The 105,573-nt window shown below is 40.0% G+C and carries 82 protein-coding genes, 10 tRNA genes, 2 rRNA genes, 2 pseudogenes and 2 riboswitches (1 of these 98 only partly in view); of the genes and pseudogenes, 83 read left to right on the top strand and 13 right to left on the bottom strand.

Annotated elements, in window-relative coordinates:
- The 28 genes from QE450_RS14225 to QE450_RS14090 all read left to right on the top strand — a co-directional run.
- Positions 1–882 (top strand): 23S ribosomal RNA (locus QE450_RS14225) (it extends 2,042 nt beyond the left edge of the window).
- Between the two features lie 62 nt (positions 883–944).
- Positions 945–1,061: ribosomal RNA gene (gene rrf, locus QE450_RS14220) — 5S ribosomal RNA — on the top strand.
- 52 nt (positions 1,062–1,113) lie between these two features.
- Positions 1,114–1,189: transfer RNA gene (locus tag QE450_RS14215), tRNA-Asn, on the top strand.
- Positions 1,190–1,192: 3 nt separating this feature from the next.
- A tRNA-Ser gene (locus QE450_RS14210) sits at positions 1,193–1,284 on the top strand.
- A 100-nt stretch (positions 1,285–1,384) separates the two neighbouring features.
- Positions 1,385–1,456: transfer RNA gene (locus tag QE450_RS14205), tRNA-Glu, on the top strand.
- A gap of 12 nt (positions 1,457–1,468) precedes the next feature.
- Positions 1,469–1,544, top strand: a tRNA-Val gene (locus QE450_RS14200).
- 26 nt (positions 1,545–1,570) lie between these two features.
- Positions 1,571–1,644, top strand: a tRNA-Met gene (locus QE450_RS14195).
- A gap of 7 nt (positions 1,645–1,651) precedes the next feature.
- Positions 1,652–1,727: transfer RNA gene (locus QE450_RS14190), tRNA-Asp, on the top strand.
- Between the two features lie 53 nt (positions 1,728–1,780).
- A tRNA-Gly gene (locus QE450_RS14185) sits at positions 1,781–1,855 on the top strand.
- Between the two features lie 20 nt (positions 1,856–1,875).
- A tRNA-Arg gene (locus tag QE450_RS14180) sits at positions 1,876–1,952 on the top strand.
- A gap of 15 nt (positions 1,953–1,967) precedes the next feature.
- A tRNA-Leu gene (locus QE450_RS14175) sits at positions 1,968–2,047 on the top strand.
- Positions 2,048–2,057: 10 nt separating this feature from the next.
- A tRNA-Pro gene (locus QE450_RS14170) sits at positions 2,058–2,131 on the top strand.
- A 494-nt stretch (positions 2,132–2,625) separates the two neighbouring features.
- Entirely contained in the window at positions 2,626–3,129 is a 504-nt protein-coding gene (gene ruvC / locus QE450_RS14165; protein WP_069329817.1) for a crossover junction endodeoxyribonuclease RuvC, read from the top strand.
- Positions 3,126–3,740, top strand: a complete 615-nt coding sequence (ruvA, locus tag QE450_RS14160) for a Holliday junction branch migration protein RuvA (RefSeq protein ID WP_307299972.1) — start codon at positions 3,126–3,128, stop codon at positions 3,738–3,740. The genes ruvC and ruvA overlap by 4 nt, the downstream gene beginning before the upstream one ends.
- Positions 3,741–4,025: 285 nt before the next feature.
- The gene (gene ruvB, locus QE450_RS14155) at positions 4,026–5,045 is read left to right on the top strand and encodes a Holliday junction branch migration DNA helicase RuvB (protein WP_069329815.1); all 1,020 of its coding nucleotides are present in this window, start codon (positions 4,026–4,028) and stop codon (positions 5,043–5,045) included.
- A 447-nt stretch (positions 5,046–5,492) separates the two neighbouring features.
- A complete protein-coding gene (locus tag QE450_RS14150) occupies positions 5,493–7,604 on the top strand; it encodes a SpoIID/LytB domain-containing protein (RefSeq protein WP_307299964.1) in 2,112 nt (703 codons plus the stop codon).
- An 8-nt stretch (positions 7,605–7,612) separates the two neighbouring features.
- The gene (gene queA, locus QE450_RS14145; RefSeq protein ID WP_301262709.1) at positions 7,613–8,641 is read left to right on the top strand and encodes a tRNA preQ1(34) S-adenosylmethionine ribosyltransferase-isomerase QueA; all 1,029 of its coding nucleotides are present in this window, start codon (positions 7,613–7,615) and stop codon (positions 8,639–8,641) included.
- A gap of 153 nt (positions 8,642–8,794) precedes the next feature.
- Positions 8,795–9,934, top strand: coding sequence for a tRNA guanosine(34) transglycosylase Tgt (tgt, locus tag QE450_RS14140; protein ID WP_204822964.1), 1,140 nt, complete (start codon positions 8,795–8,797; stop codon positions 9,932–9,934).
- Positions 9,935–10,019: 85 nt separating this feature from the next.
- Positions 10,020–10,334 (top strand): preprotein translocase subunit YajC, encoded by a 315-nt coding sequence (gene yajC, locus QE450_RS14135; protein ID WP_204822965.1) that lies wholly within the window; start codon positions 10,020–10,022, stop codon positions 10,332–10,334.
- Between the two features lie 129 nt (positions 10,335–10,463).
- Complete coding sequence (locus QE450_RS14130) at positions 10,464–11,786, top strand: ArsB/NhaD family transporter (protein WP_307299956.1); 1,323 nt, start codon at positions 10,464–10,466, stop codon at positions 11,784–11,786.
- A gap of 103 nt (positions 11,787–11,889) precedes the next feature.
- On the top strand, positions 11,890–12,174 hold the full coding sequence (locus tag QE450_RS14125; protein WP_204822967.1) for a post-transcriptional regulator: 285 nt from the start codon (positions 11,890–11,892) through the stop codon (positions 12,172–12,174).
- Positions 12,175–12,326: 152 nt separating this feature from the next.
- Positions 12,327–13,799, top strand: coding sequence for a protein translocase subunit SecD (secD, locus tag QE450_RS14120; protein ID WP_273613360.1), 1,473 nt, complete (start codon positions 12,327–12,329; stop codon positions 13,797–13,799).
- Positions 13,789–14,697 (top strand): protein translocase subunit SecF, encoded by a 909-nt coding sequence (gene secF / locus QE450_RS14115; RefSeq protein WP_274172049.1) that lies wholly within the window; start codon positions 13,789–13,791, stop codon positions 14,695–14,697. Before secD ends, secF begins: the two co-directional genes overlap by 11 nt.
- Positions 14,698–14,770: 73 nt before the next feature.
- On the top strand, positions 14,771–15,754 hold the full coding sequence (locus tag QE450_RS14110; RefSeq protein ID WP_274172050.1) for a cation diffusion facilitator family transporter: 984 nt from the start codon (positions 14,771–14,773) through the stop codon (positions 15,752–15,754).
- Between the two features lie 11 nt (positions 15,755–15,765).
- A complete protein-coding gene (recJ, locus tag QE450_RS14105) occupies positions 15,766–18,171 on the top strand; it encodes a single-stranded-DNA-specific exonuclease RecJ (protein ID WP_301262712.1) in 2,406 nt (801 codons plus the stop codon).
- A 50-nt stretch (positions 18,172–18,221) separates the two neighbouring features.
- Positions 18,222–18,740, top strand: a complete 519-nt coding sequence (locus QE450_RS14100) for an adenine phosphoribosyltransferase (protein WP_204822972.1) — start codon at positions 18,222–18,224, stop codon at positions 18,738–18,740.
- 246 nt (positions 18,741–18,986) lie between these two features.
- Complete coding sequence (locus QE450_RS14095) at positions 18,987–19,484, top strand: cation:proton antiporter regulatory subunit (protein ID WP_273613356.1); 498 nt, start codon at positions 18,987–18,989, stop codon at positions 19,482–19,484.
- A gap of 1 nt (position 19,485) precedes the next feature.
- Complete coding sequence (locus QE450_RS14090) at positions 19,486–20,679, top strand: cation:proton antiporter (protein ID WP_307299948.1); 1,194 nt, start codon at positions 19,486–19,488, stop codon at positions 20,677–20,679.
- A 272-nt stretch (positions 20,680–20,951) separates the two neighbouring features.
- Here QE450_RS14090 and uraA read toward each other — a convergent pair whose 3' ends face one another.
- Positions 20,952–22,271 (bottom strand): uracil permease, encoded by a 1,320-nt coding sequence (gene uraA, locus QE450_RS14085; RefSeq protein WP_307299945.1) that lies wholly within the window; start codon positions 22,269–22,271, stop codon positions 20,952–20,954.
- Between the two features lie 374 nt (positions 22,272–22,645).
- Between uraA and QE450_RS14080 the strand changes: the two genes are divergently transcribed.
- From QE450_RS14080 to QE450_RS14040, 9 genes are all read left to right on the top strand, one after another.
- Complete coding sequence (locus QE450_RS14080; protein ID WP_273613353.1) at positions 22,646–24,820, top strand: RelA/SpoT family protein; 2,175 nt, start codon at positions 22,646–22,648, stop codon at positions 24,818–24,820.
- Between the two features lie 94 nt (positions 24,821–24,914).
- Positions 24,915–25,367 (top strand): D-aminoacyl-tRNA deacylase, encoded by a 453-nt coding sequence (gene dtd, locus QE450_RS14075; RefSeq protein WP_307299940.1) that lies wholly within the window; start codon positions 24,915–24,917, stop codon positions 25,365–25,367.
- A 220-nt stretch (positions 25,368–25,587) separates the two neighbouring features.
- Positions 25,588–26,094, top strand: coding sequence for a type 1 glutamine amidotransferase domain-containing protein (locus tag QE450_RS14070; protein WP_273613351.1), 507 nt, complete (start codon positions 25,588–25,590; stop codon positions 26,092–26,094).
- An 84-nt stretch (positions 26,095–26,178) separates the two neighbouring features.
- Positions 26,179–26,625 (top strand): hypothetical protein, encoded by a 447-nt coding sequence (locus QE450_RS14065; protein WP_273613350.1) that lies wholly within the window; start codon positions 26,179–26,181, stop codon positions 26,623–26,625.
- Positions 26,626–27,472: 847 nt separating this feature from the next.
- Positions 27,473–28,717 carry a histidine--tRNA ligase gene (gene hisS / locus QE450_RS14060; protein WP_307299937.1) on the top strand — a complete coding sequence of 415 codons (1,245 nt, stop codon included), beginning with the start codon at positions 27,473–27,475 and terminating at the stop codon, positions 28,715–28,717.
- An 82-nt stretch (positions 28,718–28,799) separates the two neighbouring features.
- A complete protein-coding gene (aspS, locus tag QE450_RS14055; RefSeq protein ID WP_273613348.1) occupies positions 28,800–30,590 on the top strand; it encodes an aspartate--tRNA ligase in 1,791 nt (596 codons plus the stop codon).
- A gap of 66 nt (positions 30,591–30,656) precedes the next feature.
- Positions 30,657–31,412 carry a tRNA threonylcarbamoyladenosine dehydratase gene (locus QE450_RS14050; RefSeq protein ID WP_273613347.1) on the top strand — a complete coding sequence of 252 codons (756 nt, stop codon included), beginning with the start codon at positions 30,657–30,659 and terminating at the stop codon, positions 31,410–31,412.
- A 172-nt stretch (positions 31,413–31,584) separates the two neighbouring features.
- The gene (locus tag QE450_RS14045) at positions 31,585–31,995 is read left to right on the top strand and encodes an NUDIX hydrolase (RefSeq protein ID WP_307299929.1); all 411 of its coding nucleotides are present in this window, start codon (positions 31,585–31,587) and stop codon (positions 31,993–31,995) included.
- A gap of 504 nt (positions 31,996–32,499) precedes the next feature.
- Positions 32,500–34,641 carry a HelD family protein gene (locus tag QE450_RS14040; RefSeq protein ID WP_307299926.1) on the top strand — a complete coding sequence of 714 codons (2,142 nt, stop codon included), beginning with the start codon at positions 32,500–32,502 and terminating at the stop codon, positions 34,639–34,641.
- A gap of 110 nt (positions 34,642–34,751) precedes the next feature.
- On the opposite strand, the gene QE450_RS14035 is transcribed toward QE450_RS14040, so the two are convergent.
- Complete coding sequence (locus QE450_RS14035) at positions 34,752–35,045, bottom strand: cupin domain-containing protein (RefSeq protein ID WP_307299923.1); 294 nt, start codon at positions 35,043–35,045, stop codon at positions 34,752–34,754.
- Between the two features lie 153 nt (positions 35,046–35,198).
- Here QE450_RS14035 and QE450_RS14030 point away from each other — a divergent pair, with 153 nt between their 5' ends.
- The 3 genes from QE450_RS14030 (at position 35,199) to crcB (QE450_RS14020) (ending at position 37,439) form a co-directional block, all read left to right on the top strand.
- Positions 35,199–36,515: a replication-associated recombination protein A gene (locus QE450_RS14030; protein ID WP_301262719.1), complete on the top strand. Its 1,317-nt coding sequence runs from the start codon at positions 35,199–35,201 to the stop codon at positions 36,513–36,515.
- A 45-nt stretch (positions 36,516–36,560) separates the two neighbouring features.
- A riboswitch (Fluoride riboswitch) is annotated at positions 36,561–36,623 on the top strand.
- A gap of 68 nt (positions 36,624–36,691) precedes the next feature.
- Complete coding sequence (gene crcB / locus QE450_RS14025) at positions 36,692–37,084, top strand: fluoride efflux transporter CrcB (protein WP_307299918.1); 393 nt, start codon at positions 36,692–36,694, stop codon at positions 37,082–37,084.
- Positions 37,074–37,439, top strand: coding sequence for a fluoride efflux transporter CrcB (crcB, locus tag QE450_RS14020; RefSeq protein ID WP_274172060.1), 366 nt, complete (start codon positions 37,074–37,076; stop codon positions 37,437–37,439). The genes crcB (QE450_RS14025) and crcB (QE450_RS14020) overlap by 11 nt, the downstream gene beginning before the upstream one ends.
- Positions 37,440–37,611: 172 nt before the next feature.
- On the opposite strand, the gene mnmA is transcribed toward crcB (QE450_RS14020), so the two are convergent.
- Entirely contained in the window at positions 37,612–38,736 is a 1,125-nt protein-coding gene (gene mnmA, locus QE450_RS14015) for a tRNA 2-thiouridine(34) synthase MnmA (protein WP_307299913.1), read from the bottom strand.
- Positions 38,737–39,066: 330 nt separating this feature from the next.
- Between mnmA and cymR the strand changes: the two genes are divergently transcribed.
- The 13 genes from cymR to QE450_RS13950 all read left to right on the top strand — a co-directional run bounded on the left by cymR (position 39,067) and on the right by QE450_RS13950 (position 52,601).
- Positions 39,067–39,486 carry a cysteine metabolism transcriptional regulator CymR gene (gene cymR / locus QE450_RS14010; RefSeq protein WP_069329183.1) on the top strand — a complete coding sequence of 140 codons (420 nt, stop codon included), beginning with the start codon at positions 39,067–39,069 and terminating at the stop codon, positions 39,484–39,486.
- A gap of 115 nt (positions 39,487–39,601) precedes the next feature.
- Complete coding sequence (locus QE450_RS14005; RefSeq protein WP_307299906.1) at positions 39,602–40,753, top strand: cysteine desulfurase family protein; 1,152 nt, start codon at positions 39,602–39,604, stop codon at positions 40,751–40,753.
- A gap of 119 nt (positions 40,754–40,872) precedes the next feature.
- Positions 40,873–41,379, top strand: coding sequence for a PRC-barrel domain-containing protein (locus QE450_RS14000; RefSeq protein WP_273613340.1), 507 nt, complete (start codon positions 40,873–40,875; stop codon positions 41,377–41,379).
- A gap of 28 nt (positions 41,380–41,407) precedes the next feature.
- Complete coding sequence (locus QE450_RS13995; RefSeq protein WP_273613339.1) at positions 41,408–41,602, top strand: hypothetical protein; 195 nt, start codon at positions 41,408–41,410, stop codon at positions 41,600–41,602.
- A 557-nt stretch (positions 41,603–42,159) separates the two neighbouring features.
- Positions 42,160–44,787 carry an alanine--tRNA ligase gene (gene alaS, locus QE450_RS13990; RefSeq protein WP_274172063.1) on the top strand — a complete coding sequence of 876 codons (2,628 nt, stop codon included), beginning with the start codon at positions 42,160–42,162 and terminating at the stop codon, positions 44,785–44,787.
- Between the two features lie 221 nt (positions 44,788–45,008).
- Positions 45,009–45,269 carry an IreB family regulatory phosphoprotein gene (locus tag QE450_RS13985; RefSeq protein WP_069329188.1) on the top strand — a complete coding sequence of 87 codons (261 nt, stop codon included), beginning with the start codon at positions 45,009–45,011 and terminating at the stop codon, positions 45,267–45,269.
- Positions 45,270–45,286: 17 nt separating this feature from the next.
- A complete protein-coding gene (gene ruvX / locus QE450_RS13980; RefSeq protein ID WP_204822992.1) occupies positions 45,287–45,703 on the top strand; it encodes a Holliday junction resolvase RuvX in 417 nt (138 codons plus the stop codon).
- Between the two features lie 11 nt (positions 45,704–45,714).
- Positions 45,715–46,011, top strand: coding sequence for a DUF1292 domain-containing protein (locus QE450_RS13975; protein ID WP_204822993.1), 297 nt, complete (start codon positions 45,715–45,717; stop codon positions 46,009–46,011).
- A gap of 4 nt (positions 46,012–46,015) precedes the next feature.
- Positions 46,016–46,324 (top strand): DUF1292 domain-containing protein, encoded by a 309-nt coding sequence (locus tag QE450_RS13970; RefSeq protein WP_204822994.1) that lies wholly within the window; start codon positions 46,016–46,018, stop codon positions 46,322–46,324.
- 90 nt (positions 46,325–46,414) lie between these two features.
- Complete coding sequence (gene mltG, locus QE450_RS13965) at positions 46,415–47,464, top strand: endolytic transglycosylase MltG (protein ID WP_307299897.1); 1,050 nt, start codon at positions 46,415–46,417, stop codon at positions 47,462–47,464.
- Between the two features lie 24 nt (positions 47,465–47,488).
- A complete protein-coding gene (locus tag QE450_RS13960) occupies positions 47,489–48,421 on the top strand; it encodes a peptidase U32 family protein (protein WP_307299895.1) in 933 nt (310 codons plus the stop codon).
- A 40-nt stretch (positions 48,422–48,461) separates the two neighbouring features.
- Positions 48,462–49,832, top strand: coding sequence for a peptidase U32 family protein (locus tag QE450_RS13955; RefSeq protein WP_307299893.1), 1,371 nt, complete (start codon positions 48,462–48,464; stop codon positions 49,830–49,832).
- 261 nt (positions 49,833–50,093) lie between these two features.
- Positions 50,094–52,601, top strand: a complete 2,508-nt coding sequence (locus QE450_RS13950; RefSeq protein WP_307299890.1) for a methyl-accepting chemotaxis protein — start codon at positions 50,094–50,096, stop codon at positions 52,599–52,601.
- A gap of 174 nt (positions 52,602–52,775) precedes the next feature.
- On the opposite strand, the gene QE450_RS13945 is transcribed toward QE450_RS13950, so the two are convergent.
- The 4 genes and pseudogenes from QE450_RS13945 to QE450_RS13930 all read right to left on the bottom strand — a co-directional run bounded on the left by QE450_RS13945 (position 52,776) and on the right by QE450_RS13930 (position 57,489).
- Positions 52,776–53,900 (bottom strand): AI-2E family transporter, encoded by a 1,125-nt coding sequence (locus QE450_RS13945; RefSeq protein ID WP_307299887.1) that lies wholly within the window; start codon positions 53,898–53,900, stop codon positions 52,776–52,778.
- Positions 53,901–54,048: 148 nt separating this feature from the next.
- On the bottom strand, positions 54,049–55,719 hold the full coding sequence (gene ilvD, locus QE450_RS13940) for a dihydroxy-acid dehydratase (protein ID WP_273616345.1): 1,671 nt from the start codon (positions 55,717–55,719) through the stop codon (positions 54,049–54,051).
- A gap of 298 nt (positions 55,720–56,017) precedes the next feature.
- Positions 56,018–56,257, bottom strand: a pseudogene (locus QE450_RS13935) (KGG domain-containing protein); the annotation flags it as partial.
- A gap of 167 nt (positions 56,258–56,424) precedes the next feature.
- A complete protein-coding gene (locus QE450_RS13930) occupies positions 56,425–57,489 on the bottom strand; it encodes an acyltransferase family protein (RefSeq protein WP_307299884.1) in 1,065 nt (354 codons plus the stop codon).
- A gap of 273 nt (positions 57,490–57,762) precedes the next feature.
- On the opposite strand from QE450_RS13930, the gene QE450_RS13925 reads away from it, so the two are divergent.
- The 6 genes and pseudogenes from QE450_RS13925 to mgrA all read left to right on the top strand — a co-directional run bounded on the left by QE450_RS13925 (position 57,763) and on the right by mgrA (position 63,135).
- Positions 57,763–58,725: a sugar kinase gene (locus tag QE450_RS13925; protein WP_307299881.1), complete on the top strand. Its 963-nt coding sequence runs from the start codon at positions 57,763–57,765 to the stop codon at positions 58,723–58,725.
- A gap of 27 nt (positions 58,726–58,752) precedes the next feature.
- Positions 58,753–59,418, top strand: a complete 666-nt coding sequence (locus tag QE450_RS13920; RefSeq protein ID WP_273613330.1) for a bifunctional 2-keto-4-hydroxyglutarate aldolase/2-keto-3-deoxy-6-phosphogluconate aldolase — start codon at positions 58,753–58,755, stop codon at positions 59,416–59,418.
- A 176-nt stretch (positions 59,419–59,594) separates the two neighbouring features.
- Positions 59,595–60,419: an alpha/beta fold hydrolase gene (locus QE450_RS13915; protein WP_273613329.1), complete on the top strand. Its 825-nt coding sequence runs from the start codon at positions 59,595–59,597 to the stop codon at positions 60,417–60,419.
- Between the two features lie 50 nt (positions 60,420–60,469).
- Complete coding sequence (locus QE450_RS13910; protein ID WP_307299876.1) at positions 60,470–61,240, top strand: HAD family hydrolase; 771 nt, start codon at positions 60,470–60,472, stop codon at positions 61,238–61,240.
- 50 nt (positions 61,241–61,290) lie between these two features.
- Positions 61,291–62,026 (top strand): annotated as a pseudogene (locus QE450_RS13905) (NAD-dependent protein deacylase).
- A gap of 104 nt (positions 62,027–62,130) precedes the next feature.
- On the top strand, positions 62,131–63,135 hold the full coding sequence (gene mgrA, locus QE450_RS13900) for an L-glyceraldehyde 3-phosphate reductase (protein ID WP_273613326.1): 1,005 nt from the start codon (positions 62,131–62,133) through the stop codon (positions 63,133–63,135).
- A 75-nt stretch (positions 63,136–63,210) separates the two neighbouring features.
- Here mgrA and QE450_RS13895 read toward each other — a convergent pair whose 3' ends face one another.
- From QE450_RS13895 to QE450_RS13885, 3 genes are all read right to left on the bottom strand, one after another.
- Positions 63,211–64,458 carry an MFS transporter gene (locus QE450_RS13895; RefSeq protein ID WP_307299873.1) on the bottom strand — a complete coding sequence of 416 codons (1,248 nt, stop codon included), beginning with the start codon at positions 64,456–64,458 and terminating at the stop codon, positions 63,211–63,213.
- A gap of 163 nt (positions 64,459–64,621) precedes the next feature.
- Positions 64,622–65,095 (bottom strand): MarR family transcriptional regulator, encoded by a 474-nt coding sequence (locus QE450_RS13890; RefSeq protein ID WP_307299871.1) that lies wholly within the window; start codon positions 65,093–65,095, stop codon positions 64,622–64,624.
- Between the two features lie 81 nt (positions 65,096–65,176).
- Complete coding sequence (locus tag QE450_RS13885) at positions 65,177–66,040, bottom strand: AraC family transcriptional regulator (RefSeq protein WP_307299868.1); 864 nt, start codon at positions 66,038–66,040, stop codon at positions 65,177–65,179.
- 385 nt (positions 66,041–66,425) lie between these two features.
- On the opposite strand from QE450_RS13885, the gene galE reads away from it, so the two are divergent.
- The 10 genes from galE (at position 66,426) to QE450_RS13835 (ending at position 80,635) form a co-directional block, all read left to right on the top strand.
- On the top strand, positions 66,426–67,418 hold the full coding sequence (galE, locus tag QE450_RS13880) for a UDP-glucose 4-epimerase GalE (RefSeq protein ID WP_273613322.1): 993 nt from the start codon (positions 66,426–66,428) through the stop codon (positions 67,416–67,418).
- Positions 67,411–69,021 carry a UDP-glucose--hexose-1-phosphate uridylyltransferase gene (locus tag QE450_RS13875; RefSeq protein ID WP_307299863.1) on the top strand — a complete coding sequence of 537 codons (1,611 nt, stop codon included), beginning with the start codon at positions 67,411–67,413 and terminating at the stop codon, positions 69,019–69,021. Before galE ends, QE450_RS13875 begins: the two co-directional genes overlap by 8 nt.
- Before the next feature lie 286 nt (positions 69,022–69,307).
- On the top strand, positions 69,308–70,471 hold the full coding sequence (locus tag QE450_RS13870) for an iron-containing alcohol dehydrogenase (RefSeq protein WP_273613320.1): 1,164 nt from the start codon (positions 69,308–69,310) through the stop codon (positions 70,469–70,471).
- A gap of 209 nt (positions 70,472–70,680) precedes the next feature.
- Positions 70,681–71,202: an NfeD family membrane protein gene (locus tag QE450_RS13865; RefSeq protein WP_307299858.1), complete on the top strand. Its 522-nt coding sequence runs from the start codon at positions 70,681–70,683 to the stop codon at positions 71,200–71,202.
- Positions 71,203–71,277: 75 nt separating this feature from the next.
- Positions 71,278–72,912 (top strand): flotillin lipid rafts scaffold protein FloT, encoded by a 1,635-nt coding sequence (locus QE450_RS13860; protein ID WP_307299855.1) that lies wholly within the window; start codon positions 71,278–71,280, stop codon positions 72,910–72,912.
- Positions 72,913–73,106: 194 nt separating this feature from the next.
- Positions 73,107–73,973 carry a glucose PTS transporter transcription antiterminator GlcT gene (gene glcT, locus QE450_RS13855; protein ID WP_273613317.1) on the top strand — a complete coding sequence of 289 codons (867 nt, stop codon included), beginning with the start codon at positions 73,107–73,109 and terminating at the stop codon, positions 73,971–73,973.
- Between the two features lie 304 nt (positions 73,974–74,277).
- Entirely contained in the window at positions 74,278–76,335 is a 2,058-nt protein-coding gene (gene ptsG, locus QE450_RS13850) for a glucose-specific PTS transporter subunit IIBC (RefSeq protein WP_307299850.1), read from the top strand.
- 396 nt (positions 76,336–76,731) lie between these two features.
- Positions 76,732–77,007 (top strand): HPr family phosphocarrier protein, encoded by a 276-nt coding sequence (locus tag QE450_RS13845; protein ID WP_069329214.1) that lies wholly within the window; start codon positions 76,732–76,734, stop codon positions 77,005–77,007.
- Positions 77,000–78,712, top strand: coding sequence for a phosphoenolpyruvate--protein phosphotransferase (gene ptsP / locus QE450_RS13840; RefSeq protein WP_307299847.1), 1,713 nt, complete (start codon positions 77,000–77,002; stop codon positions 78,710–78,712). The genes QE450_RS13845 and ptsP overlap by 8 nt, the downstream gene beginning before the upstream one ends.
- A gap of 285 nt (positions 78,713–78,997) precedes the next feature.
- Positions 78,998–80,635, top strand: a complete 1,638-nt coding sequence (locus QE450_RS13835; protein WP_307299844.1) for a methyl-accepting chemotaxis protein — start codon at positions 78,998–79,000, stop codon at positions 80,633–80,635.
- 115 nt (positions 80,636–80,750) lie between these two features.
- On the opposite strand, the gene gcvPB is transcribed toward QE450_RS13835, so the two are convergent.
- The 3 genes from gcvPB to gcvT are packed head-to-tail and all read right to left on the bottom strand — an operon-like array spanning position 80,751 to position 84,774.
- A complete protein-coding gene (gene gcvPB / locus QE450_RS13830; protein ID WP_274172082.1) occupies positions 80,751–82,259 on the bottom strand; it encodes an aminomethyl-transferring glycine dehydrogenase subunit GcvPB in 1,509 nt (502 codons plus the stop codon).
- On the bottom strand, positions 82,256–83,611 hold the full coding sequence (gcvPA, locus tag QE450_RS13825) for an aminomethyl-transferring glycine dehydrogenase subunit GcvPA (RefSeq protein ID WP_274172083.1): 1,356 nt from the start codon (positions 83,609–83,611) through the stop codon (positions 82,256–82,258). The genes gcvPB and gcvPA overlap by 4 nt, the downstream gene beginning before the upstream one ends.
- Positions 83,612–83,655: 44 nt before the next feature.
- Positions 83,656–84,774 carry a glycine cleavage system aminomethyltransferase GcvT gene (gcvT, locus tag QE450_RS13820; RefSeq protein WP_307302711.1) on the bottom strand — a complete coding sequence of 373 codons (1,119 nt, stop codon included), beginning with the start codon at positions 84,772–84,774 and terminating at the stop codon, positions 83,656–83,658.
- A 290-nt stretch (positions 84,775–85,064) separates the two neighbouring features.
- Positions 85,065–85,162, bottom strand: a riboswitch (glycine riboswitch).
- A 178-nt stretch (positions 85,163–85,340) separates the two neighbouring features.
- Between gcvT and gcvH the strand changes: the two genes are divergently transcribed.
- The 14 genes from gcvH (at position 85,341) to gntK (ending at position 105,468) form a co-directional block, all read left to right on the top strand.
- Positions 85,341–85,733 carry a glycine cleavage system protein GcvH gene (gene gcvH / locus QE450_RS13815; protein ID WP_307299840.1) on the top strand — a complete coding sequence of 131 codons (393 nt, stop codon included), beginning with the start codon at positions 85,341–85,343 and terminating at the stop codon, positions 85,731–85,733.
- A 273-nt stretch (positions 85,734–86,006) separates the two neighbouring features.
- Entirely contained in the window at positions 86,007–88,439 is a 2,433-nt protein-coding gene (locus QE450_RS13810) for a helix-turn-helix domain-containing protein (RefSeq protein ID WP_307299837.1), read from the top strand.
- A gap of 259 nt (positions 88,440–88,698) precedes the next feature.
- The gene (locus QE450_RS13805; protein ID WP_307302709.1) at positions 88,699–89,604 is read left to right on the top strand and encodes an ABC transporter permease; all 906 of its coding nucleotides are present in this window, start codon (positions 88,699–88,701) and stop codon (positions 89,602–89,604) included.
- Positions 89,605–89,706: 102 nt separating this feature from the next.
- A complete protein-coding gene (locus QE450_RS13800; protein ID WP_273613309.1) occupies positions 89,707–90,579 on the top strand; it encodes a carbohydrate ABC transporter permease in 873 nt (290 codons plus the stop codon).
- 557 nt (positions 90,580–91,136) lie between these two features.
- Positions 91,137–92,639, top strand: a complete 1,503-nt coding sequence (locus tag QE450_RS13795) for an extracellular solute-binding protein (protein ID WP_307299832.1) — start codon at positions 91,137–91,139, stop codon at positions 92,637–92,639.
- Positions 92,640–92,675: 36 nt separating this feature from the next.
- The gene (locus QE450_RS13790; protein ID WP_307299830.1) at positions 92,676–94,175 is read left to right on the top strand and encodes an extracellular solute-binding protein; all 1,500 of its coding nucleotides are present in this window, start codon (positions 92,676–92,678) and stop codon (positions 94,173–94,175) included.
- A gap of 266 nt (positions 94,176–94,441) precedes the next feature.
- A complete protein-coding gene (locus QE450_RS13785; protein WP_307299827.1) occupies positions 94,442–95,296 on the top strand; it encodes an SDR family oxidoreductase in 855 nt (284 codons plus the stop codon).
- A gap of 149 nt (positions 95,297–95,445) precedes the next feature.
- On the top strand, positions 95,446–96,018 hold the full coding sequence (locus tag QE450_RS13780; RefSeq protein ID WP_274172088.1) for a DUF2569 family protein: 573 nt from the start codon (positions 95,446–95,448) through the stop codon (positions 96,016–96,018).
- 68 nt (positions 96,019–96,086) lie between these two features.
- Positions 96,087–96,605: a GNAT family N-acetyltransferase gene (locus QE450_RS13775; RefSeq protein ID WP_273613304.1), complete on the top strand. Its 519-nt coding sequence runs from the start codon at positions 96,087–96,089 to the stop codon at positions 96,603–96,605.
- Between the two features lie 246 nt (positions 96,606–96,851).
- Positions 96,852–97,598 carry a type I methionyl aminopeptidase gene (gene map / locus QE450_RS13770; protein ID WP_273613303.1) on the top strand — a complete coding sequence of 249 codons (747 nt, stop codon included), beginning with the start codon at positions 96,852–96,854 and terminating at the stop codon, positions 97,596–97,598.
- Positions 97,599–98,064: 466 nt separating this feature from the next.
- Positions 98,065–100,959 carry a type I pullulanase gene (pulA, locus tag QE450_RS13765; protein ID WP_307299822.1) on the top strand — a complete coding sequence of 965 codons (2,895 nt, stop codon included), beginning with the start codon at positions 98,065–98,067 and terminating at the stop codon, positions 100,957–100,959.
- Positions 100,960–101,253: 294 nt separating this feature from the next.
- On the top strand, positions 101,254–102,213 hold the full coding sequence (locus tag QE450_RS13760; RefSeq protein ID WP_273613301.1) for a Ppx/GppA phosphatase family protein: 960 nt from the start codon (positions 101,254–101,256) through the stop codon (positions 102,211–102,213).
- A 249-nt stretch (positions 102,214–102,462) separates the two neighbouring features.
- Positions 102,463–103,839: a GntP family permease gene (locus QE450_RS13755; protein ID WP_273613300.1), complete on the top strand. Its 1,377-nt coding sequence runs from the start codon at positions 102,463–102,465 to the stop codon at positions 103,837–103,839.
- Between the two features lie 45 nt (positions 103,840–103,884).
- Positions 103,885–105,468, top strand: coding sequence for a gluconokinase (gene gntK / locus QE450_RS13750; protein WP_273613299.1), 1,584 nt, complete (start codon positions 103,885–103,887; stop codon positions 105,466–105,468).
- Positions 105,469–105,573 lie beyond the last annotated feature (105 nt).

Genomic DNA, 105,573 nt, shown 5'->3' with positions numbered 1-105,573 from the left:
GTGAAATTTTAATACCTGTGAAGATGCAGGTTACCCGCGACAAGACGGAAAGACCCCATGGAGCTTTACTGCAACTTGATATTGAACTGGGGTGCGATTTGTACAGGATAGGTGGGAGCCGTAGACATCGGAGCGCAAGCTTCGGTTGAGGCGCCGTTGGGATACCACCCTGATCGCATTTGAGTTCTAACCTCGTACCGTGATCCGGTACAGGGACCGTGTCAGGTGGGCAGTTTGACTGGGGCGGTCGCCTCCTAAAGTGTAACGGAGGCGCCCTAAGGTTCCCTCAGAATGGTTGGAAATCATTCGAAGAGTGTAAAGGCATAAGGGAGCTTGACTGCGAGACAGACACGTCGAGCAGGGACGAAAGTCGGGCTTAGTGATCCGGTGGTACCGCATGGAAGGGCCATCGCTCAACGGATAAAAGCTACCCTGGGGATAACAGGCTTATCTCCCCCAAGAGTCCACATCGACGGGGAGGTTTGGCACCTCGATGTCGGCTCATCGCATCCTGGGGCTGAAGTAGGTCCCAAGGGTTGGGCTGTTCGCCCATTAAAGCGGTACGCGAGCTGGGTTCAGAACGTCGTGAGACAGTTCGGTCCCTATCTGTCGTGGGCGTAGGAAATTTGAGAGGAGCTGTCCTTAGTACGAGAGGACCGGGATGGACGCACCGCTGGTGTACCAGTTGTTCCGCCAGGAGCATCGCTGGGTAGCTACGTGCGGAAGGGATAAGCGCTGAAAGCATCTAAGCGTGAAGCCCCCCTCAAGATGAGATTTCCCAGTATGTAAGACCCCTTGTAGACGACGAGGTTGATAGGTTGGGGGTGGAAGTGCCGTAAGGCATGGAGCTGACCAATACTAATCGGTCGAGGGCTTATCCAATAAGCTAACACGCGATGTTTTCGTTTTCGGATTCAGTTTTCAGGGAGCAACACACCTGCCCGTTTGGTAATGATGGCGGAGGGGTTCCACACGTACCCATCCCGAACACGACCGTTAAGCCCTCCAGCGCCGATGGTACTTGGACCGCAGGGTCCTGGGAGAGTAGGACGTTGCCAAGCGAAGCAAGACGATTGACCGTTTCGAGGAGTGATCCGGCGAGACGGTGACTATTCCCTGATAGCTCAGTTGGTAGAGCACTCGACTGTTAATCGAGTTGTCACAGGTTCGAGTCCTGTTCGGGGAGCCATATGGAGAGGTGTCCGAGTTGGCCGAAGGAGCACGATTGGAAATCGTGTAGGCGTCACAAGCGTCTCGAGGGTTCGAATCCCTCTCTCTCCGCCAGAGGCCGTTTTATTACAGCCACTAGCCTAGAATATTAGTTGTAAATGGACTTGTTCTAAAAGTAATAAGATGTTAGTATGTAAAGTATCTGTTTTATTGTGGCCCGTTGGTCAAGTGGTTAAGACACCTCCCTTTCACGGAGGTAACAGGGGTTCGAGTCCCCTACGGGTCATATTACTTCTTTGGAGATTTAGCTCAGCTGGGAGAGCATCTGCCTTACAAGCAGAGGGTCGGCGGTTCGATCCCGTCAATCTCCACCATAGAATTTTATAGTAAGTATTAATGACGCGGGGTGGAGCAGTCCGGTAGCTCGTCGGGCTCATAACCCGAAGGTCACAGGTTCAAATCCTGTCCCCGCAATTAATCTGGAACCGTGGTGTAGGGGTTAACATGCCTGCCTGTCACGCAGGAGATCGCGGGTTCAAATCCCGTCGGTTCCGCCATTTTCTTTTAAAGAAATTGGTTCGATCATAGACTTTGTAATTCATATTATACTGCGGACGTGGCTCAGCGGTAGAGCATCGCCTTGCCAAGGCGAGGGTCGTGGGTTCGATTCCCATCGTCCGCTCCAATATTTTCTAAATTTTATATGCGCCCTTAGCTCAGCTGGATAGAGCGTTTGACTACGAATCAAAAGGCCAGGAGTTCGAATCTCTTAGGGCGCGCCATTTTTATCTTGATTGGCCGGTGTGGCGGAATTGGCAGACGCGCGCGACTCAAAATCGTGAGGGAAACCGTGGGGGTTCGAGTCCCTTCACCGGCATATTATTTATCGGGACGTAGCTCAGCTTGGTAGAGCACCTGGTTTGGGTCCAGGGGGTCGCATGTTCAAATCGTGTCGTCCCGATACTAAAAAACCATTGATCGTAATGATCAATGGTTTTTTTATGTTCATTTATATTCGTTTTAATTTGCTTATGATAAATAGTTATAAGAATAATATAAAGCTTGCTATAGCATCTACTGTATCGAATTACATCTACTGATATAGATGAATTATACGTACATATTTATAGTTATGATTTTAATAAGAATAACTTAACCTAGCTTTGAAATAGAATAGATTTTATTGAAATGAAATTTTGTTATTTTATTAACTCAAGTGGATTTATATTTGCTATAATGAAATGAAAGAGATACATATGTTCGCCTATTTAGCTTTACTTGAATATATGATTAAGATGATGAATAGTAGTAAGCCCTATAATAAATTACTCTCTATCATCAGTAAGAACTCATTTTATTTATTTGGAAAACAGAATATATGTATTCATTATGATTACTATTTTATTTATAAAAAGAGTATTAATATTTATGTAATAGAACAAGGGAGAGATCGATTTGCGTGTAATGGGAATTGACCCCGGAATTGCGATTGTTGGTTTTGGGTTTATAGATAAAAATGGAAGTAAGTTGACTCCTGTTCAATATGGTTGTATTCAGACAGAAGCTCATACACCTGATGAAGATAGATTATTGCATGTATATGAAGGTACTGTACAACTAATTGAGAAGTATCAACCAGATACGGTTGCTTTTGAAAAACTATTTTTTAACCGTAACGTAACTAATGCGATGTCTGTGAGTCAGGCGCGTGGCGTGATGATCTTAGCAGCTAAACAGAAGGGTTTGCCTATTGCAGAATATACACCAATGCAAGTAAAACAAGCTGTTGTAGGGTATGGTAAAGCTGAAAAAAGGCAAGTTCAAGAAATGATTCGAATGTTTTTGAATTTGCAAAAAATCCCGAAACCTGATGATGTCGCTGATGCATTAGCTGTAGCTGTATGTCATGCTCATTCTTATTTGCTAAATTCGAAGATAAATGAGGTATTGAAAAAATGATTGATTTTTTGCGCGGGCCGATAGTGCATTTAGAAAATGAATATGTGGTTGTAGATATGCAAGGAATCGGGTATCGCGTATTTTGCCCTAACCCTTATGCATGGATGAAAGAGACCGGTGAAGTCACCATTTATATTCATCATCATGTACGTGAAGATGCAATTCAATTATTTGGATTCCCTACACGTGATGAACAGAAATTATTTCGCAAATTGATTGAAGTATCTGGTATTGGTCCACGTGTAGCTCTTGGTATTCTAAGTGGTGGTAGCCCTGAAGGGGTTGTTACTGCTATTTATCAAGAAAATATTACGTTTTTGACCAAACTGCCTGGGATTGGTAAAAAGACTGCACAACGTATGATTCTGGATTTGAAAGATAAATTGGGTGGTATTGGTGATTCTATTATTGCTACAGGATTATTTGCTCTACCAACGACTAGCACTACTTCTGGAGAAGTATGGCCTGAAGTACGTGATGGATTGAAAGCTCTGGGGTATACGGATACCGAATTGGATCGAATCTGGCAAACGTTGAAACACGAAGTATTCCCTGACGATACAGCCGATGATGTTATGAAGAGAGCATTAAAAATGTTATATACTGGTTAACCTCATTACTATGCTAAAATACATTGGAATAATAGAAATTCGATCTATTTTGGTATATTTGGGAACAAAGCTAATAGAGTTGAAAGTTTATTTCTATTTTGCACATATGATGAATATTATAGTAATTGAGATCAAGGGATACTATTTAAAAAAAGGCATTCTATGAACTTATCTTTTGCTAAATATTTATATTAGAATAGCTATGGTATATTTAAAGATAGTGGTAATGAAATTTTAAAAAGATTTAAAAAGACAGGTAGAACAGATGAAGGGGAGCGAATAAAGATGACGGATGACCGCATCATATCTGCTAACTTGATGATGGAAGACCAAGCGGTGGAACTGAGTCTACGTCCCCGTTACCTTTCAGAATATATCGGGCAAACTCGGATTAAAGAAAATATGAAAATTTATATTGAAGCTGCTAAGTTGAGAGGCGAGGCGTTGGATCATGTTCTTTTATATGGCCCCCCAGGGTTAGGTAAAACTACACTTGCTAACATTATTGCCAATGAGCTTGGTGTCAACTTAAGAACAACTTCGGGGCCTGCTATCGAGCGTCCTGGTGATCTAGCGGCTTTGCTGACTAATCTGCAAGATGGGGATGTATTGTTTATTGATGAGATTCATCGATTACATCGGTCTGTAGAAGAAGTCTTGTATCCGGCTATGGAAGATTCGGCGCTTGATATTATGATTGGTAAAGGACCTAGTGCTCGTTCAGTACGTTTGGACTTGCCGCCATTTACATTGATTGGTGCAACAACACGTGCAGGTTTGTTATCTGCTCCTTTGCGTGATCGATTTGGAGTTGTGAGTCGGCTGGAATTATACACAGTCGATGAACTTTCCTTTATTGTAAGCCGGGGATCAGAGATACTTGGTATTGATATTGTAGGCGATGCAGCAGACGAGATTGCACTTCGTGGTAGAGGAACACCTCGTATTGCTAACCGTCTACTCAAACGTGTACGGGATTATGCACAGGTACGTGGTGATGGGATTATCACACCTGAGATTGCAGACGAAGCATTGGATATGTTACAAGTCGATCCGCGAGGATTGGATCAGATTGATCATAAAGTATTGCAAGCGATGATTCATAATTTCCGCGGTGGTCCTGTAGGGTTGGACACTATCGCTGCCACTATCGGTGAAGAAGGTCAAACGATTGAAGATGTATATGAACCCTATCTGCTTCAGTTAGGATTCCTACAACGTACTCCACGAGGACGTATTGTTACGCCTATGGCTTATGATTATTTGGGGATACCTATGCCAGATCATTTGAATGGAAAAGCATAAAATTGAATGAATCGAAAAGGCTGGTTATTTGTAGAGAGCAAGATGCTATAAATAGTCAGTCTTTTTTTGCGCTCAAAGAAGTTACTTACTGTTCAGCTATCCGTATAATTTTGGAGTGTTGAGTGTTGAGTGTTGAGTGTTGAGTGTTGAGTGTTGAGTGTTGAGTGTTGAGTGTTGAGTGTTAGACGTTGTAAGTTAAATAGAGCAATTTTAAATATGTAGTGTAGTAATATAGATATAATTTACAACAAATATAGACGGAGAAAGACAGGACTAGGAAATAGAGGAATTGAATATTAAAACATTTTGAATTAAGAAGACTGGAGTATGATTAATCGCAAGGATTTTGAGAGAATTTCGGTGCAAACCAAGTCATTTGGACTACTTATGCGTATAATGGATAAGAGTGTCGATGTATAAGTATGGACTCAAGAAAGGAACAAGTGAATGAATGTGACTACAAATGTAAATACAACGTTGAAAAAATGGAAGCAAACATTATGGCTTTTGCCTGTAGTGATACTTTTAGCAGGAACATTGCCTCAATCTTCTTATGCAGCAACACCATCTGTCGATAATGAAAAAGTGCGTGTAGGGCTATTTTTAGATGTGGGGAATACATATTCTTCAATAGTCCCTGTAGTTAATGTGAAATCCGCAGGGAGTCTTAGTGTAGGTCAATCGAATAATGGAGTAGTTGATTCTTGGTTATCTATTGGCAATCAAGCAAGCTTTGGTATTGATGGCTATCGGGTGAAAGTATTGGAAACGGCTGATTTTGCTACAGCGGTGGCAGGGATCAAATTATTACAATCGACAAGTGACAAACCTATCGTATTCTCAGCTTCCAAAAATGGTGGCACCGTATATCAATTGTATACAGGGATGTATTCTTCTAAAGCGGCTGCTACGAATGGAGCTTCTCGTGTAGCTTCTACAGTAAGGTCTATTTTGAATGGTCAGACACCTGCGGTAAAAGGTGGTTTCCATTTGTCTGCGGGAAGTTATGCAACTGAAGCACAAGCGAATGCTGGACTTGCTGCTGTCAGTGCAGCTGGATTGGATGGATTTGTCGCTATTACTAAAAGTGGCGGAGCTCTCGCTTACAATGTATGGGTAGGGGAAGAAGCAGATGCGGCTTCTTTGGCAAGTATCAAATCAGTTGCAGCAACAGCATTACCTGATGTCACACTCACTACTGTAAATAGTACACAAGCGGCGCTTATTAAACGTACAAATGTGACTTCAAGTATTACTAGCCCTTCACCGGTTGATCATTATATGGTTAGTGGAACAGATGTCAAAATGATGTTACAAGGAAACGATTCAGGAACTCAAGTGACTGAACGTTCTGCTCGAACATATCGTGGTGATTTTGAAATAAGTAATTATAACGGTCAACTGGCATGGATTAATGTTTTGCCTATGGAAGAGTATCTGTATTCGGTAGTCGGTGGCGAAGTATCTGCTTCATGGCCAGCAGAAGCTTTGAAAGCTCAAGCAGTAGCTGCACGTAGCTATGCTAGATTTCAAGAGCAAGGTTCTAAATTTAAAATAGCAGATGTGGTAGATACTACACTGAGTCAAGCGTATAACGGTGTGAGTGCAGAAGATAAACGAATCATTTCAGCTGTTGATGCTACAGCAGGTGAAATCGTCACAAAAAATAATAAAGTGATTGAGGCGATATTTTCTGCCAATAGTGGCGGGGCTTCAGCTGACCCTTCTGAAGTATGGAACGGCGGTGGAGACGTATTTGTGAGTGTGGTATCAAAAGAAGATGCGGCTTCACAAGCTGCGCTTAAAAATTGGTATCATGTATTATTAGATAACGGAAAGTCTGGTTATGTACGTGAAGATAATGTAAAATTATCAGGCAAGAAAACATCGGCTGGACTAGACTATATGACAGTTACTGCTAAAAATACAAATGTGCGTCCTTTACCAGTGGTACAAAGTAATGTATCTATGGTAGGTCAAATGAATCCAGGTGATCAAGCTGTTGTGTTAGAATTATTACCTGAGTCCAATAGCTATCAGTGGATACGTGGCCCTTTTACTTCGGCGCAAATACTGGCAACGTTAAAAGGTAAAACAACCGCAAGCTTACCATCTACCATCACTTCTATTCAGGTTTCTCAGCGTGGTCCTTCTGGACGTGTTACTGAAATCAAAGTGAATGGAGCTGTTGTGAAAGTGAAGTATCCAGATGTGTTCCGTTCTGCACTCAATAGTCTACCAAGTACATTATTTGATGTGGTAAATACAGCAAATTATGTAGTTGTAGGTTCAAATAATGATCAAAATGAAATGCCAGCTGCCGGAACTGTTATTTTAGGAGCTTCAGGACAGGGAACAGGTTCAAGCTCAACGGTGATTTTAAATGGTGATGGTGTAGCTAGAGTGACTGAAGCAGGTGGATTTTTATTTACAGGTAACGGGAATGGTCATGGATTAGGTATGTCCCAATGGGGCGCTAAAGGTATGGCTGACAAAGGATCAAATTATAAACAAATCTTGCAACATTATTATAACAATGTGCAAATTACGAAGGGGTAAGTAGAACCATGAAAGTAGATGTATATGATTTTGAATTACCAGAGCATTTGATTGCTCAAGTTCCATTGCAAGATCGAACAGCTTCACGCTTGCTTACTTTAAACAAACAAACAGGTGAAGTCAGACATCAGCATTTTGGTGAAATTTTAGATTATTTACATGAAGGCGATACATTGATTTTGAATGATACACGTGTAATTCCAGCTCGTCTATTTGGGATCAAACGTGATACAGGTGCTAAAGCAGAAGTATTGTTATTAACTCAACTGGAAGGTGATCGTTGGGAAGCACTAGTAAAACCAGGTAAAAAGCTGAAAAAAGGCGCTGTAATTGATTTTGGCGGTGAGCTGGAAGCCGTGATTGAAGAAGAATCGGATATGGGGATGCGTGTATTGTCTTTCCGATATGAAGGTATTTTTCAAGAAATTCTAGATCGTCTAGGAGAAATGCCACTTCCTCCATATATTAAAGAAAAGCTAGATGATCGTGAACGTTATCAGACGGTATATGCAAAACATGAAGGTTCCGCAGCTGCACCAACAGCCGGGCTTCATTTTACAAAAGAATTGTTAGATCAAATTGCAGCCAAAGGTGTACAGGTAGGCTTTGTGACTTTGCATGTTGGATTAGGTACATTCCGTCCTATGTCTGTCGAAACGGTTGAAGAACATGTGATGCATGAAGAGTTTTACTCATTGTCTGCTGAGACGGCTCAATTGCTAAATGAAACGAAAGCGCGCGGTGGCCGTATTATTGCTGTAGGGACAACTTCTGCACGTACATTGGAAACTGTAGCTCGTGAAGCAAAAGGGCAATTGATCGAAGCTTCTAGTGGCTGGACGCAGATTTTTATTTATCCAGGGCATGAATTTGGTCTGGTTGATGCAATGGTTACGAATTTTCATTTGCCTAAATCTACCCTGGTCATGTTGGTCAGTGCATTAGCTGGACGAGAGCATATTATGGATGCTTATCAGCAGGCAGTAGCTGAGGAGTATCGCTTTTTCAGCTTCGGCGATGCGATGTTTATTTATTAGAAAATGATTGTATTTCATAGGGATGCTCCCGTATAATTAACTGTTGATGAACGTTGTTGTAAGCTATATCTATAGTGACGTTAACAGGATAAGCTAACTTAGTGATAAGACTGACTATCCTATTTTATAAGCAGAAGGATGAGAACCAATACTATGGCTGGACCTATTACGTACGAACATATCAAAACTTGTAAGCAATCAGGAGCACGTCTTGGACGTGTTCATACTCCGCATGGAGTTATTGAAACACCTGCTTTTATGCCTGTAGGTACACAAGCAACAGTCAAAACGATGAGTCCAGAAGAATTAAAACAGATGGATGCGCATATTATTTTGAGTAATACGTATCATTTGTTTCTTCGTCCAGGACATGATTTGATTCGTGATGCTGGTGGGTTACACAAATTTATGAACTGGGATCGCCCAATTTTGACAGACAGCGGTGGATTCCAAGTATTTAGTCTGAGCGATATGCGTAAAATTAGTGAAGAAGGTGTTCATTTTAAATCGCATTTGAATGGAGATAAGTTGTTCTTATCCCCTGAAATTGCAATGGATATTCAAAATTCATTAGGTTCGGATATTATGATGGCATTTGATGAATGTCCTCCATATCCTGCTGAATATGAATATGTGAAAAAGTCACTTGAACGTACGACTCGCTGGGCAGAACGTTGCCTTGAAAGTCATGGTCGTCCACATGATCAAGGGCTGTTTGCAATCGTTCAAGGTGGGATGCATGAAGATCTACGTAAACAAAGTGCACTTGATTTGACTTCGATGGATTTCCCGGGGTATGCTATTGGTGGACTGAGTGTAGGTGAGCCTAAAGACTTGATGTATCAAGCTTTGGATTTCACTATACCGTTTCTTCCGCACAATAAGCCACGTTATCTTATGGGTGTCGGTTCGCCTGATGCTTTGATCGAAGGATCGATTCGTGGAGTAGATATGTTCGATTGTGTGTTGCCTACAAGGATTGCACGCAATGGTACAACCATGACTAGTGAAGGACGCGTAGTGGTACGTAATGCAAAATATGCACGTGATTTTGGACCACTTGATCCGAACTGTGATTGTTATACGTGTCGGAATTATTCCCGTGCCTATCTGCGTCACCTCATCAAAGCAGACGAGACATTTGGTCTACGATTGACCACTTATCACAATCTGCATTTCTTATTGAATCTGATGAAAAATGTACGTCAAGCGATTATGGATGATCGTCTTCTGGACTTTAAAGAAGAGTTCTTCACGCAATATGGACTACATGATAATGATAAAGGGTTCTAAAAAAACGGTATGTACATGACATCCATCGAAAACGATATGATATTGTTTTTCGATTAATGGTTGATAAGAAAAAGGGGGAAATAACATGTTTGAAACAGCAGCAGCTGCAGGTGGAACAGGCGGTATCTGGGGAGCAATCCTTCCATTTGTATTTATGTTCGTTATTTTTTACTTCTTACTGATTCGTCCGCAACAAAAGAAACAAAAGCAACGTAAAATGATGTTAAATACGTTGTCTAAAGGTGATAAAGTGGTAACGATCGGTGGATTGCACGGTACGATTGCTGAAATCACAGACGATATCGTTGTTTTGCGCGTAAACGATGTTACTAAATTAACATTTGATCGTGCTTCAATCAGTCATGCAACAGGCGAAAAAGCACCTGTTTTGACTAAATAATTACGTGTATTGATCCTTAATAATAATGTTTACATCGAAGCGGGCCTGATTAACAGGTCCGTTTTTTGCTTGAAGATGATATATTGAAGTAGATAGGATAAACATAAAGTATGAATAAGGAGGTGCAATATGCAACCGACAGCGTTGATGAGTTCATGGCAGCCTGTGGCAGCGATTGTGATCTTTTTGATCATATATGCAGTTTGGATGACCGATCGGATCAGTAGAGCGTTAGTTGCGTTAGCAGGAGCTCTGATTTTTCTTGTGATTGGTATTGTGCATTGGCAAGATGCTTATATGATGCATATCCAGTGGAATACGATCTTTCTCTGGATCGGTATGATGCTCATTGCGGCTGTGATGAATCGAAGTGGCTTGATACCGTATGCAGCGATCTATAGTCTGAAATGGACAAAAGGTGGGCCTGTACGGGTTATGCTTTTGCTGACTTGTTTGACTGCTATTGGTTCAGCACTGTTAGATAGTGTCACGATGGTATTATTGATCGTACCGGTCACATTTGTGATCACTCGTAAATTAGAGCTGAATACTGTTCCTTTTTTGATTGCTGAGATTTTGGTGAGTAATCTGGGCGGTGCTGCGACATTGATTGGGCATCCGGTGAATATTTGGATCGGATCGGCTAATCCTCAGTTGACCTTTAATTTATTTCTGACAGTACTTGGACCTATTGTACTTATATTATTAATTGTAAATGTAGGACTGTTATTGTTGTTTTATCGCAAATCATTCCGTCAACACTCACTCAAGGCTCCACTGCAACATTTGGAGGAAGAAGCGCGTTCTTATATTCAGAACCCTCGTCGCGCAATAGCGATATTGATTATATTTATAGTGACGTTGCTTGCGTTTGTAAGTCAGAACTGGATAGGCATTGAGACTCCTGTGATTGCTTTAAGCGGCGCTGTATTGATGCTGTTAGTTAGTACTCGATCCCAGTGGCGTACTGGCGAAATCTGGCGTGAGATCGAATGGGAAACCGTTTTGTTTTTTATCGGGCTATTTATATTGGTAGGCGGTCTAGTCGATACAGGATGGATTAGTCTGGGAGCTACACAATTATTAGAATTAACGAATGGCAATCTGGGATTTGCAGCGATGATTATATTGTGGATAACAGGTCTGGTATCTGCGGCGATTGATAATATTCCATGGGTTGCGACGATGATTCCTTTAATTCAAGAAGCAGGAGTGCAAATGAATGCAGATGCGCCTGCTGTGCTTAACCCTCTCTGGTGGGCTTTATCCCTAGGTGCTTGTATTGGTGGAAATGGCACATTAATCGGTGCTTCTTCCAATCTATTAGTCGCTGCTATAGCTCATCGTGAAAAACATCATTTTAGTTATATGGAATTTTTGAAAGTAGGATTACCATTAACACTTATTTCTTTGGCAATAGCTTCTGCTTATCTTTATTTTATTATCTTGTGAATGTAGCAGGAGATTCCAATTCAATGCAGAATTACTTAATGTTGAGCATGGACAAATAAAAAAATAGACAGGGTAATCAAGTGTGGGAAGGAAAGGTGCTCCAATGGCGATGGAAGAATTGACCAATGCCGAGCTTACTGAAGTGATTGAGACATTATGCGAAAGTAAAGCAGAAGAATTTCGTCTGCTTGGCTACGAAAATGTGACTTCAGATGAGATATGGGATTGCCTCGGCCACAAATATGATAAGCAGGGGATGCCCAAACTTCATGAGTTGGTTAGTGACATTTTGTCGATGAGGGTAAATCAGTTTATGAATTATGTAACAATGTCATCTTATAAAAGCGCACCAGATACTTGGAACCAGGCACCGTTGGATCAATCATAAACTGTTGAATAACAGCATGAACCAATGATAAGCTGGAGTCGGTACTTTATCGACATCAGCTTGTTTATTTTGCAGACCAGTGGTAAATTGACTGTAATTTGTGCCATCGCTATAATAGGAATATTGAGAATGAAAGGGGAACCACATACGGGATGAAAAGAATCATCAGCTTCGTAGTCGTTATGCTCGTCGTTGCTGGCGTTATTGGCGCAACGACACCGTTATTTAAGGATGTTCGTTTAGGACTGGATCTTAAAGGCGGTTTCGAGATTTTGTATCAGGCTACGCCAACCACGCAGGGGGAACAAGTCACCAGGGAATCATTATTGCAAACAGCAAAAAGTTTGGAACAACGTGCAAATGCTTTGGGTACCAGTGAACCAGAAATTACAACAGAGGGTACAGATCGTATTCGTCTGAAAATTGCTGGAGTTACGGACGAAGCAACCGTTCGCCAAACGATGAAAGAACCAGCGGAATTAACATTCCGTAGCGCAGATGGCTGTACAACAGATTCTTCTGCGAAAAAAGATGAAGCAACAAGCAAATCTACAAGTAGCACTAAAAAATCTGATGCTACGAGTAAATCGACTTCCAAAGACAGCAATGAAGTATCGACTCAATCGGCAGGAGCAACACAAGAAATTAATGTTGATCCAACGACTGGAGAAGCTACAACTGCCCCTGGAGATACATACAATGGCGCAGCAGAGCAGGATCCAGCAGCACAAGATCCGCTTAAAGTATATTGTAAAGTAGAATTGACAGGTAATGATTTCACAGAAAATGGAGCATCTATTTCGTACACTCAACTGAATGAGCCACAAATTGCTATTAAGTTGAAAGATGCAAGCAAATTTGCTGAGATCACTAAACGTTTGACAGGTCAAAACTTAGCTATTTTCCTAAATGATCAATTGCTTTCTGCTCCTAGAGTACAAGGTGAACTTTCAGACGGAACAGCTGTTATTACAGGTACGTATACACAAGAAGAAGCACAACAATTGAAAGACCAGATCAACTTGGGTGCTTTGCCACTTAAATTGACAGAAGTGTATTCACAAAGTGTTGGCGCAACATTGGGTCAACAATCATTGAAAGATACATTGCTTGCAGGTGTTATTGGTTCGATCTTGATCCTGTTATTTATGGCTCTTGTCTATCGTGTGCCTGGTCTAATCGCAGGTTTCTGTATTATTGTTCATACATGGCTGTTGGTTATGATCTTTATTGCAGGCGACTTTACATTAACCTTGCCAGGTATTGCAGCATTTATTCTCGGCGTTGGTATGGGTGTAGATGCGAATATTATTACCTACGAACGGATCAAAGATGAACTTCGTAGTGGTAAGAGCTTATTGTCTGCATTCAAAGCAGGTGGACGTAATTCATTCGGAACAATTATGGATGCTAATATCACAACGATTATTGCTGGTGCTGTAATGTTCGCATTAGGTACAGGGGCAGTAAAAGGTTTTGCATTAGTATTGATTCTTAATATCATAGTAAGTATCTTGACGAATGTGTTCTTCTCTCGCTTCTTGCTATCTTTGCTTCTCAAAGGAAAGATTATTACCAAAGCGAAGTCGTTCGGTGTAAAGGAGAGTGAACGCAGTGCGCTTTAAGTGGAATTATGATTTTATCAAAATCAGTAAGTATTTCTATACGTTCTCGATCATTTTGATCGTACTTGGTATTTTGAGTCTAGCGATCTTCAAATTAAATTATGGCGTTGATTTCCGTTCAGGTTCTAATGTGGATGTCACATTAACAAAACCGATCACAGAAGCTCAAGCCAAACCAGTTATTGAAGCTTTAAAATTGAGTGATGATCCTAGTATTACAATCGGTGATGGACGAATGAATGTCCGTTTCGAAAAAGTATTAAGTGATACTCAAGAAAATCAGTTCAAACAAGCATTTACCAAACAATTGGATAGTGGAGCTTCTTTTGAAGTCAACACTGTAGATCCAGCGATTGCACAAGAATTAGAGCGTAATGCTTTGTGGGCAGTATTAGCTGCAAGTTTGGGTATTATTATCTACATTACGATTCGTTTTGAATGGCGCTTTGCTGTCGCTGCGGTTGTAGCCATGCTACATGATGCATTTATCGTAATTGCGATTTTCTCTATTTTCCGTTTGGAAGTCGATCTTACCTTTATTACAGCGATCCTGACTATTATCGGTTACTCGCTAAATGATACTGTCGTTATCTTTGACCGTATCAGGGAAAATCTACGCTTCTCTAAACAGAAGAAAACTGGTGATGTTAAAACCATCGTCAACAACAGTATTTCTCAAACCATGACTCGTTCACTCAATACAGTATTAACTGTATTTATCGCTTGTGTATGTTTGTTCATATTCGGCAGTGAGTCGATTCGTATGTTCTCATTAGCAATGATTCTTGGTCTTGTATTTGGTGCTTACTCTTCTGTCTTTATTGCTAGCCCATTGTGGTTGTTGCTTAAAAACAGACAAAAACCAAAAGCGAAAACTCCGTCTAAAACGACGGCGTAACATTGCAAGTCCAACATGTTGAAGCCGCGTCCTGTTACAGACGCGGCTTTATGTTGTTTTAGGAGGGGAAATCGTGAAAAACCAAGATATCCATCAAGGAGAAAAGGTGTTTTGGACATCGGTTGTTACGGGACTCGGATTGGCGATTGTCAAAGGAGTTACCGGTTATATTGCTAACAATAAAGCATTGATGGGAGATGCATTATATACAGCTTCTACAGCGGCAAGTAGTCTTGTCGAACGTTTATCCAATCCCAATGGGAATGCAAAACAGCATACACGCCAACATAACAAATTAGCGCAAAATCAACCTCCTGCCAAAACAGGTGCTCCATTTGCTAACTTGATGATAACTGTGCTTTTGTTGTTAGGTGGATTAGAAATTGGCATTTCAGCTATACGAGATATGATGTCTATAGAGACTCCTGATCCTAAGCCGTATGCGATTATTCCTGTATTTTTATCTATTGCTATCAATGAAGCGGTATTCCGTTATCGTTATCGTTATGCGAAAAAGCAAAAAAATGCTCGTCTGGCAGATGATGTAGATAATCACCGTTATTCGTTGTACTCTTCTATTCTGGTACTTGCGGGAATGTTAAGTACAATTGCAGCTTTGGAACTGAATATCGATCAACTGTATTATATCGAACCGATTTCAGCTATTCTGGTGGCTGGTATTGTATGGCGTCAAGGATATCGAATTGCGAAGCATTCTATTTATGGATCACTGGTACAAGAATTGGATCAACAGGATGCTGTAGATTTTATGGATACAGTCCAACGTGTACAGGGTGTGATCACTGTAGAAGAATTAAAAGCACAAGAAGTAGGAGACAGTGTCAAAATCGATCTTAAAATCAGTGTGAATCCACAAATTACGGTTCGAGAAGCGGCAGAAATTTCAGAGTATGCCAAAAATTTATTGTTAAGTCGTTTTGCTCATGTCAGTAGTGTACAGGTACAAGTAGTACCTTATAACGGTGGATATCCGTATAAATCGAATTATGAACTGACACAAAGCAGAGATACATCTGGAAACGGTATGCTTCAATAAGGAGGAACCATATGATTCATTCACAATATCATTGGAATATTCGTCGTCCTGATCAGACGATTTCACAGTCTCTAGCGAACAAGTTGGGCATATCTTCATTAATGTCTACTCTTTTAACCAGTAGAGGCTATACAGAGGAACAACAAGCACTGCATTTTCTTCATGGAAGTCGTGATGATATTCATGATCCGTATTTGCTAGCAGGGATGACAGAAGCGGTCGCACGAATACGTCAAGCTTTAGAACAAAAGGAAAAAATATGGATCTATGGGGATTATGATGCAGATGGTGTATCCAGTACGACCCTTATGATCTATTTGTTGCGTCATTTACAGGCTGACTTTGATACTTATATTCCTCATCGTTCCAAAGAAGGATATGGACTGCATCAACATGCGATCGATCAAGCTCATGCACAAGGCGTAACCTTAATTATTACGGTGGATACAGGTATTAGTGCAGTAGAACAAATTGCTCATGCAGCCCAATATGGTATAGATGTTATTGTTACCGATCATCACGAACCACCTGCTGTGTTGCCACAAGCGTATGCGTTAGTGAATCCGAAGCTACCTTATTGCCCATATCCTTTTAAAGGGTTAGCAGGTGTTGGGGTTGCTTTTAAGCTGGCTCACGCTTTATTAGGTTCTATGCCTGAGCAATGGTTAGAAATCGTCGCTATCGGTACGGTAGCCGATCTGATGCCACTTGAAGGTGAGAACCGCATGATGGTACGTGCAGGTGTAGAAAAAATGAAAAATAGTTCATTTGTAGGGATTACCGCTTTGATGAATGTAGCTGGTATTGAACATGAACAAGTATCGGCTACACATATTGCATTTGCAATGGCTCCACGTATCAATGCAAGTGGACGAATGGAACATGCGATGCGTGCTGTAGAATTGTTGACTACAACAGATGCAGAGCAAGCTGATTATATTTCTCATGAGCTGGATCAATTAAACAAATCTCGTCAGGAGCTTGTAAATACGATCACTCAAGAAGCACATCAGATGGTTGCAAAAGGGTATGAGGGACAGACCAAAGAGATTCCAGATGTGATTGTAGTCGCAGGAGAAGGTTGGAATCCAGGTGTAGTTGGGATTGTGGCTTCTAAATTGTTAGACCGTTATTATCGTCCTACGATTGTATTGGGAATTGATCCCGTAACAGGTCTGTGTAAAGGTTCTGCTCGTTCGATTGACGGATACGATATTTATCAAGCCCTACTGAACTGTGCCGATTTAATGGATCATTTTGGAGGACATCCGGCGGCGGCAGGAATGACACTTCATCGTGATCAATTGGATGCTTTTCGTCACGCTTTGAATGAGCGAGCAGCTACCATCTTAACAGAAAAAGAGTTGGTTCCACAGACGCAAGCCGATTGTGAATGTGAGTTAAGCGAATTATCTTTATCTGCGATTGAAGAATTAGATCAATTGGCTCCATTTGGGATGTCTAATCCATTACCCCGGATTGTGTTGCGCGGTGTTAAAGTGATTCAAGCCAAAACGATTGGTAAAACAGGTACACATCTGCGATTAGTTGTAGAGCAAGGGGATACGATGATAGAAGGTGTTGCTTTTGGTAAAGGAGAACTTGCAGGTTTACTTGCTGAAGGAGATCATATCGATCTGCTCGCCGAAACGAGTATCAATGAATGGCGGGGTAATCGCAAACCTCAATTGATGATTCAGGATATCGCTGTACCGGGCTTACAAATCTGGGATCGTCGTGATTGCAAAGCGATCGATAGTGAATTGACCAAAGTTCGTCAACAATTTGGACGTTATATGGCGATGGAACAAGGACAATGGGCGATATTAAGTGAAGAAGATGAAGATTTATTAAAAAGCCAATTGTGTGATGTATCCCTTTGGGGTTATGATAGAAAGGCTGGCATTATCGCTGGCAATACTATTTCTATGCAATATGGTGCAGAAGCTGTACGCACGTTATGTGTATTGTCTTTACCAGCGCATACAGGGCAATTGGATATGATTTTTGCCCAGTTCACTTCTCTTGAAAATATCATTCTTCTCCATGATAAGCGGCAACAGCAGGAACTTCTGCAAAAACCTGATCGAGATCAATTTAAATTGATCTATGGATGGCTTGTCAAAAGCAATCAGCAATTTGTTCATGAAGATGAGCTTATTCCTTACCTGAGTCAAAAAACATCCAGTTCAATAAGAATGGTACAGCTTATGCTGGAAGTATTCGAGGAACTGGAATTTATTATCCGAGAGCAAGGAAAGGTTACGGTTAATACTTCTCCTTCCAAACGTCCTCTGGATAGTTCGAAGCGGTATCAGGAACTTAGCGAGCTGGCTGAAATGGAATATATGTTATGTGAAAGTGATCTGCCGCAGTTAACATCATGGATGATTTCCCGCATGCAAGGCGCGTCATAACAAAAAAAGTATAGGGTTATACAGGTTTTTATTTTGAGGAGGAGATTTTTTTGGATTTTAAAGAGTATATTCGCGTGATTCCTGATTTCCCGCAAGAAGGAATCAGTTTTAAAGATATCACAACTTTGATGCAAAATGGACCTGTCTACCAACAGTCTATCAATGAATTGAAAAAAATGGTTGAGCATTTACAAATTGATGTGATTGCTGGTCCAGAAGCACGCGGTTTTGTAGTAGGTGCTCCACTTGCTTATGCATTAGGTGTAGCTTTTGTACCTATTCGTAAAGCTGGTAAACTTCCTTACAAAACGATTCAAGCTGATTATGCACTTGAATATGGTCAAGATAGCCTGGCAATGCATGCTGATGCGATCACAGAAGGACAAAATGTTCTGATTGCTGATGACCTACTTGCTACAGGTGGAACTATTGCTACATCTATCAATTTGATTCGTCAATTAGGTGGTAATGTAGTTGGTACAGCATTTATGATCGAGTTGCAAGATTTAAATGGTCGTGAAAAATTACCAGACGTTGATGTGTTCACATTGACACAATATCCGTTCTAAAACAGAGCATTTCCCGGGAAATAAAAAGAATCATATATAAAAAGTGTTGTAAGATCGCCCGATTACCAATAACTATTATTGGTAAATCGGGTTTTTTGGCGTTTTTTGAGCTAAATTGGTCAAAAATGAGTTTTTTTATGAAACCTATTGAATAGAAGCCCGTATAACATTGTAGAAGCATACTGTATGTACAGTTATTTCTGTATCAAATAGTCATGCTATTTTAAAGATAAAGGAGGGGGAAGTATGGCTAACATTCGTGAGACGGACTTACCCGGTATTGGCAGGAAATTTTCAGTAGAAACAGAAGAGAGTGAGAAAATTTCGATTATTGTCCATGAAGATGGGAAGCGAGAGATTTTTCACAATCCACCGGACAGCCCGGAAGAGTATGAGTTGGTCGTTACACTTGGAGATGTAGAAGCTCGTCAAATTGCTAGTATTATTGGTGGAATGAGTTATCGACCTAGTGGACTGGAACAAGCTGAATTATCGTTATCTCAATTAAGTATCGAATGGTACAAATTGAAAAGAAATATGGATTGTCTGGGGAAAACGATTGGCGACTTAGCGATTCGGGAAAATACAGGCACTGTCGTTATTGCAAGTATTGAATCCAGTCGTAAGCAGAAGATCAGTCCAGGGCCAGAATATGTACTGCAAGAAGGATATACACTTGTAGTAGCTGGTGAGCGTAGTGGTATTCAGATTCTTAAGCAATTGCTTGAGAGGGGGTCTGGATAATATGGACTATATTGTTTTTGAGATTGGGATTGCTGTTCTGTTAGTAGCGCTAGCAGGATTACTTGCATCCAAATTGAAGTTCTCGGTAGTTCCTTTTTATATTTTAGCAGGAATGGCTGTAGGACCTCATGCACCGGTATTCGGCATTTTAGATTTTCGATTTATTCAAAGTGCGGAATTGATTGAATTTATGGGAAAGATTGGCGTTATTTTCCTGCTGTTCTATCTGGGACTCGAATTCTCGGTAGGTCGGTTGGTCAAAGCCGGTAAATCAATAGCGATTGGCGGAACGATTTATATTGGAATTAACTTTACACTTGGATTGCTATTCGGTTTTGCTACTGGATTCGGCATCAAAGAAACATTGGTGATTGCAGGGATTACAACGATCTCTTCTAGCGCGATTGTAGCGAAAGTGTTAGTTGATCTCAAACGGACTGCTAATCCAGAAACAGAAATGATCCTCGGCATTATTATGTTTGAAGATGTATTTTTAGCAGTGTATCTGTCTGTACTCTCCGGTCTATTATTAAGTGGAGCGACTTCTATTGGTGGTATTCTTCTATCTGCTGCTCTAGCGCTTGGATATATGTTACTTATTCTAGTCATCGGACGCAAAGCTGTACCGTTATTGAATAAGCTACTCAATATCCCGTCGAATGAAATTTTTATGTGTACTGTATTTGCTGCATTATTTTTAATTGCTGGATTTTCCGAGACGATTCATGTCGCAGAAGCAATCGGTGCTTTGTTAGTAGGGCTTGTTCTTGCCGAAACTTCGCATATGCATCGGATCGAAAAAATTATTTTACCTTTCCGTGATTTCTTTGGCGCATTGTTCTTCTTTAGCTTTGGATTAACAATTGATCCATTGTCATTAGGTGGAAATGCTGTCTGGTTAGCGATCGGCGCTGTAATCTTGACGATGATTGGTAACTACTCGGCAGGAATGTTAGCAGGCAAAACAGCTAACTTGTCACCTAAATCTTCATCCAATGTAGGGCTAACGATTATGTCACGTGGTGAGTTTTCAATTATTGTAGCGAATCTGGGTGCTGCTGGAGGACTGGCTGCGATTTTACAACCGTTTGCTGCAATCTATGTATTAATTTTAGCAATTTTAGGTCCTTTGATGACCAAAGAATCGAAATGGATTCACAATGGAATAGCTCGTATTTTCAGACTCAAAAAATAAGCAAATTATTTTCCTATAACACGTCGAGCGAACAGATGTGAGCGTTATTCAGCAACCATATATTTAGTATGGTATATGACTCGTATTATAAGAAAATGACTTGCTTGGGATGGTCATCATGACCTTAATATCTCGAACAGAAAATACAACGCTATTTTTAAAAAGAAACAAAGTATAGCATTCAATAAAAAAAGACTACCTTTGTACAATTATTTTGTACGCTAAAGGTAGTCTTTTTATTTTAAAGTAGTGAAGATGAATATATTAATCTATCAATCTGGATTTTTGGCTGGCAAAGATGGATCGTCTTTATCATTCGATAATCCGGTTACATGTAGCAAACGGAAAAACAAACTCAGTACAATACCTACAATCGTAGCAAGTGCCATGCCTTTTAACTCTACAGAGCCAAATTTCAAAGTCGCTCCGCTTAGACCTGTAATCAGTACCATAGTAGTAAGTAGCATGTTTTGCGCTTTGGAATAATCGACTTTTTGCTCGACTAGAATACGTAGACCAGACGCAGCAATAACTCCAAATAGCAGTAGAGAAACACCGCCCATAACCGGTTGAGGAATAGCAGAGATTGCTCCTGTAAATGTGCCTGAGAATGATAATACGATAGCAAATAACGCTGCACCTGCAATCACATAAATAGAGTACACTTTCGTCAACGCCATAACACCGATATTTTCACCATAAGTAGTATTCGGTGTAGAACCGACAAACCCGGATAAGATCGTAGAAATACCATTACCTAATAAGGAACGATGTAGCCCTGGATCTTTGGATAAATTTTTGCCAACGATATTACTGGTGACTAGCAAGTGACCTACATGTTCTACAATAACAACTAATGCCACTGGAATAATAGTCAAAATAACAGACCAGTTAAATGAAGGTGTCACAACCTGTGGTAATTGGATAAAGCTTGCTTCATGAATTTTGGTGGTATCGACTAATCCCATCGGAAAAGCGAGTCCATAACCAACAGCAATACCAATTAGAATATGTATGATTTTGGGAAATCCACGAAACGTTACTGCACCTAGCAGGGTAACTCCCAGTGTAATCAGCGATAACGTAATGACTTTCATATCAGGAGCCCATGTACTTGCATCTGTACCTGAAGGAGCTATAAATCCAGCCATTTGTGCAGCAACCGGAATCAGTTCAAGTCCGATCAAAGCCACAATAGCGCCCATCGCTGCTGGTGGGAATACAATATCTAACCAGCGTGTACCAGCATATTTTACAATAAGAGCGACTAGTGCAAAGATAACTCCTGTTATAATAAAAGCACCTAAAGCTAGAGAATATCCATTCTCATCAAATCCGTATTTGGTCAAAACAAGGGTAACTGGAGCGATAAAAGCAAAACTAGAACCGAGATAAGCCGGAATTTTGCCCCGACAGATCCAAATGTAAAGCAGGGTTCCTATACCATTCATCAATAAAATCATACCTGGATCAACATGGAATAGATTAGGAACAAGAACAGTACTTCCGAACATAGCAAAAAGATGCTGTAAGCTTAACAGCAATCCCTGAAATAAAGGCAGTTTCTCATTCACTTGAATTTCACGCTGCACGCTATTCACTCCTCTGTATCAAATGGCACTACTTCAATCATGAAACAACTGTCTGACTCACAACCAGAACGCATATCTTTAATAGCTTAATGAGTTTGGATGTTTTTTTCAATAACGTTTTTCAGAAAAGCTTGATAATCTTCATAAACCATTCATCCAGAATGGTTGACGCGGATACGTGCAAGAGGCATAATTATAGGAAATCCCCTTTTCGGAACCTGATGCCACACAGATATGGGCAGGTTCCATTTTGATATGTATTTTTGACAACTACTGAAAATTTTAAAAAAGATGTGAAAACAGGTGACATTCTTTGTTTTTTAAAGGAACTCACAATGTTTATTTATAAATAGAAAGGATACGACAACGATTCTATGGGCATAGAGCGATTACTTGAAAAGGCGTCCGCCTACATTAAAGAAAAGGATCTTCACCGCATACGGGAAGCCTATGAGTTTGCTGATCAAGCCCATCACGGCCAGGTGCGGAAGTCAGGAGAACCTTATATTTTGCATCCTTTGGCGGTTGCAGATATTGTTGTTGGTATGGAAATGGATACGATCTCCATTATCGCCGCACTTCTGCATGATGTTGTTGAAGATACCACCGTATCCCTTGATGAAATTCGTACCCGGTTTGGCGATAATTGTGCCATGCTGGTTGATGGTCTAACCAAGCTAGAACGAATTAAATTCCGCTCCAAAGAAGAACAACAAAATGAGAATTACCGTAAAATGTTTATCGCAATGGCGCAAGATATCCGCGTAATTGTAATCAAGCTAGCTGACCGCCTGCATAATATGCGTACGCTCAAATACCAATCCGAAGAAAGCCAACGTCGGATTGCATACGAAACGCTTGAAATTTTCTGTCCTGTTGCTCATCGTCTGGGTATTTCGGCGATTAAATGGGAAATGGAAGATATTGCACTTCGTTACTTGAATCCACAACAGTACTATCGTATTGCTAATTTGATGCACAAAAAACGTGCTGAACGTGAACAATATATCGATAATGTTATCGGTCGTATTAATGAAAAGCTATCAGAGATGGGTGTAGAAGCTGACCTTTCTGGTAGACCGAAACATATTTATAGTGTGTATCAAAAAATGACGATCAAAAATAAACAGTTTAATGAAATCTATGATCTGCTGGCGATCCGTATTATCGTAGATAATATTAAAGATTGTTATGCAACACTCGGTATTATTCATACTTTATGGAAGCCGATGCCTGGTCGGTTTAAAGATTATATCGCGATGCCTAAAACAAATATGTATCAGTCTTTGCATACTACGGTTGTAGGGCCAAATGGTGAACCTACAGAAGTACAGATTCGTACATGGGATATGCACCGAACCGCTGAATTTGGTATTGCGGCTCACTGGGCATACAAAGAAGGCACAACAGGTACAATCGAAAATAAAGTTCCTTTTTTCAAAGAAATTCTCGAATTACAGCATGAAGCGAAAGATGCTTCTGAATTTGTAGAATCCCTTAAAATGGACTTTTTCTCTGATCTAGTGTTTGTATTTACACCAAAAGGCGAGGTCATTGAATTACCAATCGGTTCAGTACCACTGGATTTTGCTTACCGTATTCATACCGAAGTGGGGAATCGAACGATTGGTGCTAAAGTCAACGGTCGTATTGTACCGCTCGATCACCGCTTAAAAACAGGCGATATTATTGAAATTTTGACTTCCAAACATTCATACGGCCCAAGTCAGGATTGGCTCAAAATTGCGCAGTCTTCTCATGCACGTAGCAAAATCAAGCAATGGTTCAAAAAAGAAAAACGTGAAGAGAATGTAGAAAAAGGTCGCGATGCATTAGAACGTGAAATTAAGCGCCTCAATCTGGAGCCTTCTGTCTGGTTAACCGATGATAAATTAGTCGAAGTCGGTAAAAAGTTTGCTTTTCATGATAGCGAAGATATGTTATCTGCTATAGGATTTGGCGGCATTACAGCAGCTCAAGTCTGTACACGTTTAACTGAAAAATTGCGTAAAGAACAAGAAGAATCCGCAATTATTGAACTGAGTGAACAGGTTAAAGAAGTCAAAACAGCACCGGAAGAAAAACGTCCACGTCCAACCAATGGTGTGAGCGTCAAAGGTATTGATAATCTATTAGTCCGTTTTGCTCGATGTTGTAATCCAGTTCCAGGTGATGATATTGTCGGTTATGTTACACGCGGACGGGGTGTGTCGATTCACCGTAGCGATTGTACGAATGTACCTGATGTCAGTGATAACAGTGAAGCAGCACGTATTATCGAAGTTGGCTGGGAAAATGCAGTCGAATCGAACTACAGTGTTGATATTGAAATTACCGGTCATGATCGCCGTGGATTGCTAAATGAAGTGTTGCAGACAGTAGCTGAAAATAAAACTAATATTTCAGCTGTGTCTGGACGTTCAGACAAAAATAAAATGGCAATGATTCATATGACGATTCTGATTCGTAATACCGATCATTTACAATCGGTTGTTGATAAAATTAAACGAATCCAAGATGTATATACCGTTCACCGGATTATGCAGTAAAACCAACACATGATGATCTAAATTGAAAAGAAGCTAATCTCCTTTACTGGAATGTTTAGCTTCTTTTCTACATAGAAAGGCAGGATTTGAATTTATGAGAGTAGTCGTTCAACGTTGCAAACATGCTTCTGTCACTGTAAATGAAGAAATTGTCGGGCAGATTGGTAAAGGATTAATGGTGTTAGTCGGTGTTACTCATACAGATACGATCGAAGATGCGAAGTATCTTGCAGGCAAAGTAGCAGGCATTCGTATTTTTGAAGATGAGCAAGGTAAAATGAATCTAGGTCTACAGGATATCGGTGGTGAAGTATTATCGGTATCCCAGTTTACGCTATATGGAGATTGCCGCAAAGGAAAGCGCCCGGGGTTCAGTGATGCTGCACGTCCTGAAGTCGCTACGCCTATCTATGAAGCGTTTAACGAGGCTTTGCGCAGTCTAGGAGTAGGTGTAGAAACAGGAATATTTGGCGCAGATATGGATGTATCTCTGACCAATTGGGGACCAGTAACATTGATTATTGATAGCCCTGCTGCTAAAAATTAATACGTTGATATGTAGATGATCGTGATCAAAAATATAATATTAACAAGATGAAAAGGGCAATCTTTGAGACAAAAGATTGTCCTTTTTGTTATTTATTTATCAATTCAAGAGCTGATTGTGGTAGAAGAACAGGAGAACAGGGTAATAAGAAAGCGAGAACAATTACAGTACTATACTGTATTGATTAACTAGATAGCAACACGAAAGGAGAACAATTCCCATGAGTAAAGTAGCATTCTTATTAGCAGACCAATTTGAAGATTCCGAAATGCAGGTACCTTATGACGAGCTAAAAAAAGCAGGTCATGATGCAGATATCATCGGTCTCCAAAAAGGAGAAACGGTGAAAGGTAAAAACGGTAAAGAGGAATACACGATCGAAAAAGCAATCAGTGAAGTTAATGCTGCGGATTATGATGCAGTTGTAATCCCTGGTGGTTCTTCACCTGAAGGCTTGCGTTTGGATCAAGACATTTTGAAATTTGTTACTGAAGTAAATACAGCGAAAAAACCAATCGCAGCGATTTGCCACGGTCCACAAATTCTGGCAAGTGCTAATTTGCTTAAAGGACGTACGATCACTTCATTCCCTCCATTAAAAGACGATATGGTCAATGCAGGAGCAACGTTTGAAGATGGTGAAGCGATTGTAGATGGTAATTTTATTACTTCTCGTACGCCAAAAGACGAGCCTGCGTTTGTACGTGAAATATTAAAAGCATTGTAAGTGTAACGCACCACGAAAAGATTTCTTTTTCTTAAATAGTATGTCTGTAATACGTATTTAAAATACAGCAAGGAGGTAATGACAATGACTAAACATATTCAAGCTTATTTTCAAACAGAAGATCAAGCAGAGGGTGCTAGAACAGCTCTGCAAACGTTCAATGTAAAACAACTTGAGGTGGGACGATTGCCACACCAAATTAGTCAAAGTGGTAAAGTATTAGTACCACTCGTTCCGATTGCTACAAATACAGGCGGTGCTGTAGGTACAGCAGGAGCTCCATCTGGAGCAGGTCCAGGCGGTATTGTTGCTCCAACGGCTATCATTGAAAATCGTGAAGATCGTCTTGAGGGTGAAGATTCTCCTCGTAGCGACAGTGACAATGATGCAGCATACAGTGCAAGCAATGCGACAGAAAAAGACTATGATGATCTTAAATATGTATTATCTGCTTCTGTGATGGAAGCCGATGTAGAGCATGTGGTACAAGCATTACGTACAAATAATGCATTTGTAGAAGTGTTAGATTAATTGTTATTTTAGTAACAAATAGATGAAATAGTCGGTGTTACAAGTGGAGCTTATCCATTTGTAACACCTTTTTTATTGATTTTTATGATAAAAGTTTACCTATTGTAATGAAACTGTAATATAGGAAACATCTTCTCTTAACAATCACCATCTATAATGTACCTATGACCCCCTTTTTAACATACTATGTTGGCCTACAGCCCGTTGCTGTAGGTTATTTTTTTGTCTATAGCGATATAGTGTACTTGCACAGTATATTTTTATTAAGTGAAAGTGTTGACTTTAGTGCAGTGGTTCATTACAATCGTTAAATATAACATGATTCTGACTATGAGCTTTGCAAATGTCATAGTAGATGAAAGTTGGAACGATTGAATATAAGATTATGTTGATTAAAGTAATCTTTAAATATACGAATTTGTAGACGGGAAAAGTAACTTAGACCGATACAGTATCGATGATCGATAAAGAGAGGAATTCCGTGGCTGGAAGAATTCCCTGTGTCCCTTTGTGAAAAGACCTCCCCGAGAACATGATGTGAAAGATAGAAAAGTGAGATAGGAGCTGTAAATTCATATTTGCAGTATTAACTATTCCTTTTGGAATCCAAGTAACCTCATGCGTAGTCAGCGGGCGTTAACCGCTAATGAAGCGAGTGCAATGGTTGTACTCTAGATCAGACAGTTATCGTTTGAGATAGAAGATTGCATTCGAAATGTGGGTGGTACCACGGGTGAATGGAATAATCCAATCCCTCGTCCCTGTTTATAATAAACAGAGGCGTGGGATTTTTTTGTGTCATTTATGAACAGGATAAAGAATCACTTGAATCAAGGAGGAATCAGTCATGGCTTTTCAAAAACCAACAGGTACGCAAGATTTTTTACCAGGTAAAGTAGAAAAATGGCAGTATATCGAACAACAAGCACGCGATCTATGTAGACGATATAACTATCGTGAGATCCGTACTCCATTATTCGAATCTACAGAATTGTTCCAACGTGGTGTAGGGGAAACAACCGATGTGGTACAAAAAGAAATGTATACGTTTGAAGATAAAGGTGGCAGAAGTATGACGCTACGTCCTGAAGGGACAGCTGGCGTTGTACGTGCTTACGCTGAAAATAAATTGTATGGCGAGCCTGATGTCAGCAAATTATATTATATGGGACCTATGTTCCGTTATGAGCGTCCACAAGCAGGGCGTTATCGTCAATTTCACCAGTTCGGTATCGAAGCTTTTGGTTCTGTTGATCCAGCGATTGATGCAGAAGTGATTGCACTAGGTTTAGAATTTTTTAGAGAATTAGGATTAAAAGGAGTTACGGTTGAAGTGAACTCTGTAGGTACAGCAGAGACACGTGCCAACTATAACGAGACATTACTTGGATTTTTGCGCCCGATGCGCGACACATTGTGTAAAGATTGTCAGACTCGGATGGAACGTAACCCGATGCGTGTATTAGATTGCAAAATCGATCATGACAAATTTGTAGATGCACCTTCGATTTTAGATAGTCTGGATGAAGAAAGTACTATTTATTTTGCTAAAGTCAAAGAGTATTTGGAAATTATGGATGTAGAGTATACGATCAACCCTCGTCTTGTACGTGGCTTGGATTACTACGCACACACTGCTTTTGAATACAAAGCGCAAGGAATCGGTGCTATTGATACAGTTGGTGGCGGTGGACGTTATACCAAATTAGTATCAGAAGTCGGCGGACCGGATCAACCGGGTATCGGCTTTGGTATCGGAATGGAACGTCTGCAATTGTTACTGGAAGATCAAGAAGTAGAAGTTCCAGGTGTTCAACCACTTGATGTATATTTGCTTGCCTTAGGGGAAGCAGCAGAAGTTGAAGTGGTCAAACAATTATTCAAATTACGTAAACTAGGTTTCTCCGCAGAACGCGATTATCTAGGACGTAAAATGAAAGCTCAAATGAAATCAGCTGATCGCTTCAAAGCCCGCTATACAGCGATCTTGGGTGATGATGAATTGTTACGTGGCGAAATTGCATTGAAACGTATGGATACTGGTGAACAGCAAACTGTCAAAATGGACGAGTTAGCAGATCACTTGAAATAAATAGCTATATCTGATTAAGCAACCCTGTATCACTGCAATAGCGAAAAACGATCAACTCAATTTAAAGGAGAATGAATAACTTATGTTAAGGACTCATAACTGTGGACAATTAACAACTGCCAACATTGGCGAAACGATTACGTTGAACGGCTGGGTACAGACTCGTCGTGACTTAGGTGGCGTACTATTTATCGATCTACGTGACCGTACAGGGATTGTACAAGTTGTATTCAACCCTGCATACTCTGGCGATGCTTTACAAGTCGCAGATCGTGTTCGTAGCGAATATGTATTAGCCGTTAAAGGTGAAGTGGTACTACGTGATGATGAGACAATTAACAAAAACTTGCCTACAGGTGAAATCGAAGTACGTATTACCGAAATTGAAGTATTGAATGCAGCCAAAACGCCTCCATTCTTTATTGAAGATGGTATTGAAGTCGACGAATCAGTTCGTTTGAAATATCGTTACTTGGACTTGCGTCGCCCTGAAATGCAAAAAACATTGATGTTGCGTTCCAAAGCAGCTAAAGTTTTCCGCGACTTCTTGGATGGCGAAGGTTTTATTGATGTAGAAACACCAATTTTGACGAAGAGTTCACCAGAAGGTGCACGTGATTATCTTGTACCAAGTCGTGTTCATGCAGGCGAATTTTTCGCATTGCCACAATCACCACAGATTTTCAAACAATTATTGATGGTGAGTGGACTTGAACGTTACTACCAGATCGCTCGTTGTTTCCGTGATGAAGATTTGCGTTCAGACCGTCAGCCTGAATTTACACAGGTTGATATCGAGACTTCGTTCTTAACTCAAGACAACTTGCTTGATATGATGGAACAATTAATGGTGAAATTATTTAAAGAAACCGTGAATGTAGATATTCCTACACCATTCCAACGCATTACACATGCAGATGCAATGGACAAATACGGTTCAGATAAACCAGATCTTCGCTTTGGCTTAGAATTGGTCAATGTAAGTGATATTGTAGCAGCTAGTGGTGTTAAAGTATTTGCTTCTGTGATTGAAAAGGGTGGAGAAGTGAAATGCTTAAACGCTAAAGGCTGTGGCACATGGACTCGTAAAGAAATCGATAGCTTAGAGCCGTATGCAGCACGTTATGGCGCTAAAGGTCTAGCTTGGATTCAAGTCAAAGAAGGCGAGCTTAAAGGACCTATCGTTAAGTTCTTCAATGAGCAAGAATTAGAGCAAATCAAAACAGCTGTAGGCGCAGAAGATGGCGACTTATTGTTATTCTCAGCTGACACCAAAAAAGTAGTTGCAGATGTATTGGGCGCTTTACGTCTGAAAATTGGACGCGATCTAGGTCTAATCGATGACAAAGCATTCAAATTTGTATGGGTTGTAGACTTCCCATTACTTGGTTACGATGAAGATGCAAAACGTTATGTAGCAGAACACCATCCGTTCACACGTCCTCGTGAAGAAGATGTACATTTATTCGATACCGATCCAGGTCAAATTCGTGCTCAAGCTTACGATATCGTATTAAATGGTTACGAAGTAGGCGGCGGTTCGATGCGTATCTACAAACGTGATGTACAAGAAAAAATGTTCGCAGCGTTGGGTCTTCCAGAAGAAGAATCTCGTGATAAATTCGGTTACTTGATGGATGCATTCGAATACGGAACACCTCCACACGGCGGTATTGCTTTCGGATTTGACCGTCTAGTGATGTTGCTTGCAGGACGTACGAACTTGCGTGAAACGATCGCATTCCCGAAAACAGCCAATGCTACTGACTTATTGATGGATGCACCGTCTCAAGTTGACGTTTCTCAATTACAACAATTGCATATCAAGCTTGCTAAAAAACCAGGCGACGATAAAAAACAAGAAAACAACTAAACTCGTTTGTAACAAATAATGATTATAGTTGCAGTTTCTCATTTATAAAGAAAGGAGTGAACATCGATGTTAAATCAATTCTCACGTACAGAACTTGCTTTCGGTTCAGAAGGTATGGAAGTGATGAAAAACAGTACCGTTGCCGTTCTTGGGATCGGTGGAGTCGGTTCAATCGCTGTCGAAGCTCTAGCACGTACAGGGGTTGGACGCATTATTTTGATCGATAAAGATACAGTCGATATCACTAATATCAATCGTCAAATTCATGCGCTAACGACTACTGTTGGACAAAAGAAAGCTGATCTTATGGTTGATCGTGTGAAATTGATCAATCCAGAATGTGAAGCAATAGCACTTAACATGTTTTATACCGAAGAAACGTATGAAGAATTATTTAAATATGATCTTGATTATGTCATTGATGCGTCTGATACGATTATTTACAAAATCCATTTGATTAAACAATGCTTGGAACGCAATATTCCAGTGATTTCGAGCATGGGTGCTGCTAATAAGATGGACCCTAGTCAATTTCAGGTCGCAGATATTTCACAAACTAAAATGGACCCGATTGCACGCATTGTCCGTACCAAATTGCGTCAAGAAGGAATCAAAAAAGGCGTGAAAGTAGTCTTTTCTACCGAAAAACCGATGAAACCACGTCAGGATATTACCGATAAAATTGTACCTGAAAATGCACCAGAGATTCGCAAAGCTAAACAACCACCAGCAAGTAACGCTTTCGTTCCTCCTGTAGCAGGACTAATTATGGTCAGTGTCACTGTTCGTGAACTGCTCGAAAAAAATGGTATCGAACTTTAATACACATTTCTAAATAATTTTCCCCAATAAAGAGCATGTTATCTTTTAACAGATACATGCTCTTTTCTTGTAGTTCTTTTTAAGAATGATCGACATTAGCCATTGGTAACTGATATAAAAAAGTAATATTTTAAATTCCTGCATCTGAAAGAAAGAGAGTGAGGAAAATAACATGCAAAGAGTAGATGTAGTCTATGCTCTTATTTATGATAAAGATCAAGAGCAACTATTGATGGTAAATAATAAAGGATCGGGTTGGTCACTTCCTGGCGGTGCTGTAGAAATCGGTGAAACATTAGAACAAGCTGTTGTCCGAGAAGTGCAAGAGGAGACAGGATTAACGATTATAGTTGAACATGTGCTAGCAATAAATGAAGCGTTCTTTCAGGAAAAAGACCAGCACGCTTTATTTATAACCTTTAAAGCAAATATTTTATACGGAGCATGTGAAATTAAACATCCAGAAGAAATATCAGAACTGAAATGGGTCGATTTGCAAACAGCCAATACACTCATGCCTTATCATTCAAATGGAATTAAAAAACTACTTCAGTCATACTGTACATATACATTTCAGTCTTAATTTTCTAAAGTATTTGTTCAATCATAAGTATTAAAACTGTTTATTTAATAATCTTTTATTGAAGGCATTCAACTCTTTTTTTAAATAATCAGAATACCAACGTAGCGTAAGAAATGGCATTGTTCTGAAAGTCGCCTTTGAAGTGGAATCCCGACTGCTATGCAGTCTAATCAAGGGATTACATTTCACCAGCGACGGCAAGAACAAAGCCTTTTCTGAAGCGGATGATGCATAAAACAAGCATTTAAAAACAACTCACTCCATAGATGTCCTTCAAAAAAGAACTAGTTTTTTCAAAATGCTTGTGGTATATTAAAAATCCTTTGTTAATGGCAAAACTATAAACATAAGCGCAGACTGACCTGAAAATAGTACACATGACACCATATTCGCTTTGCAAAAAGTGATCATGAGAAGTGTACCTTTTACTGTTACGTCTGCGTTTTGTTTTTTTGCGTGTTTAACAAAGAGATCATAAGTAGATTTCTTAGGAGGTAACTGAAATTGGAGGACAACTTTCAAAGTGCCTATCAAGAAGAGCAAGACAAGTTGCAACAAACAGTTGTTGAGATTGATGAACAACTAGAGCGTTTAAGCCAGATTCCTGTCTATACGGGGCATGATTTTACCGAACAGATTTTGGAATCCGGTCGTGAACAGCAACGTCAATCTCTTTCGAAAAGCGCACAAGCACCATATTTTGGTCGTCTGGATTTTGCAGAAGGAGAAGAAGGAACACGCCAACCTCTGTATATTGGTAAGATCGGTGTTGGCAAGTCTGAGGTAGAGGATCAGCCGTTAGTAATTGATTGGCGAGCACCTGTAGCAAGTTTGTTTTACTCATTTACAGGTGGAGAAGAAGCAGCAGTGTATGAAGCGCCAGAAGGATTGATTCAAGGATTGGTCTATCTCAAGCGCAATATTGTTATTCATCAACGCATGTTAGAACGTCTAGCAGATACGTATGATCGTGAAAGTACAGAGCCCGCAGTCACCGATGAATTTCTAGTGTACCGTCTGGGCGAAAACAAAGATAACAAACTACGCGATATTGTATCTACGATTCAAGCCGAGCAAGATCGGATTATCCGCGCTGCTAAAAATACAGCACTGGTCATTCAAGGCGTCGCAGGTAGTGGAAAAACAACGGTTGCTTTGCACCGATTAGCTTTTTTACTGTATCAATATCAAGAGCAAGTATCTGCCGATAAAATGATTATTTTTGCACCCAACCATATGTTTTTAGATTATATTTCGGAAGTGTTGCCAGAACTGGGTGTAGGCGATATTCAGCAGAGTACATTTAGTGATTGGGCACAACAGATTCTGGAAAGTGATATTCGTCTGGTACCTCAATCAGAGACGTATGAATACTGGTTTGAAAATACAGATCGTCCGGCTGTTACAGATCACACTCCTTCACGTTACAAAGGATCACTTGCTTTTATGCAGTTGATTCGTGAGTATGTGAACGTATTGGAACAGACGGCTGTACCTGAACTTGATTTCAATCCGTGGGATGAGGCTGTTTTGTCACAGCAAGAGATACTGGAATGGTTCAATAACGAATACAAACACTATCCGTTAGCGAAGCGCAAAGAACGGGTGATGGCACGTGTTCATCGCTGGATAGAAATGCAGCTTAAAGTAGCACCTTCAGAAGCAATTCGCAAAGAACGCAAGAAAAAAGCAGCTCAACGAGAAAAAGCATACTTAAATAAATGGCCTAAATACGAGCCATTATCATTATATAAACAGTTATTTAAAGCGATCAAAAGTGGTAACCATGCTGAAGCACTTCAATCGATCTGGGAACAGATCCCGGCAGACGTGCTAAAACAGGTATCTACTGAATTAAAAAAAGATCGTATTCGTGAAGATGATCTGCCTGCTCTAGTCTATATCCATACGTTACTTCATGAGATGGAAGCAGAACATCGATTTGACCATGTGGTTATGGATGAAGCACAAGACTTTTCTCCTTTTCATGTCGCTTTGCTTGATCTTTATGTACGTGGTAGTTCATTTACGATATTAGGTGATCTATCGCAAGGGATTCATGCTTATCGCGGAGTACATCAATGGGAAGAGATCAGTGATTTATTTACTCCAGAACAGACTGATTATTTCCCGCTGACTCGAAGTTATCGTTCGACGATGGAAATTATCGAATTTGCAAATATCATTTTGGAAAAAGGTGTACAAAATGGAATTACAGCTGTGCCTGTATTCCGTAGTGGCGATCCTGTGCGGATGATTCCTTGTTCAACAGATACACGTCTGGAGACAATCCGCACGAACTGGCAACAATTGCAGACCAAAGATTACCGGACTACAGCCATTTTGACACGAACATTACATGAAGCTATTGAATTACATCAACAACTAACCGAGCAAGGGATAGAGATTCATTTAATTGATGGAGGTAAAGCCGCTTATCAAGGTGGGCATTCGATTTTACCTGTATATTTATCCAAAGGGTTAGAATTTGATGCTGTTATTGTCAGTGATGTGGATACCGACCATTATCGAAATGATGCATGGGATGCCAAGTTATTATATGTAGGTTGTACGCGTGCATTGCATGAATTATGGATTATGCGCGGACAGCAGATCCCTGAGTATATTACGAGCGATACAGAATAAAAAGAATACAGAAAAAGAGAGTTCTCTGTACAGTTGATCTGTAGAAGAACTCTCTTTTCTGCTTTTTGTGCAAAATAATGTTAAAATAAAGAGACGGGCTTTAGTATGATTTAAGATTTGATAACTAAAATCGATGTATCTTCAAGTGCTTTAAGTGAATGGTATTCATCCGGTTCCATCACTAACACTTCATTAGCAGATAGTGTGATTTCTTGATCGGACACGGTAAATACAACCTTTCCACTTTTGACAATAATGAATACTTGCTTAGGGCTTTTATGAGTAGAAATTTCTTGCGCTGCACTTAATTGTAGATGAACGATTTGACGGGCTTCGGTATTGTAGATCGAAGTTATTTTTTTGTCTTGCTGGGGTATGACTGTATCTAATGAAATAGTTTGCATAATATAGGTCTCCTTTGGGTTAATAAAATAAAGCAATAATGTGATCGATGTGGATCTGCTTTTAATATATACCGGAATGATCATGATATAGGTGATTACAGTCACTATAAATGTGACAGTACAAATGATGGATTATAGATAGGATGTGAACGTATGGACTTATTTTCGTATGATGGTGGTCAGGATGCTGGATCGAATAGTATGGGTGTACTTGCTGACCGGATGCGTCCACAGTCACTCGATGAATATATAGGGCAAGAACAGATTGTAGGTCAAGGTAAATTGTTACGTCGTGCGATTGAAGCCGATCAAGTATCGTCTATTTTGCTATATGGGCCACCGGGTTGTGGTAAGACCACATTAGCTCATATTATTTCCAAGCATACGCAAGCTGAATTTGTACGATTGAATGCCGTTGAAGCGACAGTTAAAGAAGTTCGTGAAGTGATCGAGCGTGCACAGACGAATAAGTCGCTATATGGAACGAAAACGATTCTTTTTTTAGATGAGGTACATCGTTTTAATAGTTCTCGTCAGGATGCTCTATTACCAGCAGTAGAAAAAGGAACGATTATTTTTATTGGAGCAACTACCGAGAATCCTTTTCACTATGTGAATGGCGCATTGATGAGCCGATCGACTTTATTTCAATTAGAACCACTGAATCAAGAGCATTCCATGATTGCGATGAAACGTGCATTAAGCGATGCTGAACGTGGACTTGGATTTATGCAATTACAGGTGGATGAAGAAGCACTACAACATATTGCTTCGATGGCAAATGGAGATATTCGGCGTGCTCTTAATGCATTAGAACTTGCCGCTGTGACTACTCCTCCAGATGCAGAAGGCAATATTCATGTGACTCTAGAGGTGGCGGAAGAATCGATTCGTCGTCCGATTGTCCGAGCAGATGAATCGACTCAATATGATGTGTTGTCTGCTTTTCACAAAAGTATACGGGGTTCCAGTGATGCCGCTTTATTTTGGTTCTTGTATGCAGTTGAAAAGTTAGGGATGGACCCGATGACATTTCTAAGACGCTTAATCGCCGCTAGTAGTGAAGATATCGGTCTGGCTAATCCACAAGCGATGATTCAGTCGTTAGGGGCGCTAGATGCATATCGTACGAACGGTTGGCCTGAAGCGAAGCTAAATATTGCGCAAGCGATTTTGTTTGCTGTAGAAAGTCCGAAGTCTAATGCAGTCTATACAGCGATCTCCAGCGCTATGTCAGCGATAGATGAGATCAAGTCTGCTGAAGTTCCACTGCATTTACGGGATACTCATTACAAAGGGGCTGCTCAGTTAGGGCATGAAGGATACAAGTATCCTCATAACTTCCCGAATCATTTTGTCAAACAAGAATATCTGCCAAAAGGGCTGTCTCGTAAAGTGTTTTATCAAGCGACAGAGCAAGGCAATGAATCGAAAATCAAGCTAAATCAAGAGCGCCGTAGAGGATTGTAATATGCCAATCTTTACAAACCAATAGTCATACGTTATATTAAAATCAACTAAATCGGCGATGGAGTTCGCCATTGACTGCTGGTTTCAGCTAATGACTCCTACTTGTGCAATCACAGGATCACTGTGTGTTGTTCGAGTAGGAGTTATTTTTATGGACAGGGAAGGGGATTATGAATATGTATTATGTCTGGGTAGCTCTATTTGGCGTATTAGGAGCATTATGTCGTTATCTAACAGGAGTGTGGATTGTCAGCCCTGGCTTTCCGCTAGCGACATTGATTATTAATATTGTTGGATGTTTTCTATTAGCTATCGTGATGAAGTACTTAGCGGAACTTCCTTATATCTCCAAAACGATTATTACAGCATTAGGTACAGGATTTGTAGGTTCATTTACTACCTTTTCAACATTCAGTCTGGAAAGTATCCAACTGATCGAAAAACACTGGTATGGCACAGCAGCCCTTTATATTGGAGCCAGTCTTATAGGTGGATTGTTATCTTCACGCTTCGGATTCTATGTTAGTGAACAGTGGATGAACAGAAGGAGGAACCGTCATGCTCATTAATATGCTGTTGGTATCGGTAGGAGCTGTATTTGGCGTTCTGGCTCGCTTATTGTTATCCAATTGGATGAAAACGAAGTGGCCGATGCAATTTCCTTTAGCGACATTATGTATTAATGTTAGCGGTTCTTTTTTGCTAGGATTATTATTCGCTTCAGGGTTGAATAGTCACTTTCAATTGTTAATTGGAACTGGTTTTATGGGTAGTTATACTACTTTCTCAACATTCAAATTAGAAAATATTGAATTACATCTCAAGCAAAAGTATCGTCTGTTTTGGAGTTATATTGGTGCTTCATATATATTGGGGATCGGCTGTGCAGGGCTTGGATTATGGGTTGGAAATACGTATTTCTAATCATCTCAAAAATCTAAAATACCCAATCAAAAAAGAGTTACCGATGACAACCATCAGTAACTCTTTTTTGTAATACTTATTTATGGTCATGTTTATCAAATATTGTTACTCTTGAACCTGTACTATTGCATAAAATACTACCGGTATCTTGAGCCGGTACTATACAGAGCGATTATACTACTGCTTCGTAAGCTACTTTTTCCACGACATCAATTGTACCGCCACCAAGACAAAGTTCACCATCATAAAAAACAACAGCTTGTCCTGGAGTGATAGCTTTTTGTGGCTCATCGAACTGTACATGGACATTACCGTCTGCTTGCCATGTTAATGTAACTGCTTGATCCGGTTGGCGATAACGGAATTTGGCTACACAATGCAGTGTAGTACCTGGTGCATGCTCTGAACCATCAATCCAGTTCATTACAGATGCTACAAGACCAGTAGAGTATAGACTTGGATGTTGATCACCTTGTACAACATACAAAATATTTTGTTCTAAATCTTTGTCAGCGACAAACCATGGATTACCATTTCCTGAACCGCCAATACCCAATCCTTGACGTTGTCCAAGCGTATAATACATCAATCCATCATGATCACCTTTTACTTCACCTGTTGCAATATCAACCATTTTGCCAGATTTGGCAGGCAAATATCCACTTAAAAATTCGCGGAAATTACGTTCACCGATAAAGCATACGCCTGTGCTATCTTTTTTCTTCGCTGTATATAGACCTGCTTCTTCTGCAATACGACGAACTTCAGGTTTTGGTAAATGACCGATCGGGAACATCGTTTTGGATAATTGTTTTTGATTCAATGCATTTAAGAAATACGTTTGATCTTTGCCGTTATCGATACCACGTAGTAATTGGAACACGCCGTCTTTTTCAACGACACGTGCATAATGACCTGTAGCTACATAATCAGCACCTAGATCCATCGCTTTATTCAAAAATTCACCAAACTTGATCTCACGGTTACACATCACGTCTGGATTCGGTGTACGTCCACGTTTGTATTCATCTAAGAAATACGTGAATACTTTATCGAAATATTCTTTTTCAAAATTGACGGTATAGTAAGGAATCCCGATCTGTTCACAGACCCGGCGTACATCTTCTGAATCTTCTTCTGCTGTGCAATGACCGAACTCATCGGTATCATCCCAGTTTTTCATAAAAATTCCGATTACATCATAACCTTGTTGTTTGAGTAACAACGCCGTTACTGAGGAATCGACTCCGCCGGACATACCGACAACGACACGAGTGTCTGCTTTTGCTTTTTCCATTTGTACTCACCACTTTATATAAGATGAGATGATTCTATTATTTGCGAAATGATTAATAGGAAGTGCACAATAATAAGAATTCATCTGTAAAAGGTATATCTAACCGACAGCAATAATTCATTGTACCATTTTCTTGTAACATAACGTTGTAAAAGGCACGAATAATTTCCCATAAAGCCTGTATATATGTTACGATAGGTAACAAGAATGATCGGAATACAGTGAATTATCGGAATTTTACGATACGTGCAACTATTAATAATAATTGAGGTTGTTCAATAAATCAACGATTTATCATTGTTTTTGCCAAATTTAAGTGAGGTGCCCTATATGAAGATATCAACTAAAGGACGTTACGGTCTAACGATTATGATGGAATTGTCTTCCCGTTTTGGTGAAGGCCCGACATCACTCAAAAGTATCGCTGAAAAAAATCAACTTTCTGAACATTATTTGGAGCAATTGATCGCTCCACTTCGTAATGCCGGATTAGTAAAAAGTATCCGTGGTGCGTATGGCGGTTATATTTTGTCTCGTGAACCGGAAACGATCACAGCAGGTGAAGTGATCCGCGTACTTGAAGGTCCAATCTCAGTGGTTGATTTTACCGATGAAGATGTAGCAGCGAAGCGTCATTTATGGATGCAGATTCGTGACGCAATCGCACAAGTGATTGATTCAACGACGCTCAAAGACTTGATCACGTATCGTGAGCAAGGTCAAGAAGACAATTATATGTTTTATATCTAAATTCGATGTAGACCACAAGACGGAGGGGAACCCGCAGGTATATTGCTGCTCCCTTCCGTTTTTTGTTGTCTTTGTACGTATATTTTATTTTCTTATACAGAAAGGTGAATACATGATGAAAGCTATTTATTTAGATCATGCGGCTTCTACACCGATTCATCCACAAGTCGCTGAACAGATGTTAAAAGTAATGACAGATACTCACGGTAATGCTTCAAGTGTGCATGCTTTTGGTCGCTCTGCGAAAAAAGTAGTCAGTGGAGCAAGAGATCAAATGGCTAAACGGTTAGGATGCCGCCCTGATGAGCTTGTTTTTACAGCAGGAGGAACTGAAAGTGATAACTTAGCTTTATTCGGTATTGCTGAATCATTACGTCATAAAGGCAATCATATTATCACTTCACAAATTGAACATCATGCGGTACTTCATGCGTGTGAAGCTCTGGAAAGTCGTGGATATGAAGTGACTTATCTGCCTGTCGATCAACATGGATTGGTTCATATTGAAGACGTAGAAGCGGTGATCCGTCCAGAAACGATATTGATTAGTATTATGTTTGGCAACAATGAAGTCGGTACGATTCAGCCGATTGCAGCAATAGGACAGCTGGCACGTTCTAAAGACATTATTTTTCATACCGATGCTGTGCAAGCATTAGGTGCTATTGATTTGAACTGTCATGAATTGCCTGTTGATTTGATTAGCTTTTCCTCTCACAAAATCAATGGTCCTCAAGGGATCGGTGCTCTTTATATTCGTCATGGTGTCAAAGTAGAACCTGTTCTTTATGGAGGACTGCAAGAACGCAAACGTCGTGCAGGTACTGAGAATTTAGCGGGTATTGCCGGTTTTGGTCAAGCGGTAGAACTAGCAGTAGAAGGATTACCAGAGCGTATAGAGCATCTTCATTCGCTGCGTACGTATATGCTGGAATGTCTGGAACATGAAGTAGGATCAGAAGGGTATGCAGTCAATACGCCTATCGATCAATCATTGCCTCATATTCTGAATATTAGCTTTCCCGGTGTGAAAAGTGAAACGATGTTAATGAATTTGGATATGGAACATATTGCAGCTGCAAGTGGGTCTGCATGCACTTCAGGTTCATTAGAATTGTCACATGTTCTTCAAGCAATGAAAATTCCTGAAAATCTATTGAATTCCGCGATTCGCTTTAGCTTTGGGATGGGTAATACTAGGGAAGAAATAGCATATGTAACACAAAAAATTGCAACTATTTTAAAGCGCATACGTAGTAGAAATTAGGGCTCCCCTGTGTGGTGAATAATAAGGGAGGGAAGATGATCATATGACGCCAACAGCCGGGCAAGAAAGAAATGATTTTCTTCCTGCGCAATCTATGCGATGAGGAGGTCCTGAGCGTTATGAAGATGCAGGGAATGATTGGACTTGCTGTATTTGATATTGAAGATGGCAAGCAACTTGGTAAAATTCACGACTTTATATTAAGCGAAGACTGGTCTGTTCAAGGTTTTGAACTGGAAGGTAAAAGCTTTTTCTCATTACAAGTGCGTACCATACTATGGGAAGATATTGTGTCCTATGGAGAAGACGCTATTATGATCCGTAATCAACAGGCAGTCCGCCAGATCGCGGCTGACGATATTAAACATACATTTTTGATCGGTCAAAACAAAATTAAAGATATGCCACTTCTGACCAGTGATGGAGCGATGTTAGGGTATGTCTCTGATGTTTATTTTGACCATGAGTTGGGTAAAAGCATTACCGGGATTGAAATCAGTGATGGCTTTATCTCGGATATGATAGGTGGAAGAAAGTGGCTTCCGGTAAGCGGACAAGTTGCTTTTGGTGAAAGCGCGATTATGGTGCCGATCGAAAGTAATGAACGACTAGAGGAATGTCATTAAACTTGGAGACGGATAGGGTGAGCGCTGAATGAAATGTCCAAATTGTAATTCAAAAGATATTGGTAAAATTGGTTCCCATCAATTTTATTGCTGGGGTTGTTTTATCGAGCTAACAGTAAATGGTGGCAAAATGTCTGTATATCAAGTCGAAGAAGACGGCACACTAAGTTCATTAGATGATTTGTTTGTCGAAGAACCAGTAGCTATGTATACACAAGCTTGAGCCTTTTTATAAACATGAACGATGTATAGAGTGGCGAATATCGGCTGTTTTGACAGCGCGGTACAATTCTTATCTTATACATACTACGTGTATCAGCGCTATTTTAAAAACCCCGTCTTGTATTGCACATCTGTAGAGGTGGCGATAGAAGTCGGGGCTTTTAAGCATGACCGATGCGATTGACAGACGTATGGGCGCTAGATATACTGATATAGTTGTTAAAGAACCGTGAAATTTCGGAATATGGACGATCCATGACCCGAAATAAAGGAGATCCAGGCATACATCTTTTGTTACACAGGTAATTGAAGTGATGACCGAACCCTACATAGGTATTATTGGACGTATTAAGCGGTTGTTTGTCACTTGATTCACAAAACCTATACACAATAAAAGAGCGGTTGCAGGGACTAATGTTAGATACACACCAGAACACCGCCCCTGATTTTGCGCAGGGCGCTTTTTTTTTACCGACTTGTCAGTAGATACAGGTTGGATAGATCACACTGGATCAACAAGAAATAGATGTTTAACTATTCTGAGGAGGCTCATTACTTATGAAAGCAAGTGAAATTCGTTCCAAATGGCTCGCTTTTTTTGAAAGCAAAGGACACAATGTAGAGCCAAGTGCTCCACTGGTACCTCATAATGACCCATCTCTATTATGGATTAATGCGGGTATGGCGCCACTGAAAGCGTATTTTGATGGACGCGAAAAACCTGAAAATCCACGTATCACTAATTCACAAAAATGTATTCGTACCAACGATATTGAAAACGTAGGTAAAACACGTCGGCACCATACCTTTTTTGAAATGTTAGGAAACTTCTCAATCGGTGATTATTTCAAAGAAGAAGCAATCACTTGGGCATGGGAATTTTTGACAGGAAAAGAATGGATCGGATTTGATCCAGAACGTTTATCAGTTACAGTCTATCCAGAAGATGAAGAAGCTTTCAAATTGTGGAACGAGAAAATCGGTTTACCGGCTGAACGTATTATTCGTCTGGAAGAGAATTTCTGGGATATCGGCGAAGGCCCTTGTGGACCTTGTAGTGAGATTTTCTATGATCGTGGAGATGCTTATGGTGCTCTTGATCCAAATGATCCAGAAATGTATCCAGGTGGAGAAAATGAACGTTTCTTAGAAGTATGGAACCTGGTATTTTCTCAATTCAATCATAACAAAGATGGTAGCTACACACCGCTACCGAACAAAAATATAGATACAGGTGCAGGTTTAGAACGTTTTGCTTCGATTTTGCAAGAAGTGGATTCTAACTTTGACACTGACTTGTTCCAACCTATTATTCAACAAGCTGCTCAAATTGCAGGCGTAACTTACAAACAAAACGAAGAAACCGATGTAGCATTGAAAGTTATTGCTGACCATATTCGTACTGTTGCTTTTGCAGCGGCTGACGGTGTATTGCCTTCCAATGAAGGACGTGGTTATGTTATTCGTCGTTTGCTACGTCGTGCTGTACGTTACGGTAAAGTGATCGGTCTGGATAAACCGTTCTTATTCAGCTTAACAGGTATTGTAGGCGAGATTATGGGTGTCTACTATCCAGAAGTAGTATCCAAACGTGAATTTATCGAGAAAATTATTCGTACAGAAGAAGAGCGTTTCCATGAGACTTTATCCGATGGTTTGAATATTTTGGCTGATCTGAGTACACAAGCGAAGCAAAATGGACAAACAGCAATCAGTGGTGCAGAAGCGTTCAAATTATATGATACGTATGGTTTTCCGTTTGACTTAACAGAAGATTATGCAGCAGAAAATGGACTAACTGTAGACCGTGAAGGCTTTGATGCAGCTATGCAAGAGCAACGTGATCGCGCTCGTGCAGCTCGTCAAGATAGCGGCAGTATGAAAGTTCAAGGCGGTGTATTGTCTGATTTTGAAGGCAAAAGTGAATTTATCGGTTATGAGCAATTAACAGTACAAGCTACTGTAGTCGCTTTGATTCAAGAAGAAGCATCGGTAGATCGTGTAGGCGAAGGGCAACAATGTCAGGTGATTCTGGATGTAACTCCTTTCTATGCAGAAAGTGGCGGTCAGATCAGTGACGTAGGTCGTTTGAGCAATGATACAGTTGAAGCTTCTGTCGAAGGATTGTTCAAAGCTCCACGTGGACAATTTGTGCATATCGTTACTGTAAGTTCGGGTGAACTGCATATCGGTGATGTGGTAACAGCAGAAGTAGATGCACCAAATCGTAACGATATTATCAAAAACCATACAGCGACTCACTTATTGCATCAAGCGCTTAAAGATGTATTAGGTACACATGTTAATCAAGCAGGTTCATTAGTTGAAGCAGAGCGTTTGCGTTTTGACTTTTCTCACTTTGGTAGTATTACACCGGAAGAACTTGCAGATATCGAGCGTCGTGTGAATCAGGAAATCTGGAAAGGTCTAGATGTAGAGATCGAGTACAAAGGAATCGACGAAGCGAAAGCAATGGGCGCTATGGCACTATTTGGCGAAAAATATGGCGATATTGTACGTGTAGTCCAAATCGGTGATTACAGTATCGAATTATGTGGTGGTTGTCATGTTGATAACACAGCACGTATCGGATTGTTCAAATTGGTATCTGAAAGTGGTATTGGTTCGGGTGTACGCCGTATCGAAGCCGTTACTGGACGTCTAGCATACATGTTCTTAGATAGCCAATTGGATATTTTGAAGCAAGCTGCGGTACAATTGAAATCAAACGTACATGATGTTCCTAAACGTATTGAATCGCTTAACCAACAACTACGCGATCTAGGTCGTGAGAATGAATCACTGCAAAGCAAATTAAGCTTGATTGAAGCAGGTCAATTAACAGATCAAGTCGAAACTGTAGGTTCTACTCAACTGTTAGCTGTCTCTGTTAATGTTCCAAGTATGGATGCTTTGCGTGGTCTAGCAGATGAATTAAAAGGCAAATTGCCTGAAGCAGTGCTTGTGCTAGGTGCAGCTCAAGATGACAAAGTAAACTTTGTTGTTGTTGTTCCGAAGTCTGGTATTGAACGCGGACTACATGCAGGTAAATTGGTGAAAGAAGTCGCTGCTATCTGTGGTGGCGGTGGTGGTGGTCGTCCTGATATGGCGCAAGCTGGTGGTAAAGATGCTTCCAAATTAACAGAAGCTCTTGCAGCAGCGAAGCAACATGTCGCTTCGATTTAATGATATTAGGAACAGATAATGGGTATAAAAAGATAAGGAATAGCGTGTTAGATTCAAAAAGGTGAAACAATTTTGTAACTTTTTGAATTGTTTTAACGTAAATATTCCTTGTATATCCCTTGTTGTGTTATGATGAAAAAGAATCAGCATGAATAGCAAGGGATTCCATTTTGAGGAAGTGTACAAGTATACACTTTTTCCAAAAAGCGAGGTGTCAGCGAGTGGACTCCATGGATAAAACAGTTAAATTTAATGTGAAGGGTGACGAGCACGAAACCTCTTCTCAGGAAATACTTCTCACTGTATACGATGCACTGGTTGAGAAGGAATACAACCCGATCAATCAAATGGTTGGATATTTAATCTCAGGGGACCCCGCTTACATTCCCCGGCATAAAAATGCTAGAAGTTTGATCGGCAAAAAAGAGCGGGATGAATTAATAGAAGAACTGGTCCGATCCTACCTGGCCAGTCATCGGTAGAGACGGAGCGTAAAGAAATGAGAATATTAGGGTTAGATTATGGGGATCGAAAAATTGGCGTTGCAATCAGCGACGCTTTTGGCTGGACCGCTCAAGGGGTAGAAGTCATTGATCGCAAGCGTACCAAAGATGTGGATGCGCGTATCGTCGAGCTTATACGTGAGCTTGAAGTGACAGAGATCGTGGTTGGATTACCTAAGAATATGAACGGAAGCGTCGGTCCCCGTGGTCAACTAAGTATGGAATTCGCTGAAAGTCTCAAAGAATCTGTGCAGCTACCTGTTCACCTATGGGATGAAAGGCTTACCACTGTCTCAGCCGAGCGTACGCTTATTGAAGCAGATGTAAGTCGCAAGAAACGCAAGCAAGTGGTTGATAAAATGGCTGCAAGCTTGATTTTACAAAATTACTTGGATGCCAAAAGTAAAAGGTGAGGGTGGTAAATATGGCTAAAGATCAAAATTTGCTTGAGGAAGAACCAGAAATTATTTATATTCCTGATGATGAAGGTAATGAGGAAGAGTTTGAAGTCATCATGAAATTCGAGGTTGATGGTTCGGACGCCAAATATATGATGGTCGTGCCTATGGAATCCACAGAGGACGATACCGACGAAGTATATGCGTTTCGATATGAAGAAGAAGGCGAAGATCTCAAACTTTTCATTATCGAAAATGAAGAGGAATGGCAGATCGTTGAAGAAACATTCAATACTTTAGTTGCTGAATTGGATGGTGAATAAACCTATGACTGATCTTTCTGCGAGTAACGTCAAGTTTACGTCAAGATTGCTGGAAGCTTATGGTCTGTTGATTGAACTAACGGATGAACAGAACGAAGTGACTGTTTATCGTATTGTCAGTGAATTTCAGATAGACACAGGGACTTATGCAGTCTTGCAAAAAGATAATGGTATTCCTGAAGACGAAGTCGAGATTTTAAAAATTATCGATGCTGCGGATGGACAACCTGAACTTGTGACTATTGATGATGATGATGAATGGGAAGATGTAGCCGAGCTATATGACGAACTGACATTACCGTTTGAAGATTAATCACGGATGCAGTACAATATGCACAATTATCTTCCAAAAAGAGCGGGATCTTTCCGCTCTTTTTGGCTGTAAAAGGAGCTGTTATATTCATTGCGCAGACGAGGTAGGACAGGGATATGGATTATATTGATTGTTCTGATTGTGATTGCAGCCGGTATTGGCTATGGGTGGAATGCTATGCAGCCTACAGCGACATCGGATCAAGTAGTACCGTATACGTTAAAGCAAGGCACAAGCACAGCTACAGTAGCTGATGAATTAGCTCAAAATGGATTAATCAAAAATGCGTTCGCTTTTAAAGTGTATTTGAAAATGAAAAGCGAAGGCAGTGAATTCAAAGCAGGTGATTATGAATTCACTCCAGGTTTAACGTATGATCAGATTATTTCAAAGTTAGATAATGCAGAAGTTGTTGTGCCCAAAACGATGAAATTTACGATTCCTGAAGGGTATACAGTAACTCAGATTGCCGATAAATTAAGTGAGGCTGGATATGTAGATCGCGATGCTTTTATGAAATTAGTAGATGATCCTTCTTCTTTAAAGCTCGCTCAAGAACTTAAAGTGCCAACAGGTGATGGTATTCTGCATCCACTGGAAGGTTATTTGTTCCCGGCAACGTATGATCTACCGATTGAAAGTACAGAATCCGATATTATTGCTAATATGTTGTTAGCGACTCGCACCAAGCTACGCTCAATTGATAATCTGGATGCTCAACTAAAAGAACGTAATCTCACGGTTCACCAACTGTTGACAGAAGCTTCTCTAGTAGAGCGTGAAGTTGTAGTTCCAGCAGAAAGAGCGCAAGTCGCAGGTGTAATCGATAATCGTCTCAAGCAAAAGATGAAGCTTCAAATTGATGCAACTGTGCAATATGCCCTAGGCAAGCAAAAAGATCGACTGTTATACTCAGATCTTAAAATAGATAGTCCTTACAACACGTACTTACATGAAGGTTTACCACCAGGGCCAATCGCTAATCCAGGTCTGGATGCGATCAAAGCAGCACTGGCACCTGAAGCTTCAGAATATCTGTATTATGTTACGAAAAAAGACGGTACAGGCGGGCACTTATTCGCCAAAACGTATCAAGAACATCTCAAAAATATAGAAACAAGCAAGAGTACAGCCAAATAAGGCTGTGTGGGAGGCGGCTTCAAGATGAATAAAAAACCTGAACTGTTAGTGACAGCATCTTCACTCGAAGAATTGTATCGTTTAGCAGAAGCGGGAGCCGATGCTTTTTTGATCGGTGAAGAACGCTATGGAATGCGATTGTCTGGGGAGTTCAACGTAGAAGATATTGCACAAGCAGTAGATTATGCGCATGAACATGGCAAGCGTATTTATGTAGCTGTTAATAATTTAATGACAAATGATTTATTAGAAGGTTTACCGGATTATATGAAGCAGATGGCAAAGTTACAAGTTGACGGGATCGAATTTGGTGATCCGGCGATAGTAGGTCTAGCTCGTGAGTATGCGCCTGAGATCGCTTTGCACTGGAATGCAGAGATGACTTCTACTAATGCGACTACAGCGAACTACTGGGGTCGTAAAGGCGCTACACGTGCTGTGCTAGCGCGTGAGCTCAATATGGATGAGATTACAGGCATGATCGATACATTAGAAGTAGAAGCTCAAGTACAAGTACATGGGATGACCAATATTTATCATTCCAAGAGACGTCTAGTAGGTAGTTATATGCAACATCAAGGTCGACCGGTTGATGGTGATGATTTGGGTCTGCAACGTGGACTGTTTTTGATCGAAGCTGAGCGTCGTGATGAGAAATTCCCTATCTATGAAGATAACAATGGAACCCATATTATGAGTTCAGAAGATGTCTGTATTCTAGAAGATTTGCATTTATTAATGGAAGCTGGCGTTCAAAGCTTTAAAATCGAAGGTATTCTCAAATCAATCGCGTATAACGAAACAGCGGTCCGCATGTTCCGTCAAGCGATTGATCAGTATGTTCAAGATCCAGAACAGTATGAATTTGATGAATCATGGATGGATGAGATTCGCCGTATGCAAGATCCTGAACGTGAATTGTCATTTGGATTCTTTTATAAAGAACAAGTATTTTGATTGCAGTATAGATGGAATGATTGAAAAAGGGGGGCTTTCCATGTCAACAACGGAAAAACCAAAGTATTATGGTAAACGTCATCGTCTTGCCAAACCTGAATTACTAGCACCGGCTGGTAATTTGGAAAAACTGAAATTTGCTATTCATTATGGGGCAGATGCAGTCTATATTGGTGGACAAAAATACGGTCTTCGTTCAAATGCAGATAACTTCAGCTTTGAAGAAATGCGCGAAGGAGTAGAATTTGCTAATCGCTATGGTGCTAAAGTATTTGTAGCTACAAATATTTATGCTCATGATGAAGATATAGCAGGTCTGGAAGAATATTTATGTAAATTAGAAGAAGTCGGTATCTCTGCGGTGATTGTAGCCGATCCTGCGATTATTGAAACCGCTCTTCGTTGTGCACCGGGTCTGGAAGTGCATTTGAGTACCCAGCAATCCACATTGAACTGGCAAGCGGTGAAATTCTGGAAAGAAGAAGGATTGCCACGAGTGGTATTGGGACGGGAAACAAGCTTTGCGGAGATCGCGGAGATCAAAAAACATGTTGATGTTGAAATCGAAGCATTTATTCATGGAGCAATGTGTTCTTCTTTCTCTGGACGTTGTGTATTATCGAACCATTTTACAGATCGTGATTCTAATCGCGGGGGATGCTGTCAGTCTTGTCGTTGGAAATATGATCTTTTTGAAGATGCTCGTTCAGAACAAGAATGGGTATCCGAAGAAGATGCAGCAGACCAACAGATGTTGCAACAGTTTAGTCTGGGCGTGAATCAAAAGCCTTTATACGAAGAACAAGATTCTGCGTTCTCTATGGGTTCTAAAGATTTGTGTATGTTAGAGCATATTCCTAGTCTGATTGAAGTTGGCGTAGATAGCTTCAAAATTGAAGGTCGTATGAAATCTATTCACTATGTAGCGACTGTAGTTAATGCGTATCGTCAAGCGATCGACTCTTATATGGCTGATCCCGAGAACTATGTTTTAAAGCCAGAATGGCTTGAAGATATTAACAAAGCAGCTAACCGTCCGCTAAATACAGGATTTTTCTATGATACACCTGATCATGAAGATCATATTTACGAAGCAGAAGAAAAAGCAGTTCCTTATGATTTTGCAGGATTAGTATTGGATTATGATGAAGCTACAGGGATCGCTACTGTGCAACAACGTAATCATTTCAAACCAGGACAGCAAATTGAATTTTTTGGACCAAATCAAATGTTCTTCAAACAAACAGTCGGTCAATTATGGGATGAAGCAGGCAATGAATTAGATGCTGCCCGTCACCCTTTACAAAAAGTGAAAATGAAAGTAGATCATCCTGTTCGTTATTTTGATATGATGCGCAAAAATAACACTAAACAAGCCAAACAAGCTGTAAAAGCAACAGTAACTGTCTAATCATAGTTCATGATTCTGTATCATGAGCTAGATAGTTTACAATCATATTATGTAATAAGGTTTATTATACGTCATAGTATAATAGACCTTATTTTTTTGCGAAAAGGGGTTCAAATTTCCTGTTTTATAACCGATAATGGAATCAAGAGCATTTTCGATGCTTATTTTTTGTTTCGTTTATTAAGGTGAAACAGGGATAAACCAGTCGAATTACATAAAAAAACCTGTATGCACACGAAATCTAAAACGGCGGTGAAGATTATGGGGTTATTGCAGAAAAAAGGCAAAACAAAAAGCAAAATAACACTTCCAGACACCAAGAAGCTTGAAAAAGAGCAAAAAAAGCAACTCAAACGTGAACGTACAGGTTTATCGAAAAAGGCGAAAGAAACAGCTCAGAAAAAATGGTTTGCACAACAAAAGAAAACGGATACAAATGATTCTTCTTTTCCCTCTCCTACCGTCAAAACAGCGCGTACATTTCCGAAGTGGGCGCAAATTCCCAAAAGACTAACCTTTTCTACAAACAAAGACAATCCATCCAATGATCCATCTGTACCTGCTCAGCGCTGGCGCGGCTTACACCCAGCTAAATCGGTAGGCATTAAATTATTCCTTATCTTTTTTATCGCCATTATGTTGCTTGTTGTATCATTAGGCACATTCTCGTATTTAACTGCCAAAAGCATCATTAAAGAAAATGCAGCAGTTGGTAATGAACAAACGATTATTCAAACAGGTGAAAAATTAGATGTTATTTTGGGACAATTGGTTAATTCATCGACTCAAATCTTTTTTGATCCTAATATGCAAGAAGAGTTAATCAACTTATCCAAACCCGGTATAGATGATTTTGATAAATTCCAAGCTGTTAATGCGATTACAAGTAATCTACAAAATCAATTAAATTCATTAGATGCGATTGATTCGATCTATATCGTACCTATGAACAAAAATGTAAATGTAGTTGGAGCCGGTGTACAAATTCCAGCAGCCGAGGATGTGCGTAATACAGCATGGTACAAAGAATTAGAAAGTGGCAATGGTGTAATGCAATGGGTTCCTACTATGGAGATGCAAGGCACTGTCAAAAACTTTTTATTTGCAAGAGCTGTACGTACGACGAATTCTTCCGATTCGTTTGTATTCGTGATTAGTGCTAACAGTAAGTTGATTGAAGATCAGATTGCCAATGTGAATATGGGTACAGGAGGTCGTGTTGATCTTATTGGTGGTGCTACGAATACAGTGATTGCATCGACGAATAGTGCAGACATTTCCAAGCCATCCAACTATAGCTTTTTACCTCAATTAACAGAGAAAAGCGGTCGAGTTGAAAATAGTGATGGTCAATCGCCTATTCTGATCGCTTATAGTACACTTCAAAATTCAGATTGGAAATTGGTAGGAACTGTACCGATTAATGAATTGGTATCTAGTGCCAAACCTATTTTGAATATGACATTAATTTTTGCAGTGATTGACGCTGTATTTGCTGTATTGATCGGTATCTTTATTATTCGTATTATTGCGAAGCCATTACAAAATCTACAACAATTGATGCGCAAAGGTGCACAAGGTAAATTGAATGTGCGTACGACTCATAAGTCTGAAGATGAGATTGGACAATTGGGTGCCGCTTTTAATGAAATGATGGAAAATATTACGAACCTTGTAAAACAGACCAATCAATCGGCTCAAGAAGTACTGGGTACTGCAACAATATTGAGTAATGCGTCTAAGCAGACAGCTACATCAGCGAAAGAAATAGCAGTAGCGACAGAAGAAATTGCAAATGGTGCAGGTAGCCTTGCTTTAGAAGCAGAACGGGGTACAGAACTTGCTGATGGCATTATGGGTCAAATGAATAAAGTGATCAGTGCTAATAATGAAATGGGTGCTTCTGCGCATGATGTAGAACAAGCAAGTGAGACAGGTGTACAGCATATGGAGAAATTACTAACCCGTACACAAACGACAGAAGATATGATTCGTTCGTTAGGTGCTCGTATTGACTCATTGCAACAAAGTACTTCATCTGTACAACAAGTGCTTGATGTCATGCAGAATATTACGAAACAAACCAATATTTTATCACTCAATGCAACGATTGAAGCCGCTCGTGCTGGAGCCGCTGGTAAAGGATTTATGGTGGTTGCTGATGAAGTACGCAAACTAGCAGAACAATCGCGCGAATCTATTCTTATGGTTGGTAAAATCACAACTAATATTCAGCAAGAAATGGAAGAAACGATTAAAGTTCTGAATAATGCGTATCCGTTATTCAAGCAACAAACTGAAGCAGTTAAAGATACAACAACTATTTTTGAATCTGTGCAAGGTCAGATGTCTGCTTTTGTAACGAAGTTAAACTCTGTAACAGCTTCGATCAATGATCTGAGTCAAGTACAGAATACGATGTCTGAAGCGATGAGTAATGTGAGTGCAGTAGCAGAACAGTCTTCTGCCACTTCGCAAGAAGTAGCTTCACTAAGCAATGAACAACACAATGTCAGTGGGCAGCTTGTTCAACTATCCGGTCAATTGGAAAATGTATCGCTTGATCTGAAAGAAACTATTTCTCGCTTTACAGTAGATGAAGAAGAGACTCATTCTTCTGAAGTACCTTCAGATTCTCCAGAGGATGTTGTTGAAGAACAGACTGCACAAGCAAAAGAATCTGATTCGTCTACACCTGTTGATATCGACCAATCGCAAACAGCGGAAAATGATACACTATTAGATAACGAGTCAGACAAAAGAACGTAATATAGATATACTTGCTTATGTGAGTACAGATTGCATCTATCACGTCATTATTTTATCTACAGCTATGTATAACAAAAGCCGAAAGACCTTTGTATATAAAGGTTTTTCGGCTTTTTGCTATCTATACCATATCATCATCACCATTTACACTCACCAAGTTCGCTGAATGAATAGCTATTGTACAGGCGGAGGAGGGACATCTTCGGTAATCGGTTCAAACTCTTCTTTTGGAAGTCGGATCCAGCGTTGTAGATATCCTTGCAACCATAATTCTTTTAACAAAATAATTAAAATAGGCGATAACACCAATCCAACCACACCAAAAATCGATAATGAGATAATCATTGCAGATAACATCAAGTAAGCAGAAGAAATGCCAATCGAATTACCTGTGATTTTGGGTTCAAGCAATTGACGGGTTAACATCACCACGACCAGTAAAACGATCAATCCGATAGCAAGCCCTGTCTCACCAACTACAAAAAGATACACAATCCATGGAATAAAAATGACGGGAATACCGAGTAATGGCAAAATATCAAATGCTGCACTGAGTAACGAGATTGAGAAAGCATTATTCACTCCTAAAATCAGCAATCCTATGTACACCAAGACAAAAGTGATCATCACCATTATCAATTGTGCTTTCAGATAAGCTCCAATCGCATAGAAAACATGTTCTTTCAAAAAGAAATAAGCTTTTTTGAGCGTATTCGGTGTGCGTTCGGTAGCGACACGTCGCCAGAGATTAATTTCAGCACTTAAAAAGAAAGCTAAAATAATACCTACAGCAAAGTTAGCGATAAAGGTAGAAAATGAACTAAGCCAGCCTAATACATAATTAAAAGCTGCTTTGCCCCAGATCGCTAGATTCCCTGTAAAGATAGCAAAATATTCATTGATCCGTTGTGTAACATTATCTGGTAATGTATTTAACTCTTGATGCATTAGTGTAGTCAGTCTTGTAAAATGACCTTGCACAATTCTAGCGTATTCAGGTAAGTTATCAGCAATCTGAGCAGATTGAGAAATAAAGATTAATCCTGCTCCAAATAAAGCACCGAGTAGAAATAATACAAAGGTGAGAACTGCTATCGCTGAACAGACCATTTTGGGCAATCCACGACGATTTAAAAACATAGCAAAAGGTTCGATTAAAGCAAAAATAATAAAAGATAAAAAGATAGGCGCTGCAATATGATAAAGCTTGCTAGCAAGCAATAACACTAGATATACCGTCAAAACGACAATCCCGATATCAAAAGCAGTACGCCAATATTTTTTGTATAAAGGAAGCATAAGCAGACTAAATCTCCTTTTCTAACAGAGTATACAAGCATTTTATAAGTGGACTTCATCTACGTCAACAGAAAAAGGAACTGCCCCTGAGGACAGTTCCTTTTGAGTGGTGCATCTTTTTCTATCGAATAATAGAAAGGAGAGAAGACTATATTTTCATAACTCCGCCCATACTTGCATTCGTTACAAGTTTGGAATAACGAGCTAGATATCCTGTTTTTACTTTAGGTTCAAATTCAACCCAACCTTTACGACGTTCCGCAAATTCTTCTTCACTGATATGAAGTTCGATTTTGCGTTCGTTCAGATCCAGTTCAATAATATCTCCGTCATTAACGAAAGCGATAGGACCGCCTTCAGCGGCTTCTGGAGAAATATGACCGATACTGATACCACGAGAAGCTCCTGAGAAGCGTCCATCGGTGATTAGACCGACTTTGGCACCAAGACCCATACCTACGATTTGAGAAGTAGGAGCAAGCATCTCCGGCATACCAGGGCCACCTTTAGGGCCTTCATAACGGATAACAACGACATGACCTTCTTTAACATGACCGTTAGCAATACCGTATAGAGCATCATCTTGTGAATCGAAGCAGATAGCAGGGCCTTTATGGTATCCGCCAACAGAAGGATCAACTGCTCCAACTTTGATAATTGCACCTTGAGGAGCCAGATTACCGAACAATACGGCTAGACCGCCACGCTCAGAGTGAGGATTATCGATTTTGTGAATAACTTCTGTATTTTGAATTTCTTGACCTTCTACATTTTCACGAATTGTTTTACCTGTAACTGTAATACAATCTGGATGTAGAGCGCCTGGTTTTTTAAGCAATTCATTCAATACAGCACTTACGCCACCTGCCAAATGAACATCTTCGATATGCCAGTCAGAAGCTGGAGCTAATTTTGCTAAGTGAGGTACGCGGTTAGCGACTTCATTGATACGTTCGATCGGATAATCGATACCTGCTTCTTGAGCAAGTGCCAATGTATGAAGAACTGTATTTGTAGAACCACCCATCGCCATATCCAAAGCAAAAGCATTATCCAAAGCTTCTTTTGTTACGATATCACGAGGTTTAAGGTCTAATTTGATCAATTCCATTAATTGTGTCGCTGATTTACGAACAAAATCACGACGATCTTCAGAGACTGCAAGGATAGTTCCGTTACCTGGCAAAGCAATACCCATTGCTTCTGCTAGACAGTTCATCGAGTTCGCTGTGAACATTCCTGAACAAGAACCACAAGTTGGACAACCAAATTGTTCTAATTCAAGTAGACTTGCATCATCAATCTTACCAGCTTGATAAGCACCTACACCTTCAAATACAGATGTTAGGGAAATCGAGCGACCATTTTTGTCTTTACCAGCTTTCATCGGTCCACCGCTAACAAACATCGTAGGGATGTTTACGCGAAGAGCACCCATCATCATACCTGGTGTGATTTTGTCACAGTTTGGAATACAAACCATGCCATCAAACCAGTGAGCTGCAACAACAGTTTCAAGTGAATCTGCAATAATCTCACGACTTGGTAACGAATAACGCATACCAATGTGTCCCATTGCGATACCATCATCTACGCCGATGGTGTTAAATTCAAACGGAACGCCGCCTGCTTCACGGATCGCTTCTTTAACGATTTTACCGAACTCTTGCAAATGTACATGACCGGGTACGATATCAATATAAGAGTTACATACCGCGATAAACGGTTTACCAAAATCTTCTTCTTTAACGCCAGCGGCACGAAGTAAGCTACGATGTGGTGCACGATCGAACCCTTTTTTGATCATATCGGAACGCATTTTTTTGCCCTTGTTGACTACCATGGTGTCGATTTCCCCCCAAATATATAATAGTAAGCTTTTAAGCTTTAGCGCGTTGTAACGCCAAAGGTAAAAGCTAAAAAAGTCTTGCATAATGTAGTATACAGATACGAATTACGCGGAAGTTTTCTATAGAGTCTATCATATGTGTTAGCTTTTTTCTAGCGAATATATATTAAATCTGTAGTAAAACAAAATAAAATGCAAAAGAAATGCGAAAAAAAAGCAGACATTCCACCATTAATGGAAAAGTCTGCTTTTTATGGCATTAACGACTGCCGCCTTTTTTACCTATTTCTCTATAAAAGTCTTTGTCGTGAGATTCGGAAGTAGCTTCGCCACCTTTTTTACCAATTTCTTGATAAAATTCTTTGTCATGAGACTCAGAAGTAGCTTCTCCGCCTTTTTTGCCGATCTGTTGATAAAATTGTTTGTTATGTTTTTTGGAGGTTGCCTGGCCACCCATACGACCTGCTTCTTCACGGCTCATTTTGCCGTTGTTGTTATTCTGTGCCATCACCAAATCACTCCTTATTCATATAAGTGTAAGCATGGAACGCCATGTATACTTATCCGTTACTTACCCGTCTCATTTATAGTGAAACGAAAAATTAGGAATGAGTTGGAAAAAAATATAAGATTACGTTAGAAAATCATCCTTATTTCCCCTGTTATAGACCGTTATTATTTTTGAAATAAAGTATGTCTTTGAACATAATGAATCATAGAGTAGAACGGTTGAGGAATAGAAGGTTCCACCAATTTTGAAGTCCAGTATTTGACCTGCGGTTGAGCTAATACTACAGCCACCAGCACAGCAAAGATCAAAAGGATTATGATTTCTACAGGTGTATTCAGATGATGCAAGATTCCTGTCGTTTCGATAGCTCTGACTAAAAGACCATGTAACAAAAACACATATAATGTTCGTCTGCCTAATTCAGTTATATAATGCGCATACAGAGGCACAATAGCTAGAAAACCAATCGAAGCGATACATTGAAGAATGTACATACACATCCGATAGAAAAGTCCATTACCTGCATTTACACCTAATTGCACAAAAGTCTGATTTCCATAAAACCATCCGATCGAAAGCGGAAGATTCATATAAAACACTACGCTTAATAAAGCAAAAGAAAAAACGGCTATCCAGTGTCGGTAACTATAGAAGAAACTCATCATTTTATCTACATTCATATGATAGCCTACAATAAAGAAAGGAAAATAAATCAAAGTTCGTGATAAAGCAAGCCAGACACCGTCTACAGGAAGTAATCCTACACCTAATCCAAGTGCTAGAGAGATCATAAGTTGTTGCTTGAATGTAAAAGTACGTAGCGAAATGAGCAACAAACGCCATACGATATGACCTGCCAAAAACCATAGCAACAAATAAGGAGCAAAAAAAGAATGAGTAATATGCGGAACACGAAAAATAGTATAATCGAGTAGAGAATAGATACTTTGAAATAATACATATTGAAGAGCAATATGACGTAATACTTTGCTACCTGCAGGTCCCTGTAGATTGAAGCGAGCAAAATAACCAGTTACCAATACAAACAAAGGCATATGAAATGAAAAAATCCATAAAAAGATAGTATGTGCCCAGACAGACTGCTGAATAAGTGGCTCTAATAAATTGCCTGCCACTACACATACAATTAACAAAAATCGTATATTTAAAAAATACGTTTCTCCTATAGTATTTAATGTAGAGGTATGGGTTTTTATTGACGAATTCATCTGTTGTTCCTCCTAAATATATATGATCTATCCAGTCGCCATAGTGACCTTACATAGAGTGTGTTCAGTGGTATTTATAAGTTACTTTAAAAATAAAACAAAAAACTTTTTAATATTGTGATTTAATTCACAATTGAAAACGGTATCTATCGTTAAAATTGTGTATATATGATGAAGCTATGTCATTGACAACAAAGAAAGCGGTTGCGACAATGGTAAATATGACCAGCTACATATTACGCATGATATTTGATGCACTCAGGAGGCTTAACAATGAACAATCAGCATACTTACCCGGAAGTGGTCACTTTCGGTGAGTCTATGGGGTTGATGACTGCGGATGACTCTCGTGGTCTGGAGTACGCTGCCAATCTACACAAATCATTTGGCGGTGCTGAAAGTAATCTAGCGATTGGTATTGCTCGCTTAGGGCATACAGTCGGTTGGTTCGGTCGTCTTGGCGCTGATCCGTTAGGGCGTATGATCCAAAAAGCAATTCGCGGTGAAGGCGTAGATGTGTCTCGCTCAATGCTAGCAGAAGGAGAACAGACAGGGTTGATGTTACGAGAAAATGTATCCGGTCATGCTTCGGTTCATTATTATCGCAAACATTCAGCAGCTAGTCGGATGACTCCAGATGATCTGGACGCAGAGTATATCAGCCAAGCTAAAATATTACATGTTACAGGAATCACAGCAGCTATTAGTGAATCCGGGCTGGCAACTGTAGAGAAAGCGATAGAGATTGCTAGACATGCAGGTGTCAAAGTCTGTTTTGATCCCAATTTGCGTCTCAAATTATGGAGTATTGAACAAGCGCGTCCTGTATTATTGCATTTAGCCGAGCAATGTGATTATTTTTTACCAGGTTTGGATGAACTGAGTTTATTGTATGAAACTGAAGATGAGGCACAGATTTTTGAACGTCTGAATGCATTATCAGCAGTCTGTATTGTCAAAGGCGGACCTAATTTGACCTATGTGTTGGATCAAGGGCAGAAGTTAGAAGTGCCGTATTTCAAAGCAGAACGTGTATTAGATACTGTAGGAGCAGGAGATGGATTCTGCGCTGGATTTATTGTTGGATTGTTACGCGGGTATGAAGTGACTGAAGCTGTACGTCTGGGTAATCTAAATGGGTCTATGGTGATTCAAGCTGTAGGCGATTGGGAAGCATTACCGACTCATGAGCAGGTAGAAGCGAAGCTGAACAACAAAGTTCATATCGAACGCTAAACTTACAAACTAAAGGAGTATATACCGATGAAAAAATTACAACTAATTCAAAAAATAGTCGATAACGGCGTTGTAGCTGTGCTACGCGGAGATTCAGCAGATCAAGTGTTTACCATGGCAGAACAAGCGATTGCTGGTGGAATCAAAATTATTGAGATTACAATGACAGTGCCTGGTGCATTAAAAGCCATCGAAAAATTAAGTCGCATGTATAGCTGGAAAGCAGATGCTTCAGAAAACTTTGCGATTATCGGAGCAGGAACAGTATTAGAACCACAGACAGCACGCGCTGCAATTATGGCAGGAGCAGAATTTGTTGTTGGGCCTTCATTGAATCCTGAAACGGTGAAAATTTGCAACTTATATCGTGTGCCTGTATTACCAGGAGTCACTACGCTTGAAGGTATCCAACATGCGCTTGAACTTGGTGTCGATATCGTCAAATTATTCCCGGGCAACCTGTATGATCCATCTATTATCAAAACGTTAAAAGGACCGATGCCTCAAGCGAATATTATGCCTACCGGTGGTGTATCCTTAGCTAATCTAGGAGAATGGGTCAAAGCAGGAGCTGTCGCTGTAGGGATCGGTTCAGATCTAACGACAGAAGCACTCAAAACAGGGGATTACAGTCTGGTACGCCAAAAAGCAGAACAATACATGGAAGCTTTCTATCAGGCTAAGCAGCAATAAAGGTTTAGTCTTGATAAGAAATGCAGACGTGTGCATAAATGATAGACTATTTAAAAATAAACAATGATTCCCTAACATGATATAATCACATAAGAAGCAGCCTGTTGTCCTGCGAAGGAAACGGGCTGTTGCTTTATATAGCGCTAGGATGAATGTGGAAGGGGACTCACAGATTTATGTTTAGAAAGAATCGTAATCAATTTGGAAGTTATGGTAGTACACGTAAGCGCAGTCGAGCTGGAAAGATCGGTAAAATTCTACTCGTTATTCTTATTGTGCTTATTCTTGCAGCAGGAGCGGCGGCATGGTATGTATTTACCCCGTATACGCCAACAAGTCAGGCTGAGCAAGCTTTAGTCTCTGGAACTGACAAGATTGCAGTGCAAGATACAGAAGAATGGATATCATTTAGCAATGCCAAACCTAAAGGAAATAGCATTATTTTTTATCCGGGTGCAAGAGTCAAGCCAGAAGCGTATAGCGTGTTCGCTCATGATCTAGCTAAAAGTGGGCATACGGTATACATTATGAAATTGCCGTTTAATTTTGCTTTTTTCAAAACCGATGCAGCGCAAGCTGTGATTGATCGCCATCCTGATGAGAAATTTGTTATTGGTGGTCATTCATTAGGCGGCGTTTTTGCAGCTCGTTATGCAGCAGCGCATCTGGATCATATAGCCGGTGTATTTTTCCTAGCTTCTTATCCAGAGCAAAAAGGAAATCTGCAAAAAACAGATATCCCTGTACTATCAATTACTGCTTCTAACGATGGATTACTCAAAAAAGATACGTATGAAGCGGCACGTGCTTTTTTACCGCAACAAACGGTTTATTATAGTATTGAAGGTGGTAATCATGCTCAATTTGGTAGCTATGGAGAGCAAAAAGATGATCTTCCTGCTCAAATTGATGCAGACGAGCAACGTAAGCAGACGGTAAATACTATTCTTGGCTGGATGAAAGAAATTCCGACCACTTCAAAATCTGCCACCAAAAAGTAAGGATTTCGATAAAACGTTCTAGATACCTGTAGCTAAAGGGGTAAATGCCAATGGTACGTTTGCAAATTGGAACACAACAAGTGGATTGCGATGCTCTTTTATTTGATAAAGATGGCACATTGCTTGATTTTATGCAGTTATGGGGATCATGGGCTGAACGTATGTTGACCCAGATGGAGAATCATTTGCAAGCAAGTGGTCATACTTTTACAGGAGATCGAGAGCATGTATTTGGTACTCGCTATAATCAGGAAGGTCATCTGATCGATTATGACCGTTGTGGCCCGCTCGCGATGGCTTCTGTCGAAGAATCTACAGCGATACTAGCATGGCAGTTATATGCTACAGGTACACCATGGGATCAAGCGATAGCTCAGATTCGTCGATTCAGTGATATCGCTATAGAACATATTGAAAAGGAACGTCCGGTGCAACCATTGCCCGGACTGCTTCCATTTCTAGAACAATGTCGCGCAGTACAGCTTCCACTTGCAGTGATTACCGCAGATTGGACTTCTGAAGCGGTAAAGCATCTTCGTTGGAGTGGGTTGGAAAGTTATTTTGAACATATTATCGGCAGTGATCAAGTACAACAAAGCAAACCAGCACCTGATCTGGTCTATACAGCATGTGAACGTTTGGGTATTTCACCGACTCAGACAGTAATGATCGGCGATAGTAATGCAGATATGCAGATGGGGCAGAATGCGGGTGTGCCTTGTTGTATTGGTATCAGTTCTTCTGAACAATCAGCGTATACAGAACTGCCAGATGCTCATACCATTATTACGCATTATGATCAGCTTAGTATAATCAAGTAATAAATCATGATAAAAAATAGATAAAAGGAAATAGAGAGGAGCATACAATAATGGATAACATAGAACAATTAACAGAATGGATACAACAATCCAAAAAAATTGTCTTTTTCGGTGGAGCAGGTACATCGACAGAAAGTGGTATCCCTGATTTTCGCTCGGCACAAGGATTATATAGTGAAAATGGCAAAAGAGGATATTCGCCTGAAGAAATGTTAAGTCGTTCTTTTTTTGAAAAAGAAACAGAGTTATTTTTTGAAATTTTATCGCAGTAAATTAATCCATCCACAAGCCAAGCCTAATCCGGTACATCATGTATTAGCTTTGTTAGAAAAGCAAGGCAAATTATTATCTATTATTACGCAAAATATAGACGGTCTGCACCAGATGGCAGGTAATCAAAAAGTGTTGGAATTGCATGGTTCTATTCATCGTAATTACTGCACAACATGTAAGCGACAATATACATTAGAAGATGTTTTGGCTCAATCAGGATTGCCACGTTGTCCTATTGATCAAGGTGTGATCAGACCGGATGTTGTATTATACGGAGAATCATTGGATCAAGCTGTATTAGAGCAAACAGTGGCGGTATTATCTCAAGCGGATTTATTGTTGATTGGGGGAACTTCGCTAACTGTGTATCCAGCAGCAGGATTGGTTTCTTATTTCCGCGGTCAACATACAGTATTACTGAATGCTTCACCGACAGGTCATGATCGTCATGCTGATTTGTTGATTACCGATCCAATGGGCAGTGTGATGGAGCAAGTACAACAGCGCCTCTAATATAAGTTTAGCGAAATGAATTTATTTGCATAATGGTAACGCTTACGCTATGATTTGGAAGATGTGAATATATCTATTTTGCTTGAAGAAGGGTAGGGGTTATTGTGGTCTATGTAGCTTCAGAAAAGCGTTATGAAGAGATGAAATACAATCGTAGCGGTCGTTCGGGATTAAAATTACCAGCGATTTCGTTAGGATTGTGGCATAATTTTGGCGGAATTAACGTCTATGAGAACAGTCGTGAAATGATCACGCGTTCTTTTGATATAGGAATTACGCATTTTGATCTAGCGAATAACTACGGCCCTCCTGCTGGTTCGGCAGAAGAAACATTTGGACAAGTATTGAAGCAAGACCTTGCGGCTTATCGGGATGAGATGATTATTTCGACCAAAGCCGGTTATTATATGTGGCCAGGCCCTTATGGAGAATGGGGTTCTCGCAAAAACTTATTATCCAGTCTAGATCAAAGTCTTAAACGGATGAAACTAGATTATGTTGATATTTTCTATTCTCACCGTTTTGATCCAGAGACTCCTTTAGAAGAAACGATGATGGCATTAGATTATGCTGTACGTTCGGGTAAAGCTTTGTATGCAGGAATCTCTAGTTATTCCGCAGAACAAACACGAGAAGCGGCTTCTATCTTAAAACAATTAGGTACACCATTGACTATTCATCAGCCTAATTATTCTATGGTTAATCGTTGGATCGAAGATGGTTTGCAAGATGTGCTGGAAGAAACAGGTACAGGAAGTATTGCGTTCTGTCCGCTAGCACAAGGATTGTTAACGAGCAAATATCTGAACGGTGTACCTGAAGATTCACGAGCAGCCGGTTCGTCTGTCTTTTTAAGTGAAGATTCGATTACACCGGAAAGTATTCGCAAAGCACAAGCTCTTAACGAAGTAGCTTCAGAGCGTGGACAAAGTCTAGCTCAATTAGCATTAGCATGGGCATTACGTGGAGGCAAATTAACCTCTGCTCTTATCGGTGCAAGTCGTGTTTCTCAGATTGAAGAAAATGTAGCTGCACTAAACAATCTTGATTTTACTCAAGCTGAATTGGATCGTATTGATTCGATTTTGCAAGCAGACGAAAATAAGTAAGTTAGAGTAGAAGTTTGGATAACAAAATAATATAATTATTTTTCATTTTTAAGTTAAAAAGGCTTTAGAACGTGGTTACGTTCCAAAGCCTTTTTGCTGTACAGTCTTTACTCCTTTGTGCAGAACCATGATAGCTAATACAATCAGTATGATTCCTAACCAAGCAGGAGCAGCATGACCGAGTAAAATATACAATTGACCTCCAATAAGTGGACCGATCATTCTAGCCAAAGCTTGGATCGATTGACTTCCTCCTTGAATTCTCCCTTGTTCACTTGCATCGACAGATTTGGAAAGCATTCCGTTAAATGCAGGTCCGAAGATAGAATCACCACAGCCAAATACAAACAGCCCTGCGATAAAAAGAGGATAATACGTGAATCCAATTGATAATGCAATCAGTCCATAACCTATAATTTCGGCGATCATACCAAATGTAACGATTTGTTGATCACTGTATTTTTTCAACAGTTGGGGCATAATCAGACCTTGAGAAATAATATCTTGAATACCAAGTATGGAAAACATCAGTCCGATCAATACCGGTTTCCACTGAAATGTATCTATCGTCAATTGAGAGAAGATCGCTTGCAAAGATCCATTTGGAATCCAGAGTAAAAAAGCAGATATCAATAATCGACTCAAGTATTTCGTCGAAAGCAGGCTAGCAAGTTGAGAAAAAGGATTTAACTTTTGTAGAGTGATCTCTGGTTGTCGATGTTGCTGTGCAAGACTTTCTGGCATAAAAAAGAATCCATACAACATATTTAACAATGTGATAACAGCTCCAAAGTATAAAGGGAATGCATAATCAAATTTAGCGAGTAATCCGCCTAATGTAGGGCCGATGATAGTCGCTACACCTACAATCGCACCTAACCATCCAAAATATTTGGTTCGTTGTTGTGAAGGTATAATATCTGCAAAGTAAGCAAAGATCGTACTGATACTTCCCCCTGTGATACCTTCGATAATTCGCCCTACAAATAGTACCCATAACGCTCCACCAATACCAAAAATCAAATATCCGATAGCTGAACCGAAAAGACATAATAACAGAATAGGACGACGACCGTATTTATCACTTAACGCTCCAAGTACAGGCGCAGCCAGAAACACACAAAGAGCATATACAGACATCAACAGTGTTACCATAATCGCTTGTTCTGATGAAGAATGGACATACGGTTGAACTAAAAAAGGCACGACAGGCGTTATAATACTGAATCCAAGTCCGCACAGAAATACAGAAATCAGTCCAAAGCGTAAAGCATGTTTATTTACAGATGGTTCGATAGGTTGTGCATGATGAGATGTAGCCAATAGTCATCTCTCCTTATGATTTTATATTGATTCCTAGGAAACAAATTTATAATATTATTATTTTGTTTCCTTGTCAACAAAAATAAATATAGAAAAAAGACAACTTGCTCTTGAGAAAGAGTCGTTGTCTCGGATAGATCTTATATTTTGATACTGTATCTGTTTATTCAGACTTTGGACTATGATCTAGCTTTTTAATTTCATCATCTAAATGGTCACTGTATCGTTGTATAAATTGAAGCATATGATCAAATTGTTCATCGGTGACTTGTTCAAATACTACTTGATCTCGTTCTTCAAATTCTTGATGTAATTGATCATGCGCTTGTTTGATTTGACTTCCTTGGGATGTAAGTTTGAAATAAATTTCTTTTTTATTATCTGGTTTCTGATAGCTTTCGATCAGTTGTTTGTCGATTAGCTTTTTAGTGATTTTACTGATGGCTCCTCTGGTCATATACATAGACTCTGCCATCTTAGTGACATTTGCATCGGCATGGTTACCAATATATTCGATACAGTGTACTTCAGAAGGCTTATAATCATGAAGAGTACTTTCCATTTTAAGCTTATTTAGCCAGACCAGTTTACTAAATAAGTCTCGAAAATCAGTCAGTACTTGTTCTTTTTTATTCATATCTCATGGTCTCCTCCCGGTTATGATAGTCTCTGTATACCTATGATCACTATCACGAGCCTATCTATGTATGCTACAACATTATTGATGTTTGTATTGATGAACAGAAGCTCGATATCCAGTAGGCGACACTTGATAAAATCGTTTGAACTGTTTGGAAAAATAAAGAGCATCTGTCAAACCTACCGATGCCGCAATCTGTTGGGTAGATAACTCTGGACGTTCTCGCAATAATTGACGAGCTTTATCGATTCGTAATTTGAGCAGATAGGTTACAGGTGTCATGCCCGTTTCTTTTTTGAAAATGCGAGACATATACGCACGATTATAACCGAGACTGTTGCACATATCTTCAATCGATACAGGATGAGCATATTGACTGGACATATAATGAATCATTTGCTTAACGATACGACGGGTCATCGATTGCGTGCCAGGGAGTACAGACTGTTGCATCATCAATTCACTGACCTCTGCCAAAATAAGATGAAGATATCCCAGTGCGGCAAGATCAGAGCTTTCTTTTTGACTGGCAAATGATACAAGCAATTGTTCCAAATAAGCACCGATTCGTTCTTGATCACCAGAACGAGCAATCGGAGCATGTAGAGTGAATCCTACCTGTTCTACTAAAGGAGTCGCATGTTGTCCGGCAAAAGCAAGCCAGCGATAATGCCACGGTTGCTCTTGATCTGAAATATAACTAACCAGTTGACCGGGATGAATCAAAAATAGATCGCCTTTAGAAAGATGATACGTGCGTTCTTCAGTAATAAATTGCCCATGACCACTTTCGATATAGTGAAGCAAATAATAATCATATATTTTGGGACCCAGTCGATGATCAGGAGCGGTCTGACTTTCGCCAGCAAACAATACATACAAAGCTCCTTGATCATGAAAAATAGGATTAGGTGAAACTTGATACGTTTTGGCGTTTGCCATTACAAAGCACTCCTTTTTACTATTCCACAGTCGAAGTCACATTTGTCCATATAGATCACACATCTATTCATTACATCTTATGATATTCATATAGTATACTTAGTTCAAGCCAAAGATTCAAAAACATATTATTTAAAGCAAATAAAGGCGAAAAGAGTATCTTTTATTTGATATCACCGCGCAAAATGTATATTTATTCAGTATAATCATAATTAGTCATTAAAGACATAAGGTCACATCGATACTGTTCATTATGATCTACATATAGATCAGTATCAGCTTTTCTCAAATCAATGTATTGTGCAAATCTGTTGTTTATATGCTCTTCACAAAAGAGCGTTACACTAGACATCAGCGGATATACTACTATTAGGAGGCGAATGAAATGGCAATATTAGTAACAGGTGGAGCAGGTTATATCGGATCACATACGGTAGCGGATTTATTAGAGCGTGGAGAAGAAGTAGTGGTGATTGATAATTTATTAACAGGGCACCGTGAAGCACTGTTAGGTGGTACATTGTATGAAGGTGATCTACGTGATAAAGAATTGCTAGCACGTATTTTTGCAGAAAATGAAATTACAGCAGTCATTCACTTTGCAGCCAGCTCATTAGTAGGCGAAAGTATGCAGAATCCTTTCAAATATTATGATAACAATGTCTACGGAGCCATGTGTCTACTGGACGCGATGCAACAAGCAGGCGTGAAAAAAATCGTATTTTCTTCAACAGCGGCAACGTATGGCGAACCAGAAAAAGTACCTATTGAAGAAAGCGATCGTACAGAACCGGCTAACGTGTACGGCGAAACCAAGTTAATGATGGAACGCATGATGAATTGGTTCGATAAAGTACATGGTATTCGTTATGTAGCATTGCGTTACTTCAATGCCGCAGGTGCACATATCAGTGGCAAAATTGGAGAAGATCATCGTCCAGAATCTCATTTGGTTCCTTTGGTACTACAGACAGCGCTAGGTCAACGTGAATTTATCTCGGTATTCGGTGAAGATTATCCAACAGAAGATGGCACATGTGTACGTGATTATATCCATGTAAGTGATCTAGCAGATGCTCATATCAAATCGGTAGAGTATTTGAACAATGATGGTGCAAGCAATGTATTCAATCTAGGTAATGGTCAGGGATTCTCGGTTAAACAAGTGATTGAGACAGCGGTCAAAGTGACTGGACGCGATATTCCTGTGAAATTTGAAGCACGTCGTAGTGGTGATCCAGCAGTATTAGTAGCTTCTTCAGAAAAAGCACGCTCTGTACTGGGTTGGAAGCCTTCTTATAATCAATTAGAAGATATTATCAGTGGTGCATGGCAATGGCACGAATCTCATCCACAAGGATATGGTGATCATGAGTAATCCAGTAGAACGTACAACAGAACAAAATAGTGCATTACTTGCGATAGATGAACTGATTAAGTTCGCATTTGATAAAGGATTGATCAAAGGAGCAGATATCGATTACGGACGGAATCTATTGTTAAAACAATTCCATTTCGATGAGCCTTATAATCCAGATGTACCTGCTATTCATATGGTCGCTCAAGGACAAGCAGCAGCAGAACCTCAAGTCATGTTAGATACGTTGATCGATTATGCGTATAGTATCGGATTACTAGCTGAAAATACAGATACGTACCGTGATCTGATGGACGCAGAAATTATGGGACTACTGATGGCTCGCCCATCTGAAGTAACAGGTGATTTTTTCGATACATTAGATCGTGAAGGCATTGAATCGGCAACAAGTGAATTTTATCAATTGTCGATCAATTCTAACTATATTCGGATGGATCGTGTCTCCAAAAATGTATATTGGAAACAACCAACTTCCTACGGTGAAATGGAAATGACGATCAATCTATCTAAGCCTGAGAAGACGTCAGCCGAAATTGCTTTGGCGAAATTAATGCCTCCACCATCGTATCCAAAATGTCAGTTGTGTCGCGAAAATGTAGGTTATGCCGGACGTATCAATCATCCAGCCAGACAAAATTTACGCGTGATTCCGCTACAATTGAATGGAGAATCATGGTTGTTCCAGTATTCGCCTTATGTGTATTACAACGAACATTGTATCGTGCTGCATCATGATCATGTACCGATGAAATTAACAAAAGATACATTCCGTCGTTTGCTCGATTTTGTCGATGAATTCCCGCATTATTTCCTCGGTTCTAATGCAGATTTGCCGATCGTAGGCGGTTCGATTCTAACACATGATCATTTTCAGGGTGGACGACATACATTCCCGATCGAACAAGCAACAGTAGAAGAAGTGTATGGTCATACTGTTCATGATGATGATATTACATTAGAATTGGTCAACTGGCCGATGTCTGTAGTGCGTCTACGTGCGAACAATTCTTCTTTATTGTTGAATTCAGCTAATGATATCTATGAAGCGTGGAAACAATACAGTGACGCTGAAGTGGATATTCTAGCATCAACGATCCAAAATGGAGAACCGGTTCGTCACAATACAGTCACTCCGATTGTTCGTCGTCGTGATGGACAATATGAGATTGATCTTGTACTGCGTAATAACCGCACCAATGAACAATATCCAGATGGTATTTTCCATCCTCATCCTGAGATGCACCATTTGAAGCGTGAAAATATCGGATTGATTGAAGTGATGGGTTTAGCGATTTTACCAGGTCGATTGAAAGAAGAATTGGATCAGATTGCTTCTATTTTGACAGGAGATATCGCCCTATTGGAAATGATCAGACAACAACCTGATCACCCATTAGCCATACATTTGTTATGGATTGAACATCTAGTAGAAGCATACGGTACAGAGCTGGATCACGATCAAGCGACTTTAACGATTCAAGATGAAGTCGGTACGAAGTTTGCTGAGATTTTAGAGCATGCAGGTGTATACAAACGCAATGATGAAGGACGCAAAGCGTTCCGTCGTTTTATTACTCGTATGAATTATGTGTTAAAAAGTTAAATTATATGCTAGTCAATCTACTATCTCTGGGTAATGATAAGAGGTAGTAGATTTTTTTATGGTTTCGATAAATATAATTGTATCAAATTGATGTTAAAAGCAGTTTGATCGGAAAACTTTGTTTTTATGTGTATAAGGTATATAATTGTAAAGGGCTGAGGAACGGTAACTTACTTATAACTTATTACAACAGTGATCCTACAGTTTAGGTGTTAGATGTATTTTTATATGTGTAGAGAAGGATAACTTTATCTACTAATCGTTATATCCCAAGGAGGCATTTTGAATGAATTCATTTGAATTTTATAATCCAACCCGTCTTATTTTTGGTAAAGGTCAACTGGAAAAGTTGAAAAGAGAAGTAGGTAACTACGGTAAAAACGTATTGCTTGTATATGGTGGCGGTAGTATCAAACGTGCAGGTCTATATGACAAAGTGATCGGTTATTTGAACGAAGCAGGAGCTAATGTAACTGAACTTGCTGGCGTAGAACCGAATCCACGTTTGAGCACAGTACACAAAGGTGTAGACTTGTGCAAATCCAACAATATTGATCTAATTCTTGCTGTTGGTGGCGGTAGCGTACTGGACTGTGCCAAAGCAATTGCTGTAGGTGCAAAATATGATGGTGACATGTGGGATTTTGCACAACGCAAAGCAGCTCCTACAGATGCATTGCCACTAGGTACCGTATTAACAATGGCAGCAACAGGTTCAGAAATGAACAGCGGTTCTGTAATTACAAATACAGAAACACAAGAAAAATTAGGTTGGGGTAGTGCTTATTCATTCCCAGCATTCTCTATTCTTGATCCAGAAAACACATATTCTTTGCCAAAAGATCAAACAGTCTATGGTATCGTAGATATGATGTCTCATGTACTGGAACACTATTTCCATGCTGAAAAAAATACAGATATTCAAGATGGATTCTGTGAATCGATTCTACGTGGAGTTATTGATGCTGGCCCTAAATTGATCAATGACCTACAAAACTTTGAATTACGTTCAACTGTAATGTACGCAGGTACAATGGCGTTGAATGGTGTAGTGAATATGGGTTACAACGGAGACTGGGCGACTCATAATATTGAGCATGCTGTATCGGCTGTATATGATATCCCTCATGGTGGTGGACTAGCGATCTTGTTCCCGAACTGGATGCAACACAACTTGCAAGTGAATCCTGCTCGTTTTGCTAAATTAGCAGTGAATGTATTCAATGTAGATCCAACAGGTAAAAGCGATGAAGAAGTAGCAAATGAAGGTATTCAAGCATTGCGCGACTTCTGGACTTCAATCGATGCACCTAGCCGTCTAGCAGATTATGAAATCGATGATAGCCAAATCGATGTAATGGTAGACAAAGCGATGAAATTTGGCGCATTTGGTAACTTTAACAAGCTAGAAGCAGAAGATGTGCGTAAAATCTATAGCATGTCTCTATAATTTCTCCATTTATTAATACAATCATACATGTTCGAGCTGTTTATTCCTGTCAGTCATGATAAGGAATAAACAGCTTTTTTTGTCTATATCGTAAAAAATTGAAACTTTTCTTACCAACAATACGTAAATATAGGTATAAAGTCAAAAAATGGTGGAAAAGGGCTGAATATCGCCTTTTTACGTCAAATCAAAGAAAGGAGCGAACAGAAATGGAAACGCTATTTTGGATTTGCTTGATCACCGGTGCTTTGTATGCATTATTCAGTCTGTTATTCGGTGACTTGCTTGGTGATGTGTTAGGCGGTATAGATCTGCCTGGATTTGACCTGTTTAAGCCTGTTATTTTAGCGGCGGCTGTTACGTTGTTCGGTGGAGCAGGAATCATGTTAATACGTTACAGTTCTTTCGCTCCTTTCGCTGTTATACTGCTTGCACTTTTGATTGCTGTTGTTGGAGGAATGTTTGTATTTTTTGTCTATGTCAAACCAATGGAACATAGTGAAGTATCGACAAGTTATTCGATTCAAGAAATGATTGGTCGTATAGGAGAAGTGACTATCCCGATTCCTCAAGTGGGATACGGTGAGGTCATGATTAAGCTTACAGGTGGCAACACGTTACATATTGCATACAGTTTCGATCGTTGTGCTATTGCCTCCGGTATGCGGGTAGTGATCGTAGAAGAAAAAGAAGGAACATTAGGTATATCGCTTTTAGAAGATTCATTATAAGGAATAGTAGTGTGAGAGCAGTATAACAGCTTTTTGGCAAAGCAAGCCTATATCAAACCAAAAGGGGCGAGGATTATGGCATTTTTGAACGAAATGATTGTTGTACCTGCGATTGTGATTGTAGTATTGATCGTACTTGGTATTACATTCTGGGCGAGGTACAAAACAGTAAGTACAGACGAAGCAATGGTGGTTACCGGTTCTTTTTTGGGAAGCCGTAATATCTCAGATGATGGAGCAGGGCGCAAAATTAAGATTGTACGCGGTGGTGGTGCATTTATTTTACCTGTGTTTCAAAAGTCTGAATTTCTATCGTTGTTATCGCACAAACTGGATGTAACAACGCCTGAAGTGTACACTGAACAAGGCGTTCCTGTACTTGCCGATGGAGTAGCTATTATCAAAATCGGCAGTTCTGTAGAAGATGTGGCTACAGCAGCAGAACAATTTATGGGTAAGCCCATTCAAGCGTTACAAGCCGAAGCCCAAGAAGTATTAGAAGGGCATCTGCGTTCGATTATGGGTTCGATGACCGTAGAAGAAGTGTATCGGAATCGTGATCGATTTGCGCAAGAAGTACAAAGTGTCGCTGCTCGTGATCTAAAAAAGATGGGTTTACAAATCGTCTCATTTACAATTAAAGATATACGCGATAAGCATGGATATCTGGAGTCGCTTGGTAAACCTCGAATCGCCGCAGTGAAAAGAGATGCAGAAATCGCTGAAGCCGAAGCTGTTCGAGATTCTAGGGTGCAGAAAGCACTGGCAGAAGAAGCCGGGCAAAAAGCAGAATTGCTTAGAGATACCAATATAGCTGAAGCTTCCAAAGAAAAAGAATTAAAAGTAGCTTCATTTAAAAAAGATCAAGATACTGCAAGAGCCGAAGCCGATCAGGCCTATCATATTCAAGAAGCCAAAGCCAAACAAATTATGATGGAAGAGCAAATGAAGATCGAATTGGTTCGTAAAGAGCGTGAAATAGATCTACAAGAACGAGAAATTACAGTACGTGAGAAATACTATGATGCAGAAGTGAAGAAAAAAGCTGAAGCCGATCGTTTCTCGGTGGAACAAGCAGCCGAAGCGGAAAAAGCTCGTAAAATGCGTCAAGCAGAAGCTCATCAATATTCGATAGAAACAGAAGCCAAAGCGTCTGCGGAACAACAACGTCTAGCCGGACAAGCGGAAGCCGATGCTGAACGTGCTAAAGGTACAGCTGAAGCTGAAGTGATTCGTCTACGCGGTCTCGCCGAAGCCGAAGCGAAGCAGAAATTAGCAGAAGCATTCGAAAATTATGGACAAGCCGCTATACTTGATCTAGTTGCCAAAATGCTACCTGAATTAGCAGGTAAAATTGCAGAACCAATCAGTGCGATTGATAAATTAACAGTTGTTGATACAGGTAAAGGCGAAGGCGGCGGAGCAACAAGAGTTAGTAACTATGTGACAGAACTGATGGCGACCGCTCCAGAAATGCTGAAAAGTGTATCGGGACTCGATATAGAAGAATTAATTAAAGGATTTGCAGGTGGCAAATCTCAGCAAGCTCAACCTAGTACTTCTAACACTACGGCTGGCGTAAATGCAAATAACCATACCCAACAGACAGCCCGTCCTGAAGCTATATTGGCACTTCCAACCCAAAGCTCACACGATCAAGATCGTGCAACAACATCCACAGGAATCGGAATTTCCAGTGAACAAGAATGATAATGGAAGATTTATATGTAACAATCATGCTATAAAGCAAACTTGCTTTCAATGATGCCGAGACGACAAATCCTTATTCATCAAGGGATTTGTCGTCTTCTTTGTATACATAACTAACGAGTAGATTGTATTGACTAGATGGTGAATTTTTGGTAACTTTACGGGATGAAGGTGATCGTAAAAGGGGTGCAAATGTGAGCAGCCTACTTGTGGCTAAAGTGCTGAATAATAACGTTATTATTGCTGATCATCCTCAGTATGAAGAAGTTGTGGTGATCGGTAAAGGAATCGGTTTTAACCGTAAAGCGCGTGATGTGATTCCTTTGGATGTTGTCGAGAAGATGTTTATTTTAACCAATGAGCAAGAACAGGAACAATACAAGCAACTCGCAGTTCAGATCGATGAGCGTATTATCGAAGTCATTAACGAAATTATTTATTATATTAATTCTGAAAGTAAGACTCCACTGAATGAACATATTCATATTGCTTTAACCGATCATATTGCATTTGCAATTAAGCGTGCTGAGCAAGGGATGACGATTCAGAATCCTTTTCTATATGAGACGCGAGAAATGTATCCGTTAGAATATAAATTAGCTGCTCATGCGTTAGAAATAATTCATGACAAGCTAGGTGTAGCTTTAGAAGAAGATGAGATTGGTTTTGTAGCACTGCATATTTATAGTGCACTAACTGATCAACATATCACAGCGATCAAAGCCGATTCTCGTCTGATTGCCGATATGGTCAAAGTTATCGAAGATAGTCTCAAAATTTCGATTACAGGAGATACGCTGGATTATTCGCGGTTGCTTACTCATTTGCGATTTGCAATCGAACGTATCCGTAGAGGTGAGAAAGTAGCCGCTACTCATCGCTTAGAAGAAATGCTCAAAATGGAATATCCCGAAGTGTATTCGTTATCATGGAAATTAACAAAGATGATGGAAAAACGATTACGCCGACCAGTCTATAAAGCAGAAGTAAGCTACCTGACCATGCATTTACAACGGTTTGTCGAGAAGCGTGAAGAAGAAGAGGAAAGTACGCAAGAATAGATTCAAAATTCATTTAACCTTTTTTATTGAAAAGGCTTGCAGATTTAAAAAGTGGGTGCTATAATTCAGAACGTAATCAACAAATGAATAGCGGATTTTTTAACGTGTTACTGATTCGATCAGGCATGAGTTAACAAAGTATTTGATGTAAGGCTGTAAGCACACAGGGGTAGTCTATCCTTATGTACCGAGATCCTTATCCTATCAGATGCGTTGTTCACTCGTGCCTTTTTTTGTGGCTTTCCGCTTTAATTTGTTGAAGCAACAATATACTATTTATACTATTCGAGGGGAAGTGGCGGTATTGTTTAGACGTCTGTTTGGCGTTTTGCAAAAAGTAGGTAGAGCATTGATGCTTCCAGTGGCAATCTTGCCAGCAGCAGGTTTGTTGCTTGGTTTTGGTAACATGCTGGTTAACCCTGACTTTTTGCAGTATATTCCTGCATTAAATGCACACTGGGTTCAAATTACTGCAACAGTAATGATGAACTCCGGACAAATTGTTTTTGATAACTTATCTCTACTCTTTGCCGTCGGGGTAGCCGTCGGTCTTGCAGGAGGAGAAGGGGTAGCCGGGCTCGCAGCCATTATCGGTTATCTGATCATGAACGTAACAATGGGTACAGTTATGGGCGTTACAGCTGATATGGTCGGTAAAGGTGACTTCTCAGTAGCTTCTGTACTTGGTATTCCTACCTTACAAACAGGCGTATTCGGCGGTATTATCGTCGGTATTCTAGCCGCAACGATGTACAAACGTTTCTTCCGTATTGAATTGCCTTCATATCTTGGATTCTTTGCAGGTAAACGTTTTGTACCAATTATGACAGCTATTACTTCGTTGATTTTGGGTTTAGTGATGGTTCTTGTATGGCCTCCAATCCAATCATTCTTGAACACTGTTTCTCACAGTATGGTTGAATCGAACCCAACATTAACTGCATTTATTTTCGGTGTGATTGAACGTTCATTGATTCCTTTCGGTCTACATCACATTTTCTACTCACCATTCTGGTATGAATTTGGTGAATATGTAAATAAAGCAGGACAATATGTACGTGGTGACCAAAAAATCTTTATGGCGCAACTTCGTGATGGTGTTCCATTTACAGCAGGTACATTTATGACTGGTAAATTCCCGTTCATGATGTTCGGTCTTCCAGCTGCTGCACTTGCGATCTACCATGAATCCAAACCACAACACAAAAAATACGTTGCAGGTATTATGGGTTCCGCAGCATTGACTTCTTTCTTAACAGGTATTACTGAACCGCTTGAATTCTCATTCTTGTTCGTAGCACCAGTATTGTTCGGTATTCATGCAATCTTCGCTGGTCTTTCTTTCATGACTATGCAAATTCTAGGCGTTAAAATTGGTATGACCTTCTCAGGTGGTCTGATTGACTTTATCCTGTTCGGCGTTATTCCTAACCGTACTGCATGGTGGGATGTTATCATCGTCGGTCTAGTACTAGCAGTTATCTACTACTTCGGATTCCGTTTTGCAATCCGCAAATTCAACTTGAAAACACCAGGTCGTGAAGATACGCCGGCAGGTGATGATAGTGAAGTAAGTAGTGGTGGTAATAGCAAAGACGAATTGCCACATAATATTCTTGAAGCATTTGGTGGACAAGAAAATATTTCAAGTCTAGATGCTTGTATTACTCGTCTACGTATTCAAGTTAAAGAACCCAAAAATGTAAATAAAGATCGTTTGAAATCTTTAGGCGCTTCCGGTGTCCTAGAAGTGGGTAATAATGTGCAGGCGATTTTCGGAACACGTTCTGATACGATCAAATCACAAATGCAAGATATTATTGCAGGACGTACTCCACGCCCAACACCAGTTACAGTAGACTCTGTTCCAGCAGAAGGAACAGCAGAGAATCAAGTAAACATTTTGGCAGAAGAAGTAATCGTAGCTCCTGCTGATGGTGAATTGATGGATATTAGTGAAGTACCAGATCCTGTATTTTCACAAAAAATGACAGGTGATGGATTCGCTGTATTACCAACAAACGGAACGATCTCTTCACCGGTTAATGGTAAAGTATTTAACGTATTCCCTAGTAAACATGCGATCGGTATTATGTCTGAAGCCGGTAAAGAAATTCTTGTGCATGTAGGCGTAAATACAGTTAAATTGAAAGGTCAAGGTTTCACTGTATTGGTTGCAGAAGGCGATGATGTTATGGCTGGACAACCAATCCTTGAAGTGGATCTGGAGTATGTAAAAGCTAATGCACCATCGATTATCACTCCGATCATTTTCTCTAACTTACCAGAAGGTGCTACAGTAACATTGCACAAAACAGGTAATGTGAAAACAGGAGAAGGCAATATCGTTACAATCAAGTAATGTTATTCATTTCGACTTTTGCAATGAATCTCAAAAGAATATAAAATAACAAACTATACGTACTTGTAAGTTAAAGTGCGATAAGGGTCGACATGATGTTTGCTACAGCAATAATCTATCCTTATCGTCTTTAACTTACAAAATGCTTATAGTTTTGTTATTAAGCTGCATTGTAAGCAAGACTTAGAAAATGATTTATTTTTTCTAAAAACACCATGAATTTGCAGGATATTGCTGAATAATGTTAGCGATTGCTGAAAAAAGTCGAAAATAATTGTTTTGAGACGTGCATCATGCTTTATAATGCTGTACAATATAAGGGATGATCTAGTTATTAGTTAGTTATGATTTATTTTTACTATCCTACTATGATGAAGAAAGCGAGTGAATTTTATAATGGAAAAAACATTCAAAATCGTTGACGAAGATGGTATCCACGCACGCCCAGCAACAGCATTGGTAACAGCTGCTAACAAATTTGCTTCTACAGAATCTTTTGCAGAAGCTAAAGGTAAAAAAGTAACTTTGAAATCAATCCTTGGGGTATTGTCTCTAGGTCTTGAGCAAGGTGACGTTATCGTTCTTTCTACACAAGGTGCAGAAGAAGATGCAGCATTGAAAGCTTTGACTGACGTTATGGTGAATGAAGGGCTAGGCGAAATCAATGGCTAATATTTTGGGAATCGCGGCGTCTTCGGGCATCGCCATTGCCAAAGCATTCCGTCTAGAACATCCTGAATACGAGATTACCAAACGCTCGATTAGCGATACAGATGCGGAATTGGCTAAACTTGAGTCAGCGCTGGAAATTTCCAAAACTGAACTTGAGGCGATCAAAGAACGTACGTTACAAGAAATGGGCGCTAAAAAAGCAGAGATTTTCGAATCACATTTGTTGATTCTGAATGATCCTGAATTGATCAGCCCTGTAAAAGATAAAATTTCTATGGAAATGGTTAATGCTGAGTTCGCACTAAATGAAGTTGCTGCTCAATTCGTAACCATGTTCGAAAATATGAAGAGCACTTATCTTCAAGAACGCGCTGCGGATATGAGAGATGTAAGCAAGCGTATCTTGAATCACTTGATGGGTGTAAACTTCCAAAGTCCTGCTGAGATTCGTGAAGAAGTGGTTATTATTGCAGAAGATTTGACTCCTTCGGATACAGCTCAATTGGATCGTAATTTTGTTAAAGGCTTCACTACAAATATTGGCGGACGTACTTCTCACTCCGCGATTATGGCTCGCTCGTTGGAAATTCCAGCAGTAGTCGGTACAAAAGAAGTTATGGAAGTTATTCAAAATGGGGATATCGTTATCGTTGATGGTCTTGAAGGTAATGTTATCGTTAACCCTGATGAAGCAACTCTTGCTGAGTACCGTGCTAAAGGCGCAGCGTATGAAGCTCAAGTTACTGAATGGCGCAAATTGCGTGATGAAGTAACAGTTTCCAAAGATGGTGTACATGTTGAATTGGCTGCTAATATTGGTACGCCAAACGATGTGGCTGGTATATTGGATAATGGCGGCGAAGGCGTAGGCCTATACCGTACAGAATTCTTATACATGGGTCGCGATGAATTGCCTTCTGAAGATGTGCAATTCAATGCGTACAAAACGGTTTTGGAAAAAATGGCGGGTAAACCAGTTGTTGTTCGTACACTAGATATTGGTGGCGACAAAGAACTACCTTACCTTGTTCTTCCAAAAGAAATGAATCCATTCCTTGGATTCCGTGCAATTCGTCTTTGTCTAGATCGTCAAGACATTTTCCGTACTCAACTACGTGCATTGCTTAGAGCAAGTGTATATGGTGACCTACGTATTATGTTCCCGATGATCGCAACATTGATGGAATTCCGCGAAGCAAAAGCAGTATTGTTAGAAGAAAAAGAAAAACTGGTTGCTGAAGGTGTTGCTGTTTCTGAGAACATCCAACTTGGCATCATGGTTGAAATTCCTTCTACAGCAGTACTTGCTGACCAATTTGCTAAAGAAGTGGACTTCTTCAGTATCGGTACAAACGATTTGATCCAATACACAATGGCAGCAGATCGTATGAATGAACGGGTATCTTACCTGTATCAACCATACAATCCTTCTATCTTGCGTTTGGTTAAAATGGTTATCGATGCAGCTCACAAAGAAGGTAAATGGACAGGCATGTGTGGTGAAATGGCTGGCGACGCTACAGCAATTCCATTGCTACTTGGTCTAGGTCTGGATGAGTTCAGTATGAGCGCAAGCTCTATTCTTCCAGCACGTAGCCAATTAGCTAAATTGTCTAAAGCAGACATGCAAGAATTAGCTGCTAAAGCTTTGGATATGCAAACAGCTGAGCAAGTGGTTGAACTGGTACAAGCAATCCACGCTTAATATTTTCTTCCGTTACGTGCTTAGCATTATAAGCACGAATTCGTTCAAACAAAGTGATTTTTGCATAGCTAAATAACTTTCGTTTGAACAAATAGTTTTCCCAACATTTACTTTTAGCTGGTTTCTCTTTACAGAGAAATCAGCTTTTTTTGTTTTTATTATTTTTAATACCGCAGAATAATTGAAAACAAAATAAAAAAAGTTAATTAGATTTCCGCTAACTTCCGAAGTAACTGTTATATCTACATCTATATTTATAACTGATTACGATAGGGGAAAAAGAAAATGACAATGAACCAGAAAAAGAAATTTAAAACGCTCTCTGTTCAATTTAAAATTATTTTACCTATCATGTTGGTTGTTGGTACTATTATTTGTTCTATGGTGTATTATATTTTTCTACAAGTTCACGATGAAACCGATACTCAAGGTATTGCTATGGCAAAGATTATCCGAATTGGAGCAGAACTAGCAAGTAACAATCCTGATTCAGGAATAGAACCGTATCTAAAAGAACTCCATCAACAATTAGGCAATGAACTTCTGTTTTCAGCAATTTTAAATAAAGACACATCACCTGTATATGCGACTGATACTGATTATATTGGCACAACGACGTTGCAAACATTTGTAAAAGCAAATCAAGATAGTAAAGAGTGGGTACTTCAAGATACAACATATAAGAACGAAGCCGCCAATCTTTTGGCAACTACATTATCGAATGGACAGATTCTAGTTTTAATTACTTCTGAAAATGTATTGCATACGATCCGTAACGTTACACTTGTTGTAGTAACAATAAGTATGATATTGCTTTTAATATGTATTTATTGGATTGTCTATCGACAATTTGAAACATTACGCACATTAGAAAAAATGATGTCTACGATTAGCGAAGGACAGGGTAATCTCACTCAACGTTTAGTCGTTAAAAGTGAAGATGAATTTGGACGAGTAGCGAATTCATTTAACCAATTTATCGAAAAAATACAGTCTATTATTGCTCAAGTACAACAGACAGCAGCAGCAACTTCTGTTCATACCAAAAATGTATATGATACATCTATTGATAATATGACCGTTTCTAAAGAGATTGATTATGCTATACAATCGATTACCAAAGCTACAGCAAGTCAGTACGATGAAATTGAACAAGGAACTATTTCTATTCGTAAAATAGCTACTGTGATTGAACACACAGACCAACATGCACAGCATCTAGAAAAACTAAGTACATTGATTGGTCAACGTCAGCAATCTGGTGAACAAGCAGTGATCTATCTACAAAATCATATGCAATCATTTGCAAGCTTGTCCGATCAAGTCTCTGTCAATTTAAATCATTTGATTACAGAAGTGAATGGTATTGTTAAAATGTCTGTTCTTATTCAAGAGATTTCTAAACAGACAGGATTATTAGCACTTAATGCTTCTATAGAGGCCGCTCGGGCAGGGGAACATGGTAAAGGATTTGCTGTGGTAGCTTCTGAAGTTGGCAAATTATCAGATCAGTCGAAAGAAGCAACTACTCAAATACAAGATATTTTGAATCGTATTATTTCTTCTACTACGCTAACCAAAGAAGTGATGGATGCTTCGCAGAATGCTTTAAATGACCAATCACAAAGTGTTGAAAATACAAGCGGTGCTTTTATAGAAATTGGTCAATCGATTCAAGAAATGAACAGTCTTATTTTAGGTATGAAGGATATGACTACCCAATTGAATATCAACAAAGAACATATTATCGACTTTATTCAATCAGCTTCAACTACTACAGAAGAAACAGCAGCTGGCTCACAGGAAGTGCTTGCAAGTGTAGAAAATCAAATCAAAATGTCACAACAAGTAACAGACAATATAGGATTACTTACTGAAAACATTAAAGAATTAAATGTTATGGTTGATCGCTTTAAAGTATAAATAATTAATCAAGGCAGAAAAAGTAAGTATATCAATTATCAGTCATCTTATAAAAAAATCATCCCACCGACTTGATCAAAATAAAAAGTCGGTGGGATGATTAGTATGTTGCTATTTAGTTACAAGCACAGTTCAACACTGGTTTACGAGCTGCTGTTGTTTCATCCAAACGTCTGACTGCTGTTCCATAAGGAGCATTCAGTAACAATTCTGGATTGTCTTTCGCTTCGCCAGCGATCTGAATCATCGTATCAATAAAAGCATCCAGTGTTTCTTTACTTTCTGTCTCGGTAGGTTCGATCATAATACATTCTTCTACATTTAGCGGGAAGTAGACAGTAGGTGGATGGTACCCGAAATCAAGTAATCGTTTGGCAACATCCAGTGTACGGATACCGTACTGTTTGAGCCCTTTACCCGACATCACGAATTCATGCTTACATACGCTTGTATAAGGCATTTCATAATGATCTTTAAGACGGTGCATCATATAGTTCGCATTCAGCACAGCACATTCAGATACTCTACGTAGACCTTCTGGGCCATAGCTACGAATATACGTATACGCACGTACTAGAATACCAAAGTTACCATAGTATGCTTTGACACGACCGATCGAATCAGGCGAACCGCTACGAAGAGTAAATGTACCATCTTCTAATTTTTCGACTACAGGTTCAGGTAAGAAAGGAAGCAATCTGCTTTTCACCCCGACAGGACCTGCACCAGGACCTCCGCCACCATGCGGTGTACTCATTGTTTTGTGTAAATTCAAATGAACCACATCGAAGCCCATATCACCTGGACGAGTAATTCCCATAATCGCATTGGAGTTAGCACCATCATAATACAGTAATCCACCAGCTTCATGGACGATTTGAGCGACTTCACTGATTTGCTTTTCAAAAAGACCAAGTGTGTTTGGGTTCGTTAGCATGAGAGCAGCGGTATCTGATCCAACAGCAGCACGAAGTGCATCAAGATCAACCAGACCTTCTGGAGTCGAAGGAATCGTAATCGTCTGGAATCCAGCGACTGTTGCGCTCGCAGGATTCGTACCATGCGAAGAATCAGGTACGATCACTTTGGTACGGTGTTCGCCACGTTTTTCATGATACGCACGAATCATCATAAGACCTGTCCATTCTCCATGAGCACCAGCAGCAGGTTGTAGAGTCACAGCATCCATACCTGTTAGAGCAGCAAGGTCTTTTTGCAATGTATGCATCAGTTCCAGTGCACCTTGAATACTTTGTTCTGGTTGATACGGATGAATTTTGGCGAATCCAGCATAACGTGCTACATCTTCATTGACTTTAGGATTGTATTTCATCGTACAAGAACCCAGTGGATAGAATCCGTTATCGACGCCAAAGTTACGACGGGACAATTCGGTATAATGACGAATCACATCGACTTCATATACTTCAGGTAAAGCAGGTTCTTCTTGACGAAGCATTTCCTGTGGAATCAATTGAGATACGTCGACCCGAGGAACATCGCAATCTGGTAAAGAATAACCGATTCGACCCGGTTGACTCAATTCAAAAATCAAAGCTTTTTCAGTAACAACAGCGCCTTGTACAGAAGTAACGGTCTCATGGACTACAGTTTCGTTTGTCATAGGATTGCCTCCAGTTCAGTTGCCAATAGATCTATCTCTGCTTTGGTACGTTTCTCTGTGACTGCGAATAAGATATGACCAGACAATTCAGGGTAAGACAAGCTTAGATCATAACCACCAATCATGCCTTTTGCTAACAATTGAGTATTGATATCAGCGACTGAAGTGCCTTCTGGTAAAGCAAGCACGAACTCATTGAAAAAAGGAGATTGGAACGCTAATGTTACATTAGGAATCGCAGATAGTGTTTGCGCAGCATAATGTGCTTTTTGCAAATTCAGATCAGCGACATCTACCATACCTTGTCTACCCATCACAGATAGATAAACCGATGCACATAGCGCAAGCAATGCTTGATTAGAACAAATATTCGAAGTCGCTTTGTCACGACGGATATGTTGCTCACGAGTCTGCAATGTTAATACAAAACCACGTTTACCATCGATATCTTTGGTCTGTCCAACAATGCGTCCTGGCATACGGCGCATTAACGGTTGAGCAACAGCGAAGAATCCACAAGTAGGGCCACCTAATGACATCGAGATTCCGAGTGGCTGTGCATCACCAACAACGATATCAGCTCCAAGCTTACCAGGAGATTCAAGTAGTCCAAGTGAAATTGGATTCGTACTTACTACTAGCAAAGCACCTTTGGCATGTGCTAGATCCGCCGCTGCTTGAATCGCTTCAATACCGCCAAAAAAGTTAGGGGATTGAACAAGCACTACAGCTGTCTGTTCATCAATCGCTTCAGCAAGAACTTGAATATCGGTAACTCCATCTCCATAAGGAACTTCCACTACATCCAGATTCAAGCCACGAGCATAACTGCGTACAACACCGCGGGACTCGGGATGAATCGTTGAAAGAGCAATAATCTTTTTGCGTCCTGTAGCCGATGCTGCAAGAGAAGCCGCTTCAGCGAGAGCAGTTGCACCATCATACATACTTGCATTGGCAACAGCCATCCCTGTTAATTCACAAATATAAGATTGAAATTCAAAAATCGCTTGTAATTCACCCTGACTGATCTCTGGTTGATATGGAGTATAAGCTGTATAAAATTCAGAGCGAGAAATCACATGATTGATCACAGAAGGCAAATGATGATCGTATAAGCCTGCACCAAGAAAACTGGTATACCGATCTGTATCTGCATTTTGACCCGCAAGACTGGACATATGACGAGTAAGTGTATACTCATCTAGCATTTCAGACATCGGCATTGTACCTTGATAACGAAGGGATGCTGGAATATCTGTAAATAAATCCTCTATCGAAGAAGCGCCCACCACCTCTAACATTTCAGCTTCATTCTGTGGGGTCATGGGAATATAACGATGCGATTTCATAAAGGTAGACTCCTTTGGGGCAACATATCAGTCGCCTTGTGATTTTATTTAGTGACAGCAGATGCTCGTTTGTAGAAAGGAGCTTTGATCACTTCAGCTTTGAGCATTTTACCGCGAATCTCAAGTTCTATCGGTGTTCCTAGAGCAGCACTATCAGCTTCAATTAAAGCAAGTCCAAGATTACGCTTGAGTGTAGGAGATTGAGTTCCTGTAGTCACTTCGCCGATTTGTCGGCCATCCCGATATACAGGATAGTGAGGACGAGGAATACCACGATCAATCATTTCGACACCAACCAATTTACGAGCTAATCCTTTTTCTTTTTGTGACACTAGAGCATCTTTACCTGTAAATTTTTCTTTGTCTAATTTGACAAAGTAACCAAGTCCAGCTTCCAGCGGAGAAATATCTGCGGACAGTTCTTGACCATACAATGGCAGGCGAGCTTCAAAGCGAAGTGTATCACGCGCGCCAAGTCCGCAAGGGATCAAGCCAAGTGGTTCTCCAACTTGTAGCAGTTGTTCCCAGATCACCGGAGCATCTGTAGCAGATACATACAATTCATATCCATCTTCACCGGTATAACCTGTACGAGAAATTAGAGCATGAACACCAAAGATTTCAGCTTTGTCGATAAAAGAAAATCCTGCTAGTTCAGCATAACGATCGCTTTGCGTAGCCGCTTGTAAAATAGCAACCGCTTGAGGACCTTGCAGAGCAATTAATGCTGTTTGTTCTGAAATATTTTCAAGCGTCACATGAGCAGGTAAAGACTGCTTCATCCAATCGATATCTTTATCAATATTCGAAGCATTGATCACAAGCATATAATGTTCTTCGCCTAGACGGTATACAAGTAGATCATCGACTACACCGCCTGTTGGATAGCACATCAGTGTGTATTGGGCTTGTCCATCTTGCAGACGAGAGGCATCGTTAGTTAATAATTGCTGTAGATAAGCAAGTGAACCTTCACCTGAAATGATCACTTCACCCATATGAGAAACATCGAATAACCCTGCTTGTTCACGTACAGCTTCATGTTCTTTTTGAATCCCTGTAAATTGAACAGGCAATTCCCAACCGCCAAAGTCGATACAACGTGGTGAACCGGATTGAGCATAAAGAGGGAAAATAGGCGTACGTTTTAATTCTGTTGTCATCATCGTCACCTCATCAAATTAGTATTGTGGCGAAAAAGTAAGATTATCAATATGTTGCGAAATAGACAAAAGGTCACAACACCTTAAAAGCTCAACAAAAAAAGACAGAGAGAAAAGGAAATAAGCAGGTCGTATACCTGAACTATTTCTTTTTCTCCCTGTCCTTGATACCTGAGAGTTACCTTGCACTTCTAAAATACGTCAGAAGCAACAAGTTTCCCCTTGGGTGATTGGGCGTAATCATTCGGATATCGTCGGTGACCGAATAATGCCAATTCTCTCCAGAGCTGCGTCCGGTACAGGTCCCTTTTACCTGAGAGATTCACCATTACTGGCTTACTCCTTCGGCGCTGTCATGATTCTGAACAGTCTCTCCCTGTACTTTCATTCGCTACATATGATGTTATGTATTTCCGAACATTAAGTATTGAAACAGCAATGAATGTATGTATATTATATTAATACTTGATTCAAAAAGCAATGTCAAGAGTATTGACAGTATAATCTGCCTTGCTATACGCTTGTGTGCATGAAGACATTACAACCATGAACCGGAGGAATGAACAATGAGTGAGATTAAAGATCAATTGCTGTACAGTGCAGAACATGAATGGGTAGAACGCATTAGTGATGATACTGTTCGTATCGGGATTACTGATTTTGCTCAACATCAGCTAGGAGATATCGTGTTTGTTGAATTGCCACAATCAGGTGCAGAAGTTGCTTCTGAAGCTGTGATTGGTACGATTGAATCGGTTAAAACCGTATCTGATCTTTTTAGCCCGGTCACAGGAACAATTATTAATTTCAATCCTGAATTAGAAACAGAACCTGAACTGGTGAACTCTGATCCTTACGGACGTGGCTGGATGGTAGAAGTGAAAGTTAGTGGTAATCTGGATGAAGCTTTATCCAGTCTATTAAGTGCAGAAGCATATGCTGAACATGCACAAGACTAAGTTCTAAAAAAAGTGAATACATACAAAATAAGTAGAAATCATCTAGTTATTTGTATTGTAACAAGATTAAGACTGAAAGCCTAGCAGGCAATCAGTCTTTTTTTGGTATGTATGGATGTTTTATAATTTTAGGTTGGAGGAATCTGCATAATACGATAGAATGATTAAATAAAGCAGAAATAGAATTTTTTTACATAGATTCAATAGTACCATCTTGTACGAAATGTGCACTGCACTTCTATATAGGGATGACTACATCTGGAGGGGAGATTGTTGTCAAAATATCTATATCGTTTATTTTTGATTATGGTGATACTGGGCTCACTGCCTGTACTGGTTATCGGAATATTTTCGTATACATTAGCAGCCGGCGATGTGGAACAAAAAGTACAGGATGGGAATGCACAGTTATTAAATGAGACTCAATTACGTGTAGATCAGGTGCTCAAAACGTTACAGTTATCGGCAGTACAATATGTTAATTCTCCATTAGTGACTGAAACGATGAAACAGCCGTTACAATCAGGAGACTTTGAAAAAATACGGAATTTAACAACAGGCTTTAATAATTTGCAAACGATTACATCACTCGATCAAATACGGTTAATTAACTTTGAACACAATTGGGTGGTATCGGGAACATCATTTAGCCAGGTGTCTGATGCAGACGATCAAGCTGTGCTTCGCTCTTATCGACACAATCGAAATAGTATGTTCTGGGTAACAGATACTTCTATCGCTAATAACGGATATACGTCAAATATAGATATGATGACTGAAAATGAATTAACCTCGATCTCTTCCGAAAAGAAAACCAAAGTAGTCAGTATGGTGTTCAAAATTCCATTATTGCCTTCAACCGGTGAGCCACGTGGATTGTTAGTTTTAGATATTGCTAATGATGAGATTGATAATTGGGTCACCAGCAGTACTCGTCTTGGACAAATCTATGTATTTGATCAATATCAACAAGAATTTCTAGATAGTGGTCAGAATACGCAATATCCAGGTTTGCAGAATGAAGTGTTTAAACATGTGGAACAAGGGGAACGACAAGGATTTTTTAATTGGAAAAGTGAAGGCAAAGAAGTAGGTGTAACTTATTCTTCGTCCACATTAAATGGATGGGTGTATGTATCTGTGGTATCAATAGGACAGATTACGTCCCAGACACGAAAAATAGCGATTTTGACAATTAGTGTCTGTGTAGCGATGTTGTTATTAACGGCTTTGTTAGCTTTTCTTAGCAGTCGGCGTATGTATTCCCCTGTCTCCAAATTAATGCAGTTGTTGGGAGCAGGAGATTCAGCAGATTATCAGGCAGGACTGAACGCAGAGCAACCGTCTACAGCGATCAGGCAGCTACGGTTTCCATTTGGCAAAAGCAATTCATTCACTGGATATGACAAAAAGTCTGTGAAGCGAAGAGATGAATTTGAGTATATTGGTGAACAAGTAGAGCGGATGCGCTTAACAGGAAAAGAGCTTGAAGAGCAGATTCGAGAGCAAATCCCGCAGTTACGTGAATTATCGGTTATCAAGCTCATTAGCGGGCAGATTCCAGCTAATGAATTTGAACGTCGTCGTCAAATCTATGGATTCCCTGAACCTGTGCATTCTATGGCGGTATTGGTATTACAGATTGATACAGTGCAAGGAACACGTTACGAAGAGACGGATCGTGAACTGCTTCTATTTGCTATTAATAATATGGTGTCTGAATTGATTTCGGCAGAGCATCGATTTAGCCCTGTATTGATAGAACAATCTCAAGTCAGTATTCTGGTAGAACCTGTAGACAATGAAGATGCGACCTTATGGTATCATGCTCAAGCAGAACGGGTGCGTACGCAGGTTCAAGACTATTTGTCGTTATCGGTAAGTATCGGGATTAGTCGTCCTTTTGAACATTATCAAGGTGCTCCTGATGCGTATGGAGAAGGATTAGAAGCGCTCAAGCAACGAATGAGTCTGGGGAACAAATTAATTATTCATTTTGAAGATATCGATCATAGTACTTCTATGGAAGTGGCTGTGTATACTCAGCTCAAGCAGTTAGAAGATCGGGTGATTCAATCGCTCCAAAATGGCGATTACGAGCAGACTCCTCTTTATTTTGATGAGTATATTACTCATGTGATGGAAAAAGAAATTCATTTTCGCGATTATCCAGTGTTGCTGACTCAATTAGCGGCTCGTGTCTATGAGATTGTGCAACAAAAAGGTGGAACTGTAAATAGTGTATTAGGCAAAAAAGCATCGCTTCATAAATTGCTAGAATTGCAGACGGTAGAAGAAATCAGGCAGTGGTTTACACACTCATTATTTGAGCCATTACAGCAGTTTTTGCAAAGTCAGGCAGAATCACAATATATGAATATCGCCGATCAGATGATCCAGATGATTCATCAGCGGTATGAGCAAGATTTGTCATTAGAAATGTGTGCAGAACAGCTTAATTTCCATCCCGTGTATTTGAGTCGTGTATTCAAAAAAGAAACAGGGATTAAGTTCAGTGATTATGTAGCTGAATATCGAATGAATCAGGCGAAAAAGTGGTTAGAAACGACAGACTGGCGAATCGCCGATATTGCAGAAAGATTAAGCTATAGTAACACGACCGCATTTATTCGTATTTTCCGTAAAATTGTTGGCACTACACCTGGTAAATATCGAGAAGAACATCGCAGTCGGAAGTTAATATAAGAATATTGTAGTTGAATCTAGCATATATAGAGGTTAAAAAAAGGTTATTCTTTCTCGAAAAAAAGAAGCTAAAACCCTGATACAGCAAGGATTAGCTTCTTTTTTTACATATAAAGCTAAAATTGGATGATAGCCTGTTATCCTTCTGGAAGCGACAATAAGCCTATACAAATGTTAACGCTTTCAAGGAGGGTGAAGGATGGAAGCCAAATCAGTCAAATCATCTACACGTATACGTACAAAAGAAAGCCATGCGAATATGTCATGGAGGGAATTTTACAAAAATCGTTGGTTATACATTATGTTGTTACCCGGGATTATTTATTTTGTCATATTCAAGTATGTACCGATGTACGGCATTGTGATGGCATTTCAAGATTATGTTCCGTACCGCGGAATATGGGAAAGTAACTGGGTAGGATTCAAGCACTTTGAACGCTTTTTCAGTGAACCGCAATTTTGGATGTTATTTCGCAATACATTGATTCTGGCGCTATACAATATTATTTTCTTTTTCCCTTTACCTATTATTGTATCGTTGATGTTAAATGAAGTCGTGACAGAACGATTTAAACGGTTTGTGCAAACATTAATCTATGTACCACATTTTGTGTCATGGGTTGTTGTTGTCGGTGTATTTTATATGATCTTTACCACAGAAGGCGGAATTTTAAACGAATTAATCTTTGCGATCACCGGTCAAAAAATAGCGTTTTTACTTGAGCCGGGTTGGTTCCGTACGATGATTATTTCGCAATCGATCTGGAAAGAAGTCGGTTGGGGAACAATTATTTTTCTAGCGGCTTTGTCAGGTGTAGATACTCAATTGTATGAAGCTGCACGAATGGATGGAGCAAGCCGCTGGAGACAGTTATGGCATATTACTTTACCTGCTATCCGCAGTACGATTATCATTTTACTTATTTTGCGTCTGGGTACTTTTTTGGATACCGGATTCGAACAAATTTTCTTAATGTTGACTTCCACAAATCGGGATGTGGGTGAAGTCTTTGATACGTATGTCTATGTAAAAGGAATGACGCAAGCGCAGTATAGCTATAGCTATAGTGCTGCTGTTGGATTGTTCAAATCAGTGATTGGCTTGCTGTTAGTTGTCGGAGCGAATCAGTTAGCGAAAAAATGTGGAGAAGAAGGTATTTATTGATTTATCTATTCTTTGTAGAAAAAAATCAAATAGTATAAACAATCTTTTGCAAACGATGTTATGCATTCTAAAGTTATCTATCGTTCGGAAGGAGACAACATTATGAAACAAGATCGTACATTAGGAAATCGGCTATTTGATTATACCAATCATACCTTGTTGTTATTGTTAGGGATTGTAACGGTATTGCCTTTTATCTATATCACTGCTGTATCATTTACCAGTCCGGCAGAAGTCGCCAAAGGAGGATTTATTCTTTTTCCGAAAGAATTCTCACTTGCTGCCTATCGCTATATTTTCTCTACATCTACACTACTGAATAGCTTATGGGTATCGATCTATATTACAGTGCTCGGCACATTTATCAATTTACTGCTGACCACATTGATGGCGTATCCGTTATCACGTCCTTATTTGCGAGGCAGAAAGTACATTATGCTCGGTGTATTGTTCACGATGTTATTTAGTGGCGGTATGATTCCGACGTACTTTGTTGTCAATTCTCTTCATTTGACCGATACGTTATGGTCGCTAATGATTCCAGGTGCGATCAGTGCTTTTAACTTGATCGTACTCAAAAACTTTTTCCAACAAATCCCTGACGGACTGGAAGATGCCGCCAAAATCGATGGATGTAACGACGTCTCGATCCTTTTCCGTATCGTGCTACCGTTATCGCTACCAGCAATGGCAACATTCGCATTGTTCTACTCGGTAGCTCATTGGAATAGCTTCTTCAGCGCTATTCTGTATATTAACGATAGCGACAAATGGCCTGTACAAGTGTGGCTACGCGAAATTGTTATTCTAGCTCAAAGCCGAATCGGAGACACCAGCATCGAAGAAGCCGATATCCAACCACTAACCATCCGAATGGCAGTTATCGTATTCTCAACATTGCCTATCTTAATGGTCTACCCATTCCTACAAAAACACTTCGCCAAAGGCGCACTTCTAGGCTCAGTCAAAGGCTAAATTGCATCCATAACCATAATTACTTAATAACGTAATTTTAAATAACTTAAATAAGTAAAATGAACTAAATCCTTATTCTCACCATTTAATTCAATAACCAAACATCACACCCATACATGTCCATCACTAACTATTACACTAACGACCTACAATAATTGTCGCACCAAAAAATCATTACCAAACCCAATACACCTACATTACATGCTAAAAACAACCATCTCAACTCACACAACAACCATTTTTCAAAATCATTAAACCATTAAATCCTTAAATATTTAAAACTTTAAAACTCAAGTCCCTAATCCCTAATTTTCAAAGACTCAAAACTCAAATCCCTTAAAACGATCTTAAAAATCTTTATATCTTTACATCTTTTCTGCCACTACCCACCCAATTGTGCTAGGCGGAGGGGGAGATGGATTCTGAAAGTCGCCTTTAAGACTGGGATATCGACCGCCAGCGGTCAAATCAAGATATCCCTGTCTTACCAGCGACTGCAAGAACCATCTCCCCCGCAGCCCTCCACAACCCCCCTCAACGAAAGGAGATAATTATTTATGAAAAAGCAAACAGTAGTTTTAATGTGCCTTGTATTAGCAACATCTACTGTACTGAGTGCATGTGGAAGCAAAGGATCTCAAGGAGCATCGGTCGATGATACGATCACGATGGCAATTTCTCAAGTCGGCGATATTCCATCCGCAGGCAACCCGATTCAAACGCAAATCGAAAAATACACCGGCAAAAAATTAGACGTTCAATGGATACCGAACTCGGCATATGATGACAAAATCAATGTCATGATCGCTTCAGGAGATATGCCTGATATTTTAAAAGTGAATTACACACCTGCTGTCACCAATGCGATGCGTAACGATGTGTTCTGGGAAATCGGCCCTTACCTCAAAGATTATCCCAACTTAGCGGCACAAGCAGATGTATTTTACGATAATGTCAAAGTCGATGGCAAAATCTATGGCGTACCTCGCTTTTCCGATATTGCACGTGCGACATTGCTCTACCGCTCGGATTGGTTTAAAAAGCTCAAGCTAGATGTACCGAAAAGCACAGAAGACTGGTACAACGATGTGAAAGCGTTAACATTAAATGATCCTGATGGAAATGGGAAAAAAGATACGTATGGCATGATGTTGTTCAAAAAATATAACGAAGGCGAGTATTCATTTACAACACGTCTAGCTGTCAGTCTAGGAGCACCGAATAAGTGGAAAGTGGAAGATGATGGTTCGTTTACACCAGAATTTATGACTGCTGAATATAAAGGTGTAATGGATTTACTCAAGCGTCTATATGATGATCAATTGATCAATCAAGATTTTGCAGTATTTGATTCTACCGAAGCAGATAAGAAATTCGATTCCGGTCTAACTGGTATGAAGATCGCTGTGGCACAGACCGCCAAAAGTCAGCTTGAACGTTTGCAAGAAAATGTACCTGATGCCGAAGTCGATCTTGCCAAATTAGAAGGGCCGGACGGTTATCGTGTACCTGCTCAATCCGGTAATGCAGGTATTCTGGTATTTCCTAAAGTCTCTGTGCCTACAGAAGAAGACCTCAAAGCGCTGTTGTCTTTTTTGGATAAATTAATGGACCCTGAAATGTCTACGCTGTTATTGCGTGGAGTCGATGGAAAGCATTATAAAAAGTTAGAGGATGGACGGGTAGAAATGACCGATTTTGCTGCTTTTCAACGTGAAGTGAAGCCTTATCGTGATAATCTGCCATTAGTAGAAGGATATAATGTGCCTGCGCAAAAAGATACCAAAATTGGCGAAAAAGGAGTAGCGATGGCAAAAGAAATTACACAGTATGCTATTCCGAATCCAGCATTGACGTTGTACTCACCAACATATGAAGAACGTGGTGGCGATCTCGATCAATTGATTAACGATGCACAAACCAAATATATTATGGGCAAAATCGACGAAAACGGCTGGCAACAACAAGTGGAACTATGGAAAACATCCGGCGGCGACAAAGTGATGCAAGAATACGCAAGCTCCTACAAAGAACAGCAACAACAAAAGCAAAGCAAATAACCATGTTCATACCATAATGATCGGGAGGAAATAATAATGAAATTTGTGGTTAAACAAACTGCTTGTTGGACACTTACTGCTGTATTGGCTTTGGGATTAACAGGTTGTGGGAACAGCGATTCAGGAGCGGCAACAGCGGATTCTTCAACCGTACGTATTTCACTCATGCAAGTCGGCGATATTCCCAAAACTGGAAATGATGTAGAGACAGGACTGGAAAAGCATATCGGCAAAGATTTGGATATTCAATGGATTCCCAGCTCTGCGTTTAACGATAAAGTCAATGTGATGATCGCTTCAGGCAATTTGCCTCATATTATGCGTCTGAATTATATTCCAACAACAGTAGGTGCGATTCGTTCAGATCAATTTTGGGAGATTGGCCCTTATCTTAAAGACTATCCGAATCTAGCGGCTCAAGATCCTGAGTATTACAGCAATATCACGGTCGATGGTAAATTGTACGGCGTTCCGAATTTCCGCGATATAGGGCGGGCTGCTATCGTATACCGCAAAGACTGGTTTGATACATTGAAATTAGGAGTGCCCAAAAGTATAGAGGATTGGTATAATGCCGCCAAAGCGATAGCCACTAAAGATCCTGACGGTAACGGCAAAAATGATACGTACGCTTTTCCATTATTCAAAACATATACTGAAGGTTCTCAAGCTCCTCTGACTCGTATTGCAGTCAGTCTGGGTGGCGTTAATCGCTGGGGAGTAGATGATAATGGGAAATTCACACCTGAATTTATCACACCGCAATATACAGAAGTGCTACAAATGATGCATCGTCTTTATGCTGAAAAATTAATCAATGCTGACTTCCCTTCACTGGATTCTACAGAAGCCGATAAAATGATGGCATCCGGTAGAATCGGTATGAAACTAAATGGCGTAGCAACCAATGGAAAAAGTACGCAACAATTATTAACAGCCGCTGTACCGGATGGAGTGGTTGATATTTCTCCATTTGTCGGGCCAGAAGGGATTCGTATTGCAGGTGAACCGGGTAACTTTGGTTTTCTAGCTTTCCCCAAAGCGACCGTCCAAGACGAAGCACAACTGAAAGAATTATTAGGTACACTCGATAAACTGATGGACGAGCCTACAAGTACATTGCAGTTGCGCGGGATCGAAGGCAAACATTACAAAAAAACAGCAGACGGCAAAACAGAATTTATCGATTTTGATGGATATCAACGAGATGTGAAGCCTTATCGTGATAATTTGCTAAATATTGAAGGTTATCATGTACCTGAATTGGTCGATACCGAACTTGGAACCAAAGGAGTAAAATTATCAAAAGATGATCGCAAATATGCTATCTCTAATCCTGCATACAATCTAGTATCGGATATCTATACAGAGCGCGGACAAGAGCTAGATCAGATGATTAGTGATGCACAGACCAAATACATTATGGGTGAGTTAGATGATGCTGGCTGGCAACAAGCGATTACAAGCTGGCGTACTGCCGGTGGTGATCAATTGATCAAAGAATACGAAGAAGCTTATGCCAAATTAAAGCAGTAAATCATTTGTTGCATAAATAAATAATCAGCAATAACGAAATATTTATCAAAACGAGCCTATACGATTAGGTAACAAAAAATGCTAGATACCAAAAAACTGTAATTACGTCTTGTACTATTCTGCTCAGACAGCGTAGTCAATGAGGTGTAGTTACAGTTTTTTGGTATGTCATCTGCATGATTTGAATCTATTACTAATCAGCAGATGTGTAGAAATAGATGGACTGGTTTATTAACAAGAAAAGAATCACTTACAGGAGGAACATCATGAATACAAAACGTGTATTGATTACAGGTGCCAATTCCGGCATGGGACTTGCTTCTACTATAGAATTAGCCAAGCGTGGCTATGAAGTTATTATGGGCTGTCGCAATGAAGAACGTGGACAAAAAGCATTACAAGAAGCACGTGAAAAAAGCGGTTCTGACCAGATTACACTGATGAAATGTGATCTAGGGTCACTGCAACATATTCGTGAATTTGCAGAACAATTTAATCAGAAATATGATCGGTTGGATGTTTTACTTAACAATGCAGGGGTTGTTAATTTGAAGCGTCAAGAAACAGAAGATGGATTTGAAATGAGTATCGGGGTTAATCATCTCGGTCATTTTTTGCTGACTCATTTGCTGTTAGATGCACTCAAAGCTTCCCCTCAAGGACGAATCGTTGTTGTCAGTTCAGGGGCGTATAAGATTGGTAAAATTCATTGGGACGATCCTCATTTACACAACGGATATACAGTCATCAAGTCATACGCTCAATCCAAAATCGCGAATATCTTTTTTACACGTGTTATGGCGGAAAAGTTAAAAGATACTCAGGTAACGATCAATTGTCTGCATCCTGGAGCAGTAGCGACTAATATTGGAGTAGATCGGGATACTGGATTTGGTAAGCGCATTTTGGCTGGAGTAGCGTATCTTCCTTTTTTCCAGACACCCGAGCAAGGCGCAGAAACGGCTATTTTCCTTGTAGATGATTCTTCTGTAGCTCAACATTCAGGACTGTATTATTATCGCCAAAAGATCCATAAGCTCAAGCCCAAAGCACTGGATGATGCAGAAGCGCTTCGTTTCTGGGAATGGAGTAAAGAGCAGGTGGGCTTGCAAGAGCAATAAGAAAGTAATTTCGGTCAAAGACAGTATCAGGTCTAATCGTTGTAATCTGTTATGCGATCTGTCTTACATGATCTATCATCTACTGGTACAATAGAATCATCTGATATTTGTTATAATCAGAACAAAAAAAGAAAGGATGATGATACCGAATGAGTAACGAATATCCGCCGAATCCTAATGACGTTCAGCAGAATCCGTATCAAGCTCCACCTCAACAGCAATATGGAGGAATGCCACCATACCCGCCGTATATGCAACCACCTTTGCAAGGATTAGGCGGCTGGTTAGCTTGTTTTCAAGTGTATATGTATTATGTACTTATTGCTTTTATGTTTACTATTCCTAGTTACATATTTTTAATCTGGATGTATAAGAATCCAGGGCAGTTTGATGCGGTAGTACCTGGTATGACTAATAGTGTATTTTCTGTTTATGGCAACAACTTTATGTTGGTGATGATTATGGGAATTGTCTTATCTATTATTTCGTTTCTGTGGATGATTACTAATCTAGTGTTCTTTTACAAACGTAAAAAATTCTTGCCACGTGTTATGATTGCATACTGCTTATTCCAAATCGCTGTAAGCGTTGTGACATTGTTGTTGATTCCAAAGGTAGGTATATCACCAACAATTAGTAGCATTTTTGGTATTGCTACGCTGGTTGCTTGGATTTTCTACTTTATGCGTTCTGTACGTGTCAAAAACACATTTGTTCGTTAATCCATCACATAATCTTTCGTCAATTACGCTGATCTTTACATTTGTTTTTATACAAGGAGGCAGATTAAATGAGTGATCAACATTTACCTTACACGATAGAAATAGCTAGACAAGAAGATTTACCTGCTATTGTCGATATCTACAATTCTTCTATTCCTGCAAGGTTGGCTACTGCGGATACAGAACCTGTAACAGTAGAAAGCCGACAAGCATGGTTCGATGAGCATGTTCCTGATCGTCGTCCATTGTGGGTGCTGTGGCAAGATGGACAGATTGCAGGTTGGGCAAGTCTACAGACTTTTTATGGACGACCTGCTTATAACGGTACGGTAGAGTTAAGTGTATATGTACACAACGATTATCAAGGAAAAGGCATCGGTAGCAAATTAGTCTCTTATGCGATTGAGCAAGCTCCAGCAATGCATATACATACGCTGCTTGGTTTTGTTTTTGCTCATAATGATCCGAGTCTGAATTTGTTGCGTAAATTTGGATTTGAAGATTGGGGACACTTGCCACGTGTTGCTATTTTGGACGATGTAGAACGTCATTTGGCGATTGTAGGCAAACGTATAGAAGCCAAGTAACAGAGGTTAAAACATTAACTGTATAGATGCAACCTAACACCTGATAATGCGTCTAATGATTATCAGGTGTTTTGGTTTATTTCAGCAAACAACAACTGACTGCTAGGATGATATGATCCGCCCGGTAGGTTGCTCAAATATACAGTTGACGGTAATATGTATGAGGAACCATATCAGTTATATGGAGATAATATTTATTTGGGGCAGATGCCCAAAGGAAATAGCTTTTGGAAAGGAAGCCGATCAATGATCATACTGAAATCACCTCAAGAAATAGAAGAAATGAAAACGGCTAGTCAGATCGTAGCAGATTGTCATCGTGAAATTGCCAAGCTGATTCAACCGGGAATTACAACGATGGAAATTAATGAATTTGTCAAAAAGCATATTACTAAATTAGGTGGTAAACAATTCACCAATGGATATAATGGATTTGAATATGAGACTTGTGCATCGGTTAATGATGTAATCGCTCATGGTTTTCCAAATCGTACGCCTTTACAAGAAGGCGATATTGCCAAAATCGATATCGTTGCTGAATATAATGGTTGGTTAGGCGATTCTGCATGGTGTTATGCAGTCGGTAACATTTCGCCAGAAGCTGAAAAGCTAATGCGTATTACCAAAGAATGTCTTTATATCGGAATAGAACATGCTATCGTAGGCAATCGTCTAGGAGATGCGATGGCTCCGCTACAACATCATGCCGAAAGCAATGGATTCCATGTGGTACGTGATCTATTGGGTCATGGCATCGGACGTGATCTTCATGAAGAACCTAACTTTACCCATACAGGCAAACCGGGCAAAGGTACACGTCTAAAAGAAGGTATGGTATTTACGATTGAACCGATGATTAATGAAAGCACGTATCGGATGACGATTGATGCTGATGGCTGGACAGCACGCACAGCCGATGGAGGATGGTCTGCTCAGTATGAACATACTATAGCGATTACAGCAGATGGCCCGATTATTTTGACAGCTCAATAATAGTTTGCTGCGATAAAGTGGTTGAACATATCGATGTAGTAGCAGTTTTAACAAGTGCATTGTTGAGACTGCTATCATGGTATTATCATATGTAGCAGAGATAGGGTTTAGGAATTGTTATCCTTTTTTGTATTCAAAAGCAAGTTATTGAGGTAAATAATAAACACACGATATGCAATACAACCTCCGCTTTTCCAACTATACAATCGCTAATCGGATAAATAATAATAGTCGGTATGATATTCATTAAATATTTGTGCCAACGATTGCACGTTTTGAATATTACAAAAACCCCCATGACATAGGACTAAAGTTCCATCAAACCTTCAACAATTCGACAAAATTTCCGATACTATTATTATAAGCATTTGTAAATAAATACTAGACTTGTTAGTAAAGCTTGATGGTATGAAGTGAAGATGAGCATTGATGCTCATTGTTAACCTAAAATATGGTGGTGAATATAATGTTAGATAAAATGAATCATTCCTTAATTCGAAACTTAGACGTAGCGGCTGACTACTTTTACGATATAGATGATCTTGGACTGCACTATACGCCTCAGCAAAGTATATTCAAACTTTGGGCACCTGATGCAATTCAAATGGATCTAATGTTATATACAGATATGGGTGTGTATGATGAAGATGGTCTTGTCCATGATCATACAACAGGTGAAGCTCATAAAATGAAAGCAGAAGAAGGCGGCGTATGGCAATGTGTGCAATACGGCGATCTTGCAGGTCAATATTATATGTACCGTGCTACATTTGCTGACGGTTCTGTTCAATACGCTGTTGATCCTTATGCTCGTGCAGTGTCTCCGAACGGGCAACGTACAGCTATTGTAGATCTACAGACGACCAATCCTGAAGGATGGGAAAATGATATCAAACCTCGTATGTCCAGTGTTACTGATGCGGTGATCTACGAATTGCATGTGCGTGATTTCTCGATTGATGAATCTTCGCATATGAAGCATAAAGGTCAATATCTTGCTTTTACTGAAAAAGGCCTGCAAGATGAACATGGCAATTCTATCGGTATCGATCATCTTAAAGAACTGGGTGTGACTCACGTTCATTTATTGCCGATTGCTGATTTTCATACAGTCAATGAATTAAAAGTACAAGATCCTGAGTCTACTCAAATCAAATACAATTGGGGTTATGATCCACAGCATTACAATGTGCCTGAAGGTGCTTATGCGACCGATCCTACAGATCCAACATCACGTATTCGTGAATTTAAGCGTCTGATCCAAGCATTGCATGCTCAAGGTCTGCGTGTAGTTATGGATGTGGTATATAACCATACGTATTCTGTAGATGATGGGCCTTTTGATCGTTTGGTTCCGGGATATTTCTACCGCACTGATGAAAAAGGTCAGTTAACCAATGGTTCTGGTGTTGGTAACGAGATTGCAACAGAGCGTCCAATGGTACGCAAATATATCAAAGACTCACTGCGTTACTGGGCAAATGAATATCATCTGGATGGATTCCGCTTTGACTTGATGGGCTTGATCGATACAGATACAGTTACTCAATTGACACAAGAGCTACGTCGTGATGTAGACCCTTGTATATTGATCTATGGAGAGCCGTGGACAGGTGGTTGGTCACTTCTTCCACAACAGACATTGAAAGGCTCTCAACGTGGTAAAGGATTTGCTGTATTTAATGATAATTTTCGTGAAGCGATCAAAGGCGATAGCGATGGGGATACACAGGGATTTGCTACAGGATCATTTGGCGTAGAAGGCGATGTTGTCAAAGGCATTTATGGCGCTATCGGAGACTTTACCGATCATCCTAGTGAAACAGTCAACTATGTGACAGCTCATGATAATTTGAATCTATGGGACAAGCTTGTACGCACTTACGGGCAAGATGATGCACTTTCATTCCTGCATATGGATAACGGTCAATTAGCTGATGGAAGCAGTGTAGAAGAAGCAGTACAAGCCGCAGAGCCTTACAAATATATCGATCCTGAACATGTATTATCGAATGATTGGGTTCGTCGTTCTTTATTAGCTAATGGTATTGTGTTAACCAGTCAGGGGATTCCATTTATCCATGCTGGTGATGAAATGTTACGTACCAAATTTGGCGATCATAACAGTTATCGCAGCCCCGATGTGATCAATGGATTACGCTGGGAAAATAAACATCGTTTCCGTCCTGTATTTGATTATTATCAAGGTCTAATTCAATTAAGGCGTTCTCATCCTGCTTTTCGTATGGATCAACGAGAAGATGTCGAAAAACATTTAAAAGTATTGCGTAGTGATAAGCAAGTAGTTGCGTTTCAACTGGGAGAATATGCGCATGGTGATAAATGGAACCGAATTATAGTCATTTATAACGCCAGTACTCATGATCAGACCGTGTCTTTGCCAGCATCGGTCAGTCCATGGCAAATCGTTGTTAATGAGAACCAAGCCGGTATTCATCCATTAGCAAGTGTAGTCGGTCAAGAGGTGATCGTTCCTCAGTTGTCTATGATGGTATTGTACGATGAAGAAGATCAATATATTCCAGTAGCAGCTAGCTTGGAGTGGGATTATACGCCAAGTATTATGGAGCCAGGTGAAAAGTTACAACTCAAAGTAACTCCACGCGATCAACGGGGACGTATTTTTGAAGCAGAAGCTGTAGTGTTCCGTTCTTCCAACGAGCAAAATATTATCGTTCGTGAAAATGGACAGATTATTGCTCTACACGAAGGAGACAGTACAATCTGTGCTTCTTGTGGCAGTGTGAAAAGTACGCTTTTGTTACATGTAGAAACTTTGGTGCCACATATGATTCATTTGCATGGAGAACATCAGGTGTACGGTGGCAAACGCATTCCGTTAAAAGCGGAAGTGCTAGATCAATACAGTCGTCCTATTGCTCGCCCGAAAGTCTACTGGGATTCCAGCGACAAACGAATTATTCGTGTTAACAAAGATGGATTGGTGCGTGGTATTCGTCCGGGTACAGCGAAGATTACAGCTTCTTGTGGCAAAGCGACTGCACAGTGGTTAGTAGAAGTGTTGCCTTATATTCCTCGCAGTATTGAAGTAGAATACGAGCGTCCGAATCAAGATTACAAAGGTTGGAATCTGTGGGTATGGGGGCCGATTTTAGGTCACAGACAGGTGGATTTTGAACGGATCGAAGAAGGCAGAGCGGTTGCCAAAATTATTGTAGCCCCTGAGGAGACCAGTGTAGGCTTTATTATCCGTCTGAAAGACTGGCAAGCCAAAGATGTCGATACCGATCGTTATATTTTCGTAAATACCAATCAAGACGCGATCAAAGTATTAATTAAAAGCGGCGATCCGCAATTTGAAATAGAACCTGTTATATAATGACTCCAAATAGCTACTTCTTTATAAACAAAGAGTGGCTATTTGTTGTTATTTTGGATAATAAATAGTGTTTCTACAGAGTAATTATGGAAATGAGAGACCGTTCCTGATAAAATCATAACCAACTAAACATTTGGCAATATAGATCTGGTGTCAAATGAACAAGATGGTTGTAAAGTCAGATATGTATACAGAGGTTAAGAATGTGGAATAGCCAGCACCTAAAATAGATAGAAGGAGGAACTCGTTAATGGCGATTAATGGAATAGCGGACGCGTTCATGGCGAATATACGATGAGCGAAAACCGGAATCGACTCGGAGTCATTGATATTGGTTCAAACTCAATCCGTCTGATCATTTATGAAGCAGGTGCAGATGGAACCTGTCGTATGATACACAAAGCCAAAGAAACGGTTCGACTCGGTGTACGCAGGGATGAGAATGGCAGCATGATTGAGGAAGATATCCGAACGGTTATTCCTATCCTCCAGAAGTTTAAGCATATTTGTGCAACCAATCATACAGGTCAGATTCGCGCTGTAGCTACAGCCGCAGTCAGACAATCAACCAATACCAAAGATATTATTGCATGTTGGGAAAGCCATACAGATATCAAAGTTCAGATATTATCAGGTGAAGAAGAAGCTTATTTTGGATTTTTGGGTGTGATGCGCTCAATGCCAGCTTATGTCACAGAAGGATTTATTGTTGATATTGGTGGCGGCAGTACAGAGATTTCATATTTCAAAAATAATCAATTAATACAAAGTACATCATTGCCTTGCGGGGCGGTGAATATGACGATGCAAAATGGTGGAACAGACCATTGGAGCGAACAATCGACAGCGCAGTTGGAACAGAAAATCAATCAGCAATTAGCAGATTATCCCTGGACAGCAATGCATCCTGATTTGCCTTTAATCGGTCTGGGTGGAGGGATTCGTGCTCTGGCAAGAATGGAGCGAGAACGCAAACGTCAATCCAAACCAGCTAGTGATCCTTATCGGATTGATCCGGATACGATTTTCTTTTATGCAGAAGCGCTAGCAACGCTTAGTCTGGAAGAACGTGTTAATCAATTTGATCTTGGTAAAGATCGTGCAGACATTATTGTAGCAGGTACACTTATTTTGCGTACGCTGTTAAAGCATATGAAATGTTCGGCATTACTCGCTAGTTGGCGGGGGCTCAGTGACGGTCTTTCACACCATTTTTTTACAGCTGAATCTGCTTCTTCACGTCCTCGTTCATAAATACAAAAAAGCTGTTAGTACACATCTAACGATGAAGTGCTAACAGCTTTTTTTGCGTTGTATACGTGTTATCTGCAAAGGTATGATCAGTCTGTCTCTTTTCTGTATTCTCAGAAAATGTAAACGGTCACAAATGAGCATGAAATAATTAAAATGACATTATCGTTTGAAAAATCTTTAATTTGGGGTAATAATAGAAGGGGTTTATTTGGGAAAAGATGTACATAAGCAGAAAAAGGAGGAAAATGAATGTATTCCATTTTTGGTTTGAGCCATGAAACCACACTATTGGTATGGGCTCTTGTTGCTATTGTTATTTTGATTGTCATGATTGCGAAGTACAAATGGAATCCATTTGTCGTTCTGCTCATGGCATCCTTGTTTTTGGGATTGATTATCGGGATGGAGCCACTAGACGTGGTCAAATCGGTACAAAGTGGTCTAGGTGGGACACTGGGTTCGATAGCGATCGTTATTGGTCTGGGTACCATGCTTGGTAAAATGATGGCTGAATCGGGTGGTGCGGAACAGATTGCCACTACGATGGTCAATCGATTCGGGGAGAAAAATATTCCCTGGGCGATGCTGATTGTAGGGATTATTGTAGGGATGCCGGTCTTTTTTGAAGTCGGTATTATTTTGCTGATTCCTATTTTATTTACCGTCATTCGCAAAACGAATATTTCGCTATTGCGTGTCGGGATTCCGATGCTGGCAGGTCTATCGACTGTACATGGACTGTTGCCTCCGCATCCTGCACCTATGATTGCTATTGATGCTTTTGGAGCTAGTATTGGGAAAACGATTATTTATGCGTTGATTGTAGGGATTCCTACAGCGATAGTAGCTGGGCCGTTATTCGGTTCATTTATTGGGAAACGAATCATCGTGCATCCGCCTGAAGGATTGGCAGAGCAATTTACAACGAATAATAAATTAGATCGTCCAGACAAACCGTTGCCGGGATTCGGTATTACGATGTTGACGATTTTGATGCCCGTTATTCTGATGTTAGCAGGATCTATTGCTGAAATTGCAGATCCGCAAAGCACTCATGGTATAAGTGTATTTTTGCGATTTGTTGGTAATGAGATTGTAGCGATGTTTATTGCGACTGTATTTGCCTTTTTCTCTCTTGGATTTGCACAGGGCTTCACCAAAGAACAAGTATCCAAATTTGCAGGAGATTGTCTGGCGCCAACAGCTTCGATTATTTTGATTATCGGTGGTGGTGGAGCATTCAAACAGGTATTGATTGATAGTGGTGTTGGTGATGCGATTGCCGCAGTGGCTACATCAGCCCATGTAAATGTAATTGTATTTGCTTATCTAGTTGCTGCATTGATTCGTGTCTCGACAGGATCAGCTACAGTAGCGATGACAACCGCAGCAGGTATTGTTGCGCCTGTACTAGCTTTGACACCGGGAGCAAATATTGAGCTGGTTGTACTGGCAACAGGTGCAGGTTCATTGATTCTTTCTCATGTGAATGATGCAGGTTTCTGGATGGTCAAAGAATTCTTTAATATGACGGTTCCACAGACACTGAAATCATGGACAGTGATGGAGACCTTATTGTCTCTAGTGGCGTTTGGTTTAATTTTGCTACTGAATGTAGTAGTCTAAATAAGAAAAGAAGTTCTGGAAATTAGAGCGAAAGTAGGTTAGATCATGAGCACGGCAAAATATATGATCGGTGTAGACATCGGAACAACCAGTACCAAAGCTGTATTATTTGAAGAAGATGGCAAAATTGTAGCACAAGGTGGAGCAGAATATCCTTTGCATACACCTGTACCTTCCATTGCTGAACAAGATCCAGATCAATTGTTCCGTGCAGTGATTGATTCTGTAAGACAAACGATGGACAAAAGCAGTGTAGCACCGGAAGATATTCTATTTGTATCTTTCAGCTCAGCGATGCACAGTATGTTAGTCGTGGATAAAGAAGGCAAGCCGATTACGCAGTGTATGACATGGGCGGATAATCGGAGTGCAGCATATTCTCGTCAATTGCAAAAAGAGAAAAAAGGGCATGAGATTTATATGCGCACAGGGACACCGATTCACCCGATGTCTCCATTGACCAAAATTATGTGGATTACACATGATCGCAAAGAAATTGCCAATGCAGCGTACAAATACATTTCGATTAAAGAATATATTTTCCTAAAACTGTTCGGGGAGTATGTTGCTGACCATTCGATGGCTTCTGCGACAGGCTTGATGAATTTGAAGGAACTCGATTGGGATCAAGAAGCGCTAGAAACAGCAGGCATTACGCGTGATCACCTATCTACATTAGTACCTACAACACATGTGATGCATGGCTTACATGCGACATATGCAACTGAAATGGGTCTGATCGAAAGCACTCCATTTGTACTCGGAGCAAGTGATGGAGTACTTTCGAATCTAGGGGTAAATGCGATAGAACCGGGTGTTGTAGCAGTAACGATCGGAACCAGTGGAGCGATTCGTACAGTAACGGATAAGCCGGTGACCGATCCTAAAGGACGCTTTTTCTGTTATGCACTTACTGAAGATAAATGGGTTGTCGGTGGGCCTGTGAACAATGGTGGTATTATTTTCCGCTGGATTCGTGATGAATTCGCCGCTTCTGAAGTAGAAACAGCGAAGCGTCTTGGACTCAGCGCTTATGATGTACTGACTCGTATCGCTGAAAAAGTACATCCTGGCGCAGATGGACTACTATTCCATCCGTATCTATCAGGGGAACGCGCTCCATTATGGAATCCAGATGCAAGAGGTTCATTCTTTGGACTTGCATTGCATCATAAAAAAGAACATATGATTCGCGCGGCACTGGAAGGCGTTTTGTTCAATTTGTATACAGTGATGTTAGCAGTAGAAGAGCAAATCGGTGTACCGAAAAAAATCCATGCGACAGGCGGATTTGCACGTTCTGAATTGTGGCGTCAGATGATGGCAGATATTTTCGATCAGACAGTAGTCGTTCCTGAAAGTATCGAAAGTTCTTGTCTGGGTGCGGCAGTACTTGGATTGTATGCTCTTAAACGGATCGATTCTTTAGATGAAGTGTCTAAAATGATCGGTACAACGTATGAGCACAAACCATACAAAGAACATGTTGCCATTTACCGCGAGCTATTGCCGATCTATATTCGCATATCTCGTAAATTTGAAGAAGATTATGAAGATATCGCTGATTTCCAGCAAAAAATGTTGGATAAATACACACCTATCGACAAAAAAGATAGCGATGATCTGTAATCATTGATAATAGTAGAAATAATGAATAAGCAAACAACATAGATATTTACTGAAAAAAGATTACTGTGTATATTAGCAGTAATCTTTTTTTCGTTTACAATAGGT

It is taken from the genome of Paenibacillus sp. SORGH_AS_0306, assembly GCF_030819345.1.
GTDB lineage: Bacteria > Bacillota > Bacilli > Paenibacillales > Paenibacillaceae > Saccharibacillus > Saccharibacillus kyungheensis.
Note: the sequence above shows the minus strand (reverse complement) of the source record. Positions and strands in the feature narration are given on the sequence as shown.

Excerpts from the sequence above, each read along its gene's own strand:
- ruvA (WP_307299972.1), top strand. The coding sequence starts at position 3,126 with ATGATTGATTTTTTGCGCGGGCCGATAGTGCATTTAGAAAATGAATAT.
- ruvB (WP_069329815.1), top strand. The coding sequence starts at position 4,026 with ATGACGGATGACCGCATCATATCTGCTAACTTGATGATGGAAGACCAA.
- QE450_RS14150 (WP_307299964.1), top strand. The coding sequence starts at position 5,493 with ATGAATGTGACTACAAATGTAAATACAACGTTGAAAAAATGGAAGCAA.
- queA (WP_301262709.1), top strand. The coding sequence starts at position 7,613 with ATGAAAGTAGATGTATATGATTTTGAATTACCAGAGCATTTGATTGCT.
- tgt (WP_204822964.1), top strand. The coding sequence starts at position 8,795 with ATGGCTGGACCTATTACGTACGAACATATCAAAACTTGTAAGCAATCA.
- yajC (WP_204822965.1), top strand. The coding sequence starts at position 10,020 with ATGTTTGAAACAGCAGCAGCTGCAGGTGGAACAGGCGGTATCTGGGGA.
- QE450_RS14130 (WP_307299956.1), top strand. The coding sequence starts at position 10,464 with ATGCAACCGACAGCGTTGATGAGTTCATGGCAGCCTGTGGCAGCGATT.
- QE450_RS14125 (WP_204822967.1), top strand. The coding sequence starts at position 11,890 with ATGGCGATGGAAGAATTGACCAATGCCGAGCTTACTGAAGTGATTGAG.
- secD (WP_273613360.1), top strand. The coding sequence starts at position 12,327 with ATGAAAAGAATCATCAGCTTCGTAGTCGTTATGCTCGTCGTTGCTGGC.
- recJ (WP_301262712.1), top strand. The coding sequence starts at position 15,766 with ATGATTCATTCACAATATCATTGGAATATTCGTCGTCCTGATCAGACG.
- QE450_RS14095 (WP_273613356.1), top strand. The coding sequence starts at position 18,987 with ATGGCTAACATTCGTGAGACGGACTTACCCGGTATTGGCAGGAAATTT.
- QE450_RS14090 (WP_307299948.1), top strand. The coding sequence starts at position 19,486 with ATGGACTATATTGTTTTTGAGATTGGGATTGCTGTTCTGTTAGTAGCG.
- QE450_RS14080 (WP_273613353.1), top strand. The coding sequence starts at position 22,646 with ATGGGCATAGAGCGATTACTTGAAAAGGCGTCCGCCTACATTAAAGAA.
- dtd (WP_307299940.1), top strand. The coding sequence starts at position 24,915 with ATGAGAGTAGTCGTTCAACGTTGCAAACATGCTTCTGTCACTGTAAAT.
- QE450_RS14070 (WP_273613351.1), top strand. The coding sequence starts at position 25,588 with ATGAGTAAAGTAGCATTCTTATTAGCAGACCAATTTGAAGATTCCGAA.
- QE450_RS14065 (WP_273613350.1), top strand. The coding sequence starts at position 26,179 with ATGACTAAACATATTCAAGCTTATTTTCAAACAGAAGATCAAGCAGAG.
- hisS (WP_307299937.1), top strand. The coding sequence starts at position 27,473 with ATGGCTTTTCAAAAACCAACAGGTACGCAAGATTTTTTACCAGGTAAA.
- aspS (WP_273613348.1), top strand. The coding sequence starts at position 28,800 with ATGTTAAGGACTCATAACTGTGGACAATTAACAACTGCCAACATTGGC.
- QE450_RS14050 (WP_273613347.1), top strand. The coding sequence starts at position 30,657 with ATGTTAAATCAATTCTCACGTACAGAACTTGCTTTCGGTTCAGAAGGT.
- QE450_RS14045 (WP_307299929.1), top strand. The coding sequence starts at position 31,585 with ATGCAAAGAGTAGATGTAGTCTATGCTCTTATTTATGATAAAGATCAA.
- QE450_RS14035 (WP_307299923.1), bottom strand. The coding sequence starts at position 35,045 with ATGCAAACTATTTCATTAGATACAGTCATACCCCAGCAAGACAAAAAA.
- QE450_RS14030 (WP_301262719.1), top strand. The coding sequence starts at position 35,199 with ATGGACTTATTTTCGTATGATGGTGGTCAGGATGCTGGATCGAATAGT.
- crcB (WP_307299918.1), top strand. The coding sequence starts at position 36,692 with ATGTATTATGTCTGGGTAGCTCTATTTGGCGTATTAGGAGCATTATGT.
- crcB (WP_274172060.1), top strand. The coding sequence starts at position 37,074 with ATGCTCATTAATATGCTGTTGGTATCGGTAGGAGCTGTATTTGGCGTT.
- mnmA (WP_307299913.1), bottom strand. The coding sequence starts at position 38,736 with ATGGAAAAAGCAAAAGCAGACACTCGTGTCGTTGTCGGTATGTCCGGC.
- cymR (WP_069329183.1), top strand. The coding sequence starts at position 39,067 with ATGAAGATATCAACTAAAGGACGTTACGGTCTAACGATTATGATGGAA.
- QE450_RS14005 (WP_307299906.1), top strand. The coding sequence starts at position 39,602 with ATGAAAGCTATTTATTTAGATCATGCGGCTTCTACACCGATTCATCCA.
- QE450_RS14000 (WP_273613340.1), top strand. The coding sequence starts at position 40,873 with ATGAAGATGCAGGGAATGATTGGACTTGCTGTATTTGATATTGAAGAT.
- QE450_RS13995 (WP_273613339.1), top strand. The coding sequence starts at position 41,408 with ATGAAATGTCCAAATTGTAATTCAAAAGATATTGGTAAAATTGGTTCC.
- alaS (WP_274172063.1), top strand. The coding sequence starts at position 42,160 with ATGAAAGCAAGTGAAATTCGTTCCAAATGGCTCGCTTTTTTTGAAAGC.
- ruvX (WP_204822992.1), top strand. The coding sequence starts at position 45,287 with ATGAGAATATTAGGGTTAGATTATGGGGATCGAAAAATTGGCGTTGCA.
- QE450_RS13975 (WP_204822993.1), top strand. The coding sequence starts at position 45,715 with ATGGCTAAAGATCAAAATTTGCTTGAGGAAGAACCAGAAATTATTTAT.
- QE450_RS13970 (WP_204822994.1), top strand. The coding sequence starts at position 46,016 with ATGACTGATCTTTCTGCGAGTAACGTCAAGTTTACGTCAAGATTGCTG.
- QE450_RS13960 (WP_307299895.1), top strand. The coding sequence starts at position 47,489 with ATGAATAAAAAACCTGAACTGTTAGTGACAGCATCTTCACTCGAAGAA.
- QE450_RS13955 (WP_307299893.1), top strand. The coding sequence starts at position 48,462 with ATGTCAACAACGGAAAAACCAAAGTATTATGGTAAACGTCATCGTCTT.
- QE450_RS13950 (WP_307299890.1), top strand. The coding sequence starts at position 50,094 with ATGGGGTTATTGCAGAAAAAAGGCAAAACAAAAAGCAAAATAACACTT.
- QE450_RS13945 (WP_307299887.1), bottom strand. The coding sequence starts at position 53,900 with ATGCTTCCTTTATACAAAAAATATTGGCGTACTGCTTTTGATATCGGG.
- ilvD (WP_273616345.1), bottom strand. The coding sequence starts at position 55,719 with ATGCGTTCCGATATGATCAAAAAAGGGTTCGATCGTGCACCACATCGT.
- QE450_RS13930 (WP_307299884.1), bottom strand. The coding sequence starts at position 57,489 with ATGAATTCGTCAATAAAAACCCATACCTCTACATTAAATACTATAGGA.
- QE450_RS13925 (WP_307299881.1), top strand. The coding sequence starts at position 57,763 with ATGAACAATCAGCATACTTACCCGGAAGTGGTCACTTTCGGTGAGTCT.
- QE450_RS13920 (WP_273613330.1), top strand. The coding sequence starts at position 58,753 with ATGAAAAAATTACAACTAATTCAAAAAATAGTCGATAACGGCGTTGTA.
- QE450_RS13915 (WP_273613329.1), top strand. The coding sequence starts at position 59,595 with ATGTTTAGAAAGAATCGTAATCAATTTGGAAGTTATGGTAGTACACGT.
- QE450_RS13910 (WP_307299876.1), top strand. The coding sequence starts at position 60,470 with ATGGTACGTTTGCAAATTGGAACACAACAAGTGGATTGCGATGCTCTT.
- QE450_RS13890 (WP_307299871.1), bottom strand. The coding sequence starts at position 65,095 with ATGAATAAAAAAGAACAAGTACTGACTGATTTTCGAGACTTATTTAGT.
- QE450_RS13885 (WP_307299868.1), bottom strand. The coding sequence starts at position 66,040 with ATGGCAAACGCCAAAACGTATCAAGTTTCACCTAATCCTATTTTTCAT.
- galE (WP_273613322.1), top strand. The coding sequence starts at position 66,426 with ATGGCAATATTAGTAACAGGTGGAGCAGGTTATATCGGATCACATACG.
- QE450_RS13875 (WP_307299863.1), top strand. The coding sequence starts at position 67,411 with ATGAGTAATCCAGTAGAACGTACAACAGAACAAAATAGTGCATTACTT.
- QE450_RS13870 (WP_273613320.1), top strand. The coding sequence starts at position 69,308 with ATGAATTCATTTGAATTTTATAATCCAACCCGTCTTATTTTTGGTAAA.
- QE450_RS13865 (WP_307299858.1), top strand. The coding sequence starts at position 70,681 with ATGGAAACGCTATTTTGGATTTGCTTGATCACCGGTGCTTTGTATGCA.
- QE450_RS13860 (WP_307299855.1), top strand. The coding sequence starts at position 71,278 with ATGGCATTTTTGAACGAAATGATTGTTGTACCTGCGATTGTGATTGTA.
- QE450_RS13845 (WP_069329214.1), top strand. The coding sequence starts at position 76,732 with ATGGAAAAAACATTCAAAATCGTTGACGAAGATGGTATCCACGCACGC.
- ptsP (WP_307299847.1), top strand. The coding sequence starts at position 77,000 with ATGGCTAATATTTTGGGAATCGCGGCGTCTTCGGGCATCGCCATTGCC.
- QE450_RS13835 (WP_307299844.1), top strand. The coding sequence starts at position 78,998 with ATGACAATGAACCAGAAAAAGAAATTTAAAACGCTCTCTGTTCAATTT.
- gcvPB (WP_274172082.1), bottom strand. The coding sequence starts at position 82,259 with ATGACAAACGAAACTGTAGTCCATGAGACCGTTACTTCTGTACAAGGC.
- gcvPA (WP_274172083.1), bottom strand. The coding sequence starts at position 83,611 with ATGAAATCGCATCGTTATATTCCCATGACCCCACAGAATGAAGCTGAA.
- gcvT (WP_307302711.1), bottom strand. The coding sequence starts at position 84,774 with ATGACAACAGAATTAAAACGTACGCCTATTTTCCCTCTTTATGCTCAA.
- gcvH (WP_307299840.1), top strand. The coding sequence starts at position 85,341 with ATGAGTGAGATTAAAGATCAATTGCTGTACAGTGCAGAACATGAATGG.
- QE450_RS13805 (WP_307302709.1), top strand. The coding sequence starts at position 88,699 with ATGTCATGGAGGGAATTTTACAAAAATCGTTGGTTATACATTATGTTG.
- QE450_RS13800 (WP_273613309.1), top strand. The coding sequence starts at position 89,707 with ATGAAACAAGATCGTACATTAGGAAATCGGCTATTTGATTATACCAAT.
- QE450_RS13795 (WP_307299832.1), top strand. The coding sequence starts at position 91,137 with ATGAAAAAGCAAACAGTAGTTTTAATGTGCCTTGTATTAGCAACATCT.
- QE450_RS13790 (WP_307299830.1), top strand. The coding sequence starts at position 92,676 with ATGAAATTTGTGGTTAAACAAACTGCTTGTTGGACACTTACTGCTGTA.
- QE450_RS13785 (WP_307299827.1), top strand. The coding sequence starts at position 94,442 with ATGAATACAAAACGTGTATTGATTACAGGTGCCAATTCCGGCATGGGA.
- QE450_RS13780 (WP_274172088.1), top strand. The coding sequence starts at position 95,446 with ATGAGTAACGAATATCCGCCGAATCCTAATGACGTTCAGCAGAATCCG.
- QE450_RS13775 (WP_273613304.1), top strand. The coding sequence starts at position 96,087 with ATGAGTGATCAACATTTACCTTACACGATAGAAATAGCTAGACAAGAA.
- map (WP_273613303.1), top strand. The coding sequence starts at position 96,852 with ATGATCATACTGAAATCACCTCAAGAAATAGAAGAAATGAAAACGGCT.
- pulA (WP_307299822.1), top strand. The coding sequence starts at position 98,065 with ATGTTAGATAAAATGAATCATTCCTTAATTCGAAACTTAGACGTAGCG.
- QE450_RS13760 (WP_273613301.1), top strand. The coding sequence starts at position 101,254 with ATGAGCGAAAACCGGAATCGACTCGGAGTCATTGATATTGGTTCAAAC.
- QE450_RS13755 (WP_273613300.1), top strand. The coding sequence starts at position 102,463 with ATGTATTCCATTTTTGGTTTGAGCCATGAAACCACACTATTGGTATGG.
- gntK (WP_273613299.1), top strand. The coding sequence starts at position 103,885 with ATGAGCACGGCAAAATATATGATCGGTGTAGACATCGGAACAACCAGT.